The sequence below is a fragment of the Mesobacillus maritimus genome, from assembly GCF_023715205.1.
Lineage (GTDB): Bacteria > Bacillota > Bacilli > Bacillales > Cytobacillaceae > Mesobacillus_B > Mesobacillus_B maritimus_C.
On sequence record NZ_JAMBNR010000002.1, the window covers coordinates 1 to 115,343 of the forward strand.

The following is a 115,343-nucleotide window of genomic DNA, read 5'->3' on the forward strand; positions in this document are numbered from 1 at the left end:
AAGATGCAAAATGCCTGGAACGCATCCTCTTGATAACACTTGTAACATATGGGTAAGCCGTATGCCTTAATAGGGCACGTACGGTTTGATAAGGGGGAAGCCATGATAGTGGTTTCCCTACTTTATTATGGACAAACAAGATGTTTGTGACCGTATCGTTAACAAAATAAAAGTAAACAAAAAATATTATGTTTGTTTGTGTTGATTTAGTTCTGTTTTAGGAGTAATCTAATACTATAGAAAAAAGAACTTAAAAGATTTTTACGAACAAAGATTTTCAAATAAAGGAGAGATTTACATGAACAAAACGATGGGAAAGCAAGAAATGCTTACAGCCCCGTTTGTCCACGAAATGATGGAAGCGACATACAATATGTGGGGAGTTGGATGGGATGAGCGAAACGGCGGGAATATTAGCTATCTTTTAAAAGAGGAAGAAGTGACACCCTATTTGGATCCGCACCATGTACTTCGAACACTTGAATTCGATTTTCCCGTGCAAGCACTAGCCAATCACTATTTCATTGTTACGGGATCAGGCAAATATTTTAAAAATGTGAAATCCAATCCTGAGGAAAACTTGGGTGTGATTCGGGTCAACAACACAGGAACCGCGATTGATGTACTTTGGGGATTTTCAGATGGAGGTAAACCAACAAGTGAACTCCCTGCCCACTTTTTAAGTCATATTGTCCGTCTTGAACAAGATGAAAACCATCGGATTATCATACATAATCACGCTACCAATATTCTTGCGATGACATTTACGCATGGATTAAATGAAAAGAGCTTTACGAAAACACTATGGCAAATGTGTACCGAATGTATTGTCGTCTTTCCTGATGGCGTCGGAATCTTGCCGTGGATGGTTCCAGGAACCAATTTGATTGGTGAAAAAACAGCAGAAAAAATGAGCAAAACAAGGTTAGTTATTTGGCCACATCACGGGATTTTCGGTGCAGGAACAACGATGGATGAAACCTTTGGTTTAATCGAGACTGCTGAAAAAGCTGCTCAAATTTATACCATTATTTCGTCCCACCAAGGCGGGGTTAAGCAAGTGATTACAGACCAACAACTAGCTGATTTGGCGGAGGCATTCGGTGTTATACCAGTTGAGGGAATTCTTGAGGTATAGGTTGGAACAGAAGTATGACGGAACGCGTGTTCTTTTTATTTGTGCCTTAATATGAGCATTGCTATAATCTTCATTAGTATTTCAAAATACATCAGTGAAGAGTAGGATGAAAATAGATGAAGAATAGCTGGCGGATTTATAAGAACGATTTAAAGAATATTGGAACGAACTGGGTGGCGGCGATTTTGATTGGAGGATTAATTCTTCTGCCGTCGCTTTATGCTTGGTTCAACATAAAAGCCTCCTGGGATCCTTATAGCCAAACCGATCAAATTCCAATTGGAATTGTTAACGAGGATCAGGGGGCTGTTGTACGTGATCAAGAGATTCATGTTGGAGATGAACTAGTCGAAACTCTGCATCAGAATCGGTCAATGGATTGGCAATTTGTAAAGCGGGAAAAGGCGATGGATAAATTAGAGTATGGCGATTATTTTGCAGTCATCGTCATCCCAGAAAACTTTTCAGAACGGTTAGGAACAGTCATTAGTGATCATCCTGAAAAAGCAGAAGTGGAATATTATGTGAATGAAAAAATCAATGCCATTGCCCCGAAGATCACTGAAAAAGGCGCGAGTGTGATTGTGCAGCAAATTAGCAGTAATTTTATTTCCACCGTGAATGGAATTATTTTTGACCTTTTTAACGATTTGGGAATTGAACTGGAAGAAAATTTGCCAGATATTAAGAAGTTTGAGCATTATATATTTACTGTAGAAGAGAATCTTCCAGAAATACATACGATTCTAAATGATACGATTTCTGATGCTAACCGTGCAGAGGATTTAATTAATCAAGCGCAAGGTCTTGTACCAAAAGTCGAAGATGCGACAACAAATGGCTTAAACACCATCGACAATACAATTGAGTTTATTGATAAAGCCGAAACCCGTTTAGATGGAATCGCTCCAAGGATTGAAGAAGATTTAGACAATATTCAGAAGATGGTTTCGGATGTCAATGAATATGTCAGTAGCATTGAATCCGCATCATTGGATTTGAGTGAAGGGAATCAATTAACAGACCAGGTGAATGGACGAATCGATGACACCTTAACTTCAATTGAAACGGTTGAACAAGCACTTTCTCAATTCCAAGTAAATCAAAATGAACAACCTAGTAATAATCAAGACGCAGACAAAGAGCAAGTATCAAATGGCGATTATGATAATATCAGCAATGCTTTGAGTGAGTTAGAAAGAATGGAAAGTAGTTTACGGGCTTTACAAGATCAAGCAAATCAGATTGATACATTTCTTGGGGAGCAACAAACGGAAGCGAATCAACTACTTTCCACGATAAAAGAACGGACGGCTAGTGCGAATACACAAGTAGATGCTTTTGTAAAAGAATATAATGAAAACATTGAGCCTACCGTTCGAAAAGAAGTAGGAAATGCGAAGGATACCTTAAAAGAGGCGAGGGGAATTTTAGTTGACATTCAATCCGCCATTCCTGAAGTGGAGACTCTGCTGAATCAAACGGAGGGAAAATTGATCAATGGGGAAGACATGCTTGAAAAAGTCCTCGCTCAATTTCCTTATATAAATGACAAAGTAAATGAACTTGCGGACCGTATTCGGAACATTCAAGGCGAAACGAATATCGATGAAATCATTCAACTGTTGCAAAATGATCCGGAAGCAGAACGTGGTTTCTTTGCGGAGCCTGTTGTGTTAAATGAAAATAAACTGTTTCCGATTGCGAATTATGGTACAGGGATGACGCCATTTTATACGGTGTTAGCGATTTGGGTAGGAGGCTTGTTATTGATATCTTTATTGTCGACCGAGCTTCATCATGGGAAGGAAGTGTACACCGGAAGACAAATTTACCTAGGCCGCTTGCTTACATTTATGACGATTGGGTTTTTGCAAACACTTATTGTTACATTAGGCGATATCTTTTTACTAAACGTCGATGTAAAAGCACCTTTATGGTTTGTTCTCTTTGGACTTTTGTGCAGCAGTGTCTTTATTTGGATTGTGTATACCTTTGTTTCGGTATTTGGGGATGTCGGCAAAGCCTTAGCCATCGTTTTATTGGTTCTTCAAATCGCGGGTTCGGGTGGAACTTATCCAGTTGCGTTGCTACCAGAGTTTTTCCAAAATATAAATCCATTTTTGCCGTTTACGTATGCAATTGATTTAATGCGGGAAGCGGTTGGTGGTATTGTTTGGCGCAGGGTTTGGAACGATGTCCTCTTTTTAGTAGTCTTTGGTTTAGGGGTACTACTAATTGGATTCATTTTTAAGGAAAAAATCAATCAATACACAGGAAAACTGAAGGAAAAGTCGAGAGAATCAGGATTGTTTCATTAACTTTATGAATCAGGAAATAAAATCCCAACAGTAGCTATAGTGGCTACTGTTGTTTTTTTGTTTATGGTTGTTCTGTTTCCTTAGAAAAAGGACCGGATGATTTGTATACTTCAACTAATGCTCGAAAGAGTGAAAAATAATAGATAATCAGGTGACGAAATGGAAGTCGATGTAAAAGTTAAGGAAGACAATTATAAGGTCTTTGCTTTAATGAGCAATTACTTAAACAATGCTCCGGACTATATAGAAGGAGAAGATATTGATGCGCTTGTTCAATATGGTGTCTCGCCTGAATATGCGTTTGCGGTGACATTAGTAGCTGCGTTCGGGCTTGATATTGTCGATCGTGCAGAGGATAAGGATTTATTTGAAATTTATTTTAAAAATATGTTTCATAAGTTGGATGTAACCGAATACGAACTGAATTCTTATTATCAAAACATCAAGATTCCGACAGTCAAGATTGGCAAGAGTGATTTGAAATATGAAAAATACAAACCGTTTGAAGCATTTGTTTGTGAAGATATTATTAAAATGAAAGACGGAAGACAAATTCCGCAAATCGGCTTTTTTGAAAAAGAATTTTCATATCCAGCGGTTTTGGAAGATGGTCGGATTTGGATGACGATTACTCCGAATGAAATTGAGACGATGAAAGAAGCGGTGTACGACGCTTCTGGGCGCGTCCTTACGTATGGACTTGGGCTCGGATATTATGCTTTTATGGTTTCCGAGAAAACGAACGTAGAAAGCATAACGGTTGTGGAGAAAAATAAAGATGTGATTCATTTATTTAATAAATATATCTTGCCACAGTTTAAACAGAGGCATAAAGTGAAGATTATCCAGGCTGATGCGTTTGAATATGCGCAAAATCAAATGGCGAAAGCACAATATGATTTTGTGTTCACTGACCTTTGGCATGATGTATCGGATGGCATTGATATGTATTTGAAAATGAAGGAACTTGAACAGAATAGTCCTCATACAAAATTTAAATATTGGATTGAAAGGTCAATTTTATGTTATCTATGACATTAGTGAAAAAAACATCCCCATAGAAGTTTCTATGGGGATGTTTTTTATTTACACTTTGTGGAACTTCTGTGAAACAAGATTTTTCGGGGCGTCCCTGTGACTTTTTATTAAATTGGAGATTTATAGGTGAAATTATTATTTTACTGATATTAGGTTAGGTTTACGCACTTGTCCAAACACGTTATCGGATTATGCATAAATTATAATGACAAAAGGGAAAAGGAGGGAAGATGCATGAGTAGAGTATGGTGGAATCGAGATGATTCTAGAAACCGAGGCAATAACCAACGTTCTAGAAATGATTCTGAAACAGATGTACGAAATGATGTAGATTTTGATGTGGATTTGGATAATGAATTTGATAATGAAAATGATATCAATCTTAAAGACAAAAACACAAATGTTGCGAAAGCAAGAGTGTTTAAAAGCGGAAACTCTAAATTAGATATCGATATTCGGGTGGATAGTGATTCCCGTGCAAAAGTACGCTCCAGATCTGAGGCTGATGCTGATTCTGATCAGGATCAAGACCAGGATCAAGATCAAGACCAAAGACAACGCTTCTTTGATTAATGCTAGACTGAAAAACAAGGAATACTATAAAAATAGTATTCCTTGTTTAAAGATAAGGAGATTTTAATATGCAAAGACCCGTAGAAAATCAAGCGAAAACCCTCATTCGAGATAGTGGGAATTCAGATGTCGATCTTACGGTAAATATCGAAATTGAAACAAAAGCGATAGCATATGGAATGATGTGTAGTTTATTTGCTAAGGGAGAACTTGATGAAATTCAACTAGAGAAAGCCGTACGAAAACTTGATGCATTAATTGATCGAGATAAAAACAGGAAAAAAAATAAATCTACTTCAGGGGTAAGTAGACCGAAAATATTCCAATTCCCTAATTAATGACAAGAAGAAAAGGGCTATGCTTTTTCTTCTTTACATAAACTTGTTTTGTTGTTTTGATGACAATTCTTTAAAAAGCGAGATTTGCGTTCAACGTGTGGAAAAACGTGTACAAAAGTTGCGGTGTACTAACAAAAAAGACTTTAACAAAGAACCGAAATCGACTACTAAAGCATTGAATGTTTAATAGGAGGATACAATGAGACTTCCCCTTTTGGTTGATTCGTTCCCGATAAGATTGAACCCAAACAACACCCATTTGTAATGTTTCTGCGGTGTTAAAACATGCCGTTTTCATTCGGGGAGTCTTCTGGGATTTGGGTGCCTAAATCCCATAATTCAACGATTTGATTTTCTTGAAAACGGAAGATATGGACAACGGCTACTCCAAGGTCCTTTGGGTTCTGCTTTACGTGGGAGTATACCACAACGGTTTCTTTTTCTTGAATAGCAAATTTAACTTCAAAGCTTTTGGAAGGGGATGCGGCGGCGTTTTCCTCCATTGCCAGCATGAGGGTATTTGCATCACCACGAAAATAAGGATTGTGATGTTTAAAGTTAGGTGCTACATAATTTTGGTATGCTTCACGAACATTACCCGATGCAACTTCCTTTAAAAAAGATACTGCTATTTCTTTAATAGTGTTTGAGTGGAACTTTTCTGTGCTCATCTCTCTCATCCTTCCATTTTAAAAATTATGTTTCATTAGAATTAAATGAAGTGTAGGTTATCCCGTTATTTAAGTCAAATGTTGAAACGGCTATCAAAGATCTAAGAGGTCAAAACAGGATTATATTGTTTATGAAGAATTGAATAAATTTCAAAGTTATTATCATAATGTTAGAGGTGTATAACACATTTGAACGGAAAAATATACAGCCTTTGAGCACAACCATTTTGAAGACCTAGGAGGACATTATGGATGGGAAGATTAATGCATTTCGAAATTCATGTGGATGACATGGACAGGGCGAAGAAATTTTATGAAGAGGTATTTGGTTGGACATTTGAAGATTATAGTGAATATGCGGGAATGCCTTATTTTGGGGCAGTGACTGGAGATGATAAGGAACCTGGAATTAACGGAGCTTTAATGAAACGTCAAAGTCCACCTCCTGAACCAGGACAGGCATTGAATGGTTATGCTTGTACAATGGGAGTGGAGAATTACGATTCAGTTGAAACTAAGATTCTCAACAATGGAGGGAAAGTTGCATTACCTAAATATGCTTTACCTGGTATGGCGTGGCAGGGATATTATCTGGATCCTGAAGGGAACATCTTTGGTATTCATCAACCAGACAAGAACGCAAAGTAGAAATTTCTTATTATTTACCATCCAGAATAAAACAATCAGGTACTTTTCGCTGAATAGATCAGTACCTGTTTTCGTTCAGAGTGAAGAGATACTTTTACTGGAGTTACCTTTGACCCATTTAAAATAAATGTAGGCCCTTATCGGTGTTGATCGACTAAAATTTGGTTCCCGTCTGGATCTTCAATCGTAAAATAGGCAGGTCCCTCACTGTTTTCATCTGCTTCAGTCAGCAACTTGATTCCTTTTGCCTTGAGTTGCTTTTGAATATCGCGGATGTCTGTAAATGAATCAAGGTTTTCAGCGTTTTCATTCCAACCGGATTAAAGGTAAGAATGTTCTTTTCAAACATGCCTTGAAATAATCCAATGATGCTGTTTTCATTCTTCAATATGAGCCAATTTTGGTTAATATCTCCACCTAAGGATTGAAATCCAAGACTTTCATAAAAAGTTTTTGATGCATGGATGTCCTTCACTTTTAAGCTTACAGAGAATGCACCTAGTTTCATGTTTTCCCCTCCTATTTAAGTAATTTACAATTAAGGTATTTTGTGGTAATTGATTGAGTTATGTATAGTATAAAGGAGGATTAGACTAGGAACAACTTCTCCAAAGTTCAGTTATTCTAAAATTTTATGTGAAAAGGTGATTATAGATGGATGAAAAAGGAAGAATGATTGATGCAGTTGACCAATATATTTGGGAGCTACCAGAGGATATTCAAAACATAACAAATGCTCTAAGAAAAATCATTCTTGATTCGTCCCCTAAACTGGTTGAAGAGTATAAATGGTCTATGCCTAACTATTCTTATAATGGATTAGTCTGTTATCTACAAGCGGCTAAAAAACACGTCAACCTTGGGTTTCATAAGGGGAATGAACTACTTGAAAAGGACCCAAATAAAGGATTACAAGGTACAGGCAAAACAATGAGACATATCCGAATAACCAAACTGGAAGAAATTCAACCCGAAGCTTATATTGCCCTCATTAACGAAGCAATATCATTGAATGAGAAATGAGCTACTTCGCAGATGAAATAAACAAAAAAGGAAAAAGGACTTATGAAATCGGTGTTGATTGGGTGTGCTAGAATGACCAGTGGGAGGATTGTTAGGAAAAAATCATGGAGACTTTATTAAAGTTTCCCTAAATAAAGATACAGAACCTAAGGTGGTAGAAGTTCCAGAGTACTTAGAAGAAAAGTTAGCAGAATACCAGCTAAAAGAGACGTTTATGAAAAAGTCATATTCTCAACAAAGGAAATTTGTTGAAGCCATTGTGAATGTAAAAAAAGTTAAAACGAGAAATAAACGAATAAAAGATTTGATTGGATATCTTGAAAGTTTTTGATGCTACTATAGGTTATTTTAATAGTTTCTCAGTGTTTTTTATCTGCGCTGATTACATAGTTAATTAATTCAGTAGAAGAAAAGCGACACCTTTAAGGCGTCGCAAATTTTTTTTCTTAAAGGTTATAAAGGTTTATTTCTTATAATATTCCGTCCATTTCGCATTTCCTTCATCATAGAAATGCTGCCATGCATCAATGCCATTATGATAGGCATCTTGCCAGTTTTTGACTTTTGTATCGTACCCATAGCTCCAAATATCCTTTGAGCGGTCGTAAAAATAATTCCATAGTTTATCGGTATTTTCATAATCATTCTCGCGGAGATAGTTAACTAAATCCTCGGCATGTTCGAATTCTATGTCGGATTTATCCATGATGCTTACTCCTGTTTCATCTGCAAGGTCCATCAGTTTATCGCTGATTTCATCTGCTTGTTCCATTCCTTCATCGCGCCATTCTGTCCAAGCTTTCATCATGCGGTCATATTCTTTATCCCAATACGCCTCAAGTTCTTGCTTCGAGTTTACAAACGAGAACTCTCCATTTCCAGCTTGAGCTACTTCTTTTAATAGTTTTTGTGCTTCATTGTCGACTTGGAAACCGATGATATTAATAATTGGCTGAATTCCTTCGTTCGCCAGTTTTTCCGCTTCCTCCACAGGATTACCATCACAGGTTTCAATTCCATCACTGACTACATATACAATCATCGTGCTAGCTTCTTTTGGAATGTCGTTTTTCGTTTCTGAAAGGGCTTTGCCAATCGGGGTCCAGCCAGTTGGGTTTATTTTATCTAAAGCAGATGAAATGGCGTCCATATCCGTTCCACCAGTATAGATCACTTCAGTGGAGCCACAGGATAATTGCTGATCTTTGTCGGCGTTGGAACCCTCATGTCCATATACTCTTAAAGAAACTGTACTGTTTTCTGGCAAATCCTTAATAAAATTCTGGATGGCGGATTTTGCATCGTCCATTCTAGTTCCGCCTTGGCTTTGTGCCGCCATGCTACCACTTGCGTCTAGCAAAATCGCAAAATGAGTATTCGCTATCGTTGGTTCATCGATTGTCTCATCGGGGGTTGCGACGTTAACGTTCACGGAAGGGTCAAACTTAAGGAATATTTCTGTCTCTTCATGGTAATCTTCGTGAATGAGAGAAAGGATCGCATTTTGAAGCTCTTCTTTTGGCGCATTCTTTGGGAGTTCATCCAGCTTCTCTTTTGCTTGTTCTGCATCAAAATTTTCGGCACTAAAAGGTCCTGGCTTTCTCATTAACATTTGCTCAATCTTTGTTAGTTCTCTTAGATCATCTTCGACTTCATAGTATTCTGGCTCTTCTTTCCACCATGCAAGAGAATCTTCGGTACTTTCTTCTGTTTCAATCTTTTTCTGTTCTGCATTAGATGTGGTCTCTTTCTCTGGTGCAGCTGTATTTGATTCAGCACTACAAGCAGATAAAAAGAGAAGCATAAATAATGCTAGTGGGTATAAATACTTCATTTGAACCTCCATTTTTTCTGTTCGGATTTGATAGCATAAGTTGACTTAGATAAGAGTTGTTATGAAATGGATAAAGTGGAACAAACCCTTTCGTCGTTTACACTTCAATTGTATACGGAGTAATATTCTTTTGGTTCTATTAAATGTATAATAGTGGTAAAAACAAAACGAAAATCCTATATTTTTGGGGTGGGTTTTAGTTCTTTTGTCCTATTTATAGTGCGATAACCTTATAATCGAGGAACACTAGATTTGTAGATCGCTGTGAAACAAGATATTTCTGGGAATCCCTGTTACTTTTTTTTGCGAAGGCAATGTCATTATTTTTCGTTCATTTTATGAAAGATAATTCACTTGTCCAAACAGGTTTATGGATTATACATAAGTTATTAATAATTAAAGGGAAGGAGGGAAAAGAATGAGCAGAGATCGGTCGAATGGTTCTAGAAATGAGTCAGACACAGATGTGCGCAATAAGGTAGAATCTGATGTGGAGTTTAAAAATCGCTTAGATAATGAAAATGATGTGAATGTAAAGGACAAGAATACAAATGTGGCAAAAGCAAGAGTCTTTAAAAGTGGGAACACTAACCTAGATATCGATATTCGCGTGGACAGTGATTCCCGTGCAAGAGTACGCACAAGATCTGAGGCTGATGCTGAATCTGATCAAGACCAAGATCAAGATCAGGACCAGGAACAGAGACAACGCTTCTTTGATTAATACTAGATGAAAAACAAGGAATACTATGATCATAGTATTCCTTGTTTTTAAGTAAAGGATTAATTATGCAACAATACGTAGAAAATCAAACGAAAACGCTTATTCGATTCGAGGTAGTGGAAATTCAGATTTCGATCTTACAGTAAAGATCGAAATTGAAACAAAAGCGATTTTTTATGGAATGATGTGTAGTTTATACGCAAAAGGAGAATTAGATGAAATTCAACTAGAGAAGTCAGTAAGAAAGCTTGATGCATTAATTGATCAAGATAAAAATAAGAAAAGAATAATTCCACCTCAGGGGCAAGTAGACCGACGATACTCCACTTTCCCAATTAACGACAAGAAGGAAAGAGTGATGCTTTTTTCTTCCTTACATAACAAGCCATGAACCACCCTGTGGTCTTTTGGCTCTTTCCTGTAAAGGCAGAATTTAGCACAAGGATGGTTCCTAATCGCCCCCTGCTACCATTGATTAATCTAAGTTATTTACTAAGGCGAATCCCTGTCATGTATTTTTATAAGCCGTTTCTGAACAATTGCAAAAAGCAAACCTTTCGGAAACAGGTCCGTGGAACATTTGAATTGTGAAACAAGATTTTTCAGGGCGTCCCTTTAACTATATTGCATCAAATAGGTTGCCGACGAGTCTTCCGAAGCCTCTTATTAGCCACCAAATCATTCGGAGAGGGAATAGAATTAGTTCGGGTATGTAGAATAGGACATCGAATAGAAAGTCGATAAATGTGTAGTGGTCGCTGTGTTTTTTGTTAGTGATTCGTTTTGCTTTCTTTTTTCTCCACCATTTTTTCATTTTAGTGCTCCTCTCTTGAAAGGAATCTATTACTATTGAACGAAATCAGAAATCAATATTGATATGATTATACGTAATTGTTTATTGTGGAAATTTTATGATTTCCTACGCTTTGTTTTAATACGTTTTTTTTTAGTTTAGGTTTCAATACATTTCTCAATATATTCTTTGTATTAATATCAATTTGTCGAGGAGAATCCGTCCTTGTGGCTTGGATTCTGTGCTTTAAAATTTATCTAAGTTGGAGAAGAGGTTATGTAAAAAATGAACAGGGAAGGTGATACACAAATTGCGGACCATTTGCCTGAATATATAAAGATATGGGTATGTGGTACGAAAGTGACGTACTTTCATCAGATAAGCAAAAATTTCGATCGATTGCCAAGATGGAGTTCAGTAAAAAATGAAATAAAAAAATGTTGAGCGGACAAACAGCGATTTTCTTTTTCGCGCCAGATCTTTTTGGCAGTTAACCATGGGGCGGTTGCATTAACAGGTCTCTCACATAGTTCAATTGAAGAATTTAGTCAAAGAATTGGAATGCATATTGGGTGTGTTATTTAGTCATTTAGATTCTATATTATTATATTTTACGGTTCTAATACTACAAGCAAATTAAAGAGGCTATTTAACGAGATAAGTCAGTGACTACAAAGGAGGTCCAACATTCCTCTTTATGTAGGTTACTGGCTTTTGGGTACGAAAAATTCAGTGAAAATTAAGTAACGGATAGAGTTGATAATTTGGGGAAAATTCCTTTTTATGGTTTGCGTTCTGATCCATCATAAAAATAATGTGTTACGATTAAATTACCAATTGTTGGGGCGGAATGGATCCTGTGATGTCCGAGTATATAAATAAAATTGGAAGGGGGAGAGGTTGATGGACGCTACTCAAATCGGCAATATGAGACTAAAGCAAGTGGCTGTCATGAATGGGATTTTCCTAGGTGTAATTATTATCTTTTTTATCGTGATTGAAGTTTTTACGGTCACATTTGCACAGTTTTTCGTATTTCTTGGAGTGGTGATGTTGATTCAAGGTGTTTACGGCCTACTGAAAGGGGATTCTCCAAAATCAATTTTTTCGATTTTTGAGCAAGTCGCTGTTTATGAAAAACAGAAAATGGGAAGTGAATGGTACAAACAGCGTAAAATCGGGTTTATCTGGAACCTGATTATCGGTTGCTTGATGTTTTTGCAATCTATTGGGAATGTAAACACTACCGGAGATGTCTTAGAATTTGACTTGTTCTTTTTAGCAATTATCGTTTTTTTTATGTTCGTTGTGACCAATTTTAGCTTAATTATTCATTTTCGAAAGATTGACCGGTCTACTTCAGAGAATGATTTTAAAGGTTATGCTCGAAAATCGAGTCTTAGGGCGGTTGCCGTTGGCTTGATTTTAGGCGTCGTGTTCGCGTTGATTACTCTTTCTTATATATTTTCTGTTATTTAGTGGAAATGCTTTGGTGGTTATTTTAAAAAAGGGGGGAGAGTGGATGGTGCCGATTTTACAGACAATCCTTTTCGTCATTGCCTTTATTGTTGCTGTATTATTCGTGGTTCAAAAACGAAAGCAGGCGGGAATTACAGGTTTGAAAAGCGCGGTAACTCCGATCTGTTTTTTCCTAATTGGCTTGGTTAATTTGATTGCATATTGGTTTAATTTTATGGGGCTTTGGAATTGGACACTAACGGTTTTGTTGTTGCTGTTAGGTGCCTATTTTACGAAGTATTTGGCCGTTCCCAAAAGAAGATAAATGTGAAAAGGGATGCTCCAGTGATTGGGAAGCAGCCATTTTCAATTTGACTCTTTCCTTAAACTTTGTTGCTTTTCGAGATAAAATGTAAAGAATTAGTTTTAACCTACAAAATGGCTTATTCTGCGTTAAAATCGCCTTTAGGATTTTATTCTATACGAAATACAGCCTTTTATTTTCATTCAACCCGTAACAGGAATAATTTAAACAAGATACCAACAAACTAAATGAAAAAAAGGGGCATGACATTTATAGATGATTAGGAAGGGATAAGCATGAAGAAGATTGTTGTGTTTCTATTAAGCCTAATTTTTATGATGATTATAAGTTTATTTCCTTCACAAGTATATGGACAGAATTTAAGCATTTATGATGTCAAACCAGGTGATACGTTATCGGCAATTGCCAAGAGATACCATACTTCTGCTCAGGAGATAAAGAAGGTAAATAAGCTAAGATCGGATCAAATTTATATCGGGCAAAAACTTAAAATTTATCCTCATAAATATACGACACAAGGTCAGTTTATCTTGTTGACAAGGGAAGAGTTTAAGCTTTGGTTGTTTAACCAAAACGTGACGCGAAAAATAAATAAAATTCAACATCATCATACATGGGCCCCTTCTTATCGGCACTTTAAAGGTTCGAATCATTTTGCCATTTTGAATGGCATGAAAAATCATCATGTAAATAAAATGAAATGGAGAAATATTGCGCAAAACCTAACGACTTTTCCAGATGGAAGAATTGCTATTTCAAGGCCTTTTAATGATGAGCCAGAAGGGTCGATTGGCCCCATTGCCAATAGTGGCGCAATTATGATTGAAAACCTTGGCAACTTTGATATCGGAAAAGACCAAATGACCCAAGAGCATAAAGAAACAATTGTTTATGTAACCGCTTTGCTTTGTTTAAAATTTGGTTTAACTCCTTCAATCGACAGCATTACTTACCATCATTGGTGGCATTATGGGACAAAACAGCGCGTATTAGACAACCATAACAAATACTCTGTGAAAAGTTGTCCAGGAACCAACTTTTTTGGCGGCAATAACACAGCTCATGCAAGAAATAATTTTTACCCTCTTGTTGTGAAGAAGATGGAGGAGATACGCGCGACCATGCGTTGATTTAGATGAGAGGTAAATTTAACCAGATGCTCGTCATTCCGTTTAGGATGGCGGGTTATTTTTTTATTATAAAGTGTTCAGTCTCCCCAGGAGCTGGTGCTTTTGTGACCCTCTTCCTTTCGTTTTGATAGAATTAATTCTCTTATCGTGGTAAAAAAGGCACTCTTCTCTATTTAAAATAATAAACAGCAATGTTGAGTGCCTTATTTATAGGAGTTAATACCTGTTTTAGGGAATGCCTTTAGGTAAAATATACCATATATTTTAATGTTAAAAAGGTTCTAAATATTCATTTAAAATAAAATCTATTAATCTATAATAGGAATAATCAAAACTTAGGGGGTCGAAAGATATGAAGAGAAAGATGATTATACCGATGGCGCTGTCTTCAGCGTTATTGTTAGGAACAGTGCCAATGGGCAGTGTACTTGCCAACAACGATCCGGTTGTAAGCAGTGTACAAGCTCAAAAGAAGTGGAATGAAAATGCAAATGTTCCAGTTTTCGTAAAGGAGAAGCATGCAGAGAAATTTGCTACTAGCAGCGCTGCGAATGCAGTTAAATACCTCAAGAAAAACGAAGCGAAAACCGGTATTAAAAATGTTGACAAAAACTTAAAGGTAAAAAATGTTTCTAAAGATGAATTGGGCATGACGCATGTTCGTTTTAATCAAGCAAAAAATGGTGTTCCAATTGAAGGATCAGAAGTGGTTGTTCATTTTAATGATAAGAATGAAGTACAATCCGTTAACGGTAGAGTGAATCAGAACCTTGTCGATGAGGCGGTGGACACAACAGCTTCTCTAAGTGCAGCTGACGCACTAGAAAAAGCGAAGGCGGCTGTAAATGCTCCTGAGGAGTTTACATATGAACCAACAACTGAGCTTGTGATTTATCCTTTTGAAGGAAAAGCATATACTGCTTATAAAACAAATGTGAATTTCATGGGCTATGCACCTGGGAACTGGTATGTTTATGTTGATGCGAACACTGGAGAAGTGATTGATAAGTATAATGGCATCATGCATGCGGATGAAATTAAAACTCAAAAGGGAGTTGGACTTGGCGTTCATGGAGCACATCGTGAGTTGCATATCTCCAAAGTGCAAGAAGAAAAAGCCGGTACACAGTTTGCTTTAGCGGATTTCTCACATGAGAATCTTGAGGGAATTTTAACGTACGATTCTAAAAACGACGGAAATACTAGCAATGATACATTATTTGTAGGAAATGATGCTTCCTTTAAGGATGATTATGACCGTGCTGCTGTTGATGCACACTATAACTCCGAAAAAGTATACGAGTATTTCTTAAATGAACATGATCGCAATTCCCTTGATGGAGAAGGCATGGCTATTGTTTCTTATGTTCACTATGGACAAAATTATAACAACGCATTCTGGAACGGTGCTTGGATGACGTATGGAGATGGAGACGGGGAATTCATGACTTCCCTATCAGCTGGTCTTGATGTTGCAGCGCACGAAATGACTCATGGCGTTATTTCGAAAACAGCTAACCTCCAGTACCGCAATCAATCCGGTGCACTAAACGAATCATTTGCGGATGTGTTTGGTGCTCTTGTCGATGATAGTGATTGGGAAATGGGCGAAGATATCATGGCTCCAGCTGCGAAAGAAGATGGGCTTACAAGACTTCGTAGTTTAAGTGATCCAAACAGCGTGGTAGTTAGCAACGCACAAAGAGCAGCTTATGCCACCGATGATCGTATAGTTTATCCTGACCATATGGATGAATTCTATAACATGCCGCTGAATGTGGATAATGGTGGGGTTCATATCAACTCTTCGATTACAAACCATGCTGCTTACTTAATCGGTCAAGAAGTCGGTCGTGAAAAATTAGGGAAAATCTACTACCGTGCTTTAACAGTTTACTTAACACCAACTTCTGACTTTAGCGATGCTCGTCAAGCGATCGTTCTGTCTGCAATCGACATTTACGGTGAAGGTAGTGCAGAAGAAGCAGCAACAAATGCTGGCTTTGATGCAGTAGGAATCTACTAATCACGCTATCTTAAAGATAAAAACTGCACTCTCATTGTTAGATTGATTCATCTAGCAATGGGCGGTGCAGTTATTTGATTGCCTGTGGAAAAATTCTTGTGAAACAAGATTTTTCGGGGCGCCCCTGTGACTTTTTAAAAACATCTTGTAAACGATTGCAGTTCGTGTTAGAGTAAACAACGTAAACGTTTACGGAGTATATGAGGGGTAATCGAAAATGGCAATTACGATTAAAGATGTTGCGAAAAAGGCAAATGTATCCATTGCGACGGTTTCGAGGATTATTAATAATAAGCCAGGTTATTCGAAAGAAACGGAAATAAAGGTTCTTGAGGTAATCAAGGAGCTTGGATATTCTCCGAATAGTATCGCTAGAGGATTAATTAGTAAGCGCACACATACGATTGGAGTATTAGTACCAAAGCTATCGAGTATGTTAACGAATGAAATTATTCGAGGGATTGAGAACATTACCCACCAATACGGTTCGAGTGTAATCGTATGCCATACGGAGTCGAACGGTCAAAAGACAATGCAATATTTGCAGTTACTCCATGAAAAACAAGTTGATGGGATTATTTTTGCTAGTACTTCCTTAACAGAGGAGTACTATCAATTCATCGAAAACAAAGGGATCCCAATCGTACTTCTGTCTACTAAATCAGACCAATTTCCTGTTCCTTATGTAAAAGTGGATGACGAGGTTGCCGCCTATACTGCGACAGAATATTTGATTAAAAAAGGACATCGGACAATTGGGATGTTAAGTGGAAACAGAGATGACCGAATTGCGGGTAAACCAAGAGTTGATGGGTTTATAAAAGCCTTGAAAAACTATCAATTGTCAGTAAATGAGGACCACATTGTTTCGTTCCATGGATTCAGTTTTCATGATGGGGTTAATTGTTTTCAACAATTGATACATCAAATCCCTGATGTAACAGCAGTGTTTGCCGCAAGTGATGAAATGGCCTTGGGAATGATCTCAGCTGCCTATGAAATGGGAATCAAAGTTCCTGAGCAAATTTCAGTGATTGGTTATGACAATTTAAGTATTGCCGAGATGAGTATTCCTCCTTTAACTTCAGTAGCACAACCCTTATGTGAAATGGGGGAGGCTGCAGCGGAAATGGTTTTTGAAGTGATTGAAAACAATCAAAAAGTGAACAGTCAAATATGTGCTCATCATATTGTGGAAAGAAAAAGTGTAAGAAGTTTATAAAAAAGAGAGACAACACTCTTTTTTATCTTTAACGTAAACGTTTACGTTAAATAGGTTCTACTTGGTTTATCTACTATTCTACTAAAAAATTTTACAAAGTAAGAAAACGTTTACGTTCCAAACCTATTATATTTTTTAGTAGATAGGTAAACGTTTACGCTTCTGTTGTTTTTTACATTTAGAGTAAACGTTTACGTTTTACTTTTAAATGTATAAATATATTTTAGGAACTTTTAAAAAATTAGAAACACATTTGGAGGGTTCACCATGAAAAAAATAACAAAAGGATTCCTATCAGTGAGTTTAGGAGCTTCATTGCTACTAGCAGGATGTGGCGGTGGAGGAGATAATGCCGATGGAAAAGTTACCTTAGAGTTGTTTTCCAATAAATCCGAAAGCATTGATACTTATAAAGGATTAATTGCGAAATTCGAAGAGCAAAATCCAGATATTGATATTAAATTAGAGGCACCACCAGAAGCTGAGACCGTTTTGAAAACCCGTCTGACAAAAGATGATCTTCCGGACATTATGTCCATTGGTGGAAACGCTACCTATGGCGAACTAGCAAGAGCCGGAGTATTTCATGATTTCACGGACTCTGAACTTGTAGGAAAAATACAGCCTTCCTACGTAGAAATGCTTGAGAAATTGGTTGGTTCTGAAGAAGAGGGCGTATTTGGACTGCCATACGCAACAAACGCAAACCATGTTATCTACAACAAACAAAAAGTAGAAGAGTTAGGAATTGAGATCCCTACTAATTGGGATGAGTTTGTAGCTGCTTTAGATAAAGCGAAGGAAGCAGGCGAAACACCTATTTACTTTACGTTACAAGAAGCTTGGACAGCCATGTCAGTTTGGAATGGTGTTGCTGGAAACCTTGCTCCAGACGATTTTGCAACAAAGAAAAATGCTGGGGAGGCATCATTTGCAAACGAGTACGATGAAGTGGCAGATAAAATGTTAACTTTACTTGAATATGGTCATAAGGACAACTTTGGAATTGGTTATGGAGATGGTAACAGTGCTTTTGCGACTGGAAACGGTGTCTTCTATATCCAAGGGAACTGGGCAATTCCAGAAATTTTAAAAGCGAACCCAGATATTCAGTTAGGAACATTTGCGCTACCTTCTAATGATCAAGCAGAAGAAAATGATTTAGTTTCTGGTGTGGATGTTGCCTTAGCAGTTAGTGAAACAACAGAACATAAAGAAGAAGCCTTAAAATTTGTTGAATTTATGATTAGTGAAGAAACAGCAAAAACCTATATCGATGAGCAAAAAGCATTCTCAGCTGTAGAAGGTGTTTTCCAAGAAGATCCTGTATTCGAGGGAATTAAAGTGAACTTTGAAGAAGGCCGCTTAACAAGTTTCCCAGATCACTACTATCCAGCTGGAATGGGGACTGAAAACTTAGTTCAAGATTTCTTAATCAAAAAGAATAAAGAAGCTGCATTGAAAACATTAGATTCTGAATGGGAAAAAGTAATGAATCGCTAATGAAGGAAGGGGGGCTTCTCATGTAGAAAAGCCCCTACCTTATTTTAAGGAGAGATTATTGTGGGGAAAAGGCAGTTTGCATTTCTTATCATGGTCATTCCTGCATTCGCCCTATTTTTTATATTTCATACGTATCCGGCATTACAAGGGATTTTCTATAGTTTCACCGACTATAAAGGGTATGGAACTTGGGATTTTGTAGGATTTAAAAATTACCTGAATGTGTTTAAAGATGATCGTGCCTTACATGCATATGGTTTTACGTTTCAATTTGCCGTTGTATCTACGATTTTAGTTAATATCATCAGTTTATTGCTGGCCATAGGACTTAATGGCAATGTAAAGTTTAGAAAATTTTTAAGGGCAACATACTTTTTGCCATACATTTTAAGCGTCTTAATTATTGGTTATATTTTTAAATTTATCTTTACTCATATGCTTCCTGATCTAGGAAATGCCTTAAATATCGAAATTCTTTCATCCAATATTTTAGGGAACCCTGATTTAGCTTGGATTGGAATCGTTATTGTTGCCGTTTGGCAGTCGGTTGCTTTTAATACACTTTTATATTTAGCTGGTTTATCGACCATTGACCAAGAAGTTTACGAAGCAGCAGATATTGACGGTGCAGGCAATTGGGCGAAATTCTGGAGAATAACTTTCCCTCTTGTGGCACCATTTTTCACGATTAACATGGTTGTAGCGATGAAAAATTTCTTGATGGCTTTCGACCAAATTGTGGCTTTAACGGGCGGTGGACCTGGTCAAGCGACGGAGTCCATATCCTTGCTCATCTATCGTGGTGGTTTCCAAGGCGGAGAGTTCGCTTATCAATCTGCGAATGCTGTCATTTACTTTATTGTCATTGTCGCGATATCGGTTATTCAACTGCGTGTCCTTGAGCGGAGAGAGGTGAAATAAAATGGTAGGGAACAGAATTAATTGGAAATTAACAATCTTATTACTCTTAGGGACGTTGTTTATTTTATTCCCATTGTACTTAACGATTACAGTGGCTTTCAAAACACCACAGGAAATGACGGGTAATTTACTTGCGCTTCCTGAATCCTGGTCATTTGATAACTTTATCCAGGCCATTGAAATGACAAATTTCTTTGGTGCATTAGGGAATAGTGTCTTTGTTACTCTTGTAACAGTCGTTTTAGTTTTATTAACACACTCATTGGTTGCTTATGCAATTGCACGTAATATGCATAAAAAGTTTTACAAGTTCCTGTATTTCTACTTTATTAGTGCAATGTTTATTCCATTTCCAATCATTATGCTTCCGCTTGTTAAACAAACAAGTATGTGGGGAATGGATAATATCATTGGGTTATCCATTTTGAATGCAGTGATGCATTTAGCCTTTAATGTCTTCATTTATGTTGGGTTTATAAAAACAATCCCGAAAGAGCTGGAAGAAGCGGCAATTATCGATGGAGCCACCACATGGCAGGTATTTTGGAAAGTCATTTTCCCACTAATGAAACCAATGCACGCAACTGTGGCGATTCTTACGGCATTAGCGGCATGGAATGACTTTATGTTACCGCTGGTTATTTTAAGTGATTCCAGTCAGTATACATTGCCTCTTGTACAATATGCCTTCCAGGGACAATTTAGCACGGATTATAATTTAGCATTTGCCTCATACTTGATGGCCATCTTGCCAATGCTGATTGTTTATATCTTTGCTCAAAAATGGATTATTGGCGGCGTTATGAGAGGATCAATTAAATAGTGGAACAACAAGTTAAATGTATTAGGGGACCGGTACATCATGATGCAAAAACATATGTACCGATTCCACTAATTTCTTGAACGAAAAGCCAAAAATGATTGAAAGAAACGGGGGATCACGATGACACATAAAGCATGGTGGAAAGAAAGTGTCGTTTATCAAATTTATCCGAGAAGTTTTAATGACAGTAATGGTGACGGAGTCGGAGATATCAAAGGCATAATTGAAAAGCTTGATTACTTAAAGAATCTTGGCATTGATGTTATTTGGCTATCACCTGTTTATCAATCTCCGAATGATGATAATGGCTATGATATATCTGATTATCAAGCGATCATGGATGAATTTGGAACGATGGAAGATTGGGAAGAGCTATTAGCACAAATGCATCAGCGCGATATGAAATTAATCATGGACCTTGTTGTGAATCATTCTTCTGATGAACATAAATGGTTCCAAGAATCAAGAAAATCCAAAGACAATCCGTATCGTGATTATTACATTTGGCGTCCAGGAAAAGACGGCAAGGAACCGAACAACTGGGAATCTACATTTAGTGGTTCGGCATGGCAGTATGACGAAACAACAGATGAATATTTTCTTCATCTTTTTAGTAAAAAGCAACCAGATTTAAATTGGGAAAATCCAAAGCTACGTCAAGAAGTATACAAGATGATGAAATGGTGGCTTGATAAAGGCGTCGATGGTTTCCGAATGGATGTCATCAACTTTATTTCGAAAGTTCCTGGCTTGCCTGATGCGCCAAACCCTGAAGGAAAAAAATATGTTGGCGGCGGCCAGTATTTCATAGACGGCCCACGTATTCACGAGTTTTTTGCTGAAATGAACCAAGAGGTTTTATCTCAATACGATATCATGACGGTAGGCGAGATGCCTGGCGTCAATGTTGAAGAAGCTAAAAAATATACCAATCCAGAGCGCAAAGAACTGCAAATGGTGTTCCAATTTGAGCATATGGATTTGGATTCTGGCGCTAATGGAAAGTGGGATTTAAAACCATTAGATTTGCGCGATTTAAAAGAAAGCATATCCAGATGGCAAACTGGTTTGCATGGTGTGGGCTGGAATAGCTTGTATTTAAATAATCATGATCAACCGAGAATGGTTTCGCGTTTTGGCAATGACAAAGAATACCGAGTAGTGTCAGCAAAAATGCTTGGAACGTTTCTTCATATGCTCCAAGGAACTCCTTATGTATATCAGGGTGAAGAAATCGGCATGACAAATGTTCAATTTGATTCCATTGAGGACTATAAAGATATTGAAATCTTAAACATGTACAAAGAAAAAGTAGTCGAAGGTGGCGCTGACCCAGCCAAGGTGATGGAATCCATTTATGTAAAAGGTCGTGATAATGCTCGAACACCTTTCCAATGGGATTCATCTGATAACGCTGGTTTTACAACAGGGGAACCATGGTTGAAGGTTAATCCGAACTTTAAAGAAGTCAATGCTGAACAAGCTGTTCTAGATGAAGATTCGATTTATCAATATTATCGTCAATTAATTCAATTACGTAAAACACATCCAATCATTGTTTATGGTGAATATCAATTGATTTTACCAGAAGATAAACAGATCTATGCTTATACTCGAAGCTTTGAAGGAGAAAAATTGCTTGTGGTCACAAACTTCAGTGAAGAACAAGTGTCCTTTGAATTACCTAACGATGTTGCTTTTGATGCTAAAGAAGTTCTTATCAGCAACTATCCAGTATCCGGTATTGATGATTTCCGTGCATTTACATTAAAACCATATGAAGCAAGAGTTTATAAGGGCGTATAAAAACATAATAAGATACCCTCATCCATTTTGGCTGGGGGGTATTCTGTTAAAAGGGACAGGGGAGTGAACATGTATGTTGAAGCCGAAGGCGTTTTTATTCGACCTTGATGGGGTTATTACAGATACAGCGGAATTTCATTATTTAGCCTGGAAGCAGCTGGCAGAAGAGTTAGGCGTTAAAATTGACCGCGCATTTAATGAGCAATTAAAAGGGATTAGCCGGATGGATTCATTAGAGAAAATCCTTGCGCTTAATCCAGATTATCAAGATATGCCGGTTGAAGAAAAAGAGCGGCTCGCAACGAAGAAAAATGAGCATTACCAAGATTTAATCAAAACGATTAGTCCTAACGATATTTTACCTGGAATTGAAAAGTTATTAAAAGAAATCAAGGCACAAGAAATGAAAATCGGTCTAGGATCTGCTAGCAAAAATGCTGTAATGGTGTTGGAACAGCTAGAGCTGACCCATTATTTTGATTATATTGTGGATGCCGCAAAAGTGACGAAAGGCAAACCAAATCCAGAAACCTTTACAACCGCTGCCGACCATTTCGGCGTTGCATATTCAGAATGTGTGGGTGTTGAAGATGCGGCTAGTGGCGTTCAGGCATTGAACTCAGCTGGTATGTTCTCCATTGGTGTGGGCAAAGACCTTACAGAGGCGGATTATCGTGTTGAGTGTACAAATGAGCTTAAGTTGGAAGAAATCCTATCTTATTATAGGAACTGGAAGAGTGAGGAGTTGGCATAAATGGCTTGGAAATTAACGAAATCAGAATTAGACCAGCAAAACTTGCTTATCAATGAAAGTCTCCTTTCCCTTGGAAATGGCTATCTTGGCGTGAGAGGAAACTTTGAAGAAGGTTATAAAGAAGACTTTAAAAGTATTCGTGGTACTTATATAAACGCTTTCCATGATGAAACAGAGATTACCTATGGAGAGAAGTTACATGCTTTCCCAGACAAGCAGCAAAAGTTAGTGAATGTGATTGATGCGCAAACTGTGCAAATTTATCTTGATGATGAACGGTTTTCATTGTTTGAAGGGGAAGTTCTCTCATTTGAACGTCATCTCCATTTAGATAAAGGATATTCGGAACGAATCATTCACTGGAAGTCTTCTAATGGGAAAGAAGCGAAGATTCAGTTTAGAAGAATGGTATCTTTTGTTACGCGAGAATTATTTGCATTAGAGATCGAAGTGGTGCCTGTAGCTGGTGTGACTGAAGTGAAAATCGTTTCGACTGTAAATGGAGATGTTTCCAATTTTGTTGATAAGAACGATCCACGTGTGGCTTCTGGTCATGCGAAACGTTTAACTGTTACGGAGGTTAAAACAGAAGGTTCTTTTAGCATCGTTAAAGATACAACTTATGAAACGAAACTCGATGTTGCTTGCGTTTCCTTTACAGATGCATCGGGAAACAGCCACGTTGAACGTACGGTGTTGGATGGCGGCGTCGAAGAAATCTATACATTTGCTGGAGAAGCGAAGATAACCAAATATAATGCGTATACCGACACACTTAGGCACGGAAAAAATGTGGTCGCGGCTGGTTTGAAGATTCAAGAGGGTCTGAAAGGGAAAACATTTGCTGACTTATTGGCAGAACAAAGAGAGTATCTTGATGAATTCTGGCGTATTTCGGATGTGAAAATTGACGGAGATCAACATTTATTAGAAGGAATTCGGTTTAATGTTTACCAATTGTTACAGTCAGTAGGGAAAGACCCTGTAAGCAATATAGCTGCCAAAGGACTCTCAGGTGAAGGATATGAAGGTCATTATTTCTGGGATACAGAGATTTATATTTTTCCAATGTTCTTAATGACCAATCCGGAGATTGCCAAGAATCTGTTATTGCACCGTTATTCGATTTTGGACAGTGCAAGACAGCGCGCACGTGAAATGGGTCATAAAAAAGGTGCGCTGTTCCCATGGCGGACGATTACTGGTCAAGAAAGCTCTGCCTATTTCCCAGCTGGCACCGCACAATATCATATCAGTGCCGATATTGCTTATAGTTATATTCAATATTATCTGGTTACAAAAGATGAAGAATTTTTAAAAGACTATATGGCAGAAGTCCTTTTCGAAACAGCACGCTTATGGGTCGATACAGGACATTTTAGAAATGGACAGTTCCGAATTGACGATGTCACTGGCCCTGATGAGTATACTTGTATCGTTAATAATAATTACTATACAAATGTGATGGCGAAGCATAACTTGCTATGGGCAGCAAGAGTTTACCAGAAGTTAAAGGATGAAGGGGCTTTAGCTAGTTATACTGCGAAGCTCGGTTTAACGGAGGATGAGGCGATCGAATGGCAGCAAGCCGGCGAAAACATGTATCTTCCATATGATGACGAACTGAAAATTCATGCACAGGATGATACCTTCTTGCAAAAAGAACGGTGGAATTTAGAAAATACCCCAAAAGAGGAATTCCCATTATTATTGCATTATCATCCTCTCACATTGTATCGTTATCAAGTTTGTAAACAAGCGGACACGGTGCTAGGACATTTCTTATTGGAAGATGAAGCAGATTTAGAGACGATTAAGAACTCCTATGATTATTATGAAAGCATTACGACACATGATTCATCCTTGTCTTATTGTGTGTTTAGCATCATGGCTTCGAAGCTCGGTTACAAGGAAAAAGCCTATCAATATTTCATTGAAACCGCACGCCTTGACCTAGATAATACACATGGCAATACAAAAGACGGATTGCATATGGCAAATATGGGTGGTGCATGGCTAGCAATTGTCTATGGGTTTGCTGGAGTACGCATAAAAGAGAGCGGGCTTTCCTTACAGCCAAGTTTGCCGAAGGAATGGAATTCATTAGAATTTAACCTTCAATATCAAGGAAGCTTAATATCAGTAAAAATGGATAAAGAATACGTTACTTATTCATTGGTAGAAGGAAAATCAGTCGAGATTCAACATAACGGTGAAGATATTTTCCTTGAAAGTGGAAAAGAAGTTCTGATGTAGGAACTGTCGTCAATGTTGGTAAACCTGTGGGCTAGAAAGCTCACAGGTTATTTTTTTTGTGGAACAATCTGCGAAACAAGATTTTTCGGGGCGTCCCTGTGGCTTTTTTAAAAGGAGGATAAAAAAACGGTTGCAATGTCGAATCTTGTCGTGTTATTCTGTATGTGTAATCGGTTACATAAAAGAGGTGAGAATGTGGCGACCATTAAGGATGTGGCCAAGAAAGCTGGAGTATCGGTCGCGACGGTATCGCGAGCGATGAATGATAAAGGTTATGTTCATGAGAATACTCGCAAGCTGATTGATGAGGCCATTCGGGAATTGAATTATAAACCTAATGAAGTGGCTCGCTCACTTTATAATAAAAAATCGCGGTTAATTGGCTTGATTCTTCCTGATATTCGCAACCCGTTTTTCCCTGAGTTGGCTCGGGGAGTGGAGGACAAAATGCAGGAACATGGTTTTCGGCTCATTATAGGAAACGCGGATGAACAATTAGACAAAGAATTAGACTATATTGAAACGTTTAAACAAAATAATGTAATCGGTCTCATATCTGCTTCGACAAATGCGGTGTTAACGCATTATGAAAAGCTTTCGTTTCCGCTTGTTCTCCTTGACCGAACTTCGGATCATCATCCTTCTGTCCAAGCGGATGGCTATGAAGGCGGACGACTGGCAGCGAAAGAGTTGGTGAGTCGCGGAAGCACGCGAATTACTTTATTAAAGGGACCGGTTGAATTGCAAACAGCTCAAGAACGCTTTAAAGGGGCGGTGGATGAGCTATTTAATGCAAATGTTCACTTTGATGTGATGACAACTGCTTCGTTTGCTTTTCATAACGCGGAATACTGGGCTAAGGAGCTTTTTGAAAAATACCCAGACACAGATGGCGTAATTGCCAGTAATGATGTTGTTGCTGCAGCTGTACTTCACGAAGCACATAGGTTAGGGAAAAAGATACCAGAACAGCTGCAAATCATTGGCTTTGATGATATCCCGTTCAGTCAGTTTTTATATCCACCATTATCGACAATTCGGCAGCCTGCCTATGAAATGGGTAGGGAAGCAGCCAAGTTACTGATTAGACAAATAAACGGCGAAACACTTGAAGCAAAACGAATCCAATTGCCTGTGCAATTTATTGAAAGACAAACCACAAGAAAGGAAGAGAGAAATGACTAAACTTGTTGTGATTGGAAGTTCTTCCATCGATTTGGTTGTAACTGCGCATAAAAGACCAGAAAAAGGTGAGACCATTCTTGGAGAATCATTTAAAACCGTCCCAGGTGGAAAAGGAGCAAACCAAGCGGTTGCGGCTGCCAGACTAGGCGCAGACGTTTATATGGTTGGTTGTGTCGGACAAGATGATTTTGGAAGAACCATTCTAGAGAATTTTAAAAAGAATGGTGTCAATACAGAATATATGGAACCGGTTACAGATATTGAAACAGGAACCGCCCACATTACCTTGGCAGAGGGAGACAATAGCATCATTGTCGTGCAAGGAGCAAACAAATATGTATCTCCTGATTATATCGAAAAAGCAATGGATGTCTTTGATAACGCGGATATGGTGTTGATTCAACAGGAAATTCCGGCAGAGACAGTGGAGTATGTTGCTGAAATCTGTAATGAAAAAGGAATTCCGTTGTTGTTAAATCCAGCGCCATCACGTCCAGTTAGCCAGGCTGTGATTGAAAAAGCAACGTATATTACGCCGAATGAAACGGAAGCAGCTGTGTTGTTTGCAGGTGAAAACGCAAAAGAAGCGATGAAAAAGTATCATAACAAAGTGTTTATCACGGAAGGCAGCAAAGGCGTTCGTTTCCATGATGGCCAGAAAGAAGTTTTGGTTCCTTCTTATAAAGTAGAAGCAGTCGACACAACTGGAGCTGGCGATACGTTTAATGCGGCGTTTGCGGTCGCACTTTCAGAAGGCAAGAGTATACAAGACAGTATTCAGTTTGCTAACCGAGCGGCTTCCCTTTCTGTTACAAAGTTCGGTGCTCAAGGCGGCATGCCAACTAGAGCTGAAGTGGAAGGGAGCTTGTAAGGTGAAAAAGCAAGGAATATTAAACAGTGAGATTACAAAGGTACTCGCAGATCTTGGACATACGGATTATCTGGTAATCGCAGATGCAGGTTTACCTGTTCCAGAAGGGGTTCGAAAAATTGACCTGGCTTTGAAGCCAGGGACTCCTTCGTTTCAGGAAGTGGTTGAGGTAGTTGCCGATGACATGGTGATTGAGAAAGTCTGCTTTGCTTCTGAAATTCATGAAGCGAATGCGGAGGGTGCTACTTTTTTAACAGAGACGTTCTCCGAGATTGATAGAGTGGAAGTTTCGCATGAGGAACTGAAAAAGCTAACTAAACAGGCAAAAGCTGTCATCCGTACTGGGGAAGTTACGCCGTATGCAAACTGTATTCTATATTCAGGCGTGTTTTTCTAAAACGGAATTGACAAAGTGGTATCAACTAGTGAAAAGAGCTTACAAAAGCCGAGGTGAACAACATGCATATTACAATGCAGGGAATTTATAAAGCGTTTGGAACAAACCAAGTGTTAACAGGGGTTGATTTTGAGTTAAAAGAAGGCGAAGTTCATGCTTTGATGGGTGAGAACGGTGCAGGAAAATCGACGATGATGAATGTGTTAACTGGGCTTCATTCGCTTGATCAAGGGCAAATCTTCGTTGACGGAAAAGAGACTTATTTTAAAAATCCGAAAGAAGCGGAGCAAGCGGGAATTACATTTATTCATCAAGAACTTAATATCTGGCCGGAAATGTCGGTTCTTGATAATATGTTCATTGGTAAAGAACCGAAGAAGGCTTTCGGTCTTGTTGATTCAGCTAAAATGAAAAGGCTTGCAGAAGAACAGTTTAAAAGATTAGATGTTTCACTTCCATTTGATAAAGAAGCTGGTAGTTGTTCGGTTGGGGAACAACAAATGATTGAGATTGCGAAAGCGCTGATGACAAAAGCAAAAGTGATTATCATGGATGAACCGACTGCGGCTTTGACGGAGCGAGAAATCCAAAAATTGTTTGAAGTCATTGCTTCGTTGAAAAAAGAAGGCGTTTCCATTGTCTATATTTCCCACCGAATGGAAGAAATCTTTGCGATTTGTGACCGGATTACGGTGATGCGAGATGGAAAAACCGTTGATACAAAACCAATTCCGGAAACGAGTTTTGAAGTAGTGGTTCGGAAAATGGTTGGTCGCGAACTGAAAGATCGGTTCCCGAAACGGAATTCAAAGCCAGGCGAGATCGTGCTTGAAGTGAAAAATTTAACTGGCAAAGCATTTCGAGATGTTAGTTTTTCCGTCTGTTCTGGAGAGATTGTAGGCGTTTCCGGTTTAATGGGAGCAGGCAGAACGGAAATTATGCGCGGTATATTCGGGTTAGATTCAATTGAGAGTGGCGATGTCATTTTAAATGGAGAAAAAGTGACCATAAAAAATGCGAATCAAGCTGTCAACCATGGAATTGGGTTTATCACCGAGGACCGGAAAGACGAAGGATTGGTGTTGGACTTTTCAATCAAAGACAACATCGCGTTACCGTCGCTATACAGTTTTGCTCCAAAAGGAATCATCAAGGAAAAAGATGAAAAAGAGTTCGTTGATATGCTGATTAAACGATTAACGGTTAAAACGGAATCTGCTGAAACAAGAGTTGGCGATTTGTCCGGTGGAAACCAGCAAAAAGTGGTTATCGCAAAATGGATTGGGATCGGTCCGAAAGTGTTGATTTTAGATGAGCCAACACGAGGCGTCGATGTTGGTGCCAAACGGGAGATTTATCAGTTGATGAATGAGTTGACCGACCGTGGCGTTGCGATCATCATGGTGTCTTCAGAATTGCCTGAAGTGCTCGGGATGAGCGACCGAATTCTCGTTGTCCACGAAGGAAAAATTGCCGGTGAACTTCCAAAAGAAACAGCAACACAGGAAAACATTATGACACTAGCAACAGGAGGCCAGTGAGATGAAAGCAAACAGTGAAGTTTTACAAGAAAAGAAGGGGAACCTCCTCCAATCTGTTACCCAAAAACTTGGTCCTTTCCTTGGGCTATTAATCTTAGTGATTTTTGTTTCAGTTATGAATCCAAGTTTCTTAGAACCATTGAATATCTTAAATTTATTACGTCAAGTTTCGATTAATGCATTAATTGCGTTTGGGATGACGTTCGTTATTTTAACCGGTGGAATTGACTTATCGGTCGGCGCGATTCTCGCATTGTCGAGTGCGTTAACAGCTGGGATGATTGTTTCCGGAATTGATCCGATGCTAGCAATTTTAATTGGTGCTCTTTTAGGGGCCATTTTTGGAGCGGTGAACGGTCTATTGATCACAAAAGGAAAAATGGCTCCGTTTATCGCGACATTAGCAACAATGACTTTGTTTAGAGGGCTTACGCTTGTTTATACAGAAGGAAATCCAATCACAGGCTTAGGCGATAATATCCTATTCCAATTATTTGGTCGAGGCTATTTCCTTGGTATTCCTGTTCCTGCGGTAACGATGATTGTGACATTTATTGTATTGTATATTCTGCTTCATAAAACACCGTTTGGTCGCCAAACATATGCGATTGGTGGCAATGAAAAAGCGGCGCTAATTTCAGGGATTAAAGTACCGCGCGTAAAAGTTCTGATTTATAGTTTATCCGGTTTTCTAGCAGCTTTGGCTGGCGCGATTTTAACTTCTCGTTTAAACTCAGCACAACCAACAGCAGGGGAATCGTATGAATTGGATGCAATTGCGGCGGTTGTTCTAGGTGGGACAAGCCTTTCAGGAGGTAAAGGAAGAATCTTTGGAACGATGATCGGGGTTTTGATTATTGGTGTCCTTAATAATGGTTTGAACCTTCTAGGCGTATCGTCTTTCTATCAACAGGTTGTCAAAGGGATCGTTATCATTATCGCGGTATTACTTGACCGTAAAAAATCAGCCTAGGAGGAGACAAAATGAGAAAATTTCTGGCTTTATTTTTAACGTTATCACTTGTCGTTTTATCGGCCTGCTCTATGGAACCGCCGGCCTGGGCGAAGCCTGACCAAGGGGATAAAAAAATCGCGGATTTAAAAATAGGACTTTCTGTTTCAACACTGAATAACCCGTTCTTCGTTTCGTTAAAAGATGGCGTGGTGAAAGAGGCGGAAGCGAAGGGAATTGAAGTGAAAGTCGTTGACGCTCAAGATGATTCGGCAAAACAAATTAACGACGTGGAAGATTTAATTCAGCAAGGTGTTGATGTACTATTGATCAACCCAACCGATTCAGCAGCAATTTCAACTGCGGTTCAATCTGCGAACAGCATTGGCATTCCTGTAATTACACTTGATCGTTCCGCTGATAAAGGTGAAGTGGAAGCACTGGTTGCATCTGATAATGTGAAGGGCGGCGAAATGGCAGCTGAGTATATTGTTGAACAGCTTGGTGAAGGCGCTTTAGTAGCGGAATTGGAAGGAGTTCCTGGTGCATCTGCCACACGTGAGCGTGGAACAGGTTTCCATAATGTTGCGGATGAAAAATTAAATGTCGTCGCCAAACAAGCGGCAAATTTTGATCGGACAGAAGGATTAACCGTTATGGAAAACATCATTCAAGCAAACCCAGACATTAAAGCGGTATTTGCACACAATGATGAAATGGCTCTTGGGGCGATCGAAGCGATTAACAGCTCTGGTCGGGATATTATGGTCATCGGATTTGACGGAAATGACGATGCGCTTAAAGCAATCGAAGCAGGACAGCTAGAGGCAACGGTGGCTCAGCAACCAGATCTAATCGGACAACTTGCTGTTCAAGCGGGGCTTGATGCTGCCCAAGGCAAAAAAGTAGAAGAAAATATTCCCGCGCCGTTGAAACTAGTGACAATTGAAGAATAAAATTCGAAAAACGAATGGGGGAGACCCCATTCGTTTTTCTTTTGGGAACGGAGTGCTGTGAAACATTTGTGTTGTGAAACAAGATTTTTCGGGGCGTCACAGTGACTTAGTTAGTGAACTTAGTTTGTCCGAAAAACAAAGTAGTTGAGTTTTCTGAATGATGGTATTAAAATCATAAAGGTGTTCTGCACTTTTTGGTAGAAAGTGGGTTTGTGAGGTGTATTTTTTACTCCTGACCTTTCGGTGTATCCAAATTGCAAACTGGGTCAGATGATATTTAGCAATGGAAAGGATTTTGGTCATGAGTAAATCGATTGAGAACAGGTCTACGATTGTAGCGTTATTGTTAGCGGGGACTTTTATTGCGATTTTAAATCAAACTTTAATGATTACCGCGATTCCCCCGATTATGGAAGAAATGGACGTTACGGCAAACAGTGCACAGTGGTTGACGACTATTTTTATGCTTGTGAATGGAATTATGATTCCTGTTAGTGCTTTCTTATTGGAGCGATTTACGACAAGACAGTTGTTTATTACTGCGATGAGTGTGTTCACTTTTGGAACACTTGTTGCTGGCCTTGCTCCGAATTTTGGTGTGCTTTTGCTTGGGCGGGTTATCCAATCTAGCGGAGCTGGCGTTATGCTTCCACTCATGCAAACAGTGTTTTTTATGATTTTTCCGGTTAATAAGCGTGGAGCCGCTATGGGATTAGTGGGCCTTGTGATTTCGTTTGCGCCAGCCATTGGTCCTGCTTTGTCTGGTTGGGTAACCGAGCATTATTCGTGGAGAGTGTTATTTTACATTATTTTCCCGATTGCACTGATTGATATTATTGTCGCTTCAAAAGTGTTGAAAAATGTAACAGAAGTTAGCCGGCCAAAAATGGATGTATTATCGATTCTTTTATCTTCCTTTGGATTTGGCGGTTTATTGTTTGGGTTTACATGTGCGGGGAATATCGGGTGGTTAGCACCTTTAACGCTATTGTCACTTACTGTCGGGGTAATTTCGTTAACGATTTTTATTTTGCGGCAGTTCCGTTTAGATCATCCTATGCTGGAGTTTCGCGTCTTTAAGCAATCATTGTTTCCGCAAGCAATTATCATTGGAATGATTGCGTTTATGGGCTTAATTGGGGTTGAAACGATCATTCCTTTATATATGCAAAATATGCGTGATTTTACTGCGTTTGAAGCAGGTTTAGCTTTATTGCCAGGTGCGTTGGTTACAGGGCTTTTATCTCCGATTACGGGTCGAGTGTTTGATCGCATTGGGGCAAGATGGCTCGTCATTACTGGGTTAACCATTATGACGATAGCTTCGTTTTTGTATACGAACCTTGGTCCAACGACTTCTTTTGCTTTTATCACGCTTGTTTATTCGCTAAGAATGTTTGGGTTATCGATGGTAATGATGCCCGTCTCGACAGCTGCGTTAAACAAACTTCCTAAAAAATTAATTGCACATGGAGCCGCGATGGACAATACGTTGAAGATGATTGCTGCATCGGTAGGAACGGCTGTGTTAGTAACCGTGATGACAACAACTGCTTCGTCTGTCCAAGAAAGTTCAGCTACTCCATATCCGGACATACACGGAGCGAATATAGCTTTAATCGTCGTAACTGTGCTTTCTTTTGTTGCTTTGGTGCTATCTTTTACCATTAAAGATCGTAAGCCTGGAGCGCAGGAAGAGAAACGATTAGAAGAGGTGGAACAGCAGTAGGAAGGAAAAAGAACTGACCCAATGCTTAAAAAGCTAGGGTCAGTTCTTTTTAGTGAAAGTCTAATAATACGGTAGCATACTTAACTGGTTCAGTTTCGAATTATACAATAACGAATTAAAAAGTGTTTTCCTGTTTTATTCTATTTGAATTAGGATGTAAAAATGCTTGGGTTTGGTCCAAGTATTTACTTTAATATAAGCACAGGTTAACTTAATTTTTATTTCGCTGTCTGGTAAAGCAATTCCCCGTCAGAAGAATAAGCAGTAACCCCCGCTACGCTTTCATTCGCATCATCTAATTCAGAAACAAGATACCAATACATTCTCTCGTTATTTACTATTAAACTTGCATCTCTTTGTTTATTTTTGTATTCAACTGTAATTTTACTAATTTCAGGGTCCCTTACTTCTCCTAAAAATATAGTTGTATAGGGGCTTTCCGTATTAACCAAAACTTCCCCTTTGTGCCACGTTGATTGACTGAATGAAAAAGGAGTTAAATCTGTATCAGTAGAGTACATAAAACTTGAACTCCCTTGATAATCCCAACCAACTTCTTTTAATGAAAAATGAAGTACACCATACCCATTTGGCGATTGGTATAAAGAGAATGCTGTTTCATCCAATTCTTCAGTATAAAAAATATCAGATGCTAGGATCTCAGTTTTTAATGTTGCTTGTTGTAGAGTTATAAATTCAGGTTTTGGATCCTCAACTCCATCACTACAACCTGAAACAATTAGGATTAATACAACAAAAATCGTAAACAATGATTTCAAAAAAACACCCTTTTTTATTTAAAAGTTTATCACATATCTTCTACCATTCTTTCACAAACCAACCCATTCATTATATAAGCTTTCTTTTATTTTACCATTCATAACCCAAATACTTCTAGATGTTTAGCATCGAACTTAGCAACTAATTAACACATGTTGATACAGGTTAAAATGGGCTCTACTCGGTTTCCATCCAATCTGGTTGAAAACTATTATTAAACTCAACAATAGGATGTAGCCGAATGTTGGTAAGTAATCATTCCTAATTACTATCTTTAGTTTGGAAGAGGGTTCCTTAATTTAAGTTTGCGAAAACTGAATAAAAAGATTTAACTATGATTAAAAGTATAATAGAATAAGTTTTTGGAAGATATGTAGTTTGTAGGTAGGGGTTGACGAACATGAATGGAACTGCACATATGTTGATTGGAGCGGGGGTTGGTTTTGTTGCGGCGAATAGCTACCAAACAGATCCGGCGGGGACGCTGATTTTTGTTGGAGTAGGGACTTTGGCTGGTTTGATGCCAGATATTGATATTGATGGAAAGTTGACGAATCGAATTACGTTTTCGTATAAAATGATCAAATATATTACTCAATTAATTGGGTTTCTGATGATGCTATATAGTTACATAGATGGATCAGGGAAAGAAAAGTGGTTAGGGATTGCGGTTGGAATCGGAATTTTAATTGTTTCTACTCAAATTACGCAGCGACGGATGCTGACTGTCACAGGAGTGGGTGTTTTAATTGGTGGCCTGTCTTTGCAAGAGCCATGGCTTCTGTTGTTAGGGGCGTTTATCGTGATTGCTTCATTTGTGCCGCATCGAAGTTACACGCATTCTCTACTCGGATTAGCCTTTTTCGGAGTTATTGCCCATCTGTTTGAACAATCGATTGGAATGGAAGGAGTATACAAGGTAGCGGTAGCTGCGTATGCGAGTCATCTGATTGCAGATATGAAATTCCTTCCGTTCAATCGAAGGGGCGTGAAGTTGTTTTTGCCGTTGTCGTCGAAAGAAATATAATAGCCTCGAAAATGAGGCTAGAAATCAATGCAGCAGGGCATTTTTTGCCTTACTGCATTTTTTTTTTTCGAGAGTTTAGGGAAGAAGAATCAGGTACAAGGTTGAAGTGTCGAACTATTATTTTTGTAAAATATCAAACGTTCGTGTTTTATGAAGAAATTACCCTTGAAACAGATAAAAAAATAGAATATGATAACCAAAAGGCAAACTATAAGGAGATGGATTAGATTGGGTGGTATCCAGCGGAAAAAGATCATGTTACTTGGTTCAGGTGAACTTGGGAAAGAAGTTATCATTGAGGCGCAACGTTTAGGGGTTGAGACGATAGCGGTTGACCGCTATGAAAATGCTCCAGCCATGCAGGTAGCACATCGATCTTTTGTTGTGGACATGCTTGATGGCATTTCACTTCGTAGAGTCATAGAAAAAGAGAAACCAGATTTGGTTGTACCTGAAATTGAAGCAATTGCTACGGAAACGTTATTGGAGCTTGAACAGGAAGGGTATCATATTGTTCCGACGGCAAAAGCGACAAATTTGACAATGGACAGGGAAGGAATTCGGCGGTTGGCGAGTGAAGAACTAGGGCTTCCTACGGCGAAGTACGCTTTTGCCAATAATCTCGAAGAATTAAAAGTAGCTGTAGAGGAAATCGGCGTCCCTTGTGTGATCAAACCAATTATGAGTTCTTCAGGAAAAGGACAAAGTGTTTGCCGTTCACTAGAAGAAATTGAACAAAGTTGGAATGAAGCGATTACGGGTGGCCGCGCGAATAAAAACCGCGTCATCGTCGAAGAATTTATCCATTTTGATTCGGAAATTACCTTGTTAACCGTCCGTTCAAGTTCCGGAACAACTTTTTGTCCTCCAATTGGACACGTGCAAAAAGATGGGGACTATATCGAATCCTGGCAGCCACATGAGATGTCAGCGGAACAACTCTTGGAAGCGCAAGAGGTTGCGAAAAAAATTACGGATGCTCTTGGTGGCTATGGTTTGTTTGGAGTCGAACTATTTCTTTCCACGTCAGGTGTCTATTTTAGTGAAGTGTCGCCACGACCACATGATACGGGAATGGTGACGATGGCAACCCAAGATTTGTCTGAGTTTGCGTTACATATTCGAGCGATATTAGGGTATCCAATTCCAGCGGTTCAGCTATGGAAGGCTGGTGCAAGTCATACGATTAAAGCTCGCGAAGAAAGCAAGAGTTACGAAGTGACTGGAATTGCTGAAAGTTTAGGTGTTCCGAATACACAGGTTCGTGTGTTTGCTAAACCGGAAACAAAAATCGGCCGACGCATGGCGGTTGTGTTAAGCAATGCCGATTCGGTAACAGAAGCAAGGGATAAAGCAAAGCTAGCGGCTTCTAAAATCGAGGTTTGTTATGATGGCGCAACTAGTAAAATGAACAACTAGAAAATAGAGAAAGTGGGACGGAAGATGAAAACAAAAAATCGTTGGTTAATCGCACTATCAGCAGTTGGGATTCACCTTTCAATCGGTTCGGTTTACGCATGGAGCGTGTTTACAAAACCCCTTCAACACGAGATGGGCTGGGGGTTGAAGGAGATTTCGCTTACGTTTAGCTTGGCCATTCTTTTTTTGGGATTATCGGCTGCGTTTTTAGGACATTTTGTTGAAAAGTTTGGCCCACGAGCCGCCGGTACTTTAAGTGCCGTGTTTTTTGGAACAGGAGTTGCTGGGGCAGGGTTGGCTATACAGTTAGAATCATTGATGTTGCTTTATTTCTTTTACGGAATGATTGCTGGGATTGGCTTAGGTGTCGGCTATATCACACCTGTTTCAACGTTGGTCAAATGGTTTCCTGACAGACGAGGTCTTGCAACGGGATTAGCGATTATGGGATTTGGATTTGCTGCGATGATTGCAAGTCCAATTATGAATTTTTTAATTGAAAACTACGGCATTTCTAATACCTTCTATATTCTTGGAGCATGTTATTTCGTCATCATTTTTTGTTCTGCTCAGTACCTTGCACCACCGAAACAGGGTTGGATTCCAAAAGGCATGCAATCAACAGGGAAAACTTCAGGGAACGTGAAACTGAAGGAAGATTTGCGTCAGTTAACCGCAAATGAAGCGGTCAAAACGCGTGAGTTTTGGGCGTTATGGTTGATGCTATTCATTAATATCACGTGCGGTATTGCGATCCTCGCGGTTGCTTCACCGATGGCACAAGAGCTAGTCGGAATGTCTGCCGCGGGGGCAGCGACAATGGTTGGAGTCATGGGGTTATTTAATGGAGGCGGAAGAATTGTGTGGGCTACCATTTCGGATTATATCGGCAGACCCAATGTCTACACATTATTTTTCGCTCTTCAAGTGGTCGCCTTTTTCTTACTGCCTAATCTAACAGTTGGATTGCTATTTTCGATTACCGTTTACTTGATTATGACCTGTTATGGAGGAGGATTTTCCTCAATCCCGGCCTATATTGGTGACTTGTTTGGGACAAAGCAGCTTGGTGCGATCCATGGTTATATCTTGACAGCATGGGCGGCTGCCGGTTTAGCTGGACCAATCTTTGTCTCGTGGGTAAGGGAAACAACGGGGAGCTATCAAGGCACATTGGTCATATTCTCAGGAATCTTTGTTTTAGCTTTAGCGGTTTCCCTTCTAATTCGTTTGGATATTCGAAAACTACGAGAAGCGAATGAAAAGCAAATGGTGAAAAACGCGGGATAAAGCATGTGGTTGCTGGTGTAACCTATGTAGATTCGAAAAAGGCTGTTTATAACAGCCTTTTTCAATTGGACTTTATGTCATTTTAAACGTGTCGCGAGTAAACAACTACGGGTTTAGGTGCCTTAATACTAGAGCACCCAATCCGATTTACCGTGAATTTTAAAAAAGCCATTTCACAGTAAAACGGCTTTTTTAGTTCTATTTAATGTGGTGTATTTTAATTTCATGCCAAATAGACTTCCAATTCTTTTTAATCATTCGCTCCTCGTAAACTGCCGCAAGTTCTTTTGTTTCCGTAAAAAAGGGTGTTGGTTTCAATTCTAAATTGAGGACATCATCTAGTCCGTATGGGGCACTAAGAACTAAATGGTTTTCCTCGTCAAGCTTTACTCCAAGGGCTGTCGCAGTTTCTGGAAACTTTGAAATAGCATCTTCTGAAGATGTATACGGAGGAAGATTGTTAATGACGTGCATTCTAGCTTCATTTTTCACGGACCAGGGTATATTAGGTAGAATGCTTTTTAACTTATTCTCTATCTCTTTTTCATGATCCTCATCAATGTTTGTGTGGTCAAAATAGATCAAATCAATATCTGGTATTGCAGTTGGTTTTTTAAAGCCATGAATAGCGTCCCAGATTTTTGATCGCACAAATCCTGCACATATCCACCAGTCAGGTAAGTTTATTGTGCTCGCAACCGTTAGAATCTCCATCATTTTTTTATCGCTTTCGATTAGTGTGATCACATCTTCTTTCTTCTTTATCATTTTAAACATCCCCTCACAAAGCGAACGTACATTACTATATTAGCGCATCAAGCATGAACGGGGAATGTTCGATTGCTTACCATTTATTCTAGTAGCAAAATTAGTTGTGATCTATTTACTTACACAAATCAAACCAACAGGTTTGTGTTAAATAGCTTATCCAAAGATAAAATCACTCATTATAATTGTAGCCAATCTCAACTTGGCAGATTATGAAGGTTTGTCGCCAACTCATGGAAAAAGCGATAAAGGTCTTTGACACCAAGATTGTCAGCACTTCCAATTCCGATGAAATCAAAATGGTCCCAACCGGTATGAACCGGGAAATAGTTCCATACGCCTTTTTCTATATCGCCATCGTATCTTTTATATGGGTGACCGAAAGGATACTTTGATGAAATGACACTCACAATTCCATCGTTTGGCCACCATGTTTCATCTATTACAGGTTCAGGGCTATTCCGCTTGTAAGAACCGATAAAAAGGCTTGAGTTTCTCATTAACGGGTGTAAGGATAGCTTCGGGATTGCCTTACCTGTAAAAGGATCTTGGTAAGTTGCTTTCCCGGTGTAAGAAAAATAATAAACATCAGGATGTGTTTTAACCCATTGGTTAATGGCGGCAGCGCCCCAAGTGGATAAGTCATGGGAACTAATGTCTTCACTGTCCCAAACGGAACTATGGTAAACACGATCCAAATAGTCAAGGAAAGATTCACCAAGGTTGCGTTTCAATCCCCAGTGATCCAACTTATAATCGTAAGCAAGTGTCTCAGTTTTCGCGCCAGATAAACTGGCAGCTTTCAATATCCATTCTTGAATGAGCGGAGCAATGCGCTGTTCATCAGCAAACGTGGAGCCATTATGCGGCGTGCCGATTGTGGTGACACTGTGAACCCAGTTTTTCCCGCCTTGGAATAAGGGAGATATCCCTTCTTCTGGATGCTTAAGGTAATGTTTGCGTTCCTCTTCTGAGCCATTTTTTAAAAGTTCGACAAGCGTTCGAGCGGTTTGACCACCCATGCTGTGACCAATCAAATGAATTTTGTGCTGGTGATCCCATTGACTAAAAATTCCTGGATAGGTACGTCCATAGCGGTTGTGCCCATATTTTTCCGCATGGGTAGCACCATAGTCAACGGTTCCACCTTTTAGATAATAATAAAGCTCGACAGCACGGTCATAATTACTTGAGACCGGACCGACTGTTGCTGTAAAGGTACGATGTCCTGTTTCGTTCAAGTTTCGTTCGACATCTTTCAAGCCACCCCAATATTTAATGCCTCCCATTTCGTCTCTGCCCCAGCCTGTTAAACCATGAACAAGCACTAGCGGATAATCATTTCCAATCCTCTGCCCGTTTTCCTTTCCAATCTCTGCAAAAGGTGTTGTCCATAGGGTCGCTAGAGATAAAGCGTTTACAAAACAAGGCGATAAGACCAAACAAAAAACCCCCTCGCTTACAATAGAATCCTTAAATATACTAATTTCGCTATGAATCTGTTAAAAACCTGCAAATAGGCGGAAAAACTTGCGGAAATGGGAGAGGTACAGTAATCGCGGGAAGGTATCGATGCCCGTGGAAGAGTAAAAAAGAGATGAGTGGTAATCGAGCGAGGTTGTCGATGCCCGTGGAAGAGTAAAAAAGAGATGAGTGGTAATCGAGCGAGGTTGTCGGTGCCCGTGGAAGAGTAAAAAAGAGATGAGCGGTAACCGAGCGAGGTTGTCGGTGCCCGTGGAGGAGTAAAAAAGAGATGAGTGGTAATCGAGCGAGGTTGTCGATGCCTGTGGAGGAGTAAAAAAGAGTTGAGCGGTAAGCGAGAGAGGCCGTCGATGCCCGTGGAGAAGTAAAAAAGGGGTGAGCGGTAAGCGAGAGTGGTTGTCGGTGCCCGTGGAAGAGTAAAGAAGAGTTGAGCGGTAAGCGAGAGAGGCCGTCGATGCCCGCGGAGGAGTAAAAAAGAGATGAGTGGTAATCGAGCGAGGCTGTCGGTGCCCGTGGAGGAGTAAAAAAGAGTTGAGCGGTAAGCGAGAGAGGCCGTCGATGCCCGTGGAGGAGTAAAAAAGGGGTGAGCGGTAACTGAGCGAGGTTGTCGATGCCCGTGGAGGAGTAAAAAAGAGTTGAGCGGTAAGCGAGCGAGGCCGTCGATGCCCGTGGAGGAGTAAAAAAGGGGTGAGCGGTAACCGAGAGAACAGTGTAAGTACGCCCTTTGGGTACGATTTGCGACCATATTGGAGCATTTCTACGAATCGCTATTATTAGACGGCAATTAATTTGGGCTCATCTTGTTATATATGAAATTATCATTGGATATGCCGTTTTACGGATTATGTTAACTTTAGTATTATATTTGTATACCTTTTAGAAACTTAGTAATCAGCGGTTGCTTCTGAAATGATTGATTTTAGAGGACGTATCTTGAAAAATGAACTAAGAATGAGTATTTAAAAATGATAACCAAAAGGAGTGGTTGGTTGGAAACCGATAGGATTCGAAAACCTTCATTTATGTACGCTTTGTCTATGTTAATTTCTTCGATTGCAATTGTCTCAATTGGGATACTTGCATTTGATGCACCGATTCAAATTTTGATGTTGATCAGCATGCTTGTTTTGATTCCGTTTATGATGGGATTGGGATATTCCTATAAACAAGTTGAAAAGTCGATGTTGACGTCGATGAGTAGGGCGCTACAGCCTGGTCTGATTCTTTTAACCGTCGGAATTTTAATCGGTGCATGGATTGCATCCGGAACGGTCCCTACCTTGATTTATTATGGTGTAAAGGCTGTTTCGCCAGAATTCTTTTTAGTCACAACCCTGATTTTCACTTCAGTTGTGGCGACTTTTACCGGAACTTCATGGGGAACCGTTGGTACTGCTGGCGTGGCGATGATGGGAGTAGGTACGGCGTTAGGAATTCCCGTTGGTGTAACGGCAGGGGCGATTGTGAGTGGAGCTTATTTTGGGGATAAAATGTCACCACTTTCCGATACTACGAATCTAGCTCCAGCCGTAAGTGGCGGAGAGATTTTCGCTCATATTAAGCATATGCTTTGGACGGCTTTACCTGCTTACATCATTACCGCAATCATTTTCACGATTATTGGTTTAAAATACAATGCGACGACAGTGGATGCAGCAAGCATTTCTCAATTGACAGCAAATTTAAATGAGCACTTTAAGCTTGGGATTGTTACCTTGCTTCCAATTGTTGTGCTAATTACATTGTTAATTTTAAAGAAACCGGCTGTTCCTTCAATCTTTATTGGAGCTGCAGTTGGTGGCGTGATTGCCGTTGCTTATCAAGGAACGAGCTTAGCAGACACTCTTTCAATTTTTTATGATGGTTACCAAGTTGACTCAGGCATTGCAATGGTTGATGAATTGCTGCAACGCGGTGGTTTAACAAGTATGCTTGGTTTAATTGCATTATTTTTATTCGCACTTGGATTAGGTGGAATGTTGGCAGAATCAGGTGTGCTTGAAGCATTGATTGCCTCGTTTGCGGATAAAATTCAACATACCGGGACACTTGTATTTGTAACCATTGTCGTTAGTTATGCAACGCTGATGATTGGTGGCTCGGTTTATTTTTCAACCGTTATGGGTGGAACATTAATGAGACCGATTTTTGAAAGATTGAACTTAAAGCCTGAGAACTTATCAAGGATTCTGGAAGATACCGGAACACAGGCGGCGCCCCTTGTGCCTTGGACAGGTGGGGGAATGTATACTGCTGCAACGCTAGGTGTCGCAACGACGACTTATCTGCCATTCGCTTTCTTGGCGTTTATAACCCCAATGATTTCGTTATTCTACGGAATTACCGGGTTAACAATGACGAAGAAAGAGCAACCTGAAAAAAAGGAAAAGAAACCGAAGCAAGAAAAGAAAAAAACGGCGATGCAGCCGCTTGAAGCTTAAAGTTTTAAAAGGATTAAAAGGAAAAGGGCGTATGCTTGGGCATATGTCCCTTTTCTTTTGGTGAATTTTTAAGCTTCATAGCCTAAATGGAGTAGGAGATAATTCCTGTTTGGTCGAATTTAGGCTAAAAATGTTAAAATTCGTAAGAAAATAGGTCGAATTTTGTTCATGTAATCTTTATGAAGTTATTAATCTAGCTACATACTAGTGCAACATCTCTTTTTTAGAATAAAGTTGTATACATATTCGAGATAGGAGTTGGACAAAATGAACAAAAAATTTTTATTAGGAACAGGTTTAGCATTTACATTGTTATTCAGCCCGTTTGGTCAAGCGTTTGCGTCAGAACCAACTGTTGGTGAAAGGAAGCAAGTGGATAATATTGCTCACCGAGGGGCAACTGCTTATGCGCCTGAAAACACAATTGCCGGTTTTGATTTGGCAGTGGATATGAAAGCCGATTATATTGAAATCGATGTACAACGAAGCAAAGATGGGGAATTAGTATTAATCCACGATACGACCGTGAACCGAACTACTGACGGAACTGGAAAAGTAGGAGATTTAACTTTTGAACAGTTGCGAAGCCTTGATGCTGGTAGTTGGAAAGGAGAACAATTTACAGGCGAACAAATACCGACATTTGAAGAAATTCTTGATCGCTACCATGGCAAAGTTGGGATTTTAATTGAATTAAAAGCGCCGGAACTTTACCCTGGGATAGAAGAACAAGTGGCTGAAGCGTTAAAAGAGCGAAATCTGGACAAACCTCAAAATGAAAAAATCATTATTCAGTCGTTTAATTTTGAATCGATGAAAAAAACGAATGAATTGCTTCCGAAAGTTCCTATTGGTGTATTAACTAGCAATCGTGCACATACAACACCGGAGGCTTTGCAAGAATTTTCAACATATGCCGATTGGTTTAATCCAAGCTATGGTATTGTGACCAAAGATTTAGTGAATCAAGTTCATTCTCTTGGAATGCAAATTGGCTCATGGACCGTGCGCAGCCAGGAAGCTGCAGACTTTTTATTCGAAATGGGAGTCGACGCGATCATTTCCGATTACCCTGATTATGTTGATCCTCGGAACTAAAAAAATGAAAAAGCAAACTCAGCTTTTTAAGCGAGTTTGCCTTTTTATTTTTTTATAAAAATATTTTTCATTATCATCCTTCTAGTTCTGCAAATATTTCACTGAAATAGTTCGCAGCAGCTACCATTCGCGGTCCATACCAGAACATTTCTCCGTCGAGGATGAAGGGTTTCACATGAGGTAAAAACTCCCTAAATTCGGTTAGATGTTTTTCTTTAAACGGAAACGGCTCAGTGGCTAAAAACAGATAATCTAGTTCCGCTTTTTGAAAATCTGTTTCGGTGACGGCAGGGTAGCGCCCATCATATGTGCTAAACACATTTTTAAAGCCCATTGAGGTTAAAAGCGAATGGATATAGGTGTTGTTCCCAACGACCATATATGGTTTCCGCCAAATTACATAAGCGACCTTTTTGCCTGTTAGCTTTGGAAGGTTTTGAAATCCGGTTTGGATGGTGCTAAGGAGTTGTTCGGCTTCCTGTTTGCGATTGGTTAGTTTACCTAAGTCCGCAATCATTTTATAAGCAGTTTGGACAGAGTCTACTTCCGCGACATAGACGGGAAACTCTTTTTCAAGCTGTTCAACGATTTCCTTCGTGTTCTCCTCTTTTTCAGCTAAAATTAAATCTGGTTTTAAATCTCTGATTTTATCAAGCTGGATTTCTTTTGTTCCACCAACGGGGACGGCTTGCTGTACCTTTTCTTGGGGATGAATACAATAGCGTGTCCGGCCAACGATTTCATTTTCTAAACCTAATGAATAAAGCGTATCGGTCAGGCCGGGTGCTAAGGAGATGATTCGCTTTGGTGGAAACGCGAATTCAACGGTGCGGTCCAAATGGTCGGTACTCTTTTTTACTACCATAATAGATTCCTCCCTTCAATCTTAATCTTCCTTCCTTTTACTTTATCAAAAACGTCCGAATGCCACTAATTTTTACAAAAAATGTTTCATAAAGTTGATAGACCTTAAGTTTAATCTTATCTATAGTTTAGATAAGGAGTTGAAGATATGATTGGAATGAATATCCGTATTTTACGGAAACGAAATAAAATGAGCCAGGAAGTACTGGCTGAGAAAATTGATGTATCGCGGCAGACGATCACAAAATGGGAAAATGGTGAAGCTTTGCCCGACATTCAAAAAAGCAAAAGGATGGCCGATCTTTTCCAAGTATCATTGGATCAGTTCACTGGAGAGCTGAGTGAAGAAGAGTTGATGCAGATTGGGCCGAAAGGAAAACAATTTTTTGGTGTTGTGAAAGTGGGCGAACGAGGACAAATTGTCATCCCAAAGGAAGCGAGGGAGCTGTATCAGATTCAGGCTGGCGATAAGCTCGTGGTGTTGGGCGAAGACGTGACGAAAGGGATTGCGATATTAAAAAGTGAAAGTTTTCTCGAGTTTGCCGAAATGATTCGGAAAGCAGAACCTGAAGAGGAGTCAAACAATGAGTAAAATTGTTTTCTTTTCGATTCCTGCCCATGGACATACAAACCCGACACTTCCTGTTGTTTCTAAGCTAGTCAACGCTGGTCATGACGTTTGGTATTATAGTTTCAATGAATTTCAAGAAAAAATTGAAAAAGCTGGGGCGACGTTTATTTCATGTGATGCTTATTTACCACCTATTGATCAAAAAGAGTTGGAACGAAAAGTAGGGAAAGACTTTGCCGCTTTGATTGAAATGGTTGCCGATACAACCATTCGTTTAGATGAAAAAGTATGTGCGGAATTAATGGGAATTCAACCTGATTGTATTGTTTATGATTCGGTTTGCTTTTGGGGGAAACTTATTGCGAAGAAATTAGGAATCAAGGCTATTTGTTCGACTACCACCTTTGCTTTTAACAAACATACGGCGAAGTTGATGAAACGTGGGGTAAAAGAAATTTTTGGAATGATTTTCGGAATGCCCCGAATCAAGAATAAAATGCAACTTTTGCAATCTTATGGGTATGAGGTGGAAAACTTTGTTTCGTTGATTCAAAATGACAATGAAACTCATACTATTGTCTATACAACAAAAGAATTTCAGCCTATGGTAGAAACGTTTTCTAAAAAAGTTCGGTTCGTCGGTTCTTCGATTGTGCGAGGAACGGGACCTTGTAAGGAGAATAGCGGTAAAGGCGATAAAAGCGTCATTTATATTTCTTTAGGGACTGTTCTTAACCCAAACAACAACTTTTATCAAAACTGTTTGCAGGCATTTGGAGACAAAGAAGGTTATGAAGTCATCATGTCGGTGGGAGAGAAGACGGACCTGTCTTCGTTCGGTCCGTTCCCTGGCAATTTTACTGTGGAGAAGCTAGTGGACCAGTTAGCTGTTTTACGGAAAGCAAATGTCTTTATCACGCATTGTGGCATGAATAGTGTGAATGAGAGTTTGTATTATGCAGTGCCAATGGTGTTAATGCCATTGCATGGTGAAGAACGAATGGTAGCAAACCGAGTGGCTGAACTCGGTGCGGGCATCATGCTGAACAAAACCAAGCCAAAAAACTTGGCAGAATCAGTGGAAGAGGTTCTTGAGAATTCATACTATCGGGTAAACGCTCAGAAACTCTCGGAAAGCTATCAACAATCAGGCGGTGCGGTGGCAGCAGCTGAGGTGATCCAAGAGGTGATTAATCAAAAAGCTTAAGGTTTGTGAGGTTGTGTGAATATAGTGAAGAAAAGCTAAGGAAAGCATTAGAGAGAAAGAAGGGGTTAGATGGGGAAGACACGAAAGAAAGGGAAAAAACAGCCGAAACAAACCGGAAAGGAAGTACTGAACGGGTTTTTTTGGAGACTTGTCCCATTTTTAATTTTGCTCCTGGTTCTGTGTTATGTTGCAGTTCTTGGCAATGGATATGAGATATTTGAAGAGCGCGGTTGGAATCCTACGCTTGTGCTTGTTCTCCGTTATGTTGACCATATTGTGTTGGCGCTTATTCCGATGGTGATTGCGCTGCTTTTGTTATGGTTTTATGTGCGAGCATGGATTCGTTGGATTCAGAACAAGGAAGGTACCATAAAAAAACAGCTAGCCAAGATTCTTATTGCAAGTGTTCTATTTTTGGGTGCTTTAAGTGTTTTATTAAGCGTTTCGATTAATTTATGGTCGACTGTTTTTCAAGCCCCTGATGATTATTGGCAAAGAGAGTGGGACCTAAAATAAATAGAATACTAGAAGTGACGTTAGCACTTCTAGTAAGATTAAAATTATCCCGCATTAACTGGTAGTAAAATACCATGGAATGAAGTTACAATTTATTCTCTTTCTCCAGAAAGGATTTGCCCAATTTCATCAAATACTGTTGTTTCGACGGGTAAGGGAACTTTTTCGTGGAATGTTGCATACCAAACATACATGTCCTCGCGAACGTAAAAACGGTTGGGCTGGACATTGTCTGCATTGTTTATCACGATTGTTTTTGCAGCATCTTCAGCAAATCCGTAGATAACCGAGAAATCATCATCCACATTGGCCCGCCAGTCAATAGGGCCTCTGTCTCCTCTTTCTTCTTTAAATTCTTGAAAATCCATCATCGGCGTGATGACTTTTTTAAGATCAGTTAACTCTTCATTTAACCATACCGGGACGATCCCTGAACTAGTCTCGGCGAATGCTAAATCAGAATCCGTATCAACCAAAAGAATTCGTTTGCAATCGCCAAATTGCGCCTTTATTTTTTCACAAATGTTTGTTTCTAGGGAAGTGGTGGGAATCGGTGAGGTCGTAGGTTTCATTGATTGGAAAATAAATAGTGCTAATCCAAACAATAATCCGATACAGAGTGCGGCAATGAATGATTTTTTTCCCATCATGGCTCCTCCAATATAAAAAATGAAAACATACTCTGTTGGTATTCCATTATACGAAATAGAATTAGAACATTTTCATGTCGGTTTTTATATTCCATTCGTATTCTGTAAGACAATCCTCCACCCATCAGGATCCGCTATGGTTATTCCGTTTTTTTCCCAATAAGGATTTTCAGGCTTAACCTCTGTATAACCCATTTCTGCAAGGTGCGCTGCGATGCAATCGCGTTTTTCTTTGTCCGGAATGTAAAAGACAAGTAAATTATCTTCAGTAGGGGCAGGGCAAGGGCTGCCGTTTTCATGCTGGGTAAATTCTAGGTGATAGCTGGTACCAGGAAGTCCGAGCATCACCCCATCGTAGCCGTCATGTTTTTCAAAAGAACCTACGACTTCTAGACCCAGTCCGTCATGGTAAAACTCGACCATTTTCGTTAATTGATCCGTTGGGCGGGCGATTCGAAACTGAACGGCAGGAAGTCTGTCTGACCATTTTGTCATCATTCTTACTTACACCTCATTTAATTCTTTACTCTATTATAAAACCACAACGCTATTTTCGTATATGAAACTCCCAGACTATTAAAAAAATAGTTCAATCTATTTTTAACGGAAGATGGGAAATTAAATTTTTCAGGAGATAATATTTTACTATTGTAAAATGACAAAATAATCTATATAATCAGGTCTATCAATAAAAGACAGTTGTGTTTTTACAGAGGACTAAAGGGTAGTTAATATGCTAGAGACAGGGAAAAAGATGGACCTTTTCATGCTAGTTTTATAACGATCCAGACATCACACAATATTTGGGGGAATGATAGATGAAAAGCATATGGGGAATGTGGAATCGACTGAGTTTAGTAAAACAAATCTTAATCGGATTGATTGTAGGGATTATATTAGCGGTTACGGTTCCGGATGCTGCAAAACCAATTGTCATCTTAGGATCATTGTTTGTGGGTGCGTTAAAAGGGATTGCTCCGATTCTTGTATTTTTCTTAGTTATGGCGGCGATTGTTCAACATAAACGTGGACAGAAAACGAATATGAAAACGGTTGTTATTCTTTATTTATCAGGGACTTTTTTAGCGGCACTTGTTGCGGTAATTGCGAGCTTCTTATTTCCGGTTCAGTTAACGCTTGCCTCAGGTGCAGAAGATTTAACACCTCCTGGTGGGGTAGTTGAGGTTCTGAAAACATTATTGCTAAATGTTGTGGATAATCCATTTAATGCAATCGCGAATGCGAATTACATTGGAATATTGGCCTGGGGGCTTGTGCTTGGTTTTGCGTTAAGAAGTGCGTCGGATTCAACGAAAATGGTTATTTCCAATGTTTCCGAAGGTATTTCAAAAATGGTTACATGGGTAATCAAGCTGGCGCCGTTTGGAATTATGGGACTTGTGATTGAATCGATCACAACAAGCGGTCTCGATTCATTATTGGGTTATGGGAAACTGCTTGCAGTTTTACTAGGGTGTATGTTCTTTGTGGCCCTTGTGGTAAACCCATTGCTTGTATTTGTAACAGCGCGCCGAAATCCATATCCACTTGTATGGACGGCAATTAAAGAAAGTGGAATGACCGCATTCTTCACGCGAAGCTCGGCAGCAAACATTCCCGTGAATATGCGATTATGTGAGAAGTTAGGCTTGAACAAAGATTCTTATTCAGTGTCCATTCCATTAGGAGCCACCATCAATATGGCAGGCGCGGCGGTCACAATTACGGTATTGACTCTTGCAGCAGTTTATACTTTGGAAATTCCTGTGGACATTCCGACCGCGATTATTCTTAGTGTTTTGGCAGCAGTGAGTGCTTGTGGTGCCTCTGGGGTTGCTGGTGGGTCGTTGCTGTTGATTCCGTTAGCGGCAAGTCTTTTTGGAATTCCGAATGAAGTGGCGATGCAAATTGTTGGGGTCGGCTTTATCATTGGTGTTTTACAGGACTCGGTTGAAACCGCACTTAATTCATCCACCGACGTGGTGTTTACTGCAGCAGCAGAGTATAGAGAGTTGGGGACAAGATCGTAAAGTGTAGGGATATTGTATAGTAATGTTAATAAAGTTGGCTATAAGGGGCGAACCAAATAATGTGGTTTCGCCCCTTTATGTGTTCATTTTGGTCCAGGATTGTACATAAATTAAGGGTCCTTTTAAAAATAGAAGTTTAGGTTATATGATGAATGAAGAGAATGCTATTCTGTTTCTATAATAAACGTTATGGAACAGAAGGAATTGTGGTTTTGGGAACGAACAATTTTAAGAAAGAAGTTTTCTTAATAGGGATAGTTGGGTTAATTGAAGCAATTGATTTCTTGAAAAAATCAATCCAACTGGATTTATAGGGGAATAATGGATAGGCATTAAAAGCATCTAAAATGGGAGAGGGATTCATTGGAAAATATTTATATTGTTAGGCATTGTGAAGCACAAGGGCAGCCACCTGAAGCCCGTTTAACGGAAAAAGGCCTTCAACAGGCTAATGAGTTAGCGGCATTCTTTGCTGATAAGAAAATTGATCGAATCATTACTAGTCCGTATAAACGGGCAATCGATACGATGCAGCCATTTGCAACGAAGGTGAATGTTGAAATTGAGCTGGACGACCGCTTAACAGAACGGGTTCTTAGCACGAAAAACCTGCCTGATTGGCTGGAAAAGTTGGAAGCAAGCTTCGAAGATTTGGACTTGAAATATGATGATGGTGAATCTAGTCGCGAAGCAATGAACCGAATTGTTGAAGTGGTTGATGACGTGATAAACACCGATGACCACCAGAATACGATTATTGTGACACATGGAAATCTGATGTCATTGCTGTTAAAGCATTTTAATCAAGAGTTTGGATTCGAAGAATGGAAAAATCTTCGGAACCCTGAAGTGTATCTCTTAAATCATGAAAAAGGTAGGGTCACTCAATTAGAGTTCACAGTGACGACCTAATCTATCTGGCAATATTAATAGAAAACACTCTTGCTGAAGCCAATTTGGTTACAAGGAGAGTGAATCTACGTATAGATTCACTCATCATGATTTATTTGTTTTTAATTGGACGCTCAAGAGTCAAGATTTCCTCTTCAAGTGAAGCAAATTGTTGTTCAACAACATGCCTAGCATCTAGGACCGCTGCGTTATAAAAATGAGGAGCAAGAGACTTTTTTACAAAATCTAATACTCTTTCTGCAGCAAATTCAGTGATCTCTTCATCTCTTTCTTGTGAAAAGAAAGATTGAATCTCAGAAATCATAAGTTGCTGTTGATCTTTTGAAAGTTTAATAAACATAAAAAACACTCCCTTGATTGTATGACTGTACTATACAGGGAAAATAGCGAAAATCAAAGACTGTACTATCATGAAAAATTATGTACAGGAGTTTGAGTAACAAGGCGCCCCGAAAGGTCTTGTTTCACAGAAAATGTTCCACAGAAATAGAGTTACTATTCTAACGAAATATTCCATATATATGGTGTAAAAGCGAATGGGAGAGTGTGGATTGGAGAAGCAGGGTTCCCGGTTTCGGTGGGTTGTTTTTGGGTGTGTGTTGTTTACATATTTGTTTATGTCGAGTCAGCGGACTGCTCCGGGGCTGATTACGAATGAAGTGATGCGGGATTTTCAGGTGAGTGCGGCGACGATTGGGTTGCTGGCGAGTATGCAATTTTTGGTTTATACAGGTTTGCAAATCCCGATGGGGCTGTTGGCGGATCGGTTTGGGCCTAATTTTTTTCTGATTATTGGATCGTTTCTGACGGGGATTGGCACGATTATTTACAGTCTTGGCACACATGAAGTAGTGCTGTTTATTGCGAGAATCTTAACGGGCATTGGTGATGCGACCATCTGGGTCAACTTGGTGTTGATCTTGAGCCGTTGGTTTAGTGCAAAAGAATTTTCTCGGTTTATTGGAGTGGCGGCAATGACGGGAAGTCTTGGGTTTCTGGTAGCGACTGTGCCGTTTGCAGCTTATATTGATTATCTTGGCTGGCGTCCTGCTTTCTTTTCAACCGGTGTTTTATTATGTTTGTGTGCGGCCGTCCTTTATTATGTTCTTGTTAAAAAAACGAACCAACCTCTTTTTGAAAGAAGGGAAATGAAACGGGAGAAAACAACGGTTCTTTTGCGAAAGATTGTTTCTAGTCGTCAAGCATGGGCGTTGTTTTTATGTCATTTTGGACTTGTCGGAACGTATGTCGGATTCATCGGTTCCTGGGCGGTTCCGTATGGGATGAATCTTTATGGTATGACTCGTACCAATGCAAGTCAGCTCGTGTTGGTTGGCTTGGTGGGAGCGCTCATCGGGGCGCCGCTAGCAGGTTGGATTTCCAGCAGATTGGGAATGATTAAAAAACCATATATCGTCGTGCATGCTTTGATTGTGTTATGTTGGTCGACTTTTCTTGTGACCGATGCAAATCCACCCGTTCTCTTTCTGACCATCCTTTTCTTCGTGATTGGTCTTGCATACGGGGCCAATGCTTTAACGTTCGCGTCTGTACGGCAGTCATTTCCGCTTCACGAATCCGGGATTGCTTCTGGGTTCGCAAACACAGGAGGATTTTTAAGTGCAGTCTTGCTGCCGAGCATTTTCGGTTTGTTGTTGGATTATTCTCAGTCTGCTACTGGGAGCATCGGCGATGGCTACTATTTTGGCTTTATCACTCCAGTTTTGTTCTCAAGCTTGGGCTTGATTGGTGTGCTGATGTTGAAGGAGAAGGTTCAGGAGCAGGGGAGTGTGGCAAGTAGTTAGTACGCGGCTGTCTGTCTTCTTCTGGCCATATTGAAAAATAGTTATCCTAAAATTGGGGGATGCCTTTTTTAGGATTAAGTAAAAGAGTACTGTCTTTTGAATAAGGAAACAATAATCCCTAATGACGTTTAGAGAAGGGGATTATTCGTGAGAAAGACTATTTTTATAACCCTCATTTACCTATTGATTGAAAGCTTATCTTTTTCAGTCTCTAGTTTCGCAGAAAATCAAACACAAGATGAAATGAACGCGGTATTAAAAACGTTCCTACCACCAAATGCACAACTCGTCTATCCTGAAGCACCGAAAGGAACGAAATCTTATCAGTTTTATGATTTCGATCAAGACGGACAAAACGAGTTGATCGTCACTTTTAAAATGAAAGCAGCAGACCAACCAAACCCTTCGCAATACGGTGTGATCCTATTAAGAAAAAACAAAGAGGGCTGGGAAAAGGTTTGGGAAACACAGACTCAGGGAGTAGGGTTACCTTACTCAGGTTTTGCTGATCTTACGGGAGATGGAAAAAAAGAATTTCTCTTTGGCATAGCCATTGGTGCATCCGCAGGAAATCAGCTTCAGATTTATCATTATCATGGTCATGCATTGAAAAAAATCGCAGAAATTCCATATCACATGTTGGAACTATTAGGGAATGACAAAGTGAGTCTTGCCGTCTGGCAACGGTACATTGCCAATACTTATTTTGTCGACGTGCTTATGTGGGATGGGAAAAAATTTGTTTTCAATGAAGAGCGTTTTGCTAGCTATTATCCTGTTATTGAAAATTTTTATAAAAATAAAATTGGAGCGATGGATGCGTGGTTCTACTGGTATACACTGGCAGATGCTCAAATAAAAGCGAATTTATTTGAACGAGCGGCTGAATCAATTCAAAGGGGAATAGCTCTAGCACAACAGAAACAACTGCCAGATGAGATTGAAAACTTTCACAAGTTAAAGGAAAAATTAGAGGGAAAGAGATAATAAAACGCTGTTGAAGTGTGTTTCAACAGCGTTTTCGTTATTGTGGAGGAAAAAGGAAGCTACTCCACTACCCATTGAATTTCATAACTATCAACGAATCTGGTGCTTTTCTTCGTGGACAAGTCCATGATATAGGTATGGCCAAAAGAATCTGTTAAGAAGCCGTCGATGATTGTACCAATCGGTGTTAGGTGCTCCATCGAAGTGTAGACTAGATAGTTTCCATTCGGTGAGAAACCGATTGGGTTGTACCCAGTCCATTTTGGGTCATAAATGCCTTTGAATTTCAGTAGCAAGCTTTCTTCATTATTCTCCGTTAAATAAAGGGAGCCTTTCTTGGCAACAACCGTTTGCTGTTTGAAGTGAGTTTTTATATAATCAGTGCTCATTTCCATTACATCCTCTTTAAGCAAAGTTGGTTGTGTTTCTCCTTCTTTTAAGGAAAACATACTCCAAGCGCCGTTATTCATTGCGATAAAATGAAAGGTCTTTTCTACCTGGTTATAATAAAAATCTAGAATATTGTCGTTGTAGTCCCCAGTACTATCCTTGCCTTTCCCTTTATGGCTGTATACAACTGTTTTGTTTTCTAGATTGGTATCTGCTTTAAAAAGTGTTTTAACACCATCGACTCGTTCAAGGTAGTAAAGGGTTCCTTCTGTTTCGGAGAGCAGTTGGGTGTTTTGAGTACTCTTTAACTTCGGGAAAACAGTGATAATGAGAACCATTAATAATAGAGAGAAAAGAACACCAATGATTGCTTTTTTCTTCCTACTAGTTATTGATGTACTTCTCATATACCTCGCCAAAGTCTTTTTGGTGATATTGATGAAATGCAGACTCTAACCATTGGAAGCCAAATTCCGTTAATTGTTTATATTGATCCGCAAGTTGGGTCTCATTGGTTCTGGCGTTATGTAGGACGGTAACGGCTTTATCAAGGCTTTGATTGGCCAATTCGAGCATTGTATCGTTTTCGCGAGTCACTTCAGAAATGTAAACAAGTGCTTTATACAGATCATTGAGTTTATCTATTTGTTTTTTATCCACATCAATACTTAAATTTTCATTCCCTAATTGGAATTTAATTTCAATATCTAAATCGACTCTTCCGGCTGTTTCTAGTAGAACGTTTGAAATTTTATAATGTGAATAAGGATAACGTTTCAGTGTTCGTTTGGAAGAAACCGCGTTTTCGCCATCCACATGGATGATTGCTAAATTTGTAAAGCAATATTCATCTGCTTTTGTTTTAATCAAAAAATAAATCTTTTCGTTGTCTTCGTGGCGAACATAATCATCCGCATCGGTTTTGTCATAATCCTGTGGTTCGATAATTTTTCCGATATCAGATAAACCTAGTGCATCTGAAGCGAGTTTTTTTAACATATATGATTCTCTCCTTTTTTCAGTTTAACGAGACAATTAATAGTTTACCATATTTTGTCGGTTGGAGTGATGTGGTCACAGTTTATTAGCTTACAAAATAACCGCAAAACTTCTATTAAAATAATCAATGATCAAGCGTCCATTCCGTGCAATATCACTTCCAATAACACCATCCAGTTTAAAAAAAGTACAAAAGTTGGAAAGCATGATTCGGAGATTATGAAACTCGATGTTCTGGTTGGGATTCACTTGGAGGGATAAATATTCAAGTGTTTCTAATTCCCTTTCTTTTAGATCCCCAAGGCCACCGGCATACAACGTCTTTTTCTCAATTACAGGATCCTTGATTTTTGAAAGAAGGGGGTGACCGAAATGAGTTTGATTCGCCCCGGTGTCTAACCCAAAATACAAAGGGTCACGTTCCTCGCTTTTCACTTTTACAATTGGTGCACCACAAAAGAAGAGATTATTTGCTTTATTGTCGGCGGGGATTGGCATTTGTATCACCACTTCCCTCTGTTTGTAGTCTATTTCTAGATAGAGATGTTGAAGAACATCCCAGCCAATAATTCCGTCAATCACCATTACTTCATTACTGTGAGGAAATTGAAAGGTTAACGAATCATCCGCAATGACCAAGGAAGGTAGATTATGGATGCGAAGGTGGCCCATGTCAAGGGTATTAATAAATGCTAAATCGGTCGCAATCTTTTTATTGGTTGAGTTTCCAACAACCATCTCTTGTTCTCTAAAAATAGGGATCTGGCATTCTTTAGCTATTGAACAGGAAATAACTGACATACCAGCTCCAGTATCCAGCCAAAAGGATTTCTGTTTTCCATTGATGACAATTTTAACGGTTGGGCAGCCGGAGAGACTTAGTTCCATTGGCAGCTTCATATGATTCTTTGAAAATGTTAATTTCACGGGTTTCGCATTGAGACAGGCTTTGGCAAGTAGACGATTACTTATCTCAACTCTTTCGTCCTCAAGGAGACCGATGTGAGCCATTTGTTTCCAATGTGCTTGGCTGAAAGAAAGATCAAACAACAGATTGGCAATGCTCGTTCCAAATGAAGATTCTTGATTCAGTAGATATAGATCTTTCAAAAGGTCAATCGCCTGTAAGTCTTTTCCCGCTGTGATGTATTTTAAAACTGAGCGGAATTTTTTGTTTTCATCAGTATTTTCAATTAACTCAAATTGAAACGTCTCTAATGGACCAAGTGAATTCACGTTTATGCCCCCCTGTTACTAAAAATTTGTGTACTGCGGAAAAGAAGGATATTTTATCATTTTTTTATAGTTGGTGTGTTTATTATTAATCTATGACGTTAGTATAGCAGATAGATGATATGGTAGGCATTTACGGTGAATCTGGGCAGGGTAAGGAGATGAAAGTGGTGATACCTCTTTGGTAAAAATAATGAATGCTTTTTTTCGGTTTTTCGTTCAAAAAATATATAGTGCCCAAATTAATCGTCAAATACTTGAATATTATTACGATGAATCGACTATTGGTAGGGGATTTTGAGTGTTCTCTTGTTTCAGGTCTATCTTTGGGTCGTAATTTCACAAGAAAATACCTTCAACATTAAGGGATAATTCTGGTTCGTATATTTACTTGAAGTGCTAGATCACGGTAAAAAAACCCCTTCACAAAAGTGAAGGGGTTGATTTGTAATGGCTTACACAAACAAACTGAGTAATAAAATCATGCCTAATCCAGCAACAGATATAATCGTTTCAAGTAAGGTCCATGTCGCAAAGGTTTCTTTCATCGTTAATCCGAAGTATTCTTTGAACATCCAGAAACCAGCGTCGTTCACGTGAGAAGCGATGACACTACCAGCACCTGTTGCAAGGACAACTAAAGCAAGGTTCACGTCTGTTTGTCCTAACATTGGAATCACGAGTCCAGCTGTTGTTAACGCAGCAACTGTAGCAGATCCTAATGAAATCCGTAGGATCGCTGCAATAATCCAAGCAAGCAGGATAGGGGAAAGGGTAGTTCCACTAAATAATTCGGCTACATAGTCACCGACACCACCATCAATCAATACTTGTTTGAAGGCACCGCCGCCACCAATAATTAATAGCATCATCCCAATACTTGTAATAGCATTTGTACATGAGTCCATTACAGTTTTTATTGGAATCTTTCTTGCAATTCCCATTGTATAAACAGCCACTAATAAGGAAATCAACATCGCCGTCCCAGCATCTCCAATAAAGCGAATGGCTGCTAGGAAACTATTATCCTCAAAGCCCATCAATTTTTGCAGCAAAGTGATAATCGTTGCGATTGACATTAAAATAACAGGAAGTAGAGCGGTAAAAACACTGATGCCAAAGCTAGGTGTTTCTTCTAACTTAAATTCTTTTTGTTTTCCTAATGAAGCAATATCACCAGATTTTGTAAATGAAGCCGGTACCAATTTTTTCGCAATCTTTGTGAATACAGGCCCAGCAAGGATGACTGTTGGGATTGCGACAATCATACCGTAAAGCAATACTTCCCCAATGTTAGCGCCATATTCTCCGGCAATAACGGTTGGTCCTGGGTGAGGTGGCAAGAAGCCATGAGTAACAGATAACGCCGCTACCATAGGAATTCCGAGATATAGGATCGAGATTTTTAATTGTTTCGAAATCGCAAATACGATTGGAATTAATAACACTAGTCCAACTTCAAAGAATAACGCAATACCAATGATAAATGAAGCAGCCACGACGGCCCATTGGATATTTTTTTCACCAAATTTGTTGACGAGGGTCATCGCAATACGCTGCGCGCCCCCTGCATCAGCGATTAATTTTCCTAACATCGCGCCAAGTCCGAAGATTAATGCCAAGTGACCAAGCGTTCCGCCTAATCCAGCTTCAATTGTTTTGACAATTCCATCTACAGGCATTCCAAGAGCTAACGCAACCCCGAATGATACAATGATCAGGGAAATAAATGTGTTTAATTTTAAGCCCATGATTAAAACTAATAAGGCCAAAATTCCAATTGCAACAATAACTAATGGCATGGTGAGTTCCTCCTAGTTGTTTTTAATTAAACTTCTTTGATAGTTTGCAATCTTTGTGTAATCGTCTTCTAATACTCGCGACAAGCTGATAAAAATTGGGAGTAATTTTTTATATTCAGCTGTTGCTTCTTCCTTCGGTTTATGGTTGAAAGTACTGCCGACCATATCCGAAACCACCTCAAATGACTCAATTTTCCCGGTGGCATATAAACCTAAAATGCATGCTCCCAAGCATGAACTTTCATAGCTTTCTGGCACAACAACTTCCGAATCAAAGATGTCTGCCATCATTTGCCGCCATAGTTCAGACCGCGCAAACCCTCCTGTTGCTTGAATGCGGGTGACCGGACCATCCATGCATTCTGTTAACGCTAAAAATACGGTATATAAATTGTAGATAACGCCTTCTAGTGCAGCGCGAATCATATGTTCTTTTTTATGCGATAACGTTAAGCCAAAGAAAGAGCCACGTACATCTGGGTTCCATAATGGCGCTCGTTCACCGGCAAGGTAGGGGTGGAATAGCAGCCCATCGGCACCAGGGCGAACACGTTCCGCAATTTTTGTTAACACATCGTAAGGGTCGATTCCTAGTCGTTTCGCTGTTTCGACTTCTGCTGAGGCAAATTCATCGCGAATCCAGCGAAGGACCATGCCGCCATTGTTGACCGGGCCACCAATTACCCAATGATTTTCCGTTAACGCATAACAGAAGATTCTACCTTTCTCATCGGTTTGGGGCTTGTCGATAATGGTACGAATCGCACCGCTTGTCCCAATCGTAACAGCCACTTCACCTTTTTTAATCGCATTTACTCCAAGGTTGGAAAGGACACCATCACTAGCTCCAATCACAAAAGGTGTTTGAGGATCAATTCCCACTTGGTTGGCTAATTGCGGATTGCAGTTGCGAAATACTTTTGTGGTCGGTACAAGTTCAGATAATTGTTCCGGTGTGATCCCTGCAATGATTAACGCTTCTTCGTCCCAGTCTAAATTCTGGAGATTCATCATTCCCATGCATGACGCGAGCGAATAATCGACAACATATTGGTCAAAGAACTTTTTGAAAATGTATTCTTTGATGCCAATGTATTTTTTCGTTTTCGCCGCTATTTCGGGACGGTCATGAACAATCCAAGCAATTTTGCTAAGCGGGGACATTGGGTGAATCGGTGTTCCGGTTCGTTTATACACTTCATGGCCGTTTAACTCTACTTTTATTTTATGCGCCCACGCTTCGCTGCGATTGTCAGCCCATGTGATCACAGGTGTAAGCGGTTGGTCGTTTTCATCCATTGCAATCACACTGTGCATCGCACTGCTAAACGAAACAAACATGATGTTTTTATCTGGATGTTGTTTCGTGATATTGGAAATAGCTTGGAGCACCGCTTGGAAAATCTCTTCTGGGTCTTGTTCTGCTGATGAGATATCTGGTGTGTAGAGCGGGTAACCAATGTTTTCCGTTTGAATGTTTTTTCCTTGTTCATTAAATAACACCGCTTTTGTACTGGTGGTACCGATGTCAATTCCTAACATATAGCTAGTCATCTTGTTGCTCAACTCCTGTCGATAGCATTTGTTGGGACCTCCATAAGTCATCCACTTTGCCTTGAACATCATCAAAGTTTTGGTGTAATGACTGAATCATGAGGTTTCGGTCTTTTGCTTTGATTGCATCAATATATAATTCATGGTTTTTAACAATCCGTGTAAGGTCTTCGTAGTTTTCTTTAAAGCGGACACGCATCGATAAAAGTATGAAGCCTTCCATTACGGGTTTTAGATTATTCCAGATCATTTCAATATAAGAATGATCAATACTGCGAATGATGGTTTCGTGGAACAAGACGTCTTGATAAGCAAATTCATCGGCATCTTGATATTTGATGGCCACTTTCATCATTTCTAGAATTTTGCTGAGTTCCATTGCCAATTCGGTTGTGTCCATGCGAACGAGTCGTTCAAATACGAACGTTTCTATCATCAAACGGACATCGTAAATTTCTTGAATCTCTTTTTCGGAAATCCCAATCACAACTGCGCCCATTCGTTCGAGGCGAATGATATTTTCAGATGATAAGGTTTTCAATGCTTCCCGAACGGGAGAGCGACTGCATTCAAAGTCCGCTGCTAACTTGTTTTCCGAAAGGATGGTACCGTTTTCAATCAACCCTGAAATAATGCGCATTCTCAGCTCGTAGGCGACACGGTCTCCTGCGGATGCTTTCGAAAGCCATTTTTGCGGATATAAAAAATCTTTCGATTCGGTCATAAAAATTCACCTTTAAATTCGATATTCAAGTATACGTGTATACTTGTATACAAGTTATTATAATTGAAATAGTCAAAATTGCAACCGCTTTATTTATTTTTTCTAAATAAATTTATGAAACTATGATTGTGTTGCAGAGGTAGTTATAATCTTTTTGATTTGGTGGAACTTTCCGATTTTTCTTGTATAATTTATAAATAGAATAGGAAAGAAAACAAATGGAGGGAAAATGAAACAATTAACGATCGAACAGTTAGCTCGTAAATTTACTTTAAAAGTATTGGTGGGGGAGACACAATTACAAAAAGAAATTAAACAACCACGAGTGCATCGGCCAGGCTTGGAATTTGTAGGGCATTTTGATTTTTTTCCGACCGAACGAGTCCAAATTCTCGGCAGAAAAGAAATGACGTTTTTACAAAAGCTCAGCACAGAAGAACGGAAAATCCGGTTAGGGAATATTGTCCAATATCGGCCCCCGTGTTTCATTGTTACGGCGGGAGGGGAAGTATGGGATGATTTAATTCAGCATTGTATTGAGCAAAACATTCCCCTTCTCACGACGAGAGAACCGGTTGTGACAACGGATTTCATCGTAAGACTGGATGCTTTTATGGTCAAAGAATTGGCACCGGAGATGACCGTGCATGGGGTATGTGTCAATGTATTCGGGATTGGGATTTTGCTTCGTGGTGATTCGGGAGTTGGTAAAAGTGAAACCGCTCACACGTTAATTGGTCGGGGACATCGTTTGGTGGCAGATGATCTTGTTGTGTTAAAAAAGCTTAGTGCACAAACGCTTTTAGGGACGCATGATGAAAAAACAAAAGAATTCCTAGCTTTAAGAAGCATTGGGTTGTTAAATGTGGTTCGCTCATATGGACAAAAAGCTTTTCAAAATGAAACCCGAATTGCGCTAGAAATCAATTTAACAAAATGGGAAAAAGATGCACTTTACAATGACTTAGAGCAAGAACCAACTTACACCAATTATATGGGAATTAAAATTCCTTCGATGGAAATCCAACTTCAACCTGGTCGCGATGTAGCCGGCTTAATCGAAGCGGCTGCGAACAACTGGTATCTTCGACAACAAGGGTATAGTGCGGCGGAGGATTTTCTTAGTAGGATTGAACCTGAATTTTCTCAATAGAACAGGACATAGTGCTTGCTCCCGAATCTATAAAGTATAAGGGGGAGGCACTTTTTTGTTCGCGATGGAAGATTACGAGGTTTTGGAGAGGTCTGAGATTTCTATCCCCTTTCTATCCATTAAATCAAAAAAAATCCTCTAGGTACGTAGAGGATTTTTTTTGATTTAAGCGATATATTCTTCTCTGGCAATATCCTTGGCTTCTTGTTTAGTATAATATTTTCCTTTTGTGATGATGGCCAAGACAACCGTTAGAATACTCGCCAGGATCGCTGCAAAGAATGCGGCAGTGCTTTGGAGGAAGGTTCCCATAAACCCTAAAGCAGCGATGGTTCCGAGAATACTGGAAATGAGCAACGCTCCAACTCCGACTGGATTCCATTTATGCAGATTCTCTTGTCTAGCCTCATAATAGCCTGGGCCAATCTTTAAGAGTTTCTTAACGAATATAGCATCACTTACTAAAACAGCTGCCCAAGATAATAAGAAAACGCCTTGGAAGGTAAGTACGGCTTCAAGGTGATTGACAATGTCTCCAAGCATTAAAATGATGGCAGATACCCCTGTTACGACAACCCATACGCGTCGGCCAGGTTTAAAGTTGAAAACATTTTCAAAGAAGTTCGAAAGCGATAATGAACCACTATAAATATTGGTCACATTGATGCGAACTTGAGTGATCATCGTAAATAAAGCTCCCCAAATTCCAAGAAGCGTTACAATGTATACGCCAGGGTTTGGCTCACCAAGGCGAACACCAAACCAAATGCCTAATCCACCCATCACTCCAAAACAAAAGATTTGCGGGATAAATCCAATGGCGAAACTTCCAATTTTGATATCTTTTGGTTTAAGAAAACGAGCATAATCCGATGCAAGCAGGGGTGTTAAACCCATAATTCCGTGCTGCATCCCGATACAAAGCAAAAGAGCGGTCCCTCCAACTTGAACGTTTTCTGGCATATACGTCCAAAAACTCCCATCATATAGTGACGGTTTGAAAGCGGCGACAACAATTGCGGCAATTAAAAAAATGCCAAACAGAGGCAAGGACCACTTTTGCAATTTATCTAATTGCTTGATTCCAAACCAATTTAATGGAATGACAATTGTCCCGAAGAATAAAATTAAAGCCCATTCAGGGATAACGGGGAAGAATTCATGGACTGCAGCGACTAAAATCAATCCTTCTAGTGCGCAGTACATAATAAAATTCGTAGCGTAAATTACGGAGGTTAATGATGCTCCAATATAGCCAAATCCGCCGCCTCTTGATAATAAGTTCACGTTCATTCCTGATTTTGCAGATAAGTAGGCTATAAATGTTCCGAGAATCCCAGCAACGATAATGGCATACACAGCCGAGATAATCGCATTGATGGCACCAAATTGTAGGGCCATCACACTGCCCATTTGGAAATAAAAAATCGCGGTTGCAATTCCAAATGTAATGTTGGTAATACTTAACCAACCCATATTTCTTTTGGCAAGAGGAACACGATCCAATGAGTAATCATCGCTCAACTCTTCGTTGAGATTGTTACCTTTAGAGGTATCAGATCTCAATACTATCACTCCTTTTGTAAGTTTTTTCACAAGTACTAGCTTTGCAAACAAGTTGACATAATGAATTTGTAGTCAACTATTTAAGGGTAACAATAAAAACCGGGTGTATTCAAACACGGAAAATGGATGGATTCTGTCATATAACACTTTAAGAGCACATTTATTCGTTAAATACTGTGTTTATCTTTGAAATGCTCCATTTCCGAATATATATTGAGGTTAAAAGGGTAATATCCGTATTTGGGGATTGAACGGAAAGTTTTAATCTGATTTTGGGAGAAATGATAAAGAAAAGCTTAACATGTTATTTGAAAAAGGCGATTAGTAATCTTCCATTGGACTCTTAACAAGATCAATGGAGTTTGTGCAGCCAATGTATTCCTAAATGTAACTCAATTAAATCGCTCTTGTTAACTTGAACACTTGTTCAAAAATGAACAACCAATTTGGGAATTGCTTTGTTACAATGAAACATACAAGAAGTGAGAGCTTTTATGTAAAATAGACCATAATGAGCGGTGTCTTTATTGAAAACTAATAGAATGTTTTCAAAAAGAAACCATTAAACACAATGGTTCCTTTTTGAAAATATTAAGGGAAAGATAAAAACATAAGAATCTAATTTTTTATAGTTCAATCGTTGAGGGGTCGACCCTATTTTTGGTTTTCATTTTGTTCTTTTAATAATCTCCTGCTAGTTCTGCGAATTTGACGCTCTTTCCTTCTTAGTCTTCTATAGAGTAGCGGGTCTCCTAATTTACGAAACATGCTATGATCGGGGGTAGTATTCGCCTCGATAAACCATACTTTACCGTTTTTATCGACAGCCATATCCAATCCTACAATACAAAATGAAAATTGAGAATCAAGGACCTGACAGATCTTAATACTGACTTCATTTAAGTCGGTCTGCGCTTTTTTATAATCAAAGTTATTTTTATTCGTTCCTAATGCCTGTTCTGCCGTGATAATGACACCACCTCTGGCATTGTTGGTCACAACCATTTTAGGAGGTGAAATCTTTGCAGCCCAAGCGGATCTTCTCCATGTACCATTGATTTTATGCATAACAATTCGAAAATCAAAGGGACGTTCTAGGACGGTCGCAAGTTCGATCCCTTGTTGGATAAGATACTTTTTTGATGAATTCATTTTTTCTCTCAAAGCTATTAATGCTTGGTCGAGTGTCTCAAAAACTTCAGCCTTATCTTGATAGTGGATTTCATACTGTGAGTCTCCTAGCTTCTTTAAACGCATGACCCCAATCCCTATTCTTCCTACATTCGGCTTAATAAATAGGCTGGAGTATTGACGTATCATCTCTTTTGCTTTTTCTTCAGAATACCAATCTGTCATAGGTACATACTCTTTAAGTTCTGGATGATGGAGAAGGGGTAAGGTTTTTTTCATTTTGTCATTAAACGGTTGATGAATATCCATTGTTAACTCCTTTCAGTAAACAGAAGATTTTAAATAGCGGTTGAATTCCATTGATGACCCCGCTATTAGGTGTATAAACTCCATTGGCTAACCCACATTAATCCTGTTCGTCCAAATCTACTGCTTCTCCTTAATTGTCAACATTGTTATTTATTGTACATGCGTAGTGGCTATTTCTCTTATAGTTGTTTTCCTAGCATGCTGGTTGAGGAAGAGACTCATCCTTTGGCTTTTTCAAATATCTTTTACTCTCTTTATTGTATTGCCTATCTAAATAATGATGTAGTTCATTAGCCAAATTAGATTACCTAATTTATAGAAAAGTAAATTTTATATTTCATAAATTAGGGACTTTTCGGGTGAAAGTCCACACCCTCTTTCTATGGGGTGTAGTTCTAAGTTCCCGTATATAAGGATTTTCTTCCTGTAATTAGTCTTGTGGACTGTATCATTTTAATAGTAGAAGCATAGACTCTAATGTTGGGAGGTTAGGGAGTGAAAGCGCATAAAATTATTAAAAGCAAAATAAAAAAAACATTCCCCTTAAAACAGGATTCATTCCTTTCTCATCATGTACCAGAACTCCATTGGTTTTCTACAAAGAGTCTTAAGCGAATGGTGGAATCCTATCCCCAGATCTACGTTAAACCGAATCGAGGGAGAAAAGGTATAGGGATTAGCCGGGTAAAACAGCTCAGTGAATCTGAATATGAACTGTCCTATGGAAATACCAATAAACGAGTCTCTTACCCTGAACTGGTAAAGGAATTAAATAGACGTTTTGTTCCGGGGAAATCTTATCTTGTTCAACAGGGAATAGACTTAGCTACTGTAAACGGGTGCCCTTTTCATATTCGAGTGGTGATGCAGAAACCAATGGATATCTGGAGGCTTACGGTTACGTCTGCTATCGTGGCAAAGCGGAAGGATGCTGTAGTCACAAATGTAGCTAGGGGGAATACTGAATTTCCAATGGTGCAAGTCTTGAAAAATTGTGATCAAAAATTAAATCCAATGAATATGATTCGTGAAATAGTTGATCTATCTCATCAAATGTAAATGTTTTGGGGGCGCGCTTTCCTTTTTTGGTGGTTGGTTTAGACTTGGGAATCGATAAACAAGGGAAGGTATGGTTTATCGAGGCAAATACCAAACCAGGCTGTAAGGGCATCGATAAAGTGAACAATAAAGAATCGTATCAAAAATATCTTGAAGCCAAGAAATGGATTCGTGGGAACAAAAGGCGTAGTAAAAATGGTAAAAGCAGGTGATTGAATGCCGATTAAAAGACATCAAGTTAAAAGTAAATTAACAGTTGGTTATGTTCTCCAGAGTCATCCGGAAACCATGAAATACTTTCCTGCTACTGAACTTCTTACAAAAAAAAATTTCACGGATATGATCAGAAAGTATAAAAAGGTATATCTTAAGCCGGACCGAGGCAGGAAATCTCGGGGGATCATTCGTGTTGAACAGGAGGGGCCAAGTGCCTATCTTCTTCGCAGCATTATTAAAGGGAAACAACATAAATTTGATCATTTCAACAAATTATGGTCCGAGGTCAAGGAGTTGACTGCTGGTAGGCGGTACGTCGTTCAGCAAGAAATAAAAAGTGTAACGAATGACGGTCGCAATTTTGACTTAAGATGCCATGCCCTTCGAATTAATGGAGAGTGGGTCATTGGCGGGATCTGTGCGAGGGTAGGTGAACTTGGGAATTTTGTTACAACCTCTCACATTGGAGGAACACCAACGCCTTTAGAGACATTATTTACTGATTTGCTTGGTTACGATAACGAAGAGCAATCAGAAGTATTAGAAAGACTGAATGATTGTATTTTACAAGCTGTAAAAGTTGTTAGTCCTATTTATCCAAAAAACTTGGAATTTGCAGTTGATATCGGGTTGGACAAGGAAAAGCAGGTTTGGATTTATGAAGTGAATAATCAACCGCTCATTCGTGGTAATTTCAAACTCCTGCCGGATAAGACTCTTTACCATAGAATTCGAAGTCTACGGGATGAGGCCAGGAAAAGTAATGAGTCCAATCTATCAAATAATACAGATTAGGTAAACACCTTTATAAATTAGGCTGTGTTAAAGAACAATGTTGATTTTAACCAGGTATCAAGGCTTATCAGAGCCAAAATTTAAAAAGTAAACAGATGTTATCAAGAAAGGTTCCTGTGGGGTTCTTACATCAGTATCCTACCTTATCTATGAGTAAAGGGAGGGCCAGAAACGAATGATGCCTTTAAATCGTCCGATAGTAGGTGTATTTATTGATCATTCAGTCATCTTAAGATTGAATAAGCAGAAAACGAACTTCAGAAGTTACCAAAGAATTCTTGAAATGGCTAAAGCGAGTGTCGAAGCAGAGGTTACTCTATATTACTTCTCCATTAAAAACTTTGATTTTAAGCAAAATCTTATTTTGGGAACGAGTTTTGATGTTGAGACAAATCAATGGAAGCAAGAATATTTCCCATTACCTGATATTCTCTATAATCGACGTGCTGGTGGGGGAGCGTCTAAGTTTATCGTTGAACATATTGAGGATATTCTCGATCAACACAAAGTTATTAAGATTAACACCCACTCTTATTTTAATAAATGGGAGGTTTACCAAGAACTAAGTCAAATGGCTGAGGTGAGCCAATATCTCCCTTATTCAGTCATGTATCAAGACGAAAGTGATTTGAAGGATTTTTTGAAACTGAGAAATGAAGCCTATTTAAAAGGAGTACGTGGAGGACGGGGAAGATGGATTTACCGTGTTCGCAAGAAGCCAGAAGGGAAGTTCGAATATAGCTATTTTGTTAATAAAATGGTTAGGGAGCAAGTAGATAGTTGGGAAGAATTAATCAATAAAATTCGGAAATTTTACAAAAGTAGGAATTTTATCATCCAGAAAACGATCAATTTAATTCAATTCAATGGGAGTAAGGTTGATTTTCGCGCGGAGTTACAACGAAATGGGGAAGGCGAGCTTACGATTGTTGGGGTATGTGCAAGAATTGGGAAAAGCAACTCACCGATTACGATTCATTCATCAGCTTATCCGATTGAGGAGTTTTTTAAAGAGTTCTTATATTTTTCCGATGAGGATGTAACGAAATTAATGGAAAGGGTTCATCAATTTCTATATAGCATTTATGAGTCGTTAGAAAAGGTTTATGGCAAGTTTGGAGAAATAGGAATCGATTTTGGGATCGATGAAGAAGGGGAGATTTGGTTTATTGAGCCGAATTCTAAATCCGCAAAGGTCTCCCTAATGAAGGCTTATGATCAAGAAACATTTCATCAAGCTTTCTTAAATCCGTTATTATACTCCAAATATTTATATAGAAAAAAAAGGACTTCGGATGATCAAGAATAGGGGAAATGAGCATTCTGTCAAGGTTCGCCTGAAGAGGATCCAATTTCTTCTGGGAGGTTTTAATCAATATGTCAAACCCTAAATATATAACAAATATAAGTAAAATACAGAATTTGAGTGAAGAGGAAAAGAAAGTACTGGAAGATGTCACGAAAAAGTTTGTTTTTCGGATAAATGAATATTATTTAAATCTGATCGACTGGTCAGATCCAAAAGACCCACTACGCAAGCTAGTGATTCCATCTTCAGAGGAACTATTAGAATACGGTAGATGGGATGCATCAGACGAGGATACAAATTATGTCGTGAAAGGGTGCCAGCATAAATACTCGACAACCGCTCTTCTATTGGTTTCTGAAGTTTGTGGGGCATACTGTCGATACTGTTTTCGAAAACGATTGTTTCGCTCAGATGTAAAAGAGGCAATGTCGGATATCACCGAGGGGCTTGAATATATTAGAAACACTCCTGAAATTAATAATGTTCTTCTGACCGGAGGAGATCCACTGATTCTTGGCACCCCTAAATTACGCTGGGTCCTTGAACAATTACGAGATATTGACCATGTGCAGATTATTAGGATTGGCTCCAAAATGCCTGTTTTTAATCCTATGCGAATTTATGAAGACGAAGAACTATTAGCTCTATTAAAAGAGCATTCTACTGTGAACAAGAGAATCTATGTAATGGCTCATATTAATCATCCAAGGGAAATTACTCCTCAGTCACGTAAAGCGATTGAAGCACTTCATGAAGCGGGTGTAATCGTAGTCAATCAGACTCCTGTTCTGAAGGGGATTAACGATGATCCGGCTGTTTTAGGTGAACTGTTAGATAAACTATCCTGGGCTGGAGTTACACCTTATTATTTCTTTATTAATCGGCCTGTTGCAGGAAACGCTTCATTTGTTTTACCGCTAGAACAAGTATACCGTATCGTTGAGGTTGCGAAGGGGAAATCGTCAGGCCTTGGGAAACGGGTTAAATTAGTGATGAGTCATACATCTGGTAAAATTGAAATCCTCGCAATCGAGAATGGAAAGGCCTATCTTAAATATCACCAATCACGTGATAATGAATATGGAAAGTTCATGATTCTAGACTGTCCACCTACGGCAGCATGGTTTGATGACCTACCAAATAACGAGCAATATTGGAAAAAACCTGTCAAAAAGGCGAATGATGTGGTCTCTGTAAATGAGCTGCCTCCTATTCCTCAGAAAAAACGTCCTTCTACTAATGTAAATGATGAACTCTAGTTATACCAGAACGCAATTATACCTTTTTTACAATAAATGAGACTATCAGAAAAACCCTCTACAGTCATTTGTAGAGGGTTAAAATTTGAATTTGGGAAAAACGTTGAACCAAGAATGTGTGATTGTTCGCGGGACATTTGAGCTATGAAACCTTGGGACTAATGTATTGTTTAAGAGTCTTTGGGTACTAGGCTATTTTTCTGGTTGAATATACGGTACGATTTCCGCAGTAACGCCCACAGAGGCACCGCGAATAAAGTCTTGGTTTTCTAAGGTTTTAAAGTTTTCCGTTTGGCCGGTAAGCATAACTCCGAGGATTTTCACTTCATCAAAAGGATTATTTTTATTACTCTTTAAAAATTGTTGAATGGTGTCGTTATGCCCTTTGGGGTCATAGGTATCTAGGTCTTTCATAAATGTGTCATAAGCTTCTTTCGGTGAATCACCTGGATGGAAACCATAAACATTCGTACCCGAAGGTCCCTTACTTTCATCGACAATTGGCGAAGTCATATACAACCAGGCGATGTTTAAATCATCAGGGATCTTTGTTTCAATTTCTTGATAGGTATATGGCTGATCGAAAGAAATCGCCACTTCGGCAAGGTAATTTTTCATTTGCGAAATTTCGGTTAGTTCATTTTGAACACCATCATGATATTCTTGAATGCTTGGATGATAAAAAGTCGCCACTTTGTTTTTCGTTTGTTTATCATACTCATAAAACTCGTTATCTGACCAATAAAATCCTGGGGTTAACTCATTGTAATCAATATTGATGCCAAACCAATCATAGGAACTTGTAAGTGTACTCCATTGTACTAAATAGCCATGAATATTTTTCGAACGATTTGTCACAATGTTGCCACCAAATGTTGAGGAGTTACTCGTTACGCGCGAGTCAATTTGGATATTGGGTTGGGCGACTTGATGATACAAATACAATACTTCGTGAAGTCTATTTGAGCTTTTGGCAGCAAAATAATTCCCAGTTTTATAGAGAATTGGTAACAGAATGAGGACGACGATGATGCTAATGAGAACGATTTTTAGGAATTGTTTTCGTTTTGCTTTTTTTAAAGCTTTATTTAACGAACTGTCCATGACCGCTTTCCTCCAATCTTGGCGTGAATAGTTTTCCGCGCACGGTACAATTTTTGCTTTACACTGTTTTCTTTTAAATCTAAAATCACCGCAATTTCTTCATAGGAAAAATCATAATAATACTTTAAATAGTAGATTTCTTTGTATTCTGGGTTGATGTCTTTTAATAAATAAAAAATCTCATCTCGATTTAAAATGGCCTCAAACTCGCAATCGGTTTGTTGCAGCTTGGCGTATATTGCATCGCTTAAGCGAATGTTTTGCTGTTCTTTTTTTCGTTTATAATCGATGTATTCATTGAGAGCCACTCGAAAAAACCACGGTCGGATATTGCTTGCAGTTAAATCATCCAACAACGTATACACTTTGTAAAACGTATTTTGAATGATATCTTCCGCATCTTCTTTACTCGCTCCTTTCGCACGTAATAGACGGAACACTTCCTCTCCCAATTGGATCAGATAGGAGGCAAGTGTATTTTCTTTTTTCATCGTCTGTCCTCCCCCTATACTTATACAACGATTAAGGAAATCTGAATGTCTACACTGGAGGTTGATCTTTTTAAAGAAGTTTTGATACGGTGATGGTTTATTTTGGCAGTATGTATACTGTAACAATTATGGGGAGATTGGACAACCTGGTTCTTTGAAAATTGGAATGGAGTGAAGGTTTCAAGTGTATTTCTAGTACTGGTCAACAGTTGAATGGGGATTTTGCGGGTGTGATTTTACAATAATCCAGTGTTCGCTAAAGAACATAAACAAAAACCTCTCTTAAATCAGGGAGGTTTTCGTCGTTTTAACTAAATAGACTTTTTAGAGCTTCAAATAAACTAATGAAGAATTGCTTCATTCTTTCTAATAGGTTCTGGCCTTCTTCAGACTCGAGGTATTTGCTGATTTTGTCTTTTGCTTGATTGATCTGGTCGCCGACTTGATTCCAATCAATATCCAATTTTTTTAGTTTATTAAACACATCCATTAATATCTGGATTTGTTCATCTGTTAAGGTAAGACCGAGATCCTCGGCTGCTTGTAAAATAATTTCGCGCAATTCAGCATCAGTTTGTGGCGGTTTTTTTGCGATGCTTTCTTTGATTTTCGTAAATAAAGCAGAAGCATTTTCGGCGCCGATTTGATCGCCAAGCTTCGCAGTTTGAATCATTTCTTCGTTCGCGGCTTCTTTGACTTCTTCGGGAATGACTTCCCCACTTGAAACTTCATACGCCTTCATTAAGCCCGTTAAAGCGGCAGTACCTGAGACCGTAAACGGAGCGGTGACTTCAATGTTTGCATCTTTTACGCCAGCGGTAATTAATGCATTTAAATACATTTCATCCGTCACCCAGTTGATATTGTTGGTGCTAACATCCAGGCCACTTTCGGCTTCTGTGTATGTGATCGAGGAAGAAGAAATCGCTTTTGTTCCAATTGTGGCTCGGGGCAATAGGTTACCGAGATAGTTGACTTCTTCTTCATTTGAGACGGTGATGATTTGAGTGTTTTCAGTGGATCCTAACTCGGATAAAATCTGTTCTTTTTGCTCTTCGGTTAAGTTCTCCCCTAAAGTGATAATTTGGTCGCCTACAGAAACGTCTGCAAACGCAGGGGACGAAAAAGCGAGCAATAGGAAAAGCAGTATAAAAAGCTTCATAATATTTTTTTTCATGAATATTCCTCCTGTTTCACATGAGATTAAGGAAATATCCTTTATTGTACACTTATTTCACTCTTTTTACGAAATTCAAGCATTTGTTCTTGTGATTTTCCTTCGATGGATGCAGGAATTTTGGCCCCGTTTAGCGAATAAATAAGAGTAAAAGGGAGGAAATAAGCATGGGATACATGGAGAATGAACTTATTGAATTGGAGAAAGGAACCATCTATACAACGAATGATATTGCGAAGATTATTAGCAAAAACAAAAATGCACTTGTTTTAAGTGAAGATACTTCGTCCTTTCAAGAAGGTGATCGGTCATCTCGCTATTTAGTAAAAAACAAAATTGAAACGTATATCCATCAAAACGATGGAGGAAAGTACGCAATCCCAAGCTCAAAACAATTAATTTACATCGTGAAAAAATGTAGTTAATACAGAAACCTTTTGCTAAAAACAAATTCTAAATTTATATCGAATACATTGAGGACAAGCTCATTTCTCATGGAGAAGAGCTTGTTTTTTTATCAGTAAGAGGGGTTAGCTCTGTCATTCAGGAACTTGTATGCGAATTGCTCGTATACAAATGACCGTAAGATATGGTAGGATTATATTGTCTGAAAATTAAAAATATAAATAGGTTTCTATATTAAATACTGAAAGGAGGGTGGAGGTATATGTCTTCAATTTCCATCTCCTCTCTCGAGAATGATAAAAAGGTCCCTTTCCAAGAGAATAAAGTGGTGTTGATTTGGAGTTTAACTACTTTACTAGTGGTCATGAATACGACGATGTTTAATGTAGCGTTGCCCGTCGTTTTGGAGGAGTTTCAGTTAAAATCATCCACCGCATCTTGGCTTGTTTCTGGTTATTCAATTATGTTTGCGTTGTCGACGTTAACGTTTGGCAGACTTTCCGATTTTATCCCCATCTCAAGGCTTTTAATGATTGGAATTTGTTTGTTAGGAGCAGCTTCGATTATCGGTTTCTTTTCAGGTCATTTTCTTCTATTATTAGGGGCGCGCATTGTTCAAGCTGCAGGGGCCGGAGCTGTTTCGGGACTTGGAATGATTCCGGCGGGGCGCTATATCCCGGTATCACGAAGGGGCAAAGCAATGGCTATTCTTGCATCGGCAGCTTCGTTGGGATTTGGGTTGGGTCCTGTGCTTGGGGGCGTAATTACTCAATTTTTTGGATGGAACTATCTTTTTGCGATCACTGGACTGACGTTCCTTACCATTCCTTTCTTTCAAAGATTGCTGCCGAAAGAACCGTTGAAAAAGGGGCAGTTCGATGTTTTTGGTGCGCTCTTAACAGGGCTTAGTGTCACAGGTTTGTTGCTGTTTTTATCGACGTTTTCCTATGGGGTTTTGGCGGTCACAGTGTTGCTGTTTGTGGTTTGGTGGAGGTATTTACATTGGAAAGAAGAGCCATTTGTTCCGCCGGTTCTACTAAGAAATAAGCAATTTTCGAAACTGCTTTTTATCAATTGCACTGCGTTTTTTCTCAACTTCTCCAATTTGTTTTTAATGCCGATTATGCTGGCAACAGTATTTGGAAAAGCACCGGTTGGAGTAGGGCTTGTCATTTTTCCAGGAGCGGTTTTCGCCGTGATTGCTGGTCAGTGGATTGGAAGAATGATTGACCGCTTTGGTAATAAACCGGTGATCCTGTTAGGGCAATTATTATTCGTTTGTGCGATGGTTCAATTTGCGTTCTTATCTACGGTTAGTCCTTATTTGATTCTAACCACTTATATGTTCGCGAGTGTAGGGTTTACGGCAATCTCAACGAGCATGACAAATGAGGTAACGAGAATTTTGCCCATTTCGCAGATTGGATCAGCGATCGGTATTCTCCAATTAATGCAGTTTTTCGGGGCTGGTCTCGGAGTGACAGTTTCAGGTTTGTTGTTGACGGTTCAAGAAGGTTTAGCAGCAGAAATCGTGTATCGAAATATTTATCTTTGTTATACGTTTGTGGTTATTTTGGCTGGGAGTATGTATGGTTTTTATGTTCGAAAAGAAAGGGGAAAGCAGGGAGAACAGGATGTTACGGTTGAACTTTAAAAACGGAGGCTCTCATTCACATGGATGAGAGCCTCTTTGATTTTTCGATAAAGTTAGACAAAAACCGGTGTATCCTTGTGACTTTATTATAACGCTCGCATTCCGCCGTCAACTGGATAAATGGCGCCGGTGATGAAGCTGGCTTTATCGGATGCGAGGAAGTAGACTAGGTTTACAATATCGCTATTTTCGGCATATCGGCCAAGTGGGATCGCGGCTGCGAAGTTTTGTTGTGCTGCTTCGGCGTTTTCTGGGCTAAAGCCGCTTTCTAAAGAACGCATCATCCGGTTGTTCACCGGAGATGGGCAAACGGCATTGACACGAATTCCATCTGCTGCTCCTTCTAATGCGGCGGTTTTGGTTAATCCGATAACCGCATGTTTAGAGGTAATATAGGCAGAAACTCCAGGTGTTCCACCTAATCCCGCGACGGAAGCCGTATTGATAATCGATCCTCCTTTCTTTGCTTTCATAATAGGCATCACATATTTTAAGCCATAAAAGGCGCCTTTCACATTGACATCTAGAACTTGTTCAAAAACTTCGGAAGGATATTCTGATATAGGAAGGACTTTTCCTTCGATTCCTGCGTTATTGAAAAATACATCGATGCTTCCAAAAGCAGCGGTTGCTTTTTCGACATAACTTCTTACTTGGTCTTCTTTTGAAACATCTGCTGCGACTGTTAAATATGTTCCTTCTTTAAGGTCAAGCTCTGTAACCACTTGATCCAAAGCTTCTTGATTTAAATCGACTAAAACCACTTTCGCTCCATTCTCAGCAAATGTTTTAACTGCTTCCTGTCCAATTCCACCAGCTGCACCTGTAATAACAACCACTTTATTTTGAAAACTCATCAATAAAACCTCCTATGTATTTCAATTTCTATGTTCATTTTATCCCATAAATTGGTTGTGAGAATGGAATATTGTGACAACTAGCAAAACCTTTTTTGAACAATTTTCAAACAGAAAGTAGGAGTGATTCATTTTTAAATTTAAATGAAAGAATTGATTGTTAACTGGTGGGAGAGTTAGACTGCATGAAGAAACAAAAAGCTTGGATTTACTATCCAAGCTTTCCTAACCAATCAAGATTATCAAGTTACGTGGCTTCAGCTGATTGAAGTCTTCTTTCTTGTAGCCATTGGTAATACCAGACGACGGTAAATAACCAAAAACCACTTGCTGCATAGGCACCAATGACATCGGTTGGATAGTGGACTCCTAGATAAATCCGACTAAGCCCAATAATGAGGATCATCAAACTATTGAATGTAAGTAACAATCCGCGGCCTGTACGGGTTTTAAGATGTCGCCAAAGAAGAAACGTTAATATCCCATATAAGGAAAAAGCGGCCATGGAATGTCCACTCGGAAAGCTAAAACCTTCTTCAAACACGAGCCGGTTTATGTCAGGTCTGGTGCGTTGGAAGATGTATTTAAGCAATACATTGAGTAGTGTGGAGCCGATCATCGTTCCAATTAGTAGAAAAAGCTCCCTACGATGATGTAAAACTCTATATAAGAAAATAGCAGCTCCTAAAGTAAGGACAATAACTGGAACGGTACCACCAATGAAGCTAAAGAATTTCATAATCGTGGTGAGAGTGTCATTTTCAAAACTTTGCACAAACGTCATAATATGAAAGTCAAACTGAATTAGTTTTTCCAACTCAACCCAATAAGCAATCAGGCTAAAGATGCTAACAAAAACAACTAGTAAAATCAGCATTCGTGTTCGGATAACGGATCACTCCTACAATTCTTTCTTGTGGTAGTTTTTCCGATTTTGGTTTGAAAGATGAGTAATGGGAGGGGAAAGGTGCAAGAAAAAGGATGATGAGATGAAATTAGAAAGGTTTACGAAACCAATTCGTTCGGATACACTTTGAAAGTTAGCATGTTTTAGAAAAATTGGATGGTGTTATGGATGGCAAAGGCATATACTTGGCTAACTTTTTGTGTTGTGGTGTGGGGGAGTAATTTCGTATTTGGAAAAATACTAGTTTTATCTTTTTCTCCAGCTTTATTAACAATGTTACGGCTTTTATTTATTGTTCTTTTTTTATTGGGGTTAAACCTTCTTAAAAAACAATTGGAACCTTTAAAGAAATCTGAGTTCCAATCAATATTTGTTCTAGGCGTAATAGGTGTGTTTATCAACCAATGGTCCTTTTTTGAAGGGTTGCAAACAGCTGACCCGACAACATCTGCTTTAATTTTAGCAACGACTCCGATTTTAACAGGTATTTTAGCAGCGGTTTTTTTAAAAGAAAAATTCACGCTCCGTATGTTACTAGGTTCGATGGTCGCAATTGTGGGGATATACTTTGTTGTCACAAAAGGGACTTTCACCTCGATACAAGTGGACAAAGGGCTGTTATGGATTGTTGTAACGATGATTACGTTTGCGATTATGATTATTATTACGAGGTCACTTTCTACTAGAATTGATCCTTTTACGATTACTTTCTATTCAAATCTGGTCGGGCTGATGGTAGCGATTCCGTTTGCGTTTATACTAGATTCACCCTTTCAAGTAGGAACTGAATGGCCTGAATGGGCTTTATTGATTGGAACAGCCGTTATCGTCCATGGAATGGCGAATCTCATTTGGAATTATTATATTCGTTATGTCGACGCCTCAAAGGCTTCGATTTTATCCAATTTAGAACCTTTCGTAGCGATGATTGTCGGTTTGATTGTGTTATCCAAACCGATTACGAATATGGAGATAATTGGATCGCTTTTTATCGTAGGGGGAGTTGTATTTTCCTCCTATCAGCGAAAGACCTTGTAAATAGAGATATTTCACTGATAAGCATAAAAACCACTAGTTTGGTCAACGACACAACACCAAGCTTAGTGGTTTTTTCTTAGGTTGCAGATAAATCGACAAATACCGGGACGTCCCTGTGACTTTTTCGACAATCCCTTGCTGATGCTTGGTGGGGATTGTTTTCGTTGGGGGTTTTCTGTATAGTGATTAATGTAGTTAATATTCAAAATTTTATAATTACAGGGGATTGAAAAACGATGAGTCTTACGATTGAACAGATGTTTATTGGGCAGATTGCGCGTTCTAAGCGGGTGTTTACGGAAGAGGATGTGAGGCTTTGTTCGGAATTGACTTTGGATTTTAGTCCGATTTATCAGGAAAATGGTTTTGGGAGCGTCTATTCAAAGCCGATTATTCCTGGGCTTTTAACTGAGGGTTTGGTTCATCATACGATTAGCCGTAAGCTTCCAGGGAGTCCATGTATACTGCTGCAGAAGGAATTGGTGTTTTATCATCCTCTTCATATTGGGGATGAGGTTATTGCGGAACTTGAAGTGATTGATATTAATGAATCTCGAAACTGGGTGACGTTAAAAGTGACGTGCTACAACCAGTCTGGAACGGAAGTTGTAAAAGGGCAGGCTGTAATTTTGATGTTAGCAGATCATGGTTCTTAGGTGAGATGAATGGAAAAAATGGAAAATAAAGCAACACAAATGGATTTGGAATATGTCACTGCTGATGAAACAGGATTGATTTTAGAAATAAGTTCAGAGTTTTGTCGTACTCTTGATGTTGCGGAATCCTTTATAAAAGGGCGTTATATTAACCAAGTAATCAAAGGAACCACCCATAATCTATCCCATCATAATGGGAAAAAAGCGGTTTTCTTTGGAGTGATCAACGGACAACCATGCCTTATTCGTTTGGATCAACATAAACACCACCATATTTACTCCATCCTTGTGAAAAAGAATGAAATAGACCTCTATGAAATCACTTCTTTTATGAACTCCATAAAAAAACCGAAGATACAAACCAACTCGAGAAACACAAATCGATATCGTTTTGAGGATATTGTTGGCGATGGACCTTTAATGACGCAAATGAAAGAGCTGGCTGCTCGAATTGCAACGAGTAACTCAACCGTTCTCCTTACTGGAGAGAGCGGAACGGGGAAGGAATTATTTGCTCAAGCCATCCATGGGTTAAGCTCGCGAAAAGACCAGCCTTTCGTTGCTGTGAACTGTGCGGCAATCCCGGAAGATTTATTTGAATCGGAAGTGTTCGGCTACGAAGCTGGGGCGTTTAGTGGCGCCAAACGTGAAGGAAAGCCTGGGAAGATTGAACTGGCTCAGAATGGGACGTTATTTTTGGACGAAATTTCAGAACTACCTTATCTAGCTCAAGGCAAACTTTTGCGCGTTCTGCAGGAAAAAGAAGTAGAAAGACTTGGCGGGACTGGGGCGAAAAACGTTGATATCCGCATCATTGCGGCCACCAACAGAGATTTAAAAACATTGGTGCAGGAAGGGAAATTCAGGCAAGACTTGTTTTACCGTTTGTATGTATTCGAACTGAAAATTCCGTCACTCAGGCAGCGAAAAGAGGACATCCTGCCTTTAACAGAGCATTTTATCCATTATTATAATGAACAGTTTAATCAAGAAGTGAAGTATATCGACCCTAAACTACAAGAGTGGCTAATCGGCAACGACTGGCCAGGAAATATTCGTGAACTTAGAGCGATTATTGAACGTGGGATGAATATCGTCGAAGGAGATACGCTGACCTTAGAATGTTTCCGGTTTACGTCGTTTACTGAAAATGCTGGTCCACCGCCAACCAACGAAACTCCGCTTAATGTTCAAAGTTTAGAGGAAGAAGTCCAAAAGGCGGAAATGAATGCCATTAAGTGGGCGTTAAAAGAAAGTGATGGAGATAAAACGATAGCCGCACAAAGATTAAAAATTCACCCGGCAAGCCTGTATAGGAAAATTTCTAAGTATGGGATTAAATGAAGCAAATGGCTATGAATATCATAAATGATGAGCAATAACCTTTTTATTGGGAAATGTCACATTTAACAAATGATAATTACGAATCACAAAAACTGTGTAGAGCTTCTTCTATACAGTTTTTTTATTGTTGAAAATCACTTCCCATGTTTAGAAAACAATCTGCCTTATCCCCCCTTTTTGCAAATCTGATTCGCAAATCTGCAAAAAATAGCATTCTTGCAAAATCATAAAATTGAAAAAACTTGATAACTGGGTATGTGTGTGTTGGCACGCTATTTGCATTATAGATTAGCAAAGACAAAGGAGGGAGAAATGTTGTTGAATTTTACATTTAGTGAAGAACAAGAATATTTTCGTGACATGTTAAGAGAATTCTCGCAAAGCGAGTTGCTTCCTCATTATACAACATGGGACCGAGAGAACACCCATCCTAGGCATTTATGGAAAAAGCTTGGTGAACTTGGGGTCAACGGTCTACGCATTCCGGAAGAGTTTGGTGGGAGTGGTGCTGAGTGTGTAACCGCAGGAGTTGCGGCTGAAGAAATTGGCCGTGGTGATTTTAATTTAACGTATGCGGTCATGTTGAATGCGCTAATCTCGGAAATTCTCACCAATCATGCGACAGATCAGTTGAAAAAAACGTGGCTCCCGGAAATTGCAAACGGCAACAAAATTATGGGCATTGCGATCACTGAACCGGCAGCAGGGACCGATGCAGCGGGAATTCGGTCAATGGCTGTACATAAAGGAGATAAGTTTATTTTAAATGGGGAGAAATCAGGAATCAGTGTCGCAACAATCGGAGATGCGTTTATTGTTTTTGCTAAAACAGACCCAAACTTGGGCAGTAAGGGAATCAGTGCCTTTGTTGTTCCTGCTGATTTACCTGGAGTAGAATGCAAAGGCTATGAAGATATGGGAAATGTTCCGATTGGGCGAGGATCTATCTATTTAACGGATGTGGAGGTTCCGGAAGAAAATTTAATTGGATTAGAAAACAATGGTTTCTTTCAGGTGATGAATGGATTTGATTTAAGTCGATTGCTGATTGGTCTCCAATGTGCGGGAGCTGCTTTTCAAAGTCTCGATGAAACGATTGAGCATGTGAAAACGAGACACGCCTTTGGCAAACCATTAGCGAAAAATCAGGGGGTTTCTTTTCCAATCGTCACACATTATACGCAATTGGAATTAATCAAATGGCAGGCTTATCGTGGACTTTGGCTTCGTGACAATGGCAAGAAACATTCGAAAGAAGCGTCTTCCGTTAAATGGCTGGGACCAAAATACGCTCAGGAAGCGATTCATGAATGTATGCTGCTGAATGGTCATTATGCGTATACAAAAGAAATGCCATTAGAACAACGATTGCGAGATGTAATTGGTTTGGAGATTGGCGATGGAACTGCACAAGCGAACCAAATGGTGATTGCACGGGAGTTAATTGGAAAAGAATATCGTCCTTATTAAATGAGGAGCTCCTACTTTATGAGCCAAACCGAAAATTTGTTTATCGGCCAAATTAGTCGGGTTCAAAAAACGTTTACTGCGGAGGATGTTCGCAAATGGAGTGATTTAACTCAAGATGATAATCCAATATATAATGAAGGAATTTATTTTGAGAACCCATTAGTTCCAGGTATTTTATGTGAAGCATTAATCTTCGATGCAATTCGGAAAGAGTTTGCGAATCATATTTGTTGCTTGGTGAAAAAAGAACTTCTATATCTTAGCCCAGTGCACATTGGGGAAAAAATGACCGCGGAAGTGGAAACGATTGAAGTGAATGATGAGAGAAATTGGGTGACGGAAAAGGTAACCTGCATGAATGCAACAGGCAAAGAAGTGGTGATCGGGCAGGTTGTTTTACAAATAATTGAAAATACCAAATAGGAGGAATCGATGATGGAACATACAAACACAACGGTAAATGAAGGGGCTATCAACAACCAATTTACAGATGTGCTTTATGAGAAAAGCAATGGGGTCGCGAAAATTACGATCAATCGTCCAGAAGTGTACAATGCGTTTCGAGCAAGAACGGTCAGTGAGTTGATTGCGAGTTTTCGCGATGCATGGGATGACAACAGCATTGGTGCAGTGATTTTAACAGGAGCTGGCGAAAAAGCGTTTTGTACAGGCGGCGATCAAAAGAATAAAGGCGATGACGGGTACGATGGTTACGGCGGGTTAAACGGTGGAATTGGACTCGAGATTGAAAACCTTCATCGAACGATTCGTGCAATTCCAAAGCCGGTGATTGCCGCGGTAAATGGATACGCGATTGGCGGGGGCCATGTGCTGCATGTGATTTGTGATTTAACGATTGCGGCCGAAACTGCTTTGTTTGGCCAAAGTGGTCCAAAAGTAGGAAGCTATGATGCAGGCTTAGGTACGGCTTATTTAGCTAGAGTCGTTGGCGAGAAAAAAGCGCGCGAAATCTGGTATTTATGCGAAAAATACACCGCGCAAGAAGCGAAAGAAATGGGTTTAGTGAATAAAATTGTCCCACAAGAAGAGCTAATGGCGGCAGCAGAAGAAATGGCCGCAAAGATTGTAGAGAAAAGCCCGACGGCGATTAAAATGCTGAAATACTCCTTCAACGCCGATTCAGCCAATATTGAGGGAATTTCCCAAATTGCGATGGCAAGCCTTGCGATGTTTTACAAAACCGAAGAATCAGCCGAAGGAATGAACGCCTTCTTAGAAAAAAGACCAGTAGATTTTAAGAAATTTAGGGGGTAAGAAAAGCGGAAGCGCCCTGCTCAGCGGCGTATGGCCTGGAGCTCTCCAACTGAGATATAGGAAACACGAAGAGCCGGAGGCGATTCGATGTTGACTTATCGTAGGGCGGAGAGGGAAGGACACTAGCCGTTAGGGCGATGGAGCTGGACAGTAAGAAAAGCGGAAGTGCCCTGCTCAGCGGCTTAGTTGCCCTAACTATAAGTTGAATCTTTTTATTTTTTTCATAAAGCACGAATTAATGGGGGAGGGAACAATGAGATGGGTTACGAGACACTTTTAACAGAAGAGTATAAGAAAAAATACTCTTCTGTTTGGCCGAATAAAACGATTCTTGATTATCTTAATGAAGCAATCAAAAACAGTCCTGATAAAGTGGCTTTGATTGATAAAAAGAACCGGTTTACGTTCCAAGAGGTTGGGAAACTTGTAGACCGTGTCGCGCTAGGACTCTATGAATTTGGATTAAGAAAAGGGGATGTCATTTCTTTTCAGCTACCAAATTGGAATGAATTTATCATTCTCTACCTTGCAGCGACAAGGGTAGGAGCCATTTCCAATCCTTTGATCCCGATTTATCGTGATCGAGAGATTGGCTATATGGTGAAGCATGCGGAATCAAAAATACTGGTGGTTCCCGACGAGTTTCGTGGCTTTGATTACCCAGAGATGGTCAACCGGTTATCATCCCAATGGCCAGCGATGGAGCATGTATTTGTTCTTGGCAACAATATCCCTAGTAAAATGAAATCATTTTCATTATTGACCGATGAACCGTGGGAGGAAAAGCGAGACATTTCGATTTTAGATCAAGTTGTTCACGATCCGAATGAATTGAATGAACTAATTTTTACCTCTGGCACGACCGGTGAACCAAAAGGCGTGATGCATACACACAACACCGTGCTCGTATCATCAAGCGCATTGGTGCCACATTTAGAGTTAACGGACAATGATATTGTGTTCATGGCGTCAACGTTTGCTCATCAAACCGGTTTTCTTTATGGGGTCTTGCTGCCAATCATCATTGGTGGAACAGCTGTTTATCAGGATATCTGGAATCCAAACGAATTTGTGGAGCTGATTGAGAGAGAAAAAATCACGTTCACAACGGCGGCAACTCCATTTTTACAAGATTTCATTCGAGTGGAAAACATTGATCAATTCGATTTAAGTTCGTTGCGTTATTTCGCTGCGATTGGAGCACCGATTCCAAGAGCGATTGTAAAAGAAGCAAGAGAAAAGCTTCCTTGTAAAATCATGTCAGGATGGGGACAAACAGAAGACGGGCTCGTTACGCTTACCGCGCCTATGGACACAGAAGAAAAGCTCACAAGTACGGATGGGAAAGCTTATTCTCCGACGGTCGTAAAAGTGGTCGATGAACATGGCGCCAAGGCACTTGCGAATCAAGAAGGAAGCTTGTTAACAAAAGGGCCAGCGTTATTTGTTGGCTATTTAAAGAAAATGGAACAAACTCTGGCAGAACATGATGGCGAATGGTTTATTACCGGGGATCAGGCTGTGATGGATGAGGATGGCTATATTAAAATTACCGGCCGGAACAAGGATATTATCATTCGTGGCGGTGAAAACATTCCGGTTGCGTATGTGGAAAATATTCTTTACGAACATCCGGACGTCTCGATCGCGCAAATCGTGGCAATGCCAGATGCGCGCTTACAAGAAAAGGCATGTGCCTTCATTAATATGAAACCAGGAACAGAACCAATCACTTTAGAAAGTTTACAAGTTTATTTAACAGAAAAGGGCGTGGCGAAACAATATTGGCCTGAGCGTGTGGAGCTAATAGATGAGTTTCCGCGTACCCCGAGTGGAAAAATTCAAAAATTCCGGTTGCGGCAAATGATTGAAGAAAAGCTTGGTGACGGGGTAGAAACAAAAGCATAACGGCGACTGTTAGGTAAGCCTCGTAGCTAGAAATAAACAAAACACAGTACCAAGGTGAAAACAAAAGTAGAGACAGAATCTATGATTGAAGAGAAAACACGATCTAAATAGAGGAGGAGATTGTATGGCAGAGAGAATCGCGTTTGTAACAGGAGCAGGCAGTGGCATCGGGAGAGAGATTTCGAAACTACTTGCTTCGCGTTCTATGAAAATAGTCGTTGCGGACATTAATACCAATCATGCAGAGGAAACGGTATCAATGGTCAAGGAAGCAGGCGGAGATGCGGTGGCCGTTTATTGTGATGTGACCAGTTTAGAGAGTGTCCAAAATGCAGTGAAAGAATCGGTGGCTATTTTCGGGAGAATTGATGTGTTGGTCAATAATGCTGGTTGGGATAAGGTCGAACCTTTTCTTAAAAGTGAGCCAGATACATGGAAAAGAATTGTTGATATCAACTTAATGGGCCAGATTCATACGTGTAAAGAAATTTTACCAGTGATGATTGAAAACGGCTACGGGAAAGTGGTTAATATTGCTTCAGATGCTGCACGGGTTGGCTCGAGCGGGGAGGCTGTCTACTCGGCGGCAAAAGGCGGCGTCGTGGCATTGACAAAAACGCTCGCTCGCGAAATGGCTCGGCATAAAATCAACATCAATTGCGTGGCGCCTGGACCGAGTGATACGCCATTGTTCCAAGAAATCGGTAGTTATAATGAAGGAATTAAGAATGCGTTGGAAAAAGCGATTCCTTTCCGTCGCTTAGCACAGCCGGAAGACATTGCTGGCGCGGTCGCGTACTTTACTTCGGAGGAAGCAAAATACGTCACAGGTCAAACATTGTCTGTTAGTGGCGGGTTAACGATGGTTTAAGTCTTTCTGTTAAAAGATTGGTACCTTAATTAATAGAATGATCAGAAGGAACAGGCGCTTTTATTGAAAAGCGTCCTGCTTCTTTTTGTGAAACCAGGAGGGATGGTAGATGGATCTCATGCTCAGCGGAAAGAATATTCTTGTCACAGGGGCTGCTAAGGGAGTTGGCCGTGGCATTGCTTTTGCATTAGCAAATGAGGGAGCGAATGTTGCGTTGCATTATCAAACCTCTGAGGCAGAAGCAGCGGAAACGGCAAGATTGATTGAAAAAGCCGGTGTTAAGGTTGTGGTTGTAAAAGGGGATTTGGCTTCTTTTGAGGATGTTCAAAACATGCGCACCAGGATCAATCGTGATTTAGGGACGTTGGACGCTATTGTCAATAATGCGGGCTATGCACAGTTCAAGTCGTTTTTTCAGTATCTCCCTGGGGAATGGCAACGGGAAATCGATGTTTGTTTGAACGGTGTTCTTCATCTCGCTCACGCTTTTGTTCCGGATATGATTGCGAACAATCGTGGGAAGTTTATTAATATCGTCGGTGATTCTGCGCGGACAGGAGATCGAAATTTAATTGTGTCCGCAGCTGCGAGAAGCGGTGCGATTAGTTTTCTCAAATCATTAGCACAAGATGTTGGCAAGAATGATATTCAATGCAATACAGTCTCCCTTGGACTCATCGATCAAGGTCAGAATTTTAACGAAGCTACACTAGCAAAAATCATTAAGCAATACCCGTTGCGCCGTCTTGGAAAAGTCGATGATCTAACTGGTTGCATTCTATTTTTATTATCCTCCTCGTCCGATTGGATCACAGGGCAAGTGCTCTCGGTTAATGGCGGGCACAGTATGGTGGATTAGGAGGAATAAAAGATTGAAGAAATAAATGTTTATTAAAACAAGCTCTCATCCTTTTTGGATTGGATGGGGGCTTGTTTTGTTTTATGGGTACCAATTTAAATAGAACTTCTACATTGTAAAAGGTGGTTATGCGTTGTTATCAATCCTTTTCATGTAAAAAAAGAGCATATCGATTTGTCGAAATGTGTGCTATTTCAGTGGCTTTTTCATTACACTTCAAAAAAGTGTACTCTGTACCCATTGGGCGCTTTAGAATCGCTATTCAATTGTTTTTTTCATTGCGTTGTACATGGTTTCTACATATTGATCGATTTCATCTCGCGTCATCCTTAATCGCTCCACAGAAGACCCATACCCAATTTCCTGCTTTCCTTCTTCTAAACCTTGAAAGACCCCGTTCGCAAAATCATCTAAAGGCTCTCCTTGAGTATGCAGACCTTCTCCACCTAAATCTGTATTCACCGCTGGTGGGGCAACTTCAATCACTTCGATTAATGTTTCAGAAAGTTGGTGCCTGAGACTCACGGTAAAGGAATGAATTGCTGCCTTCGTGGCTGAATAAATCGGAGCAATGACCATCGGTGTAAAAGCTAGTCCTGATGTAACGTTTATGATAGCCGCTGTTTCCTTGTCTGCAAAAAACGGGGCAAAAAGCATAGAAAAATGAATCGGTGCTTCCGTATTAATCGCGATTTCTTTATTGAAATAACCCCAATTGTCTTTTGCATTTGCTTTTAATAAATTGAACCGTTGTTGTATCCCTGCATTATTCACTAATACATTGACGTCCGGGTAGTTTATTGTGACCCATTCAAACAAAGCTAAACGGTCCGATTCTTTTGAAACATCACTTACATATGTAATTAGGGAAGGAAATTGCTCTTTCGCTTTTTGCAGGACGCTTTCCCGTCGTCCGCAAACAATCACCTTATTTCCAGCTTTGATAAATCGTTCTGCAAACCCAAGACCAATTCCCGAACTGCCTCCTGTAATGAGGATTGTGTTTCCTGAAAGTTTCATGCATTGTACTCCTTTTCCAGCGATTAATAATTAATTGGTTATCTTTGATTAGGAAATGAACTGAGATTCTAATTTCTGATCTTATTCTATTCTATCCGATTCATTTAATAATAACTCATGATAAAAGTTAATTAATAGAACGAAATAGTCTAAGTTTTATGTCTGTAAAGATGTATTTTTATGCCAGTTTATTACGATAACTCTTTAATAAACTAAGCGTCCATTCCAATGTGATTTGAACCATCTAATGCTCTTTCAAGTTGTTGGTAACCTAACTTGATATAAAGGAGTTCGCTACTGCTAGTTTCTTCAATGTTTCAAAAACCCTATAATGTCAAACCTAATATTAAACATGAATTTATCAGTATACCTTGGAAAAATCACAGCTGAAATTACCTTTAGGATTACGAACAAAATGATCTCTAGCAAATGACTCTACCTGATGAATTTCCCTACCGAACGTCTCGTTTATATAATAAACCGTACAAAATATGTCGATAGAAATTCCAGTGGATTTGACCTTAGATATGATATGGGATATTTGGTAGACATATCCTAAAATTAACAGGTCTTTTAAGAAGGGAGGAAAGAGGATTTACCTACCATCCTCCCAACTTTGTTGTGGAGGAAAAAAGCATGGGGACGGAGGGGGATTTTTTTGGAGATCGTGAAGGAATATCATTTTAATCGCGAAATGAAGGTGTTTAATAACCGCCCGCAACATTTGTTTCAAGTGTTAGTGAATGCAGCGGAGAAGTATCCAGAGAAAGAGGCACTTGTTTCGAACGAGAAGCGATTAACGTACAAAGAGTTTGTTACCCAATCATTGGCGATTGCAGGGAATCTTCAGCAATACGAGGTCAAGAAAGGCGACCGCATTGCTTTGCTGGTCGATAATAGCATGGAGTTTGCGTTATTGGTTTTTGCGATTGCTAAAATAGGCGCGATTTTTGTTCCATTAAATACGAAGTTAAAAGAGAAGGAACTGAAGTATATGCTCGCTCAAAGTGAAGCAAAGGTATTGGTTTCTGATTATGAGTTTCAAAATGTAGTTGATAAATTAAAATCACATGAAGAGGTTGCTGTTCAATATTATTTTACGATTCATCCTGAAGGGAAACAGTCTGGGAGTGATTTGTCTTATGAAGAATTAACGCAACCATCCAAGCCAACTGAGATCGAGGTAAACGAGGACGACCCAGCATACATCATGTACACGTCGGGAACAACGGGCTTGCCAAAGGGAGCAATGGGGAGTCATCTCGGGCTCGTTCATAGTGCCATGAATTATGAGCAAGTCTTTAAAACTTCAGCTGAGACGAAAACACTGATTACGATTCCTCTTTTTCATGTGACAGGGTTGATTGGGCAATTGTTTCATATGGTCCAGACCGGTGGGACATCTGTTATTATGCGAAAATACAAAACTCCTGAGTATATTAAGAGAGTAGCGGAAGAAAATATTACGTTTTTGTTTAATGTCCCGGCGATCTACATCATGATGATGGAACATGAAGACTTTCATTCTTATACTTACCAGAGTGTGAATTGTATTGCCTATGGTGGTGCTCCATTAGCATCTGAAACATTTTACTTGTTAAGACGGTATTTTTCGAATGCCTATTTACACAATGCCTATGGTGCAACTGAAACTCATTCGCCAACCACGTTGATGCCGCAGATTTATACAGAAGATAAAGTGAAATCAGTTGGGCTCCCTGTAACGGTAGCAGACGTTAAAATCATTGATGAGAATGGAGATGAGTGTCCAGCAGGAAAAGTTGGGGAACTGTTGATTAAAGGGCCGATGGTGATTGAAGGCTACTGGAACAATGAAGAAGCAAATCGGAAGTCTTTTGTCGATGGGTATTGGTGCTCGGGCGATTTAGCAACAGTGGATCAAGATGGATTTGTGTATATCATGGATCGGAAGAAAGACATGATTAACCGCGGGGGAGAAAAAATCTTTTCTATTGAGGTTGAGAATGTCTTATATGAGCACCCAGGGATTCTAGAAGCAGCGGTTGTCGGCATTCCAGATAAAATTTTTGGCGAAACCGTAAAAGCGGTCGTCGTTCCAAAAGGGCATCAAAGTTTAACATCTGATGACGTTATCCAATTTGTAGCTGAACGATTAGCGAAATACAAAGTTCCAACCGTCGTCGAATTCATGAACGAACTTCCACGAAACCCAGGAGGGAAAATTTTAAAGAATGAGATTAAATGATGGCTTGATTAAAAAATTTTAGTCTAATGCAACAGTCACTGTGACTGTAGTTCGTTTGTGGGGGGAGAGAAAAAGATGGTAGCTGAGTTGTTTGATTTGCGGGGGAAGGTTGCGCTTGTGACTGGTGGTAGTAAGGGGATTGGTTTGGGAATGGCGAGGGCGCTTGGGAAGCAGGGGGCGACTGTTGCGATTGCGAGTCGGGGAATCGCGGATTTGGGGAAAGCGGAAACTCTATTAAAAGATGAAGAAATCCATGTAAAAGCGTTCCAAGTAGATGTTACCAAGAAGAGCCAAGTGGAGAAACTTGTTAAAGATGCGGTGAAGGAATATGGAAAGATTGATATTTTAGTAAACAATGCCGGGACGAATATCCGCAAAAAGTTAATAGATATTGAGGAAGATGATTGGGATTTTATCCAGTCGACAAATTTAAAGGGAATTTTTCTAACCGGCCAGGCCGTTGCGAAGCAAATGATCAATCAAGGCAATGGCGGTAAAATCATCAATATTTCTTCGATTTTAGGTGCCATTGGGATGAGCAATCAAACCAGCTATGCAGCGAGCAAAGGGGGCATTAATCAGTTAACGAAAGTGTGGGCGGATGAGTTAGCAGAGTATAACATTAACGTGAATGCGCTTGCGCCAGCCTATATTCGAACGCCGATGACGGAAGAATGGTTAAATGACCCAGAACGGTACGCGAATATTGTTTCGCAAACGATGGTAGGACGGGTTGGAACCTTAGAGGATTTAGTGGGCCCAGTGGTCTTTTTAGCCTCCGAAGCTTCGTCCTATATCACAGGGCAGATCTTGCATGTGGATGGCGGTTGGACAGCGAAGTAAAACGAAGGCACGACTCAATGAAGCAGAAAACCTAGTCGATAGGATTTTAAGACACCATTTTTTCACTTAGTAAATTCAGAATATTAAGTATTTTAATCCTAAATACCTGTATATATATAGGACGAAATGCCAATTTTTTGACCATTGAAATGATAACGCTTACTAAAAGAGTTAGGGGGGATCATTTGAAAGCGATACTAACCAATGGATACGGTGGGACAGACGTTTTGTATCTAGGGGAACATCCTGAGCCCGTGCCAAAAGAAAACGAGGTAAAAGTCCGGATAAAAGCAACAGCGTTAAACCGAGCTGATCTACTCCAAAGACAAGGATTGTATCCACCACCACCAGGAGCAACGTCGATTATTGGACTTGAAATGGCTGGGGTGATTGAGGAAGTAGGTTCGCAGGTACAGAATTGGAAAATAGGCGACCGTGTTTTCTCTCTGCTGCCCGGAGGGGGCTATGCAGAAAAAGTGACAGTGCCTGCCGATCTGTTGATGCCTACACCTGTTGAATTATCCGATGTGGAGGGTGCTGCAATCGCCGAAACGTATTTAACGGCCTATTTGAATTTAGTTTGGATTGGTGGGTTAACGAATGAGAAAACCGTTCTTGTGCATGCGGGGGCAAGTGGTGTTGGGACTTCAGCGATTCAACTAATCAAACAAATGGGAGCCCGGTCAATTGTCACGGTAAGAAGCAGAGAAAAGGCAGAGTTTTGTCGGTCGCTTGGAGCGGATGTAGTGTTGATTGGGAAAGAAGGATTTTCGGAGGAAATATTAAACCTCACGGACAATCATGGGGTTGATTTGATTTTAGATTGTGTCGGTGCCTCTTATTGGCAGGATAACTTAAAATCAATCTCCATGGGTGGAAAACTCATTGTCATTGGAGTCATGGGCGGGGGCAATGTCGAAAACGTCCCGTTAATGGAATTAATTAAAAGAAGAATCAGTATCGTGGGCTCGAGCTTACGTTCACAACCGGAGGAAGAAAAAATCAACCTCAGCCAAGAATTTGCTCGAACGATGCTTCCACATTTTAAAACAGGAAACCTTAGAACGGTGGTCGATAGGGTTTTTAACTGGGAGGATGTTCAAGAGGCTCACACTTACATGGAACGAAATGAAAATATTGGGAAAATCATATTAAAAGTCTTTAGCTGATTAAACAACTAAAATGAGGTGACCAGCGATGGTAATAAAGCGAAAGAAAAAAGGAATAGGTTTCGCCCTTTCAATGATTCTAATCTTAAGTGTGTTTTTAGCAGCCTGTAATTCGGACTCAGACTCTGGTTCTTCAGATGGTGACAACGAAACAATTAAAGTTGGGATTATCGGTGCTTTCCAATTGGCAGCAGGAAAAGAAATTAAAGACGCTGCAGAGTTAGCGGTAAAAGAAATCAATGAAAATGGAGGCGTTTTAGGGAAAAAGCTGGAGGCTGTGTATGCAGATACGAAAGCAAACCCTGAAGAAGGCCGTGCTGTGGTGGAACGGTTATTGTACCAAGATGAAGTGGACTTTATTGTTGGCGAGCATCGGAGTGAGGTGGCGTTAGCTGTTCAACCGGTTATTATGGAAAGCAAAAAAATATTTGTAAACACTGGCTCCGCTTCACCATTGGTAACAGAAGCGGTAAAAGAAGATTACGAGTTTAATAAATATACGTTTCGGCCGATGATGGATTCGACTCAATTAGGGGAGGGATTTTTGAATCAATTTGCACAGATGGTCGAAACAGAAGGCTATGAAAAAGTCGCGTTAATTGCTGAAACAGCGGTGTGGGTCGATCCAATCGTTGAAACATTTGAAAAGCAGTTTGGGGATAAAGTCGTGTTGGTGGAACGTCCAGCTACCGATACGGAAGATTTTTCAATCGAATTATCAAAGCTAAAGGATAGTGGCGCAGAAGTCGCGATGACATTATTCTCAGCAAACCAAGGCATTGTGTTTGCGAAACAATGGGCGGAAAGACAAATTCCTGTGGAAATTACAGGCTACAATGTTCAAGCGCAAAGTCCTGAATTCTGGAATCAAACGGAAGGGAAAGCGAACGGACTGTTAACGTGGAAACATGGGGTACGTTCGGAAATCACCGAGAAATCCATTCCATTCTGGGATAACTTCACCGAAGACTATGGCCGCACTCCTGGACCGTATACCGGGATTACAGCTTATGACGGAGTACTAGTGATGGCGGATGCGATCAACAAAGCGGGGACTGTAAATTCAGTTGAGCTTGTAAAGACATTAGAAAGTGAAACATTTGTCGGGGCATCAGGAAATATCAAATTTAGAGAAGATCATGGCTATACAATTGGCGAAGACTTTGTCCCATTCACCTATATTCAATGGCAAGATGGTGAAATGGGTGTTGTTGGTCCAGAAAGTGTTGCCACGGATGAAATCATTAAACCTGAATGGATTAAATAGACAGTAGGGAGGTTTCGTATGGTTGCCGACATCATCGTCTTTGGGGCCATCTGGACAGCAATTTATTCGATGATTGCCCTTGGATTTTCACTCATTTTTGGCGTTGCAAAAATCATGAATCTCTCACACGGTGCGTTCTTTATGTTTGCCTGCTATGCAGCATACTATTTGTCTTCATCAGGCCTGGGGCTATTTTGGGTAGCCCTTGGCGCAATTGTCATCACCATTATTTTAGCGATTGTCAGTTATTTAGGCATCATCAAACCAATGAGAAACTCGCTCACCCAAGTGTTGATTCTGACTTTTGCGTTTGCGATGTTTTTAGAACAAATTATCGTGATTACTTTTGGTCCTGAACCTAGATATGTTCCTTCGATGTTAGAAGGAGGGATGAGTATCCTTGGGGTCCGTGTGACACATCAGCAAGTCTTGGCGTTTGTGATTACGATTGTGCTGATTCTATTTTTATGGTGGCTGTTAAGTCGAACCAATATGGGACGGATTATTCGGGCTGTTTCGCAGGACAGAGAAATGGCTTCAATGCTTGGGATTAATGCCGAAAAAATCTTCATCTTCGTGATGGGATTATCGGCAGCTTTTGCAGCGGTTGCGGGGTTACTTGTCGCCCCGTTTTTAACGGTTACGCCTGCAATGGGGTGGTCACCGATTCTCGCTGCGTTTACGATTGTTGTTCTTGGCGGGCTCGGAAATGTCTGGGGTACACTGATCGGTGCTTTTATCGTGGCCTATGCAGAAATGATTACCTCTTACGCTTTTAATCCACAACTAAAAGAAGCCGTAACCTTCACAATTATGATTTTAGCGTTAATGTATCGACCAAATGGCCTGTTCTCAAAGGGGGTAAGCGATGCATGATCAAAAAGTATAAAGGTTCGCTTGGGATCATCACGTTGCTTACAGTCACCTTGGCGATTTTTCCATTCATAAACGATTCGTTTTATCTGATTTCGATTTTAACATTGGCCAATCTTTATGCTGTGTTTGTGGTAAGTTGGGACATTGTTTCCGGTTTTACTGGAAAATTGAATTTAGGGCACGCGCTCTTTATCGGGATCGGGGCCTATTCCGTAGGAATTCTACACGATTCTCTCGGTTTGATTTTATCGATTTTGGTAGGGGTTGTTTTGTCCATTTTAGTTGCGTTTATCATTGGGAAGCCGACGATGAAACTACATGGCCCATTTTTTTCGTTAACTACAATGGTGTTGCCCTTAATTTTGTTTCAATTAGCATACACATATCGAAACTTGACCGGCGGAGAGTTTGGTCTGAATGTTTCCGTTCCACTAAGTAGAATGGAATTATACTATGTAACCTTAGCGTATATGTTTATTTCCGTGCTAATCATCTTCTTTATCTCAAGATCCCGAACAGGAAAGATTCTGTTGGCGATCAAAGAAGATGAAACAGCTTGTTCAGCTATTGGAAATAACGTGGAACGTTATAAATTAATGGCTTTTTTGATTAGTGCATTCTTTGCTGGATTGGGTGGAGGCTTGCTTGCTCTTTATCTCCGTCATGTAGGTCCTAATGTGTTTGAACTATGGCAATCCGCAACAATATTAATTATGGGGATCGTTGGCGGGATGGGGACGATCATTGGGCCATTTTTATCTGCCTATGGATTGACCTTTTTATCAGAATGGCTTCGTGGTACAGAGGAGTATCAAGATTTAATTTATGCCGGACTGTTAATTCTATCGATCTTAATTTTACCAAACGGATTGGCTAGTGTCGGAGCATATGTGAAAAGAAAATTCAAGGAAAGGGGGAAAGGGACCGATGACAATGTTTCAAGTCGAGAACTTAACGAAAGTTTACGGAAAAGTGAGAGCGGTTGATGATGTTTCATTTTCAATCCAGAAAGGGGAATTTGTTGGCATCATTGGCCCTAATGGTGCCGGTAAAACAACATTGTTTCATTTAATCAGCGGTGTCCAGCCTCCGACTTCAGGTAAAGTAATCTTAAATAATGAAGAAATTACAGGAAAAGCTCCACATCTGATTGTGCAAAAAGGCTTAACGCGAACGTTTCAGGTGCCGCGACCTTTCCAAGAGTTAACGGTACATGAAAATGTAGAAATTGTGAAATCCTCAAAACTCTCTGTACATGAACAAGCAAAACAAATCGACCACCTTCTTCAGCAAGTTGGACTAGGCAGTCGCCAGAGTCAATTAGCGGGCAGCTTGCCGCAAGGGGATTTACGTAGGCTTGAAATGGCGAGGGCATTGGCAACGAATCCGGATTTATTGCTATTAGATGAACCATTTGCCGGTTTGAATACAGCTGAGATTGAGAGTTTATCAGAGTTGCTGCTGCAGATGCACGACGAAGGAATTACAATTATCATCATTGAGCACAAACTAAAAGCGTTGATGAAAATGGTCAAACGCGTGATAGCAATCAACTTTGGACAATTGATTGCGGATGATATTCCGCAAGAAGTCGTCAACAATGAACAAGTGTTAAAAGCGTATCTTGGTGATAGGAGTTGGGATTTTGCTTACAATCACTAATCTTTCGGCAGGCTATGGAAAAGCCGTCGTCATCAATCAATTGAACCTTGAGGTTAAGGAAGGGGAAATGATGTCCATTATTGGCCCGAATGGAGCAGGGAAAACCACTCTATTGCGGTGTATCAATGGGCTGGTTCCTGCGAATTCTGGGGACATCACCTTTGAAGGGAAATCGATTAAAAAGCTGCCTACTCACAAAATTGCGCGCTTAGGGATCACCCATTGCCCAGAAGGACGCCGGCCATTTCCGGAAATGAGCGTTTATGAAAATTTGAAAATGGGCGGGCTGCAGTTAAACAACGACCAGTTCAATGAACGATTGGAATATGTGTACAGCTTGTTTCCAATTCTAAAAGAGCGGAAAAGTCAGTATGCGGGTACGATGTCAGGCGGACAGCAGCAAATGGTTGCCATCGGTAGGGCCTTAATGACCTCACCAAAACTATTAATACTTGATGAACCTTCGATTGGTTTGGCACCCATTGTTGTCGATGAAATCTTTGAACAAATCAAAATCATTAAGGAAAGCGGAGTAACAATCTTGCTGGTGGAACAAAACGTCGATGTCGCCTTAAAAGTAACCGATAAAATTGCGGTAATGGATAACGGGCAAATCTCGTTTATAGGGAACCCAGCTGAGTTAGTGAAGGATGCTAGTTTGCGAGAGATTTATTTGGGGATCGGGTGATACCGACAATAAGGAAAGTTGGAGAAACCGAATGTGGTTTCTCCTGTTTTTGTTAGTTTGAGTGAAAAATAGGGGAATTCACCTAATTGAGGGGGACAATGGGTTGTTGTATCCCCAACAATTATCTAATAAAAGATTTTGAAATAAGCGGAAATTTTTCGGTTAGATTGCAGTAGAGTGCTTTTTAGAATGGATTTAAGCGGAGGTTTTCCGATTAAGCAAAGCAAAATTACCCATTTTCACGTTTTTTTAAGTCGCTAGTCGGAATTTTTCCGTACATTAAAGCCCTTTTCAGTACTATTTTCTAATTAAGCGAAATTTCTCCGCTTATTGATCAAACCATGCTGATTCCCGCTACTAGGTCAGTGAAGGGGATGCTTTTTATCGTTGTTGGGCAGGGAGGAGAATATTGCGGGACGTTAGTTAACAGGTAATCAAAGATGGAGTAGCATGAACTATCCTCTTATTTTTTCCTAAAATGTATCTGGTGTGAATATTGATACTTTAAAAAATTCAAACAGCTTCTGGATTAATATATCACTTTATGATATATTCTTTTTAGATATATCATAAAGTGATATAAAGGAGGGTAAGAGTGAAACAAATTGAACAATTGACCGACTCTGTATTCTACATTATGGCTGCGCTAACGACACCACGTCATGGCTACGCTGTTATGAATTTAATCGAAGAAACTACAAAAGGAACTGTTAGTATCGGACCTGCTTCAATGTATACAATCATTAAAAAATTACTTCAACAAGAGTTTATTTACTTATACGATGATTCAGACTCACGCAGGAAGACTTATCTTCTAACGGAGAAAGGCCGAGAAGTATTAACAGAGGATATTGAACGCCGAAAAGTGATGATCCAATTAGCAGAAAACGGGTTAAAGGAGGAGCAGTCGTGAAAAAAATCAAATATATGATGTCTGGTGGTTTAGCGTTCTCAGAACAACAAGATATGGAAAAGCTCCGCAAGAAATCGCTTAAAGGGTGGCATGTGAAGGATTTTAAATTTATGGGCTATGGATTGGAATATGGAGAGAAAGAAGATGTCATTTACAGCATTGATTATCGATTTTTAGATGAAAATGAAAGAGAAGAATATCTGGATTTCTTCTCAGCTGCAGGATGGAGACATGTTTGTTCAGAAGCCGATATGCATTTATTTAAAGCAGCTCCAAATACAGCGCCTATATATAGTGATAAAGATTCAAAGATTGAAAAACATCATCGTCAAGGGAAAGTGATAAACGGAATGGCACTTGGTTTGCTAGCGTTCACGATCGCTTTATTCTTTGTAAGCATCTTTACGACAGGAACTTTTCAGACGGTCGCTAAAATAAGTTTTTTTGGAGTGTTCGTCTTTACGGTTCCTGCGATCATGACGGCAATGGCGATTTACTACCAAAAATGGAAAATCAAATTAAAAGAAGCAAAATAAAAAATCTTCCGTTTTGGAAGATTTTTATTTTAAATTAGGAAATCCTTGTTGGCGCAACGCTTCATACACCAAGATTGCAGCTGTGCTTGATAGGTTTAGCGAACGTACATGTTCATTCATTGGGATTCTCAAAAAGTGGTCTTTATTTTCTTCTAGTAAGTCTTTTGGTAAACCAGTTGTTTCTTTTCCGAACATAAAATAATGTTCTTTGGAGATGTCACTGAAGTCAAAGCCTGAATGTGTTTTTTCGCCGAACGTCTCAATATAGTAAAACTCGCCTTGATTTTTTGCGAAAAAGTCATCTAATGAGTCATAATACGTGATGTTAACAGAGTCCCAAAAATCGATCCCTGCTTGTTTGATCATTTTTTCATCAGTTGAAAAGCCAAGTGGGCGAATCAAATGCAAAGCTGTATCGGTTGCCGCACAAGTAAGTGCAATGTTGATGGTATTCGATGGAATATCTGGTTGATATAGGACAACATGTATTGCCAAGAATGGTCACCTCAATCTGTATTTTACCCTCCAAATTATAGCATAAAGATGGATGCTTTCACCTGTATGATTGAATTTATGTTAACGGATTACATCTATTGGACTTGGAGTAACGCTGACTGCATTGATCACGAAAACGATGAAAGGGTAAATCAATAGAATGCCGATAATGATTAGTCCAGCGGCAGGACTGCACTCATCTGCGGGGGGTGGTCACAGGAAATAGATTCGCAAAAATGAAAATAAACAGGATATGATAGGGGAGCCAAAGCAGGACCGTCCAAATAGGAGGATTTGCGATTTTTTAGCCATCTTTTCGATAAATAACCAACGATGAGCGTCAGTAAGATAAAGCAAACAAGGGGCCCAATTATAGAAATCATCCAAACTAAGTCGTAACTCCAACCCGTTATTCTACTGATACGGGGTACGTTCACAAGTATTTCAATTGGAATAAAAATCATAATAGCATATAACATACTAATCCCATTTATTTTTATAAAAGTATTCATGTACTTCCCCCTGATTCACTCTCTATATTTATAAAAATTCCCTAATAGTTCCCACTTTAACTTTAATATCCAAATGATTTGTTAACGTAAAAATACTGCCTGACATTAAAGGTAGTCGGCTTTTTGATTCCCATCATTTTCTAAAAATCACATGTTATACTGAATGAGATTGAAACTTTTTATTCAGTTAAACAGTAGAACATATTAGAGAAAAGGGTCTTTGGAAGAGTGTTGTTAATCCGAAAGCTGATTTTAACGCAATAGTAGCCATCTCGAATGTTTAAATGAAGTTTGCATGTTGTTTTCTTCTAGATAAAGCTGTTGGGATACAGTTGTATTTTTTTGTTCAAAGGCTACAAAAGTTTAAGAAAAGAGAAAAAGAGTTGAGGGGGAGTTTTCATGGGAATTATTAAAGCTGCGGTGGATGCTGTTCGTGGAGGTTTTGCGGATCAGTGGTTGGAAGTGATTGAGCCGCAAAGCATGAGTGATCAAACCGTGATGTCTGTTGGGGTGAAAGTACGCGCCAAGGATAAGCGGAATCATAATAAAAAAGGAACAGATAGCACGATTTCAAACGGCTCGATTATTCATGTACAGCCGAATCAATTTATGTTGTTGGTCGATGGCGGGAAAATTATTGATTATACCGCTGAAGAAGGCTATTACGAAGTGGTCAATTCGTCAATGCCGTCACTCTTTAATGGGCAACTAGATGAAGCGGTGAAAGAGACGTTCAACCGAATTAAATTTGGTGGGGTACCGTCTTCTTCACAAAAAGCGTATTTTATTAATTTACAAGAAATCAAAGGAATCAAGTTTGGGACACGGAATCCAATTAACTATTTTGATAACTTTTATAATGCCGAGTTGTTTTTACGGACGCATGGATCGTATTCGATAAAAATTGTTGATCCGCTGAAATTTTTTGAAGAAGCCATTCCTAGAAATAAAAGTATCGTAGAAATACAAGAAATCAATGCTCAATATTTGTCCGAGTTTATGAATGCACTGCAAACGGCGATCAACCAAATGTCGAGTGATGGAATCCGGATTTCGTTTGTGGCTTCACGGGGAATGGAACTTGCGAAGTACATGTCCAATGTGTTGGATGAAGATTGGACGCGAATGCGCGGCATGCAAGTCGAGTCGGTCGGCATCAACAGCATTACGTATGACGAACAATCGCAAAAACTGATCAATATGCGCAACCAGGGGGCGATGCTTCAGGACGCTTCAGTTCGTGAAGGCTATATTCAAGGCTCGATTGCGCGTGGATTGGAAGCTGCAGGGTCTAATGAAGGTGGTGCGATGAATGGATTTGTTGGTATGGGAATGGGCATGCAGGGAGCAGGAGGTTTTGCGCAGAGTGCTTCGGAAACGAATCGTCTTCAAATGCAGCAACAAGCCCAGCGAACTCACCAAACTCAACAAGCCCAGTCAGCTAAAAACAATAGCCACTCATGGCAATGTTCTTGTGGCCATTCTAATGAAGGCAAGTTTTGTTCTGAATGTGGCACTGCAAAGCCGCAAAAGGATACGTGGACATGTGAATGTGGCAATGAAAACAGTGGCAAGTTCTGTTCAAACTGTGGAAATAAAAAGCCTGAGGCACTTTCTTGCGGAAAGTGCGGATTCACGCCTCCAGCTGGGGTCAACATGAAGTTCTGTCCAGAATGTGGAAGTAAATACTAGGCCGAAAAAGAGGTGTTAGGCATGGGCGTTATTGTTTACAAATGTATCAACTGTGGCGGTCCACTGGCGTTTAAAGCGGAAACGCAAAACTGGACATGTGATTATTGCCTGAGTGAATTTAGCGAACAAGAGGTTCGTGAGTTCATCCTCAATGAGCAAGCACAAGCTGAGGCGGAAACGAGTTCAGCGGTGCTAGAAGAGCATAAGCTTCAAGATCAGGAGTTTCAAGAAAAAGCGATGGGCTATACGTGCGAAAGTTGTGGCGCGGAAATTGTCACCGATGACACGACTGCGGCGACCTTCTGTTATTACTGCCATAATCCAACCATCATTCCGCGCCGATTGGAAGGAGAATTTCGCCCGGAAAAAGTGATTCCGTTTAAGTTTAATCGCGAAAAAGCGACGGAGATTTTTATCAACTGGTGCAAGAAAAAGCCATTGCTTTCGAAACAGTTTACGAGCACTTCGGAACTTGAAAAGTTGTCGGGCATTTATGTGCCGTTTTGGTTGTTTGATTGCCATTCTGATGGAGGAATCAACGGGACTGCGACGAGAGTCCGGACATACACGAGCGGCGATACGCGCTATACGGAAACGAAATATTATCGTGTGCACCGTGAAGGGAAAGCGATTTTCCGTGATGTTCCTGCTGACGGGTCGAAAAAAATGGACGATGAACTAATGAGTATTCTTGAGCCGTATGATTATAAAGATCTGACCGATTTTTCGATGTCGTTTTTGTCAGGCTATTTAGCGGAGAAATACGATATGGACCAAAACGATGTGTATGGCAGAGTATCCGGTCTGATTCGTGACAACATGGAATCGTTGCTACGGGAGACGGTCAGGGGCTATAGCTCAGTTTCAATCAATGATTCAGATATTAAAATGAAGAATGTCGATGCGACCTATGTGTTGTTACCGGTTTGGATGTTCACGTACCAATTTAAAGGCAAAACGTATATGTTTGCGATGAACGGACAGACAGGAAAAATCGCCGGTAAATTGCCAATTAGTCCAGGGCGAGCGGCTTCATGGTTTAGCGGCGTTTCAGCGGTGGCCTTTGCGGCGTTGATGATCGGAGGGCAATTTTTATGGTAAAGCTTAAAAAAACCTTCGCGCTATTACCGTTGATGCTGGTGCTAATGTTTGCTTTTTGTATCAATGTGTTCGCGGCTTATGAAAAAGTGTATGATGAGGCCGATTTATTTTCGGAAAAAGAACGAGCGGACCTCAATGAACAAGCAATCGCTTTAAGTGAACAAACAGAAATGGATATTGTCATTGTCACGACTAATAATAGTCAAGGGAAATCATCCAGTGACTATGCGCTCGATTTTTACGAAGAGCATGGGTTCGGCTATGAAGGCACGCTCGACGGGGTTCTCTATCTGTTAAATATGGATGAGCGGGAAGTTTATATTTTTACTAGGGATAAGGGGACCGATTATATTGATGCGAGTAGAGTCGAAGAGTTGCTTGATCGGGTGTATCCGCCTTTAGGGGAAGAGAGTTACCGTGAAAGTGCGCAAATTTTCCTTGAAGAGGTCGAGAGCATGATGGCGGCCGGACCTCCGGTATATGACACAGGTGGATCGGGTGAGTCAGGCTATGCTTACACCGAGGAAGGTAGTACAGCGGACGGGCTCGGCATGATTGAAAAACTAGGAATCTATTTGCTTATTTCACTAGCAATTGGTGGCATTGTCATCGGCATTATGATGATGGGCAATAAAGGGCGCTCGACAGTCAACGCCAGAACGTATTTAGAAGACAATTCGTTTACGATTACGAAAAAGCGCGATCAACATTACAATACGATTGTCACCCAACAGAAAATTCAACAGAACAACAACAGCGGCGGAAGTACCTTTTCCGGCGGTGGTGGTGGCGGTGGAATTGGCGGGGGCGGACGGAAGTTTTAGGATTCGGCGTTAAGTTATCGTACCGTGTAGGATCGAGTATGAAATCAGATTGATTTTGTACTCGATTTTTTAAAATGGGGGAGGAACATAAGCACAGACCGGTTAGGACTGTTGGTAGTTACTCAAGGAAAAGCGCCAGGTTCCAATTTATCCTTTATAAAATCATGTAAGAAATGTTCTATTATTAGGAAGAAATCGGTTAAAAATCAGTTTTGACTGAATAGAGTTAGGGGGAAGGTGTGTCGAAACAGGAAAATGAAAAGAACCCTAAACTAGGAAATTATGTTACGTACGGAATGACTTTTGGTTTACTAGCTGGGGCACTTTTGAGTATAGTTGGAACGATGATCGAAAACTTATTTATTCAAATTGCCGGTCCTGCAATAGGTTTATCATTCGGAACCGTGATTGGTGCTTTGGTTTATTCTTTTGGATCAAGAAATCGGTAGGTTTACAGTTGGCACAATGCCATTAGGAGCATTTTTACAATCATAAGAAGGATGAACAGACAGGCTCATCCTTACTAGTAAGGAGTTCAGATGGTGTGGAGAAAACAACAGCAACCTCTAGATAGTTAAACAGCAAACGAATGAAACCTATTTTCCAACATCCGAATGACCATTAGAAAAGCTAAGCATCAGTGCTTAGCTTTATTCCATTGAATTGTGATCAAGTCGAAATAAATGTACTTTGTTATCGTATAACCAAAATTCTATGGATTTGTTTCGTTTCTTATCTACATACCCAATAATATCTGAACCTTGCTCGCTGCGAAAATAGTAATGCTCTCCATATGATTGGATAATTGTCTTCTTATCATCACCAATTTTTATTCCTTTAGAAGTTGTTAAATGACTGTCAGTGACAATAAATCTTGTAATTTTCCCGTTGTTGTTTACTGCTACCTCAATTCCATTACTTAATTGAAAATAATCATAGTTTTCGACATCCCGACTTTGTTCTGTTTTCTCCCCATATTTTTCTGATATCTTTTCACTATAAAAATCATCGTTTACAGACAAACCATCAACATTCTCACTTCCTAAATTTGTCCTATTTGTAATTAAATGATGATAGGAACGAGGGAAGGTTTGGTCTAATGTAAAGGCAGTTAGCAAAAGAAGAATTCCGACCGAAACTATAAAAATAATAATTCGTTTCATATAAAAATAAAACCCCTTTTATAAGTTGAAGATTATAAGATGATTTTACCATAATTTTCATAATATCTTCTTTGAACTTCGTTATAGTCACCTAGGTTTTTTCTCTTCGCGGCCGAAGGCGTTATAGTTATTCAGTTAAGTGGTTCGGATGGTGGGATTCGGGATTATGCAACGGCTAAGGATTTATGGGGGAAATACTAGAATTGAGTATCAGCAGTCCTACGATGAATGCAATCGTTACAGCCTGAAGCTATGGAGTTTAATTACCTAAATTTTCCGGAAAGTGGTTGGTGGAGTATTTTCAATTGTGATGGGCCATGATCAATCGTCTAAGAGGTAGAAAAAGCTGAAAATGTGGCTTAAAGGGACTGCGATAACAAGCAAGGCCAAAAAAAATCACCCAACAATTATTGCTTTATAAGTGAAACCTAGTTGAGCGAATTGTTCATTTGAAAGGACAATCAATAAGTCAGCCTCCTGCAGAAAAGAATGCCTGCAGTTAGGCTGACTTTTTATAGCGCATTATTCCTTTGTTAAATCTCTGCGGTCGGGTGCTAATGGTGGTTGTTCTAGCCATCCGTTTGCAATCATTAAATTGACCCCATCTTCTGACAACTTCAAAATTTCCCCGATTAAACGGGAATAATCCGCAATGAGGTCGCTTTTTTGGCTCTCTGAAATTGCTACTCCATAGTTTCCTACTCCTGCGTAAGTCATCAGCCCGAAGTGAAACATGATTAATTTATCGGAAAAAGGTGATTCTGTTGAATCAGTGACCTCTTGTTCAAAAGACATCGGGACAGGATGGGAACCCATTTCTAGGTAGCTTCTGAATACTTTGATATGTTTTACGGCAATTTCTTTCCCTCTTAAAATATACTTCCGTACTTTATCGGCCTTCGCTACTTGGCTAAAAGCAGTCGCCATACAGGCCCCTAGTTGATTTGTTACGGTATTTGCGTAAAGATTGGTAATCTCGATACCGGTTAAGGCTGCTCTGCGGCCAAGCCCTTCCAGAAGGAAAGATTGTTTCTTGATGAATTCTACTTTTTCTGGATAGGGGATAGTTGGTGGGCGAATCGCGATTCCTTTTTCTAACATCAATTGCGTTGCCTCATTTTTCAATTCAATCGTTGAGGTCAAACATTTAGAAAACAAGGAGCTGATGTCCGGCCGAAAGACGTCTTGTAACACTCTTCCATATGTGACCAATCCGCCTTTTCCCATATTGTGTATGTATTGTAAATAAAAGAGATCAGAAAACAATCGCTTTGCCTTTAGGTTAACATCTTGAGCGGTAAATCCTTGTGGAATCTGGATTCCTTCGTCTGTAAAAATGCCACGGATCGTTTCTGTATGTTGTTGCGATAAGTCTAGAGCATGCTCTAACAATTTTTGAATATTCTCGTCGTCTACATGTTCGAGAAAATAACGAATCACACAGATCGACATACTATCTGCAAGATATGAGGACCAAAGATAGCTTAATTCAGAAGCTGTTAATTTAACGGATTTATGGTTTATTTCCATGGAAGATGCCTCCTAGTTATTCCATCATTTATAAACTGCCCATTTTAGAAGGAAATATGAAAAAACCATTGGAAATCTTCCCATTTCAAACAATAGTAGTATATATGAAAAGATTAGAAATTGTTATCAGAGTTATCAAAAATGGGATAGGAATTAGGTATAATCAAGATAGAAGCATCTGGAAACTGAAGTAGGAAGCGGTTGGGTAAAAAGATTACTGGGGGCAGATGATGATTAGCGAAGAGAAAAAGGACATTGTTGAAAAATGGTTTCATGAATATTTCACAAAAGGGAACTTAGACATATTAGATGAGCTTACGACAGCAGATTTTGTATATCATGCGAGAAACGGAGACAGTTCCAGAGATCAGATGAAAGCATTTATGAAATGGTACCGTAGTGTATTTCATGATGATCAATGGGTGCTAGAGGACTTGATTGAACAGGGAAACAAATTAGTGGTTCGCTATACAGGTTGGATGACATATAAAGGCGGTTGGTTCAATATCCCGGCGGAAGACCAGCGAGTGAAAGAAACCGGCATGATGATTTTTACCATTGAAAACGGAAAGGCGAAAGAACTTTGGTGTGAGAATAGTGATGCGGCGATCTTGTATGAACTAGGGGCTTTAGCTAAAGGAACTCATCAAACGTTTTAACCTTAAACAATATTGATACCGAAAAGACGCTTGGGTCTGTTTTGACCCAAGCGTTTTGCTGTGTAACGATTATTTCCGTTTTATAAACAAATTCAATACAAAACTGTAAATAAACACAACAACCGTACATCCCAATATCGCGGCTGCTAACATACCAAGACCAATTCCGTACCATGGGTCAACGGTAAAGCCGACAATGAAACTACTGATAAAAACGACCAAAGCAAGGATGAGACTGGCAGTTGCAGGGAGATAACTTTTCTTTTTCGATTGATAGCGTCCGAGATACGTGCTGACTAGAGCAAGCAGGACTACATAAAAAACCATCAAGGTGTTTCCATTTGCGAAGGTATCCAAGGTTTTCATCCAGAAATGATTTGAATTCGATGAAGATAAAGCGATTTTAATCTCTTGAATTTCTTCGGTTTCTATGTCAACTATTTTAAGTGCGTGTTCTTCCGGGGCCCCTGGCCAATTTGTGTATTCTAGAAATGCGATTTTGTTCTGATTCTTAAAAAACCTTGGTGAAACAACGGATGATTCCAAATGAGTTAGCCTCTTGGTTACTCCAGACTCGATATCGAATAAAAATAATTCATATTGAAACAAAGAGGTGTCCCGGGATTCATCAGAAACGGTTGTATAAGCAATTTTGGTTCCGTCTGGTGAATAGCGAAACCAGTAGGTGTCAGTAGGAAGTTGATTTGCGCCAGGTGCCGATTTTTCCGTTCTATCCTCAATTGAAAAAGCGGTCACTTTTTCTTTCGTCCCGTCAAACAAGCTATAGTAAACTTCTTTTCCATTATGTGAAACAGAGAGGAAGTTCATTGTAAAATGGTCTTTATCTGTTATTTGCTCAACTTTTCCATCAGCAAGGTGTGCGACATAAAGGTCGTAGCCTTCAGTCGCTTCGCCTTCTGCTTTGTTATATTCTTCTGCCGGGATTCCGACGAAGTAAATTTCTTCACCGGTAGCAGAAAAAACAGCTTCGGACACATGAGTGTCTACAGGTGATACGCGCTTCGGTTCACTCCCATTAGAATTGGCTGTATAAAGCGTGTTGATTCTCTCTTCATTATTATTTGCTAAAAACAGAATCGTCTCTCCATCGTTAGAGTATCTCGGTTGATGATGTCGTTCGTTAGGCGAGTCTGTTAATTTCATTACATCGGATCCATCTACGTTGGCCTGATAAATGCTTTCTTTCCCATCAATATAATAGGAAAGGAGATACTGCTCATCATCAGGCGAAAGCTCAAAAGTGCTTCCAAGCCCAGTAAAATAACGATAAGGCTCCTCGTCCCGCATTAAGCTAAAAACAATCGTCCCGATAAGAAGTAGCGACGTAAAAATGATGAATCCAATCAAAATCTTTCCTTTTTTCTGTTTCTCCATTCTGATTCCCCTTTGAAAAATCAATTCGACCCTTTAGTCCTGTGTGTTCGTTACTCTTTGTTTGCGGAATCTTTTAAACTATCTTTCTATTCATATTGTAGCTCAATATGTAATGTTAAAAAAGTTGATTGATGAAAACAGTTAGAAACGGAGGAGTTTGGCCCTAATAAATGGGACGGTTTCCTGTTATCAGTATGTATTATTGTAATAGTAAAATGAGAAAAAAGGACGAGATGTTTTAAGGCTTTCCTGAATTCTAATTATATTTTAATTTCTCCTGAGAATATTATCATTTTTCTTAAGCCTATAATCATTGAGGAGAATCCAGGCTTTGACTTATTTCTTTTTGTTTTTTTGAGCTGTTAGTTCCTTTGATTGGTTTATCTAAATTATTGAAGAAGAATAAGATGAACTCTTAATGAGGGTTTCGAATCAAACTATCAATGAATATTCCTATTATGATTTGCGAAAAATGTGGGGGAAAGATAATTGACATGCATTTTTTTACGAAAAAGGAAACAGTTTGATCCCTGACTTGAATATGTATTAAAAGAGACAGGTGTAACAGCCAATGTAACCGGACTTTTATAATCGTAAAAGTTGGTTCGAATGTTAGTATGCCGTAAGTGATGTAGATGTTATTCACCTAATAGTGGAAAGTGTTTTGAGAAGGTGCAATAGCAAGGTCCTTTTTTAGGGGCATAAAAATAAATACTATGGTCATCCTATACATAAAGTGTGAAAAGGGGACTTTTTTATGGATTTCAACCCGATGGATATTTTAAAACCAATCAATATAAGTGCAAGTGCTTTGGACGAAACTCAGTCGTTAACATCCGCTGAACTTGGGAAACTTTGGGCAACTTATACGGGAAACAGCATGTCCAGTCAAATCCTAGACTATTTCCTCCACCACTGTGAGGATGAAGATATTAAGACACTTTTGGAAAATGGGATTGCCTTAAGTAAGGATTTTATGCAGAGGATCGAAGGATTTTTTAATAAAGAGGATTATCCTGTACCTGTTGGCTTTACGGAAGATGACGTCAATCTCGGTGCTCCACGTTTATACGAAGATGAATTTTATGTACATTATTTGAAATATGCGGCGAAAGCTGGACTTAGTATTTACGGTGTAGCTATTCCATTAGTGATGCGGGAGGATATTAGAGAGTTTTTTATTTATTGCAACCAAGCGACCACGATTTTTCTGGGACAAATCAATAATGTTTTGATGGAAAAGAAATTCATTCCAAAACCGCCTAGTATTCCAACTCCTGAAAGCACGGATTATATTCAGAAGCAAAATTACCTAAAAGGTTTTATTGGCGATGTTCGCCCATTGCATGCATTAGAAATCATTCATCTTTACGATAATATTGAGAACAATATCACGAGTAAGGCTTTGTTACTTGGTTTTCATCAAGTGGTGAAAGATGATAAAATCAAGGCTTTGTTTAAACGAGGATTAGAAATGACGGATAAAGCTGTGAAACAGTATATGGAAAAACTGCAGATCGAAAACCTACTAACACCGTCGTACCTCGATCATTTAGTGACAACGTCTTCTTATTCACCTTTTTCCGATAAAATTATGTTATTTCACAAAGTGGACATGTTCTCCATGAAAATCAGGTCATTTGGCAACTCCCTAGCAGTCAATGGTAGACGAGATATATCCTTGTTATACGGACGAACGCTCATAAACGTAGGGTTATTTGTCGATGATGGGGCAAATATCTTAATTGATAAAGGGTGGATGGAATCCCCTCCAAAAGCATTTGACAGAACATAAGATATACTTGTTTTGTTTAAAGGACTTTTTAGGAGATGCGTCAAACGTGTTGAATTATACTCGATGGGACCAGTGTAGGGTCCTTTTTGTTTTAGTATAGGATCTATTTTATTGAAGAAGTGTGCAGTGAAAATGCGAACAGTCACAGTGACTGTTCGCATTAATTCCATTGGTCGTTATGTTTTTTTAGTCCTTCTTCGCCAAAGAAGTGTTCGACATATTGTAGTTCTTCTTCGGGAGTTCTTGCAGTGGTTCTGTAGGGCGGATTAAAGTCTTCAGGAAGTGGATTGATGGCGTCGCGGATATCCCAATGATCGTTGACGATATTATTGAAATTTCCTCTCGCCCAGCGGTCTAAAATATTTTCATAGTTGGCTGAAACTTGAATTTCGGCCATGCTTTCATACAGGTATTGAATGTTTTCTTTGCTCATTTGCAGTCTCTTTGCCACTTTGGTTCCGGGTACCTTAAAACCTTGGTTGTCATATTCAACTTTTTGGAAAGAAAGTTCCATCATTCTGAACAGTAATTCTTTCTCGTTATTAATTTTGCCTATTTCGCTAGCAGCTTGTAATAGTTCTTCAGGTTCTGCTGAATATAAATCTTGAGGTTGTAATTCTGCAATTTGCAGGTTTACATCGGTATCGGCTTGATCCTTTTCTTCATTCGAGGAAAAAGCAACGATTGATGTGCCAATGACGAATATTAGGGCAAGGATGCCAACCATTCCTATTTTTTTCAACTTGATTCCTCCACATATAAAAGATTTATAGGGCGATAGGGAATATTTGGATAACCTTTGGCATTATATCATTATGTTTAGTAGATTGTAAAAAAATAGATTTTAATTTGAATACAACTGGAGAGCGAAATGAGGATAAAAATCTGAGAAGTAGTTATTGGTATACAAGTTACTAAGTTCATTGGTATAATTTTATTAGTCTGAATAATCGAATTAATCTTAAAAATTTTAAGGGGGAATTGGAATGGAGCATATAATTGTCGATACAAAGGATGGAGTTCGTACTCTTACTCTAAACAGACCGGAGCGCTTGAATGCTGTCAATGATACGCTGAGTCATGAAATTATTCAAGCGATTTCCGAGGCTTCTTCTGACGATGAAGTTCGGGTGATTGTGATTACTGGGAGTGGACGAGGTTTTTGTGCGGGGCTTGATTTGACCGAGTATGCAAAGCGGAATCCAGACCTTCAATCTCGTCATCAGAAATTAGATGACTTAGGTTGGGTGGGCCATCAGGCTTTAGGGATTGTTCATTGTGACAAGCCTGTAATTGCGGCAATCAATGGGATTGCGGCAGGTGCAGGACTTGCGCTCGCACTTGCTTGTGACATTCGATTTATGTCTGCTGATGCCCGGGTAACCGCTGGATACATCCGCCGTGGCCTCAGCCCAGATGCAGGGATGTCTTATTTTTTACCGCGGTTAGTTGGACAAGCGAAAGCGGCGGAACTAATTTACACGGGCCGGGACATTTATCCGGAAGAAGCTGAACGACTAGGGTTGGTGAACGGAGTTTTTGCCGATGAAGACCTACATGAGCAAGTGATGAACTTTGCCAGAGAGTTAGCCGCTGGACCACCGGTGGCGATGACGTTATCAAAACGATTGCTAGCTTCAAGTCAAGACAGTGATTTAACTGCCATTTTAAAACAAGAATATGCTTTTATTAAACAATGTTTTGGAACAAAGGATGTTCAAGAGGGAATACGTGCGTTTGCTGAGAAAAGGAAACCTGTGTTTCGGGGGGAATAGTGGAAATATTGTAGTGCAGGTAGTTGCAAGGGATTGAATTAATTTAAGTTAACATTGAAGTAGCCTACCAATCACATGATATGGTAGGTTATTTTGTTGATGTGACAATGCATATCTACAAAATTTTTACTGTTAATTTTGGTGTGAGTTATAGTAGGGATATATGTGCACAAGACATGAAGAGTTAAGAATTAAGAAGGAATGGGAGAGGGGTTTCTTTGATTCGTTTAATCGAAAATATTTATGAAAGGTCGATTGCCATCCTGCTTTTAAGTTCTTTTTTTATGTTCGCCAACTAAGAAAGACAAAAAGAGAAAGAAAGCCTTCAACCTTCTAATTTGACATGTATGGAATTACTCAACTTGCCATTTTATTATGGAGAGGTAGTTTTCTCATTCTTAGATACGTTCTATAAAATGTTCTAGTGTATTGGTTCATTTGTATTCCAGAAATAAACACTACATACTTCGATAAAGATCCTCATTCGGTTTCGATTCCGTTTTTTTGGGCATTCAAACAATTTATTTTTTCTTCACAGTTGGATGAAAAGTCATTTTTAGAAGGACACGCTAATTATTCTTGTATTATAAAATGTTTTGCTGGGAAAGAATAAGGGGTGAGAACGAATGCTGAAATGGTCATACTTTGTTTTTTCTTCCGGGTATTTTCTTTGAAAGATGCCCGTAAAAAAAATTTAAGGATGAACATTTGCATTAAAATATAATATTTGTTATTATTTGGAAGAATTATTTTTGTCTGTTCGAAAGGCTCGTGAAAGTTGCAAGACTTTTTGACCTGAAGACATCAGCAAGAATAGTAACAAAACGGTGAAAAGCACCAAGGAGGAATTGTTTTAATGGAACAAGGTACAGTAAAATGGTTTAACGCAGAAAAAGGATTTGGCTTCATTGAGCGTGAAGGTGGCGATGATGTATTCGTACATTTCTCAGCAATCCAAGGGGATGGATTCAAGTCCTTAGAAGAAGGTCAAAAAGTTACTTTTGAAGTGGAACAAGGTCAACGTGGACCTCAAGCTTCAAATGTTCAAAAAGTATAACCTTTCAAATTTCAAAGACTCTCTCGCAGAGTCTTTTTTATTTGGAAAAAAACATAAAAAAACCTCGCCCAGTTAATAGGCGAGGAAAAGGCAACACATAAAATAAACGGTAGGGCAAGTATAACATAAGCTCCATGGTAAACCTAATTTGAGGACAATATTTTTCATAAAAAGTCACAGCGACACCCCGAATTTTCTTGTTTCACAGGACTATTCCACAGGGGCAAGGGCATTCAAGGCTAGAGATGGTGATTGCGAGGAGAGGGTGATTACTATCTACAATAATCGACAAATACCGGGTGGTCCCTGTGACTTAATCGACAAATTTGAACATAATTCCAATCTTGTTGTTAAATACTAATTCTGTTAGATGATTTTTTGCAAAGGGTTGGGTGTAGATGTTTAGGAAGAAGAGGGTGCGGCGTAGGTCTGTAAAAGGTTATGAGACGACAGAAAAAACGATTGGTGAGGTTTTTGAGAAAGCGAAGAAGTCAAGTGATTTTACAACAGTTACACCGTTAGAAAAATATCCTTCGTTAGTGATTAGTTTTTATGAAACATTGATTGATTCAAAGGTTTTTTTTCAATCGGTTTTACCTTCCTTAAAAGAAAAAGCTTCGGAGTTAAAGGAGCTCTCTGCTTTAAAAAATATCATTCCAATTGAAAAAATCAAAATCACAACAGATCACACTGAGGTTGAAAAAGGCCTTTATGATGGTGCGATTGTCATCTATTTTGAGGATAAGAAAGAGGAATACGCCCTTTTAAATATTGCAGATCATCGACTAGGTCAGCGGGAAACAAATGATACTCAGAATGAATTTAGCGTGATTGGTCCAAAAGTGGGATTTATTGAGGACCTTTCGACAAATCTCCATTTAATTAGAGATCATCTGAGTACTTCAGATCTGATATTTGAAGAAGTAACTGTTGGTTCAAGGGAAAGAACAAAGGTGGTACTCGCTTACTTGGATGGAGTGACCAATCCAGATTACGTAAACACTGCAAAACAGCGGCTTAAGGAACTGGATATCGACGTGACTACTGACAATACCCAGCTAGAACAATTGATTACGGACGATAGCACAACTCCTTTTCCTTTATATATCACAACAGAGCGTGTGGATAGGGTAGTAAATGCAATTGTAACTGGTCAGGTTGTGCTTATAAGTGATAAATCCTCCTATGCTGTAATCGGACCTGCAACTTTAATGGATTTCTTCTCAAACCCGGAGGACTTTTACCTTCCGTCTATCATAGCATCTTTTTTTAAACTAATTAGAATCTTTGGAATGTTGTTTTCCATCTTTGCGACTTCCTTTTATGTTGCAATCTTAACCTTCCATTTTGAAGTGATTCCGAAGGACTTATTAGGCCCGATTATCTTTTCACGCGCGAATGTCCCTTTTCCACCAGTAATAGAGGTGTTATTTTTAGAAGTTACGATTGACCTATTAAGAGAAGCAGGAGCCAGGCTTCCAACAAAAATTGGCCAAACTCTTGGGATTGTCGGGGGTATTGTAATAGGGCAGGCAACGGTGGAAGCGGCGCTTACTAGTAATATTTTATTAATTATTGTCGCACTGGCAGCGTTGTCTTCTTTTACAACTCCGATTTATAAGATGTCCAATGCGGTGCGATTACTAAGGTATCCATTTATCTTGTTCGCAGCCATTTGGGGAGGGTTAGGAATTTATGTAGGGTTGCTCTTTTTAATCGCTCATTTAGCGAGGTTAAAATCATTTGGAGCTCCATTTTTCGCTCCGCTTTACCCTTATCGAAGAGGGGGAGTGGCCGTTTCCTTTATAAGACCCACTCTTACAAAATATAATAAGCGTCCTTGGTATTTAAGACCTTTAAGTTTAAAACGATATTCTCCGGTGAAAGATAAAGACCCAGAGGAAGGGCTAAATTCAGAATAATTCTTTTCGATAAAGGCTGGATGAACATGAAAAAGAGGAGAAAGCATCACATTTTATTCTTAGTATTGATTTGCCTCATTTGCCTTTTTGGCTGCTCAAGAACGAGAATCATTGACAAAATTAGTATTATTCATGTTTTTGGGTTCGATCAAGCAGAGAATGGTGAATTAATCGGAACAGCGCTATTCCCTGATTACACCATGAGCAAAGACGGAGACCAAATTCAAAAATTAGAAGAACAAGCACCGACTAGTATTTTATTTGTACCAAAAATGTCGGAGTATACTAGTACACCAATTGAGTTGGCAAAAGTTAGGGTATTGTTATTAGGGAGGAACTTTGCTGAAGCAGGCATTCAGGATATGGTTAGACGGTTAATTTTGAACCCTCAAATTGGTACACATATACAAATCGCTGGGTCAACGCATTCTGCTGGTGAAACGTTGACCAAATTTCAAAAAGAGAAATCACTTACTTTAGCTGAACGTCTACAACAAAATATGCAAGGACAGTATCTCCCCTATATGACTCTTCATGACTTTTTAAATGACTTTTATGGAGAGGGAGTGGATGCATATGTTCCGATGGTAACCATCGATGAAAAGGATCGAGTGAAAATTGATGGGATCGGGATCTTTAAGGGAGATAAATTAAAGCTCCATTTAAATCCGGATCAGACCACTTTATTTTCGTATATTGAAGATAAACGAACGCAAGCAACCTATAAAATGGTACTTGATGATAAGAACAGAGGTGAAATTGTAACGGTTCGTGCATTTCATAGTAAAAGTAAATGGGATTGGGATCAGAAGAAGGAACGAATAAATCTTCGTTTACAATTACAAATGACTCTTACGCAATATCCAGATCGGTTTGATTTAAAAAAAGAGCAAGTTGTCATGGAAATGAAGAAATTAATTGAAGAAAAGTTAGAAAAGGATCTTGGGAACTTACTGGGAACTTTAAAAGAAAATGGGGTTGACCCACTTGGAATCGGAAATATTGTTCGATCAAAGGATCGGACATGGGAGAAGGCAGCCTTTTATGAGCAATACCCTACCTTACCGATTTCTGTAAATGTGGATTTGAAAATTTTACATTCTGGCCTTGAAGGCTAATCTATTAGGATGGATTATGATGAACTCAATTGTGAAAGAAAATAAAATGGTATCGTCTTACTTTCTGTTCTTTCTGGTGCATAGCACTCAGACCGGGGTTCTTTTTTTACAAATTCAATCAACGATTATTAAGGGAGCGGGCCATGATGCTTGGATACCCATCTTGTTACTGGGTATTATGATGCATGTACTTTTTTTAATGATGCTCTATATTTTGAAGAATTCTAGTACAGGGGATATCATCTCCTTCCATAGGGATGTTTTTGGGAAGGTTTTTGGTGGGTTGTTAAATCTTATCATGGCGACTTATTTTTCAATGGTTAGTCTATACGTTTTATACACCTATATCGATATTCTCCAGATTTGGGTCTTTGACGGTATACCTAGCTGGGAATTCTCATTGCTGTTTTCTGTTCTCATTTATTACATTGTTGTGGGAGGTTTTAGGGTTGTGACAGCCATTGCTTACTGGGGTGTCGTCATTCCTAGCTTCCTGCTCCTTTCATTTTTATATTTACTTGACTATGTAGAGACTTCCCGTCTTATCCCTCTCTTTCAGTATGGTGTGAAAGACTATCTCCTCTCTGCGAAGGAGGCGGCACCGCTTTATTTAGGGTTTGAAAATGTTCTTGTTTTTTTCCCATTCATTAAAAACCGAGAAAAGTCTACCAAATGGGGGCATATAGCATTACTCTATACGACCTTTATATACACTCTTGTTACTCTATTCGCCTTTATCTATTTTTCGCAGGAAAAGCTGGAACATTTAGCATGGCCTGTCTTGACGATGATTAAAATGATTCAGTTTCCAGTGTTAGAACGGTTTGAATTTATTTTTATTTTCACATGGCTGTTAGTGGTGATGCCGGTGATTTGTATCTATCTATGGTCGGCGATTCGATCGATTAAATTGACAATTCCTAAGACAAAACCAACTTACCTATTAGTTTGTTTACTCGTAGTTTTTCACTTTGTAAATAATCAATTAACCGAAATTCAATATTCACACCTTATGGCCAAAATTGTCGATTATAGTGGACTCATCTTTCTTTTTGGCTATGTACCCTTTCTGTTTTTGATTGCAGTCGTACGGAAAAAGCTGAAAAAAGGTTCGAAACAGATACAGACGGGGGAGGGAAAGTCACAGTGACGCCCCGAATTTTCTTGTTTCACAGGAAATGTTTCACAGTCTTGGCCTTGATCAGAGTTATGTGAGAAATGAAAATTATGTTTGGTAGGGTCTTCTATTTATTAGAGCCCTTTTATCCCGGTGTAAAAACAGCCACTCTTTTCATGAACTATGTTAGAATAGGGGAGTTGTGTTATTAGCATCAAGGAGGTCAGATTATGAAATTAAACAAGGGAATCTTTTTTGTCTTGCTGGGTGCTGCTTGTTTTGGTTTTACCCCTGTTTTTGCGAAGCTGGGGTTTAGTTACGGTTATTCACTTGGACAAATTAATATTGTTCAAATGGTTATTTCCTTTCTCTTATTATGGTCCCTTACGTTTATTAAACGAGCTAGTTTTCAAGGGGTGAACAGGAGGAATGTGCTCCAGATTATGATGACTGGTTGTTTTGTCGGTTTAACCAGTATTTTTTATTATGGCTCGATGCAATACTTGCCTGCCTCATTGTCGATTATCTTAATGTTTCAGTTTGTCTGGATTGGAATCATTTTGGAGTGGATATTCAGTAAAATCAAGCCAGCGCCCGTCACCATTTTTTCCATTATTCTCATTTTGATCGGGGTCTTTTTCGCCTCGGATATTTTGAATGGAAACTTACAAGGCTTGCCAGTTAAAGGATTTGTTTTTGGTATTTTATCTGCTTTTACTTATGCGGGTTTTATCTTTTTCAGTGGGAAGGTCGCTGTCGATGTGGATCCATTGGCTCGAACCTCTTTGATGGTTACCGGTTCAATGATCATGGTCCTCGTTCTTTTTATCCGTGAAATCCCAACTGTATTCCCATTGGAGGGGAATTTGGTAACAACGGCTTTAGGTGTTTCGTTATTCGGCGCCGTTCTTCCGCCATTATTTTTTGCGATTGGAGCACCATTGGTTTCAGGAGGAGTTGCCAATATTTTAACTTCAATTGAATTACCAATTGCCATTCTTTCGGCTAGCATCATTTTGTCCGAAACCGTAACACCTCTTCAGTGGATTGGTACCTTAATAATCCTAATCGCAATTACCTTAAATGAATTCGGACACAAACTCACACAAATCAGAATAAAAAAACATTCTCTTTCAGAAAGAAAAGACTCCCTCAACCTATAAAGGTTGTTAGGGAGTCTTTTTTTGCATAAAAAGTCACTAGGGACGCCCCGAATTTTCTTGTTTCACAGGAATGTTTCACGCTTGGAAATGGTTGTCGAGTAGTTGGTATTCAGTTTCATTGCAAATAATCGGGGTAGTGTGAAACTTGTCGAAGTTGTTATAATGAGAGCAGCTACAACTGATGAAGTGAGAGTATATGGTAAATAGAGGTGGAAAAAGTGGGGGGCAGGTTACGAAAGCAAACGGAATGATCAAAATAACCGACTTAAAAAAAGAATTAAAGAATTTGGATCAGAAAGAGTTGATTCAGTTAATCGTTGATTTGTATAAGAATAATAAAGAGGTGAAACAATTTCTATCCACCAAGTTTAATGGAGAAGAAGCGGTCGAGGTACTATTTCAACAATCGAAACAGAAAATTAAGAATGAATTTTTCCCTGACCGAGGCCATGGGAAACTGAGATTAGCAGAAGCAAAAAAAGCGATTTCGGAGTTTAAAAAGCTTT

The 115,343-nt window shown here is 39.5% G+C and carries 110 protein-coding genes and 2 pseudogenes (1 of these 112 running past the window's edge); 81 read left to right on the plus strand and 31 right to left on the minus strand.

Annotated elements, in window-relative coordinates:
* The first annotated feature begins 298 nt into the window (after nt 1-298).
* The 5 genes from rhaD to M3182_RS02420 all read left to right on the plus strand — a co-directional run bounded on the left by rhaD (nt 299) and on the right by M3182_RS02420 (nt 5,408).
* Nucleotides 299-1,138 carry a rhamnulose-1-phosphate aldolase gene (gene rhaD, locus M3182_RS02400; RefSeq protein ID WP_251556030.1) on the plus strand — a complete coding sequence of 280 codons (840 nt, stop codon included), beginning with the start codon at nt 299-301 and terminating at the stop codon, nt 1,136-1,138.
* A gap of 116 nt (nt 1,139-1,254) precedes the next feature.
* A complete protein-coding gene (locus tag M3182_RS02405) occupies nt 1,255-3,459 on the plus strand; it encodes a YhgE/Pip domain-containing protein (RefSeq protein WP_251436905.1) in 2,205 nt (734 codons plus the stop codon).
* Between the two features lie 159 nt (nt 3,460-3,618).
* Nucleotides 3,619-4,494, plus strand: coding sequence for a spermine/spermidine synthase domain-containing protein (locus M3182_RS02410; protein ID WP_251436903.1), 876 nt, complete (start codon nt 3,619-3,621; stop codon nt 4,492-4,494).
* Between the two features lie 237 nt (nt 4,495-4,731).
* Nucleotides 4,732-5,070: a hypothetical protein gene (locus M3182_RS02415; RefSeq protein ID WP_251435615.1), complete on the plus strand. Its 339-nt coding sequence runs from the start codon at nt 4,732-4,734 to the stop codon at nt 5,068-5,070.
* 68 nt (nt 5,071-5,138) lie between these two features.
* The gene (locus M3182_RS02420; RefSeq protein WP_251435613.1) at nt 5,139-5,408 is read left to right on the plus strand and encodes a hypothetical protein; all 270 of its coding nucleotides are present in this window, start codon (nt 5,139-5,141) and stop codon (nt 5,406-5,408) included.
* Between the two features lie 278 nt (nt 5,409-5,686).
* On the opposite strand, the gene M3182_RS02425 is transcribed toward M3182_RS02420, so the two are convergent.
* Nucleotides 5,687-6,088 carry a nuclear transport factor 2 family protein gene (locus M3182_RS02425; protein ID WP_432806681.1) on the minus strand — a complete coding sequence of 134 codons (402 nt, stop codon included), beginning with the start codon at nt 6,086-6,088 and terminating at the stop codon, nt 5,687-5,689.
* 243 nt (nt 6,089-6,331) lie between these two features.
* Between M3182_RS02425 and M3182_RS02430 the strand changes: the two genes are divergently transcribed.
* Nucleotides 6,332-6,727: a VOC family protein gene (locus M3182_RS02430; RefSeq protein WP_251556034.1), complete on the plus strand. Its 396-nt coding sequence runs from the start codon at nt 6,332-6,334 to the stop codon at nt 6,725-6,727.
* A gap of 137 nt (nt 6,728-6,864) precedes the next feature.
* On the opposite strand, the pseudogene M3182_RS02435 reads toward M3182_RS02430, so the two are convergent.
* A pseudogene (locus tag M3182_RS02435) lies at nt 6,865-7,235 on the minus strand (VOC family protein).
* Between the two features lie 146 nt (nt 7,236-7,381).
* Here M3182_RS02435 and M3182_RS02440 point away from each other — a divergent pair.
* Nucleotides 7,382-7,750 (plus strand): DUF1801 domain-containing protein, encoded by a 369-nt coding sequence (locus M3182_RS02440; protein WP_251556036.1) that lies wholly within the window; start codon nt 7,382-7,384, stop codon nt 7,748-7,750.
* 88 nt (nt 7,751-7,838) lie between these two features.
* The gene (locus M3182_RS02445; protein WP_251435601.1) at nt 7,839-8,081 is read left to right on the plus strand and encodes a YdeI/OmpD-associated family protein; all 243 of its coding nucleotides are present in this window, start codon (nt 7,839-7,841) and stop codon (nt 8,079-8,081) included.
* A 132-nt stretch (nt 8,082-8,213) separates the two neighbouring features.
* Here M3182_RS02445 and M3182_RS02450 read toward each other — a convergent pair whose 3' ends face one another.
* Nucleotides 8,214-9,584: a vWA domain-containing protein gene (locus M3182_RS02450; protein ID WP_251556038.1), complete on the minus strand. Its 1,371-nt coding sequence runs from the start codon at nt 9,582-9,584 to the stop codon at nt 8,214-8,216.
* 418 nt (nt 9,585-10,002) lie between these two features.
* On the opposite strand from M3182_RS02450, the gene M3182_RS02455 reads away from it, so the two are divergent.
* Both M3182_RS02455 and M3182_RS26575 read left to right on the plus strand, forming a co-directional pair.
* Nucleotides 10,003-10,308 carry a hypothetical protein gene (locus M3182_RS02455; protein WP_251435596.1) on the plus strand — a complete coding sequence of 102 codons (306 nt, stop codon included), beginning with the start codon at nt 10,003-10,005 and terminating at the stop codon, nt 10,306-10,308.
* 169 nt (nt 10,309-10,477) lie between these two features.
* A complete protein-coding gene (locus M3182_RS26575; RefSeq protein WP_490715546.1) occupies nt 10,478-10,699 on the plus strand; it encodes a hypothetical protein in 222 nt (73 codons plus the stop codon).
* A 228-nt stretch (nt 10,700-10,927) separates the two neighbouring features.
* Here the strand turns inward: M3182_RS26575 and M3182_RS02460 are convergent, their stop codons facing one another.
* On the minus strand, nt 10,928-11,122 hold the full coding sequence (locus M3182_RS02460) for a hypothetical protein (RefSeq protein ID WP_251435589.1): 195 nt from the start codon (nt 11,120-11,122) through the stop codon (nt 10,928-10,930).
* Between the two features lie 882 nt (nt 11,123-12,004).
* Between M3182_RS02460 and M3182_RS02465 the strand changes: the two genes are divergently transcribed.
* From M3182_RS02465 to M3182_RS02550, 18 genes are all read left to right on the plus strand, one after another.
* On the plus strand, nt 12,005-12,580 hold the full coding sequence (locus tag M3182_RS02465; RefSeq protein ID WP_251435586.1) for a hypothetical protein: 576 nt from the start codon (nt 12,005-12,007) through the stop codon (nt 12,578-12,580).
* A gap of 43 nt (nt 12,581-12,623) precedes the next feature.
* Nucleotides 12,624-12,884, plus strand: a complete 261-nt coding sequence (locus tag M3182_RS02470; protein ID WP_285866802.1) for a hypothetical protein — start codon at nt 12,624-12,626, stop codon at nt 12,882-12,884.
* Nucleotides 12,885-13,159: 275 nt separating this feature from the next.
* Nucleotides 13,160-14,014 carry a LysM peptidoglycan-binding domain-containing protein gene (locus M3182_RS02475; protein WP_251556045.1) on the plus strand — a complete coding sequence of 285 codons (855 nt, stop codon included), beginning with the start codon at nt 13,160-13,162 and terminating at the stop codon, nt 14,012-14,014.
* Nucleotides 14,015-14,366: 352 nt separating this feature from the next.
* Complete coding sequence (locus tag M3182_RS02480; protein ID WP_251556059.1) at nt 14,367-16,040, plus strand: M4 family metallopeptidase; 1,674 nt, start codon at nt 14,367-14,369, stop codon at nt 16,038-16,040.
* 217 nt (nt 16,041-16,257) lie between these two features.
* Nucleotides 16,258-17,262 carry a LacI family DNA-binding transcriptional regulator gene (locus M3182_RS02485; RefSeq protein WP_251435573.1) on the plus strand — a complete coding sequence of 335 codons (1,005 nt, stop codon included), beginning with the start codon at nt 16,258-16,260 and terminating at the stop codon, nt 17,260-17,262.
* Between the two features lie 267 nt (nt 17,263-17,529).
* Nucleotides 17,530-18,765, plus strand: coding sequence for an ABC transporter substrate-binding protein (locus M3182_RS02490; RefSeq protein WP_251435570.1), 1,236 nt, complete (start codon nt 17,530-17,532; stop codon nt 18,763-18,765).
* Between the two features lie 60 nt (nt 18,766-18,825).
* A complete protein-coding gene (locus M3182_RS02495; protein ID WP_432806635.1) occupies nt 18,826-19,686 on the plus strand; it encodes a carbohydrate ABC transporter permease in 861 nt (286 codons plus the stop codon).
* A 1-nt stretch (nt 19,687) separates the two neighbouring features.
* Nucleotides 19,688-20,509 carry a carbohydrate ABC transporter permease gene (locus M3182_RS02500; protein WP_251435568.1) on the plus strand — a complete coding sequence of 274 codons (822 nt, stop codon included), beginning with the start codon at nt 19,688-19,690 and terminating at the stop codon, nt 20,507-20,509.
* Between the two features lie 120 nt (nt 20,510-20,629).
* Entirely contained in the window at nt 20,630-22,315 is a 1,686-nt protein-coding gene (locus M3182_RS02505) for a glycoside hydrolase family 13 protein (protein ID WP_251556061.1), read from the plus strand.
* 73 nt (nt 22,316-22,388) lie between these two features.
* Complete coding sequence (gene pgmB / locus M3182_RS02510) at nt 22,389-23,069, plus strand: beta-phosphoglucomutase (RefSeq protein ID WP_251556079.1); 681 nt, start codon at nt 22,389-22,391, stop codon at nt 23,067-23,069.
* Nucleotides 23,070-25,325 (plus strand): glycoside hydrolase family 65 protein, encoded by a 2,256-nt coding sequence (locus M3182_RS02515; protein ID WP_251556081.1) that lies wholly within the window; start codon nt 23,070-23,072, stop codon nt 25,323-25,325.
* Nucleotides 25,326-25,520: 195 nt separating this feature from the next.
* Nucleotides 25,521-26,510: a LacI family DNA-binding transcriptional regulator gene (locus M3182_RS02520; RefSeq protein ID WP_251435556.1), complete on the plus strand. Its 990-nt coding sequence runs from the start codon at nt 25,521-25,523 to the stop codon at nt 26,508-26,510.
* Nucleotides 26,503-27,381 (plus strand): ribokinase, encoded by an 879-nt coding sequence (gene rbsK / locus M3182_RS02525; RefSeq protein ID WP_251435553.1) that lies wholly within the window; start codon nt 26,503-26,505, stop codon nt 27,379-27,381. Before M3182_RS02520 ends, rbsK begins: the two co-directional genes overlap by 8 nt.
* A gap of 1 nt (nt 27,382) precedes the next feature.
* A complete protein-coding gene (gene rbsD / locus M3182_RS02530; protein ID WP_251435551.1) occupies nt 27,383-27,778 on the plus strand; it encodes a D-ribose pyranase in 396 nt (131 codons plus the stop codon).
* A gap of 62 nt (nt 27,779-27,840) precedes the next feature.
* Nucleotides 27,841-29,319 carry a sugar ABC transporter ATP-binding protein gene (locus M3182_RS02535; protein ID WP_251556083.1) on the plus strand — a complete coding sequence of 493 codons (1,479 nt, stop codon included), beginning with the start codon at nt 27,841-27,843 and terminating at the stop codon, nt 29,317-29,319.
* A gap of 1 nt (nt 29,320) precedes the next feature.
* Nucleotides 29,321-30,292: a ribose ABC transporter permease RbsC gene (rbsC, locus tag M3182_RS02540; protein WP_251556089.1), complete on the plus strand. Its 972-nt coding sequence runs from the start codon at nt 29,321-29,323 to the stop codon at nt 30,290-30,292.
* Nucleotides 30,293-30,303: 11 nt separating this feature from the next.
* Complete coding sequence (gene rbsB / locus M3182_RS02545) at nt 30,304-31,227, plus strand: ribose ABC transporter substrate-binding protein RbsB (protein ID WP_251556097.1); 924 nt, start codon at nt 30,304-30,306, stop codon at nt 31,225-31,227.
* A gap of 301 nt (nt 31,228-31,528) precedes the next feature.
* Nucleotides 31,529-32,956, plus strand: coding sequence for an MDR family MFS transporter (locus M3182_RS02550; RefSeq protein WP_251556100.1), 1,428 nt, complete (start codon nt 31,529-31,531; stop codon nt 32,954-32,956).
* A 218-nt stretch (nt 32,957-33,174) separates the two neighbouring features.
* On the opposite strand, the gene M3182_RS02555 is transcribed toward M3182_RS02550, so the two are convergent.
* Complete coding sequence (locus tag M3182_RS02555; RefSeq protein WP_251556102.1) at nt 33,175-33,735, minus strand: hypothetical protein; 561 nt, start codon at nt 33,733-33,735, stop codon at nt 33,175-33,177.
* 401 nt (nt 33,736-34,136) lie between these two features.
* Between M3182_RS02555 and M3182_RS02560 the strand changes: the two genes are divergently transcribed.
* From M3182_RS02560 to M3182_RS02570, 3 genes are all read left to right on the plus strand, one after another.
* A complete protein-coding gene (locus M3182_RS02560; protein ID WP_251435531.1) occupies nt 34,137-34,763 on the plus strand; it encodes a metal-dependent hydrolase in 627 nt (208 codons plus the stop codon).
* Nucleotides 34,764-35,018: 255 nt separating this feature from the next.
* Nucleotides 35,019-36,182: a formate-dependent phosphoribosylglycinamide formyltransferase gene (gene purT / locus M3182_RS02565; RefSeq protein ID WP_251557070.1), complete on the plus strand. Its 1,164-nt coding sequence runs from the start codon at nt 35,019-35,021 to the stop codon at nt 36,180-36,182.
* 24 nt (nt 36,183-36,206) lie between these two features.
* Nucleotides 36,207-37,472 carry an L-lactate MFS transporter gene (locus M3182_RS02570; RefSeq protein WP_251556103.1) on the plus strand — a complete coding sequence of 422 codons (1,266 nt, stop codon included), beginning with the start codon at nt 36,207-36,209 and terminating at the stop codon, nt 37,470-37,472.
* 198 nt (nt 37,473-37,670) lie between these two features.
* Here the strand turns inward: M3182_RS02570 and M3182_RS02575 are convergent, their stop codons facing one another.
* Both M3182_RS02575 and M3182_RS02580 read right to left on the minus strand, forming a co-directional pair.
* Nucleotides 37,671-38,240 (minus strand): nucleotidyltransferase family protein, encoded by a 570-nt coding sequence (locus M3182_RS02575; protein ID WP_251435524.1) that lies wholly within the window; start codon nt 38,238-38,240, stop codon nt 37,671-37,673.
* A gap of 197 nt (nt 38,241-38,437) precedes the next feature.
* Entirely contained in the window at nt 38,438-39,682 is a 1,245-nt protein-coding gene (locus M3182_RS02580; protein WP_251435521.1) for an esterase/lipase family protein, read from the minus strand.
* Nucleotides 39,683-40,711: 1,029 nt separating this feature from the next.
* Here M3182_RS02580 and nhaC point away from each other — a divergent pair.
* The gene (gene nhaC / locus M3182_RS02585; protein ID WP_251556105.1) at nt 40,712-42,163 is read left to right on the plus strand and encodes a Na+/H+ antiporter NhaC; all 1,452 of its coding nucleotides are present in this window, start codon (nt 40,712-40,714) and stop codon (nt 42,161-42,163) included.
* A 267-nt stretch (nt 42,164-42,430) separates the two neighbouring features.
* Entirely contained in the window at nt 42,431-43,261 is an 831-nt protein-coding gene (locus tag M3182_RS02590; protein WP_251435515.1) for a glycerophosphodiester phosphodiesterase, read from the plus strand.
* Nucleotides 43,262-43,334: 73 nt separating this feature from the next.
* Here M3182_RS02590 and M3182_RS02595 read toward each other — a convergent pair whose 3' ends face one another.
* Nucleotides 43,335-44,126, minus strand: a complete 792-nt coding sequence (locus tag M3182_RS02595) for an ABC transporter substrate-binding protein (RefSeq protein ID WP_251435513.1) — start codon at nt 44,124-44,126, stop codon at nt 43,335-43,337.
* Nucleotides 44,127-44,273: 147 nt separating this feature from the next.
* Here M3182_RS02595 and M3182_RS02600 point away from each other — a divergent pair, with 147 nt between their 5' ends.
* The 3 genes from M3182_RS02600 (at nt 44,274) to M3182_RS02610 (ending at nt 46,419) form a co-directional block, all read left to right on the plus strand.
* A complete protein-coding gene (locus M3182_RS02600; protein WP_251556111.1) occupies nt 44,274-44,717 on the plus strand; it encodes a helix-turn-helix domain-containing protein in 444 nt (147 codons plus the stop codon).
* Nucleotides 44,710-45,903: a macrolide family glycosyltransferase gene (locus M3182_RS02605; RefSeq protein ID WP_251556113.1), complete on the plus strand. Its 1,194-nt coding sequence runs from the start codon at nt 44,710-44,712 to the stop codon at nt 45,901-45,903. Before M3182_RS02600 ends, M3182_RS02605 begins: the two co-directional genes overlap by 8 nt.
* 69 nt (nt 45,904-45,972) lie before the next feature.
* Nucleotides 45,973-46,419 carry a hypothetical protein gene (locus M3182_RS02610; RefSeq protein ID WP_251556119.1) on the plus strand — a complete coding sequence of 149 codons (447 nt, stop codon included), beginning with the start codon at nt 45,973-45,975 and terminating at the stop codon, nt 46,417-46,419.
* 92 nt (nt 46,420-46,511) lie between these two features.
* On the opposite strand, the gene M3182_RS02615 is transcribed toward M3182_RS02610, so the two are convergent.
* Nucleotides 46,512-47,066, minus strand: a complete 555-nt coding sequence (locus M3182_RS02615) for a hypothetical protein (RefSeq protein ID WP_251556132.1) — start codon at nt 47,064-47,066, stop codon at nt 46,512-46,514.
* Nucleotides 47,067-47,153: 87 nt separating this feature from the next.
* Entirely contained in the window at nt 47,154-47,564 is a 411-nt protein-coding gene (locus M3182_RS02620) for a VOC family protein (RefSeq protein WP_251557072.1), read from the minus strand.
* 323 nt (nt 47,565-47,887) lie between these two features.
* Between M3182_RS02620 and sstT the strand changes: the two genes are divergently transcribed.
* The 3 genes from sstT to M3182_RS02635 all read left to right on the plus strand — a co-directional run bounded on the left by sstT (nt 47,888) and on the right by M3182_RS02635 (nt 50,011).
* Complete coding sequence (gene sstT, locus M3182_RS02625; protein ID WP_251435504.1) at nt 47,888-49,099, plus strand: serine/threonine transporter SstT; 1,212 nt, start codon at nt 47,888-47,890, stop codon at nt 49,097-49,099.
* 152 nt (nt 49,100-49,251) lie between these two features.
* Complete coding sequence (locus M3182_RS02630) at nt 49,252-49,413, plus strand: hypothetical protein (RefSeq protein ID WP_251435501.1); 162 nt, start codon at nt 49,252-49,254, stop codon at nt 49,411-49,413.
* A 49-nt stretch (nt 49,414-49,462) separates the two neighbouring features.
* Entirely contained in the window at nt 49,463-50,011 is a 549-nt protein-coding gene (locus M3182_RS02635; protein ID WP_251435498.1) for a histidine phosphatase family protein, read from the plus strand.
* 91 nt (nt 50,012-50,102) lie between these two features.
* On the opposite strand, the gene M3182_RS02640 is transcribed toward M3182_RS02635, so the two are convergent.
* Nucleotides 50,103-50,351: a DUF2164 domain-containing protein gene (locus M3182_RS02640; RefSeq protein ID WP_251435495.1), complete on the minus strand. Its 249-nt coding sequence runs from the start codon at nt 50,349-50,351 to the stop codon at nt 50,103-50,105.
* A 211-nt stretch (nt 50,352-50,562) separates the two neighbouring features.
* Between M3182_RS02640 and M3182_RS02645 the strand changes: the two genes are divergently transcribed.
* Together M3182_RS02645 and M3182_RS02650 are read left to right on the plus strand one after the other, a co-directional pair.
* Entirely contained in the window at nt 50,563-51,816 is a 1,254-nt protein-coding gene (locus M3182_RS02645) for an MFS transporter (RefSeq protein WP_251435491.1), read from the plus strand.
* Between the two features lie 147 nt (nt 51,817-51,963).
* Nucleotides 51,964-52,803 carry an FG-GAP repeat domain-containing protein gene (locus tag M3182_RS02650; protein ID WP_251435488.1) on the plus strand — a complete coding sequence of 280 codons (840 nt, stop codon included), beginning with the start codon at nt 51,964-51,966 and terminating at the stop codon, nt 52,801-52,803.
* 59 nt (nt 52,804-52,862) lie between these two features.
* Here the strand turns inward: M3182_RS02650 and M3182_RS02655 are convergent, their stop codons facing one another.
* From M3182_RS02655 to M3182_RS02680, 6 genes are all read right to left on the minus strand, one after another.
* Nucleotides 52,863-53,600 carry a hypothetical protein gene (locus M3182_RS02655; RefSeq protein ID WP_251435485.1) on the minus strand — a complete coding sequence of 246 codons (738 nt, stop codon included), beginning with the start codon at nt 53,598-53,600 and terminating at the stop codon, nt 52,863-52,865.
* Nucleotides 53,578-54,192, minus strand: a complete 615-nt coding sequence (locus tag M3182_RS02660) for a PH domain-containing protein (RefSeq protein WP_251435482.1) — start codon at nt 54,190-54,192, stop codon at nt 53,578-53,580. Before M3182_RS02660 ends, M3182_RS02655 begins: the two co-directional genes overlap by 23 nt.
* Before the next feature lie 90 nt (nt 54,193-54,282).
* A complete protein-coding gene (locus M3182_RS02665) occupies nt 54,283-55,428 on the minus strand; it encodes a retropepsin-like aspartic protease (protein ID WP_251435479.1) in 1,146 nt (381 codons plus the stop codon).
* 452 nt (nt 55,429-55,880) lie between these two features.
* Entirely contained in the window at nt 55,881-57,227 is a 1,347-nt protein-coding gene (locus M3182_RS02670; RefSeq protein ID WP_251435476.1) for a GntP family permease, read from the minus strand.
* Nucleotides 57,228-57,239: 12 nt separating this feature from the next.
* Nucleotides 57,240-58,781 carry a gluconokinase gene (gntK, locus tag M3182_RS02675; protein ID WP_251435473.1) on the minus strand — a complete coding sequence of 514 codons (1,542 nt, stop codon included), beginning with the start codon at nt 58,779-58,781 and terminating at the stop codon, nt 57,240-57,242.
* On the minus strand, nt 58,774-59,505 hold the full coding sequence (locus tag M3182_RS02680; RefSeq protein WP_251435470.1) for a GntR family transcriptional regulator: 732 nt from the start codon (nt 59,503-59,505) through the stop codon (nt 58,774-58,776). The genes gntK and M3182_RS02680 overlap by 8 nt, the downstream gene beginning before the upstream one ends.
* Before the next feature lie 229 nt (nt 59,506-59,734).
* Here M3182_RS02680 and hprK point away from each other — a divergent pair, with 229 nt between their 5' ends.
* A complete protein-coding gene (gene hprK, locus M3182_RS02685; protein ID WP_251435467.1) occupies nt 59,735-60,658 on the plus strand; it encodes an HPr(Ser) kinase/phosphatase in 924 nt (307 codons plus the stop codon).
* Between the two features lie 165 nt (nt 60,659-60,823).
* Here hprK and M3182_RS02690 read toward each other — a convergent pair whose 3' ends face one another.
* Nucleotides 60,824-62,224 carry a purine-cytosine permease family protein gene (locus tag M3182_RS02690; protein WP_251435464.1) on the minus strand — a complete coding sequence of 467 codons (1,401 nt, stop codon included), beginning with the start codon at nt 62,222-62,224 and terminating at the stop codon, nt 60,824-60,826.
* A 654-nt stretch (nt 62,225-62,878) separates the two neighbouring features.
* Nucleotides 62,879-63,664 carry a YheC/YheD family protein gene (locus M3182_RS02695; protein ID WP_251556134.1) on the minus strand — a complete coding sequence of 262 codons (786 nt, stop codon included), beginning with the start codon at nt 63,662-63,664 and terminating at the stop codon, nt 62,879-62,881.
* Nucleotides 63,665-64,159: 495 nt separating this feature from the next.
* On the opposite strand from M3182_RS02695, the gene M3182_RS02700 reads away from it, so the two are divergent.
* The 5 genes and pseudogenes from M3182_RS02700 to M3182_RS02720 all read left to right on the plus strand — a co-directional run.
* On the plus strand, nt 64,160-64,723 hold the full coding sequence (locus M3182_RS02700; protein ID WP_251556136.1) for a YheC/YheD family protein: 564 nt from the start codon (nt 64,160-64,162) through the stop codon (nt 64,721-64,723).
* A gap of 29 nt (nt 64,724-64,752) precedes the next feature.
* Nucleotides 64,753-64,935, plus strand: a complete 183-nt coding sequence (locus M3182_RS02705) for a YheC/YheD family protein (RefSeq protein ID WP_349775416.1) — start codon at nt 64,753-64,755, stop codon at nt 64,933-64,935.
* A gap of 4 nt (nt 64,936-64,939) precedes the next feature.
* A complete protein-coding gene (locus M3182_RS02710) occupies nt 64,940-65,734 on the plus strand; it encodes a YheC/YheD family protein (RefSeq protein ID WP_251435450.1) in 795 nt (264 codons plus the stop codon).
* Nucleotides 65,735-65,909: 175 nt separating this feature from the next.
* Complete coding sequence (locus M3182_RS02715) at nt 65,910-67,043, plus strand: YheC/YheD family endospore coat-associated protein (protein WP_251556140.1); 1,134 nt, start codon at nt 65,910-65,912, stop codon at nt 67,041-67,043.
* 59 nt (nt 67,044-67,102) lie between these two features.
* Nucleotides 67,103-68,302 (plus strand): annotated as a pseudogene (locus M3182_RS02720) (KamA family radical SAM protein); the annotation flags it as partial.
* Nucleotides 68,303-68,494: 192 nt separating this feature from the next.
* Here M3182_RS02720 and M3182_RS02725 read toward each other — a convergent pair.
* From M3182_RS02725 to M3182_RS02735, 3 genes are all read right to left on the minus strand, one after another.
* Nucleotides 68,495-69,406: a sigma factor regulator N-terminal domain-containing protein gene (locus M3182_RS02725; RefSeq protein ID WP_251435441.1), complete on the minus strand. Its 912-nt coding sequence runs from the start codon at nt 69,404-69,406 to the stop codon at nt 68,495-68,497.
* On the minus strand, nt 69,391-69,897 hold the full coding sequence (locus M3182_RS02730; RefSeq protein ID WP_251556146.1) for an RNA polymerase sigma factor: 507 nt from the start codon (nt 69,895-69,897) through the stop codon (nt 69,391-69,393). Before M3182_RS02730 ends, M3182_RS02725 begins: the two co-directional genes overlap by 16 nt.
* Before the next feature lie 307 nt (nt 69,898-70,204).
* Complete coding sequence (locus tag M3182_RS02735) at nt 70,205-71,074, minus strand: DUF1002 domain-containing protein (protein WP_251556148.1); 870 nt, start codon at nt 71,072-71,074, stop codon at nt 70,205-70,207.
* 167 nt (nt 71,075-71,241) lie between these two features.
* On the opposite strand from M3182_RS02735, the gene M3182_RS02740 reads away from it, so the two are divergent.
* The gene (locus tag M3182_RS02740; RefSeq protein WP_251435435.1) at nt 71,242-71,499 is read left to right on the plus strand and encodes a hypothetical protein; all 258 of its coding nucleotides are present in this window, start codon (nt 71,242-71,244) and stop codon (nt 71,497-71,499) included.
* A 242-nt stretch (nt 71,500-71,741) separates the two neighbouring features.
* Nucleotides 71,742-73,133 (plus strand): MFS transporter, encoded by a 1,392-nt coding sequence (locus tag M3182_RS02745; protein WP_251556150.1) that lies wholly within the window; start codon nt 71,742-71,744, stop codon nt 73,131-73,133.
* 86 nt (nt 73,134-73,219) lie between these two features.
* Here M3182_RS02745 and M3182_RS02750 read toward each other — a convergent pair whose 3' ends face one another.
* The gene (locus tag M3182_RS02750) at nt 73,220-73,990 is read right to left on the minus strand and encodes an SDR family NAD(P)-dependent oxidoreductase (RefSeq protein WP_251556152.1); all 771 of its coding nucleotides are present in this window, start codon (nt 73,988-73,990) and stop codon (nt 73,220-73,222) included.
* A 247-nt stretch (nt 73,991-74,237) separates the two neighbouring features.
* On the minus strand, nt 74,238-74,807 hold the full coding sequence (locus M3182_RS02755) for a phosphatase PAP2 family protein (RefSeq protein ID WP_251435422.1): 570 nt from the start codon (nt 74,805-74,807) through the stop codon (nt 74,238-74,240).
* Between the two features lie 258 nt (nt 74,808-75,065).
* Here M3182_RS02755 and M3182_RS02760 point away from each other — a divergent pair, with 258 nt between their 5' ends.
* From M3182_RS02760 to M3182_RS02800, 9 genes are all read left to right on the plus strand, one after another.
* On the plus strand, nt 75,066-75,935 hold the full coding sequence (locus tag M3182_RS02760) for a DMT family transporter (RefSeq protein ID WP_251556158.1): 870 nt from the start codon (nt 75,066-75,068) through the stop codon (nt 75,933-75,935).
* 236 nt (nt 75,936-76,171) lie between these two features.
* Nucleotides 76,172-76,591 (plus strand): hotdog family protein, encoded by a 420-nt coding sequence (locus M3182_RS02765; RefSeq protein WP_251556159.1) that lies wholly within the window; start codon nt 76,172-76,174, stop codon nt 76,589-76,591.
* 9 nt (nt 76,592-76,600) lie between these two features.
* Nucleotides 76,601-77,935, plus strand: coding sequence for a sigma-54 interaction domain-containing protein (locus M3182_RS02770; protein ID WP_251556166.1), 1,335 nt, complete (start codon nt 76,601-76,603; stop codon nt 77,933-77,935).
* A 312-nt stretch (nt 77,936-78,247) separates the two neighbouring features.
* Nucleotides 78,248-79,405 (plus strand): acyl-CoA dehydrogenase family protein, encoded by a 1,158-nt coding sequence (locus tag M3182_RS02775; protein WP_251556177.1) that lies wholly within the window; start codon nt 78,248-78,250, stop codon nt 79,403-79,405.
* An 18-nt stretch (nt 79,406-79,423) separates the two neighbouring features.
* Complete coding sequence (locus tag M3182_RS02780; protein WP_251556179.1) at nt 79,424-79,828, plus strand: hotdog family protein; 405 nt, start codon at nt 79,424-79,426, stop codon at nt 79,826-79,828.
* Nucleotides 79,829-79,837: 9 nt separating this feature from the next.
* Entirely contained in the window at nt 79,838-80,680 is an 843-nt protein-coding gene (gene menB, locus M3182_RS02785) for a 1,4-dihydroxy-2-naphthoyl-CoA synthase (protein WP_251556182.1), read from the plus strand.
* 258 nt (nt 80,681-80,938) lie between these two features.
* Nucleotides 80,939-82,588 carry an AMP-binding protein gene (locus M3182_RS02790; protein WP_251556184.1) on the plus strand — a complete coding sequence of 550 codons (1,650 nt, stop codon included), beginning with the start codon at nt 80,939-80,941 and terminating at the stop codon, nt 82,586-82,588.
* A gap of 124 nt (nt 82,589-82,712) precedes the next feature.
* Nucleotides 82,713-83,459, plus strand: a complete 747-nt coding sequence (locus M3182_RS02795; RefSeq protein ID WP_251556186.1) for an SDR family NAD(P)-dependent oxidoreductase — start codon at nt 82,713-82,715, stop codon at nt 83,457-83,459.
* Between the two features lie 109 nt (nt 83,460-83,568).
* Complete coding sequence (locus tag M3182_RS02800; protein ID WP_251556189.1) at nt 83,569-84,318, plus strand: SDR family NAD(P)-dependent oxidoreductase; 750 nt, start codon at nt 83,569-83,571, stop codon at nt 84,316-84,318.
* Nucleotides 84,319-84,576: 258 nt separating this feature from the next.
* On the opposite strand, the gene M3182_RS02805 is transcribed toward M3182_RS02800, so the two are convergent.
* Nucleotides 84,577-85,338, minus strand: coding sequence for an SDR family oxidoreductase (locus M3182_RS02805; protein ID WP_251556197.1), 762 nt, complete (start codon nt 85,336-85,338; stop codon nt 84,577-84,579).
* Nucleotides 85,339-86,005: 667 nt separating this feature from the next.
* On the opposite strand from M3182_RS02805, the gene M3182_RS02810 reads away from it, so the two are divergent.
* From M3182_RS02810 to M3182_RS02855, 10 genes are all read left to right on the plus strand, one after another.
* Nucleotides 86,006-87,565 carry a class I adenylate-forming enzyme family protein gene (locus M3182_RS02810; RefSeq protein WP_349775417.1) on the plus strand — a complete coding sequence of 520 codons (1,560 nt, stop codon included), beginning with the start codon at nt 86,006-86,008 and terminating at the stop codon, nt 87,563-87,565.
* 75 nt (nt 87,566-87,640) lie between these two features.
* Entirely contained in the window at nt 87,641-88,408 is a 768-nt protein-coding gene (locus M3182_RS02815) for an SDR family NAD(P)-dependent oxidoreductase (protein WP_251556212.1), read from the plus strand.
* A gap of 185 nt (nt 88,409-88,593) precedes the next feature.
* Entirely contained in the window at nt 88,594-89,577 is a 984-nt protein-coding gene (locus M3182_RS02820; protein ID WP_251556214.1) for an NAD(P)H-quinone oxidoreductase, read from the plus strand.
* 28 nt (nt 89,578-89,605) lie between these two features.
* Entirely contained in the window at nt 89,606-90,844 is a 1,239-nt protein-coding gene (locus tag M3182_RS02825; RefSeq protein WP_251556216.1) for an ABC transporter substrate-binding protein, read from the plus strand.
* Nucleotides 90,845-90,862: 18 nt separating this feature from the next.
* Nucleotides 90,863-91,720: a branched-chain amino acid ABC transporter permease gene (locus M3182_RS02830; protein WP_251556218.1), complete on the plus strand. Its 858-nt coding sequence runs from the start codon at nt 90,863-90,865 to the stop codon at nt 91,718-91,720.
* Nucleotides 91,717-92,706, plus strand: a complete 990-nt coding sequence (locus tag M3182_RS02835) for a branched-chain amino acid ABC transporter permease (protein ID WP_251556220.1) — start codon at nt 91,717-91,719, stop codon at nt 92,704-92,706. The genes M3182_RS02830 and M3182_RS02835 overlap by 4 nt, the downstream gene beginning before the upstream one ends.
* Nucleotides 92,648-93,382, plus strand: a complete 735-nt coding sequence (locus tag M3182_RS02840; RefSeq protein WP_251556227.1) for an ABC transporter ATP-binding protein — start codon at nt 92,648-92,650, stop codon at nt 93,380-93,382. The genes M3182_RS02835 and M3182_RS02840 overlap by 59 nt, the downstream gene beginning before the upstream one ends.
* Nucleotides 93,366-94,070, plus strand: coding sequence for an ABC transporter ATP-binding protein (locus M3182_RS02845; protein WP_251556229.1), 705 nt, complete (start codon nt 93,366-93,368; stop codon nt 94,068-94,070). Before M3182_RS02840 ends, M3182_RS02845 begins: the two co-directional genes overlap by 17 nt.
* Nucleotides 94,071-94,665: 595 nt before the next feature.
* Nucleotides 94,666-94,983 carry a PadR family transcriptional regulator gene (locus M3182_RS02850; RefSeq protein ID WP_251556237.1) on the plus strand — a complete coding sequence of 106 codons (318 nt, stop codon included), beginning with the start codon at nt 94,666-94,668 and terminating at the stop codon, nt 94,981-94,983.
* The gene (locus tag M3182_RS02855; RefSeq protein WP_251435240.1) at nt 94,980-95,519 is read left to right on the plus strand and encodes a DUF2812 domain-containing protein; all 540 of its coding nucleotides are present in this window, start codon (nt 94,980-94,982) and stop codon (nt 95,517-95,519) included. The genes M3182_RS02850 and M3182_RS02855 overlap by 4 nt, the downstream gene beginning before the upstream one ends.
* A gap of 24 nt (nt 95,520-95,543) precedes the next feature.
* On the opposite strand, the gene M3182_RS02860 is transcribed toward M3182_RS02855, so the two are convergent.
* A complete protein-coding gene (locus M3182_RS02860; protein WP_251435243.1) occupies nt 95,544-96,014 on the minus strand; it encodes a tRNA (cytidine(34)-2'-O)-methyltransferase in 471 nt (156 codons plus the stop codon).
* 173 nt (nt 96,015-96,187) lie between these two features.
* Nucleotides 96,188-96,526 (minus strand): hypothetical protein, encoded by a 339-nt coding sequence (locus M3182_RS02865; RefSeq protein ID WP_251556243.1) that lies wholly within the window; start codon nt 96,524-96,526, stop codon nt 96,188-96,190.
* 399 nt (nt 96,527-96,925) lie between these two features.
* Between M3182_RS02865 and M3182_RS02870 the strand changes: the two genes are divergently transcribed.
* The 4 genes from M3182_RS02870 (at nt 96,926) to M3182_RS02885 (ending at nt 100,592) form a co-directional block, all read left to right on the plus strand.
* On the plus strand, nt 96,926-98,218 hold the full coding sequence (locus M3182_RS02870; RefSeq protein ID WP_251435249.1) for an SPFH domain-containing protein: 1,293 nt from the start codon (nt 96,926-96,928) through the stop codon (nt 98,216-98,218).
* Between the two features lie 21 nt (nt 98,219-98,239).
* Nucleotides 98,240-99,319 carry a TFIIB-type zinc ribbon-containing protein gene (locus M3182_RS02875; RefSeq protein WP_251435251.1) on the plus strand — a complete coding sequence of 360 codons (1,080 nt, stop codon included), beginning with the start codon at nt 98,240-98,242 and terminating at the stop codon, nt 99,317-99,319.
* The gene (locus M3182_RS02880; protein ID WP_251435253.1) at nt 99,313-100,143 is read left to right on the plus strand and encodes a TPM domain-containing protein; all 831 of its coding nucleotides are present in this window, start codon (nt 99,313-99,315) and stop codon (nt 100,141-100,143) included. Before M3182_RS02875 ends, M3182_RS02880 begins: the two co-directional genes overlap by 7 nt.
* 239 nt (nt 100,144-100,382) lie before the next feature.
* A complete protein-coding gene (locus tag M3182_RS02885; RefSeq protein ID WP_251435255.1) occupies nt 100,383-100,592 on the plus strand; it encodes a hypothetical protein in 210 nt (69 codons plus the stop codon).
* Between the two features lie 201 nt (nt 100,593-100,793).
* On the opposite strand, the gene M3182_RS02890 is transcribed toward M3182_RS02885, so the two are convergent.
* Nucleotides 100,794-101,306 carry a hypothetical protein gene (locus M3182_RS02890; RefSeq protein WP_251435257.1) on the minus strand — a complete coding sequence of 171 codons (513 nt, stop codon included), beginning with the start codon at nt 101,304-101,306 and terminating at the stop codon, nt 100,794-100,796.
* A 522-nt stretch (nt 101,307-101,828) separates the two neighbouring features.
* Complete coding sequence (locus tag M3182_RS02895; RefSeq protein ID WP_251435259.1) at nt 101,829-102,836, minus strand: DUF3231 family protein; 1,008 nt, start codon at nt 102,834-102,836, stop codon at nt 101,829-101,831.
* A gap of 227 nt (nt 102,837-103,063) precedes the next feature.
* On the opposite strand from M3182_RS02895, the gene M3182_RS02900 reads away from it, so the two are divergent.
* Nucleotides 103,064-103,495: an ester cyclase gene (locus tag M3182_RS02900; RefSeq protein WP_251556251.1), complete on the plus strand. Its 432-nt coding sequence runs from the start codon at nt 103,064-103,066 to the stop codon at nt 103,493-103,495.
* Between the two features lie 69 nt (nt 103,496-103,564).
* Here the strand turns inward: M3182_RS02900 and M3182_RS02905 are convergent, their stop codons facing one another.
* Nucleotides 103,565-104,890, minus strand: coding sequence for a TolB family protein (locus M3182_RS02905; RefSeq protein ID WP_251435265.1), 1,326 nt, complete (start codon nt 104,888-104,890; stop codon nt 103,565-103,567).
* A gap of 772 nt (nt 104,891-105,662) precedes the next feature.
* Between M3182_RS02905 and M3182_RS02910 the strand changes: the two genes are divergently transcribed.
* The gene (locus M3182_RS02910) at nt 105,663-106,685 is read left to right on the plus strand and encodes a DUF3231 family protein (protein WP_432806633.1); all 1,023 of its coding nucleotides are present in this window, start codon (nt 105,663-105,665) and stop codon (nt 106,683-106,685) included.
* Between the two features lie 160 nt (nt 106,686-106,845).
* On the opposite strand, the gene M3182_RS02915 is transcribed toward M3182_RS02910, so the two are convergent.
* The gene (locus M3182_RS02915) at nt 106,846-107,427 is read right to left on the minus strand and encodes a DUF6241 domain-containing protein (RefSeq protein WP_251435271.1); all 582 of its coding nucleotides are present in this window, start codon (nt 107,425-107,427) and stop codon (nt 106,846-106,848) included.
* A gap of 244 nt (nt 107,428-107,671) precedes the next feature.
* Here M3182_RS02915 and M3182_RS02920 point away from each other — a divergent pair, with 244 nt between their 5' ends.
* The 7 genes from M3182_RS02920 to M3182_RS02950 all read left to right on the plus strand — a co-directional run.
* Nucleotides 107,672-108,460 (plus strand): enoyl-CoA hydratase/isomerase family protein, encoded by a 789-nt coding sequence (locus M3182_RS02920; protein ID WP_251435273.1) that lies wholly within the window; start codon nt 107,672-107,674, stop codon nt 108,458-108,460.
* Nucleotides 108,461-109,316: 856 nt separating this feature from the next.
* The gene (locus M3182_RS02925) at nt 109,317-109,517 is read left to right on the plus strand and encodes a cold-shock protein (protein ID WP_251435275.1); all 201 of its coding nucleotides are present in this window, start codon (nt 109,317-109,319) and stop codon (nt 109,515-109,517) included.
* A 398-nt stretch (nt 109,518-109,915) separates the two neighbouring features.
* Nucleotides 109,916-111,439, plus strand: a complete 1,524-nt coding sequence (locus tag M3182_RS02930; RefSeq protein ID WP_251435277.1) for a spore germination protein — start codon at nt 109,916-109,918, stop codon at nt 111,437-111,439.
* Nucleotides 111,440-111,465: 26 nt separating this feature from the next.
* Complete coding sequence (locus M3182_RS02935) at nt 111,466-112,557, plus strand: Ger(x)C family spore germination protein (RefSeq protein WP_251435280.1); 1,092 nt, start codon at nt 111,466-111,468, stop codon at nt 112,555-112,557.
* Nucleotides 112,558-112,573: 16 nt separating this feature from the next.
* Nucleotides 112,574-113,707 carry a GerAB/ArcD/ProY family transporter gene (locus M3182_RS02940; RefSeq protein ID WP_251435282.1) on the plus strand — a complete coding sequence of 378 codons (1,134 nt, stop codon included), beginning with the start codon at nt 112,574-112,576 and terminating at the stop codon, nt 113,705-113,707.
* Between the two features lie 197 nt (nt 113,708-113,904).
* On the plus strand, nt 113,905-114,837 hold the full coding sequence (locus tag M3182_RS02945) for an EamA family transporter (RefSeq protein WP_251435284.1): 933 nt from the start codon (nt 113,905-113,907) through the stop codon (nt 114,835-114,837).
* A 196-nt stretch (nt 114,838-115,033) separates the two neighbouring features.
* Nucleotides 115,034-115,343, plus strand: the 5' portion of a protein-coding gene (locus tag M3182_RS02950) for a DUF6155 family protein (protein ID WP_251435286.1). It continues 287 nt past the right edge of the window; 310 of the gene's 597 nt are visible here — the first part of the coding sequence; it begins with the start codon at nt 115,034-115,036; its stop codon lies beyond the right edge, outside the window.

Bases quoted from the DNA above. Each gene is read 5' to 3' on its own strand.
- rhaD (WP_251556030.1), top strand. From the start codon at position 299: ATGAACAAAACGATGGGAAAGCAAGAAATGCTTACAGCCCCGTTTGTC.
- M3182_RS02405 (WP_251436905.1), top strand. From the start codon at position 1,255: ATGAAGAATAGCTGGCGGATTTATAAGAACGATTTAAAGAATATTGGA.
- M3182_RS02410 (WP_251436903.1), top strand. From the start codon at position 3,619: ATGGAAGTCGATGTAAAAGTTAAGGAAGACAATTATAAGGTCTTTGCT.
- M3182_RS02415 (WP_251435615.1), top strand. From the start codon at position 4,732: ATGAGTAGAGTATGGTGGAATCGAGATGATTCTAGAAACCGAGGCAAT.
- M3182_RS02420 (WP_251435613.1), top strand. From the start codon at position 5,139: ATGCAAAGACCCGTAGAAAATCAAGCGAAAACCCTCATTCGAGATAGT.
- M3182_RS02425 (WP_432806681.1), bottom strand. From the start codon at position 6,088: ATGAGAGAGATGAGCACAGAAAAGTTCCACTCAAACACTATTAAAGAA.
- M3182_RS02430 (WP_251556034.1), top strand. From the start codon at position 6,332: ATGGGAAGATTAATGCATTTCGAAATTCATGTGGATGACATGGACAGG.
- M3182_RS02440 (WP_251556036.1), top strand. From the start codon at position 7,382: ATGGATGAAAAAGGAAGAATGATTGATGCAGTTGACCAATATATTTGG.
- M3182_RS02450 (WP_251556038.1), bottom strand. From the start codon at position 9,584: ATGAAGTATTTATACCCACTAGCATTATTTATGCTTCTCTTTTTATCT.
- M3182_RS02455 (WP_251435596.1), top strand. From the start codon at position 10,003: ATGAGCAGAGATCGGTCGAATGGTTCTAGAAATGAGTCAGACACAGAT.
- M3182_RS02460 (WP_251435589.1), bottom strand. From the start codon at position 11,122: ATGAAAAAATGGTGGAGAAAAAAGAAAGCAAAACGAATCACTAACAAA.
- M3182_RS02465 (WP_251435586.1), top strand. From the start codon at position 12,005: ATGGACGCTACTCAAATCGGCAATATGAGACTAAAGCAAGTGGCTGTC.
- M3182_RS02470 (WP_285866802.1), top strand. From the start codon at position 12,624: ATGGTGCCGATTTTACAGACAATCCTTTTCGTCATTGCCTTTATTGTT.
- M3182_RS02475 (WP_251556045.1), top strand. From the start codon at position 13,160: ATGAAGAAGATTGTTGTGTTTCTATTAAGCCTAATTTTTATGATGATT.
- M3182_RS02480 (WP_251556059.1), top strand. From the start codon at position 14,367: ATGAAGAGAAAGATGATTATACCGATGGCGCTGTCTTCAGCGTTATTG.
- M3182_RS02485 (WP_251435573.1), top strand. From the start codon at position 16,258: ATGGCAATTACGATTAAAGATGTTGCGAAAAAGGCAAATGTATCCATT.
- M3182_RS02490 (WP_251435570.1), top strand. From the start codon at position 17,530: ATGAAAAAAATAACAAAAGGATTCCTATCAGTGAGTTTAGGAGCTTCA.
- M3182_RS02500 (WP_251435568.1), top strand. From the start codon at position 19,688: ATGGTAGGGAACAGAATTAATTGGAAATTAACAATCTTATTACTCTTA.
- M3182_RS02505 (WP_251556061.1), top strand. From the start codon at position 20,630: ATGACACATAAAGCATGGTGGAAAGAAAGTGTCGTTTATCAAATTTAT.
- pgmB (WP_251556079.1), top strand. From the start codon at position 22,389: ATGTTGAAGCCGAAGGCGTTTTTATTCGACCTTGATGGGGTTATTACA.
- M3182_RS02515 (WP_251556081.1), top strand. From the start codon at position 23,070: ATGGCTTGGAAATTAACGAAATCAGAATTAGACCAGCAAAACTTGCTT.
- rbsK (WP_251435553.1), top strand. From the start codon at position 26,503: ATGACTAAACTTGTTGTGATTGGAAGTTCTTCCATCGATTTGGTTGTA.
- M3182_RS02535 (WP_251556083.1), top strand. From the start codon at position 27,841: ATGCATATTACAATGCAGGGAATTTATAAAGCGTTTGGAACAAACCAA.
- rbsC (WP_251556089.1), top strand. From the start codon at position 29,321: ATGAAAGCAAACAGTGAAGTTTTACAAGAAAAGAAGGGGAACCTCCTC.
- rbsB (WP_251556097.1), top strand. From the start codon at position 30,304: ATGAGAAAATTTCTGGCTTTATTTTTAACGTTATCACTTGTCGTTTTA.
- M3182_RS02550 (WP_251556100.1), top strand. From the start codon at position 31,529: ATGAGTAAATCGATTGAGAACAGGTCTACGATTGTAGCGTTATTGTTA.
- M3182_RS02560 (WP_251435531.1), top strand. From the start codon at position 34,137: ATGAATGGAACTGCACATATGTTGATTGGAGCGGGGGTTGGTTTTGTT.
- purT (WP_251557070.1), top strand. From the start codon at position 35,019: ATGTTACTTGGTTCAGGTGAACTTGGGAAAGAAGTTATCATTGAGGCG.
- M3182_RS02570 (WP_251556103.1), top strand. From the start codon at position 36,207: ATGAAAACAAAAAATCGTTGGTTAATCGCACTATCAGCAGTTGGGATT.
- M3182_RS02575 (WP_251435524.1), bottom strand. From the start codon at position 38,240: ATGATAAAGAAGAAAGAAGATGTGATCACACTAATCGAAAGCGATAAA.
- M3182_RS02590 (WP_251435515.1), top strand. From the start codon at position 42,431: ATGAACAAAAAATTTTTATTAGGAACAGGTTTAGCATTTACATTGTTA.
- M3182_RS02595 (WP_251435513.1), bottom strand. From the start codon at position 44,126: ATGGTAGTAAAAAAGAGTACCGACCATTTGGACCGCACCGTTGAATTC.
- M3182_RS02600 (WP_251556111.1), top strand. From the start codon at position 44,274: ATGATTGGAATGAATATCCGTATTTTACGGAAACGAAATAAAATGAGC.
- M3182_RS02605 (WP_251556113.1), top strand. From the start codon at position 44,710: ATGAGTAAAATTGTTTTCTTTTCGATTCCTGCCCATGGACATACAAAC.
- M3182_RS02610 (WP_251556119.1), top strand. From the start codon at position 45,973: ATGGGGAAGACACGAAAGAAAGGGAAAAAACAGCCGAAACAAACCGGA.
- M3182_RS02615 (WP_251556132.1), bottom strand. From the start codon at position 47,066: ATGGGAAAAAAATCATTCATTGCCGCACTCTGTATCGGATTATTGTTT.
- M3182_RS02620 (WP_251557072.1), bottom strand. From the start codon at position 47,564: ATGACAAAATGGTCAGACAGACTTCCTGCCGTTCAGTTTCGAATCGCC.
- sstT (WP_251435504.1), top strand. From the start codon at position 47,888: ATGAAAAGCATATGGGGAATGTGGAATCGACTGAGTTTAGTAAAACAA.
- M3182_RS02630 (WP_251435501.1), top strand. From the start codon at position 49,252: ATGAAGAGAATGCTATTCTGTTTCTATAATAAACGTTATGGAACAGAA.
- M3182_RS02640 (WP_251435495.1), bottom strand. From the start codon at position 50,351: ATGTTTATTAAACTTTCAAAAGATCAACAGCAACTTATGATTTCTGAG.
- M3182_RS02655 (WP_251435485.1), bottom strand. From the start codon at position 53,600: ATGAGAAGTACATCAATAACTAGTAGGAAGAAAAAAGCAATCATTGGT.
- M3182_RS02660 (WP_251435482.1), bottom strand. From the start codon at position 54,192: ATGTTAAAAAAACTCGCTTCAGATGCACTAGGTTTATCTGATATCGGA.
- M3182_RS02670 (WP_251435476.1), bottom strand. From the start codon at position 57,227: ATGCCATTAGTTATTGTTGCAATTGGAATTTTGGCCTTATTAGTTTTA.
- gntK (WP_251435473.1), bottom strand. From the start codon at position 58,781: ATGACTAGCTATATGTTAGGAATTGACATCGGTACCACCAGTACAAAA.
- M3182_RS02680 (WP_251435470.1), bottom strand. From the start codon at position 59,505: ATGACCGAATCGAAAGATTTTTTATATCCGCAAAAATGGCTTTCGAAA.
- hprK (WP_251435467.1), top strand. From the start codon at position 59,735: ATGAAACAATTAACGATCGAACAGTTAGCTCGTAAATTTACTTTAAAA.
- M3182_RS02695 (WP_251556134.1), bottom strand. From the start codon at position 63,664: ATGGATATTCATCAACCGTTTAATGACAAAATGAAAAAAACCTTACCC.
- M3182_RS02710 (WP_251435450.1), top strand. From the start codon at position 64,940: ATGCCGATTAAAAGACATCAAGTTAAAAGTAAATTAACAGTTGGTTAT.
- M3182_RS02715 (WP_251556140.1), top strand. From the start codon at position 65,910: ATGATGCCTTTAAATCGTCCGATAGTAGGTGTATTTATTGATCATTCA.
- M3182_RS02725 (WP_251435441.1), bottom strand. From the start codon at position 69,406: ATGGACAGTTCGTTAAATAAAGCTTTAAAAAAAGCAAAACGAAAACAA.
- M3182_RS02730 (WP_251556146.1), bottom strand. From the start codon at position 69,897: ATGAAAAAAGAAAATACACTTGCCTCCTATCTGATCCAATTGGGAGAG.
- M3182_RS02735 (WP_251556148.1), bottom strand. From the start codon at position 71,074: ATGAAAAAAAATATTATGAAGCTTTTTATACTGCTTTTCCTATTGCTC.
- M3182_RS02740 (WP_251435435.1), top strand. From the start codon at position 71,242: ATGGGATACATGGAGAATGAACTTATTGAATTGGAGAAAGGAACCATC.
- M3182_RS02745 (WP_251556150.1), top strand. From the start codon at position 71,742: ATGTCTTCAATTTCCATCTCCTCTCTCGAGAATGATAAAAAGGTCCCT.
- M3182_RS02750 (WP_251556152.1), bottom strand. From the start codon at position 73,990: ATGAGTTTTCAAAATAAAGTGGTTGTTATTACAGGTGCAGCTGGTGGA.
- M3182_RS02760 (WP_251556158.1), top strand. From the start codon at position 75,066: ATGGCAAAGGCATATACTTGGCTAACTTTTTGTGTTGTGGTGTGGGGG.
- M3182_RS02765 (WP_251556159.1), top strand. From the start codon at position 76,172: ATGAGTCTTACGATTGAACAGATGTTTATTGGGCAGATTGCGCGTTCT.
- M3182_RS02770 (WP_251556166.1), top strand. From the start codon at position 76,601: ATGGAAAAAATGGAAAATAAAGCAACACAAATGGATTTGGAATATGTC.
- M3182_RS02775 (WP_251556177.1), top strand. From the start codon at position 78,248: ATGTTGTTGAATTTTACATTTAGTGAAGAACAAGAATATTTTCGTGAC.
- M3182_RS02780 (WP_251556179.1), top strand. From the start codon at position 79,424: ATGAGCCAAACCGAAAATTTGTTTATCGGCCAAATTAGTCGGGTTCAA.
- menB (WP_251556182.1), top strand. From the start codon at position 79,838: ATGATGGAACATACAAACACAACGGTAAATGAAGGGGCTATCAACAAC.
- M3182_RS02790 (WP_251556184.1), top strand. From the start codon at position 80,939: ATGGGTTACGAGACACTTTTAACAGAAGAGTATAAGAAAAAATACTCT.
- M3182_RS02795 (WP_251556186.1), top strand. From the start codon at position 82,713: ATGGCAGAGAGAATCGCGTTTGTAACAGGAGCAGGCAGTGGCATCGGG.
- M3182_RS02800 (WP_251556189.1), top strand. From the start codon at position 83,569: ATGGATCTCATGCTCAGCGGAAAGAATATTCTTGTCACAGGGGCTGCT.
- M3182_RS02805 (WP_251556197.1), bottom strand. From the start codon at position 85,338: ATGAAACTTTCAGGAAACACAATCCTCATTACAGGAGGCAGTTCGGGA.
- M3182_RS02815 (WP_251556212.1), top strand. From the start codon at position 87,641: ATGGTAGCTGAGTTGTTTGATTTGCGGGGGAAGGTTGCGCTTGTGACT.
- M3182_RS02825 (WP_251556216.1), top strand. From the start codon at position 89,606: ATGGTAATAAAGCGAAAGAAAAAAGGAATAGGTTTCGCCCTTTCAATG.
- M3182_RS02830 (WP_251556218.1), top strand. From the start codon at position 90,863: ATGGTTGCCGACATCATCGTCTTTGGGGCCATCTGGACAGCAATTTAT.
- M3182_RS02835 (WP_251556220.1), top strand. From the start codon at position 91,717: ATGATCAAAAAGTATAAAGGTTCGCTTGGGATCATCACGTTGCTTACA.
- M3182_RS02840 (WP_251556227.1), top strand. From the start codon at position 92,648: ATGACAATGTTTCAAGTCGAGAACTTAACGAAAGTTTACGGAAAAGTG.
- M3182_RS02865 (WP_251556243.1), bottom strand. From the start codon at position 96,526: ATGAATACTTTTATAAAAATAAATGGGATTAGTATGTTATATGCTATT.
- M3182_RS02870 (WP_251435249.1), top strand. From the start codon at position 96,926: ATGGGAATTATTAAAGCTGCGGTGGATGCTGTTCGTGGAGGTTTTGCG.
- M3182_RS02875 (WP_251435251.1), top strand. From the start codon at position 98,240: ATGGGCGTTATTGTTTACAAATGTATCAACTGTGGCGGTCCACTGGCG.
- M3182_RS02880 (WP_251435253.1), top strand. From the start codon at position 99,313: ATGGTAAAGCTTAAAAAAACCTTCGCGCTATTACCGTTGATGCTGGTG.
- M3182_RS02890 (WP_251435257.1), bottom strand. From the start codon at position 101,306: ATGAAACGAATTATTATTTTTATAGTTTCGGTCGGAATTCTTCTTTTG.
- M3182_RS02895 (WP_251435259.1), bottom strand. From the start codon at position 102,836: ATGGAAATAAACCATAAATCCGTTAAATTAACAGCTTCTGAATTAAGC.
- M3182_RS02900 (WP_251556251.1), top strand. From the start codon at position 103,064: ATGATGATTAGCGAAGAGAAAAAGGACATTGTTGAAAAATGGTTTCAT.
- M3182_RS02905 (WP_251435265.1), bottom strand. From the start codon at position 104,890: ATGGAGAAACAGAAAAAAGGAAAGATTTTGATTGGATTCATCATTTTT.
- M3182_RS02910 (WP_432806633.1), top strand. From the start codon at position 105,663: ATGGATATTTTAAAACCAATCAATATAAGTGCAAGTGCTTTGGACGAA.
- M3182_RS02920 (WP_251435273.1), top strand. From the start codon at position 107,672: ATGGAGCATATAATTGTCGATACAAAGGATGGAGTTCGTACTCTTACT.
- M3182_RS02925 (WP_251435275.1), top strand. From the start codon at position 109,317: ATGGAACAAGGTACAGTAAAATGGTTTAACGCAGAAAAAGGATTTGGC.
- M3182_RS02930 (WP_251435277.1), top strand. From the start codon at position 109,916: ATGTTTAGGAAGAAGAGGGTGCGGCGTAGGTCTGTAAAAGGTTATGAG.
- M3182_RS02935 (WP_251435280.1), top strand. From the start codon at position 111,466: ATGAAAAAGAGGAGAAAGCATCACATTTTATTCTTAGTATTGATTTGC.
- M3182_RS02940 (WP_251435282.1), top strand. From the start codon at position 112,574: ATGATGAACTCAATTGTGAAAGAAAATAAAATGGTATCGTCTTACTTT.
- M3182_RS02945 (WP_251435284.1), top strand. From the start codon at position 113,905: ATGAAATTAAACAAGGGAATCTTTTTTGTCTTGCTGGGTGCTGCTTGT.